Below are 115,343 nucleotides of genomic sequence, written 5' to 3' on the forward strand. Positions count from 1 at the left end.
GTGCCCTGGGCGAAGGCGGTCACGTCCAGCGCGAAATCCGGATGCGCCCAATGCACCGACGGGATCGGCAGGTAGCCGTCCTGCAGCGATTGCTTGAGCTGCACGTCGGCCCAGGTGACCAGCTTGCCGTCGCTGACCACGAAGGGCTCGATGCTGAAGCCGCCCTTGCCCATTTCAATCGCACCGTCTTCGCCGATCAGGCCCTGATCCTGGCCGCCGTCCACGCCGACCACGGTCCAGTACGGCTGCTCGCCGGTGAAACCGCGCGGGTAGCGGCCGCGCGGCGCGTCCTTGGCGATGGCCGCGACGAAGTCGTTGTCGGTGGCGGCGAAGGAAAGCGGCTGCACCTCAACCTCGGCCAGGCCGAAGCCCAGCCCCAGGCCGTTCATCGGCAGCAATCGCAGGTAACGCGCCTCCGATTCGGGCAGCGCCAGGTAGTCGCTGCCACCGTCGCCGCCGAGCACGGTGCGCGCCTCGCGCCACTCGCGGCCGTCGTCGGACAGCTGCAAGCGATAGTCGGACGCGTACTCCTGCGCCGACCAGCGCAGCACCACGCCGCCGAACTCGCGCACCCGGCCCAGGTCCAGGGTCAACGCCGGATCGGGATCGGTGGCGAAACCAGCATGCCAGGCGGTAGCCGGATTGCCGTCCACCGCGTATTCGGCGCGGCTGCCTTGCGCGCTAGTGGTGGCGGTGACGCGGCCGGTCAGCGGCGCGCGGTCGTCCACTGGCAGCGCACGGAACGCGAGCTGGTCGAAGCAGACCGAGCCCTTGCCGCCGCTGCTGTTGTAGATGGTGAATTCGAGTTTGGCGCTGCGGCGCAGCGTCGGATCCGGCGCTGGGCCCCAAGCGCGGCTGATGTGGCGCTTCTTGTAGACCACCGGCGTCCACTGCGACGGGAACGCGTATTTGGGCCGGTTCACCCACCACACGTTGTCGCCGCTGTCGTCGACCAATTTGAACTGCAGGTCGTTGACCGGCGAGTCGCCGCGCAGTTGGAAGGAATAGGCGTAGTTGTCCGGGTATTCCATCGGCAGCGCGCGCTGCAGGCCGGCGTAGCCGGAGACGCCGTTGAAGTCGTAGTCCAGGCAGACGGCCTTGCCTTGCGCGCCGTCGGCCAGGCGCAGGCTGGCGCTGACTTGGTTGGAGGCGACTACGGTCCAGGGGGTGGTGGATTCGAAGTCGTCGAGGGTGCGAGGTTGGGCAGTGGCTTGTGCGCTGAGTAGGAGCGTCAAGCAAAAGCAAATCCCCCCTAGCCCCCCTTTTTCAAAGGGGGGGATGGGGTGCGCGGTGGCTTTGAGCCTCCCCCTTTGGAAAAGGGGGATTGAGGGGGATTCGCTGATCAACCATGCCGATAACCGCACCCTCACCTCCTCATCCCTTGACGCTGCCCATCAGCAGGCCCTGCAGGTAGTAGCGCTGCAGGACCAGAAATAGCAGCAGCACCGGCAGCACGGTGACCACCGAGCCGGCCATCATCAGTTCGTTGTCCTGCACGTGCTCGCGCGATAGCGAGGCCAGCGCCACCGGCAGGGTCTGCAGGCCGCTGTCGCTGAGCACGATCAGCGGCCACATGAAATCGTTCCATGCGCCCAGGAAGCTGAAGATGGCCAGAGTCACCAGGATGGGCTTGAGCGCCGGCAGCACGATCTGGAAGAAGATGCGGAACTCGCCGGCGCCGTCGATGCGCGCCGCCTCCAACAGTTCGTCCGGGATCGAGCGCGCGTACTGCCGCACCAGGAAGATGCCGAAGATGCCGGCCATGCCCGGCACGATCGCGCCGGCATAGGTGTTGATCAGCCCCAGCTGCTTGAGCATCAGGAACAGCGGCATCATCGTCACCTGCGCCGGAATCACCAGCGCCGCCAGCAGGCCGCGGAACACCCGCTCGCGGCCGGCGAAGCGCAGCTTGGCGAAGGCGTAACCGGCCATGGTGTTGAGCAGCAATGCGATCAGCGTGGTCAGCGCGGCGATCATGAAGCTGTTGAACAGGTAGCGGCCCATGCCCACGCGTGCGAACAGCTCGTGGTAGTTGTGCAGGGTCGGCGCCGAGGGCAGCAGCGGCGGCGGGAAGCTGGCGGCCTCGCCGGGTTGCATCAGCGACACCGACAGCATCCACAGCAGCGGCGCCAGGCTCAAGCCGGCCAGACCCAGCAGCAGGCCGTTGACGATGGCGCGGGCCAGACGCGGCTCCATCACTCCACCCCTTTGCGGCGCGCGTACCAAAGCAAACCGCTGGTGGCCGCGGTCATCAGCGCGAACAGCAGGAAGGCCACCGCCGAGGCGTTGCCCAGGTTCCACCACTTGAAGCCTTCTTCGTACATCAGGTACAGCACGCTGACCGTGCTCTGCAGCGGGCCGCCCTGGGTGATCACGTAGGGTTCGGCGAACAACTGGAAATAGCCGGCCAGGGTCAGGATGCCCACCATCAGCAACACCGGGCCCAGCATCGGCAGGGTCACGTGGCGGAACTGGCGCCAGGGCGAAGCGCCGTCGATGCGCGCGGCTTCATACAGGTCCTCCGGTATCGCCTGCAGACCGGCGAGGAAGATGATCATGTTGTAGCCGAAGTTCTTCCACACCGCGAACAGGATGATGGTCGGCATGGCCCAGGTCGGATCGCCCAGCCAATCGATCGGATCGATGCCCAGGCCCGACAGCGCCCAATTCACCAGGCCGTAGCGGGTGTGGAACAGATAGCGCCAGATCACCGCCACCGCCACCACCGTGGTCACCACCGGCGCGAAATAGGCGGTACGGAAAAACGGCTTGAAAGTGCCCAATTTGGAATGCAGCAGCAAGGCCGCGCCCAGCGACACCGTCACCGACAAGGGCACGCCCACCGCCACGAAGTACAGGGTGTTGCCCAGCGCGCGCCAGAACAGCGGGTTCTGCAGCAGGTTGAGGTAGTTGTCGAAGCCGACGAAGCGCAGGTTGTCGGGGTTGGCCAGCGCGTAGATATCGAAGTCGGTCAGGCTCAGCGCGAACGCCGCCAGCACCGGCAAGCCGAAGAACACGCCGATCACCGTCAGCGCGGGCGCGGCGAACACCCAACCGGCGGTGGAGGCCTTCATCGCCCGCTCCCGGCCGCGGCTTCGGCGCGGTGATCCAGCATCCAGCGGCGCTTTTCCAGGATGCGGTCGGCACGGCGGTCCAGTTCGGCGGCGGCCTCGTCCACGCTCAGGCGGCGGTTGGCCAGCAGTTCGCCCACCAGCTTGATCTCCATGGCGATGCGCTCCCACTCCGGCACCTTGGGCGTGGGCTTGGCGCGTTCGAGCTGGTCGCGGAACGCGGCCGCGTACGGGTCGCGGGTCAGCGCTGGCGCGTTCCAGGCGCTGCGCCGTGGCGGCAGGTTGCCGGTGAGGCCGTGGAAGCGGATCTGTACGTCGGTGCGCGAGAGATATTCGACCAGCTTCCAGGCCGCGTCCTGCTTCTGCGAACTGCGGAACACCACGAAGCTGGCGCCGCCGGCCACCGAGGCGCCGGGGCCGTGCTCGCCGGGCAGCGGCATGGTCGTCCAATCGTCCTGCACGTCCGCCGGCAGGCGCTTGCGGAATTCGGCGATGTTCCAGGGGCCGTTGACGTAGTAGCTGAAATAGCCGCGGCCGAACTCGTTCCAGACGTTGGCGACCTGGGTGTTGGTCAGCGTCGGCGCCCAGCGCTGGTCGAAGGCTTCACGGTAAAACGTGAGCGCGCGCTTGAAGCCCGGGCTGCGGAAATTGCCGTAACGGCCGCCGTCGCGCAGCAGCGGTTCGGGCGCCTGGATGCCCAGGTTCAGCAGCGGCTCGGGCTCGTTCAAGGGCAGCAGGATCGCATAACGCTCCGGCCCCACTTCGCGCTTGATCGCGGCCATGGCGCGCTGCCATTCGGCCCAGGTCTTGGGCGGCTGCTTGATGCCGGCACGTTGGGCGATGTCGCGGCGGTAGAAAGGCAGCCGCGTTTCCACGTACCAGGGCACCGCGTACAGATGGCCCTCGACCATGCCGGTGTCCCAGGCGCCGTCGAAGTAGTCCGCGCGCGCCATGCTAGGCGTGGCCCCTACCCTCGCCTCCAGCGGCGCCAGCGCGTCCAGCAGCGCGAACTCGGGCACCCAGGTGTTGCCGATCGCGCACACGTCGGGCAGCGAGTCGCCGGCGAAGGCGGTGAGCAACTTTTCGTGCGCCGAGATGATCGGCATCTGCTGTACCTGCACGCGCAGGCCGGGGTTCTGGCGTTCGAATTCGGGAATCAGCTGGGCGACGATTTCGCCTTCGTAGCCCATCGCCCAGAAACGGATCACCTGGCGCTCGTCCTGCTTGGCGCAGGCGGCCAGCAACAGGCACAGCAGCCCCAGCACCATCGCACCGGCCCAACGCAGACGCGCGGGCCGTGCGGGCGATGCCGTGGCGGATGCGCGGCTCATCCGCGCCTCACTTGGCCTGCGGCGGCGGCGTCTGCGAACTGTCGCCGCGGCCCACGCGCGACTCCGCCTCGCCCAGCGCACGCGCGGTGGCGGCGTCCTTTTCGGCCTGGGTCTGCGGCTTGGGCGTGGCCGGCGCGGCCGCCTCCTTGCCCGCCTCCGGCTTGGCCGGTTCCAGCCAGCCGCCCTTGAACCCCGCCCGCTCCAGGCCGCTGCGGATGTAGGGATTGCGCTTCATCACGTTCCAGACGAAGTCGTTGCGGTAGTTGGAGATCATCGCCAGGATCGGGCCCTGGTCGATGCCGATGTAGTCGCTGGCCACCCAGCCCTGGTTCGGCACCAGGCGGCCGGTCTTGAGCGGAATGTCGTACTGGAAGCTGGGATTGAACGAATCCAGGAAGCCGTAGCTGGAATACAGGAACTCGCCGTAGCGCTCGTGCAGTTCCACCGTGGTGGGGATCACGATCTCCGGCGCGAACGGCAGCGAGGCGATCGCCGCGGTGGGCGCGATGGTGCCGTCGTCGAAGTTCTCGCGCAGGCCGGCGCCGCGCGCCGAGTAGTGGCGGAACTGGCGCTGTTCGCCGCGGTAGTCCTGCAGGGTCTGCTGCGGGCCGTCGCTGGCGGTCAGGCCCCACACCTCCGGGCCGTAGTCCTCCCACTTCATCGGGTTGGCGATGGCGTAGGCGCGCTGGGCGTAAGCGGCGCGGCGGCTGTTCTCGAAATAATCGATGCCGCGCTCGCGCATGTACTCGTCCTGGATGCCGCGGAAGTCGATCCAGACGTGGCTGTACTGGTGACCGAACAGCGGACCGAAGGCCAGGAACTCCTCGCCCTGGTACACGCCCCAGGTATCGTTGTAGGTGCGCGTCCACACCGTCCACGCGTCCGGGCTCACCGGATGCGTGGGCGAGCCCAGCGCCAGCACGTACAGCAGCATGGCCTCGTTGTAGCCGGTCCAGTCGTGTTTGATGAAGCCGCTTTCCGGGAACCAGCCCATCGACACCAGCGGCGCGTTCTTCTGCAGCCAGTTCCAGTCCACGCGCTTGTACAGCGTATCGGCGATCTCGCGGATCTCCTTTTCGCGCGCGTCGTCGCGGTCGTAATAGGACTGCGCGAACAGCACGCCCATCATCAGCAGCGCGGTGTCCACGCTCGACAGCTCCACCCAGCTGTTGTAGCGGGCGCCCGTCTGCATATCCAGAAAGTGGTAGTAGAAACCGTTGTAGGCACCCTTGCCGGTGCGCTGCGGGCCGCTGGGCAGGTCGCGGAAGAACTTCAGCGTCAGCAGGGTGCGGTCCACCGCCTGATTGCGGCTGACCCAGCCGTTCTCGATGCCGATGGGGTACGCGGTCAGGGCGAAGCCCACCGAGGCGATGCTGGCGAACGGCCGCGACGGATAGCGGTCCGGCGTGAGCCCGTTCTGCTCGTTGGTGGTGTCCCAGAAAAACTGGAAGGTGCGCCGCTCGATATCGCGGAACAGCGGCGGCAACTCCATCTTGGTCGCCTTCAGCGGCTCCACCTCCACCGTCCCCGACGCCGGCACCGGAAAGGTCTGGGTCTCCTGCTTGCAGCCCACGAACAGCGTCAGCGACGCCGTCAACAGAGCGGTGGCCAGGACACGCGGAGCGGAAGCGGTAGACGACATGAAACGGGGGGCCTGTGTAGGTGGGGCGGACGAAGCACGGCCGCGAATGGGGGTGGGTGTTGCGGGTGGTGCTAGGCCAGGCCTGCCGCCCCGGTGGGTGGGGCGGCAGGCGGTGGCGGGTTACCAGCTGAAGCCCAGCGACAGCTTGAAGGTACGGGTATAACCGGTGATGTCGTCGTTGTGGTTGCCGAAGTTGGGGTTTTCCACGCCGTTCACACCACGGAACGTCTCGAAGCCGCTCCAGTTGCGGTGATTGGTCACGTTGAGGATATCGCCGCGCACGCGCACCTTCAGGTCGGTGCCCGTGTCCCATTCCTTCTGCACCGCGATGTCCCACTGGAAGAACTTGGCGTCGTCGAAGTACTCGGCCTTGAAGGTGCCGTTGGCGCAGCCGTCCTGGCCCGGCAGCGTCGCCGCCATACAGTTCAGCGAGTCCTTCGCCACCGGGCTGGTCACCACCACCTTGGTCGAGAAGGTCATGCCCCAATTCGAGTAGATGCCGGTGCCGACGAAGCGGTGCTTGGCGATGCCGATCGACGGCACCCAGGGGTGATCGTCCAGGTTCGGATAATCGAACACGTAGTGCTCGTCGGAATTTGCCGCGTTGATGCGGTTCTCTTCGGCGTCGGTGTACGTGTAGGCCAGGGTGACGCCCCAGGGCGACTCTGCCGTGAACGGCTTTTCCGCCGACAGCAGCAACTGGTTCATGCGCGTCTCGACGCCGTTATCGGCCTTGATCAGCGAACCGAAGCCGGGAATCGGCTGGCCGAACGGCGCGCCGCCGAAGGTGCGGCCCGGACCGTAGAACGTGCCGTCCGGATAGCGGTTACCCAGGGAGAAGATGATGCCGTCATGGCTGCGGATATGGACCACCGACACCGAGGTGTTCCAGTCGTTGCCGAACATGGGGAACGTGTTGCGCATGCCCAGGCTGAACTGATCCGAGTACGGCACCTTGATGTCGTTGTTGATCAGGTTGACCTCCGAACCCAGGTTCGGGTTGGCGGCCACCAGCGCGTACAACTCCTGCGGATTTAGGTACTTCGGGTCCCAAGCAAAACAGGTGGTGTTGTTCACCGCGCATGGGTTGCCCGGCGTGTTGAACAACAGCGTGTACGACGGGTAGGTGCTCTTGGAGCGCTCAAGCGCGATGTAATCGAATAGGTTGCGGTCGTAGGCGCGGCCCGCGCCGCCGAAGATCACATGACGCTGATCGGCGAACAGATCATAGGAGAAGCCCAGACGCGGCTGCCAGGCGTTCTTGAACGCCTTGCGGTTGCTGCCGTTGCTGATGTAGTCCTCGATGTCGTAGTCCACGTTGGCGTTGTGGATGTTCGACCAGGAACGCAGCGCCGAGGCCAGGTTGGCCGGGGTCACGTAGTTCTCGTAGCTGGGTGTGGTCTCGTAGTCGTAACGCAGGCCCAGGTTCAGCGTGAGCTTTTCGTTGACCTCCCAGTCGTCCTGGAAGTAGATGCCGTACTGCTTGTTGTCCGAACTGATGTTGCGGTCGCCCACGCCCGGCAGCGGCGCGCCGAAGCGCACCTGATAAGGCTGGAAGGCCGCCAGCGAGGTGCGGCCGGCGTCGACGTTGGCGGGCAGATTGATCGAGTACTGCGGGTTATACGGCTGCTGCTCGAAGGAATTGATCTCGATGGACTTGTACTTGAAGCCCATCTTCATTGTGTGGCCTTCAATACCAGTGAAGGTCAGGTCGTCCTGAAAGCCCCAGCCCTTCTGGCCCTTCTCCTGGTAATCCTGGCCACCGCCGACGTTCAGCACGGCGCCGCGGTTGCGGTTCTGGACCAGGAAGCCGGGGCCGATGGAGATGGCGCGCGGGCTGAACCTGTCGTCCTCATAGGTGATGTGGGCATCGTTCAACCAGTTGATGCCGCTCCACTGGTAGCGCAGGTCGTAGCGCGTGCTCTCGTTGTCGTTGGTCTTGCCGTAGCCCTCGGTATCGCGACCGCCGATGTTCTTGATCTCGCTTTCGTCGCGCTTCTTGGCCGAAAGCTCGAACAGATGAGCGTCGCCCGGCTGCCAGGTCAACTTGCCGAACCACAGGTCCTCATCGAACGGGGCGGATGTGGGGCCGGTCAGCGCCGCCAGATCCGGTGTCAGCGTGTAACCCGTTTCGAGCGAGCCTGCGCTGATGGTCTGCGGAATCTGGAACTCCTTCTTCTCATAGGTCGTGAAGAAGAACAGACGGTCCTGAATGATGGGACCACCGAAGGCCGCGCCGTATTGCGTCTCGCCCGAAGGCGCCTTGCGACCCGAACGCTCTTCGGCCGGCGTCGGCGCACGCCAGCTGGGCGTGTTGTAGCGGTCCCAGAAGAAGTCGCCGTGGAACTCGTTGGTACCCGACTTGGTCACGGCGGTGATGGCCGCGCTGCTGATCTGGTCGTACTCGGCCTTGTAGTTGGACGTGATGACCTTGTACTCGCCGATCGCCAGCTGCGGGAACGGATTGCCGCGACTGGCATCCTGGCCGGAGATGCCGCCTTTGAGCACGTAGTTCTTCTGTCCGACGCCATCGATGAACACGTTGATGCCGTTGGCGGCTTGTGCGCCGCTGCGAAGCTGGGTCGTGCCGTCGTTCTTGGTATCGAAAATAATGCCCGGCACGATGTCCGCGAACGCCAGGAAGTTGCGCGAGGTCTGCGGCAGCGCCTCGATCTGCTGCTGGCTGATGTAGGTCGCCACTTCCGAGGTCTTGGTCTCGAACACCGGCGCCGCGGTAACGGTCACCGTATCGATCTCCGTCGCATCCGGCGCCGGTGCCGCGGTCTCGGCCACGCCGCCCGCGGACAGGTTCAAGGTCGCCGTCTGACCGACCATCAAGGTCACGGTCTTGGAACTGGTCTGCCCGCCCGCGCTGACGTCGATGCGGTAGGTACCCGGTGGCAGGCCGGCCACGGAATAGCTGCCGCTGGCGGTGGACTGCACCGACCGTGTCAGGCCGGTCGCTGTATTGGTCGCGGTGATCTTGGCATCCGTAGCCGGCGCCGAATCAACAGTGACCTGACCACGCACAGTGGCCGCGGTGGATTGCGCAAAGGCCGCGGGGGCGGCCATCGCCAGGCAGCTGGCCAGGGCGCAGGCCAACAGTCTGCGCGTGGGCCGGCGGGTGGAACGAATGTACGGCTTCATATGCTTTCCCTCTCTCCAAAGAAGCATTCGAGCTGAGTTGTAAACGGTTACATCGACGCACAAAAAAAGGTCATGCCCGGCGCTCAGCGGCGTTCGGGCTCCGGCGCGCTGGAGGCGCGCTCGATCAATTCCGGACGCAGGGCCTCGCGTCCCTGGGCCTCGACCTCGGCCGTGTCGCCGGCGATCTGCGCCAGCAGCAGCCGTGCCGCGCGCGCGCCCAGTTCGGCGATATTGACCCGCATGGTGGTCAAGGTCGGGTGGACGTAGCGCGCGAGCGGGATATCGTCGAAGCCGGCCAGGGCGATATCGGCGGGCACGTTCACCCCGCCCTGCGCGAACACGAACAAGCAACCCAAGGCCATCATGTCGTTGGCCGCGAACACGGCATCGGGCCGGTGCTTGGACGACAAGATTTCCAGACCGGCCTGATGACCGGAGGCTTCGTCGAAGTCGCCCGGCAGCACCCACTCTTCGGCATCCGGCAACAGGCGCTGCAGCGCATCGCGATAGCCGCGCAGGCGCTCGTGCGCGTCGAAGTTGTCGCTGGGGCCGGCGATGAAGGCGATGCGGCGGTGGCCCGAGGCCACCAGGTGCTCGACCATCGCCACCGCGCCGCCGTAGTTGTCCACATGCAGCGAGGCGACGCCGGCGGTGGCGTGCTGGGTGTTGATCAGTACGGTGGGCAGCGTGGGCGCCAGCTCTTCAGCCAGCGGGCCGGGCGTGGCCACGAACGGCGACATCACCAGCAGGCCGTCCACGCGCCCGCGCATCGCGCGCAGTGCGGCGCCCTGCTCTTCCGGATGGCCGTGGTAGCTCGACACCAGCAGGTGCAGTCGGTGCTCGCGCGCCACCTGATCGATGCCGCGCACCAATTCGGAGAAGAACTCGCCGTGCAGGTCCGGCAGCACCACGCCCAGGGTCTGGGTGCGGCGGCTGCTGAGGCTGCGCGCCGCGGCGTGCGGCGTGTAGCGCAGCTCGTTGGCGGCGGCCAGCACCCGGCGACGGACCTCCTCGGCCACGTTGCCGTGTCCGTTCAAGGCCCGGGAGACGGTGGCCACCGATACCTGGGCCACGCGCGCCACGTCTTTGATGGTTACGCTGCTCACGTCCTCGACCGCCCCTCCGCGGTTGGGATGCCTGAACGACTGTAAACGTTTTCAATCGGCGATGTAAAGTTGCCGTTATGAGCGCGACACAACCGGGTCATGTTGCATGGCAACAGATTCGAGCGCCTGGGTATCCCCGAATTGTGGCCGATTTGGAAGCGACTGTTGCGGGCGCTGGCGGGATTCTCGTCGGGCGCTGCGATAACCGCATCGCAATCCGATCAGAAATCCCGCACCGGCGTAGCCGCCCTACTCCCCAGGCGCCCTGGCCTTGATCGCCAACGCATGAATATCCGTAGTCATCAACTCCCCCACCGCCGCATACACCGCGCGGTGCCGCGCGATCGGGTTCAAGCCGGCGAAGGCCGCGCTGACGATGTCGACGTTGAAGTGCCCGCGGCCGTCGCGGGCGCCTTCGTGACCGGCGTGGCGGTGGCTGTCGTCCACCACCTCCAGCGATAGCGGCGCCAGCGCGGCTTCCAGGGCGGCGCGAATGGCGGCCACGCGCTGCTCGCGCGGCAGCGGGCCGGCGCTCACGGCAGCACCCGCTTGAACGGGCGCACGTCCACGCGCGTGTAGACGCCGGCGGCCACGTAGGGGTCGGCGTCGGCCCAGGCGCGGGCGGCGTCCAGCGATTCGAATTCGGCCACGATCAGGCTGCCGCTGAAGCCGGCCGGGCCCGGGTCTTCGGCGTCGATCGCAGGGCACGGGCCGGCCAGCATCAGGCGGCCTTCGTCGCGCAGCGCGTGCAGGCGCGCCAGGTGGGCCGGACGCGCCGCCAGGCGCTGGGGCAGCACGTCGCTGCCGTCATAACCTTCGATGAGATACCACATGTGATTCCGATCAACCTCCAAGCGTGATGCGGCGTTCTGGGTTCAGCAAAACGGGGGGAATCCCGATTGCACCGCCGCGGCGAAGCGCGCCCTATGCGCAAGTCCCGCACAGGGGAATGTGCAAGGACGGGACATCTGCATCCGACATCGTTGGCGGCTGCGGCCGCCGTCTACTCAGGAGGAGTGACATGAAGTCGAACAACGTGAAGGCCCTCGCAGCGATCGTGGGCATGATACTCGCAGGTTCCGCGGCCGCCGCCGGCAAGCCGCTGGTCTCCGCCACCGACACCCTGGCCAAGGCCGCCAACGAACCGGCGCTGGAGTCGCTGCTGTCCAGCGCGTCGACCGCGCAGGTGCGTCTGGTCCAGGTCGACGCCAGCGCGGTGGACGAGGCGCAGATCGAGATCGAGCTGGACGGCCGCGTGCTGACCGCCAACCGCAACAAGGTCGAGCGCGCCGAGACCGGCGAGACCGTGTGGTACGGCAACTTCGGCCCCAAGGTCAGCGCCAAGACGCGTTCGGGCATCGACCCGCTGAACTCGGCGATCCTGGTGCGCAGCGGCGACACCGTGACCGGCACCCTGCGCAGCGGCGGCAAGCTCTACCGCGTGCGCCCGCTGCCCGGCGGCGAGCATGCCATCGTCGAGGTCGACGAGAGCCGGCTGCCGCAGGATCACCCGCACGACTACAACCGCCTGCCCACCCTGCGCATGGCCGCGCCGGCCGAAGACGGCAAGGTCGGCGCGCTGGGCATTCCGCCCGGCCCCACCGCGACCATCCGGGTGATGGTGGTGGCGACCAACCAGGCGGTGAGCGGCTACGGCGGCAACATGCAGTCGCTGATCCAGCTGGCGGTGGCCGAGTCCAACCAGGGCTACATCAACTCCAACGTGGGCATCAACCTGGTCCTGGCCAGTTACAGCACCACCACCTACACCGAGTCGGGCAACTTCAGCACCGACCTGGCGCGCTTCCGCGGCACCAGCGACGGCTACATGGACAACATCCACACCATCCGCAACAACACCGCGGCGGACGTGGGCGTGATCGTGCTGAACAACAGCTCGTATTGCGGGCTGGCCTCGGGCATCGGCTCCACCGCGGCCACGGCCTTCGCCTCGGTGTACTGGGACTGCGCCACGGGCTACTACAGCTTCGCCCACGAGATCGGCCACCTGCAGAGCGCGCGCCACGATCCGGCCACCGATCCGTCGACCTCGCCCTACGCCTACGGCCACGGCTACCGCTGGCAGCCGGCCACCGGCGCGCGCTGGCGCACGATCATGGCCTACAACTGCAGCCCCAGCTGCACCCGACTGAACTACTGGTCCAACCCCAGCATCAGCTACGGCGGCGTGCCGATGGGCACGGCGACCCAGAGCGACAACCAGCGGGTGCTGGTGAATACCAAGGCGACGGTGGCGGGCTTCCGCTGAGGTCGATCGGGCGGCGGCCGGGCGGAATCGCCAGGCTGTCGTCTGGGCCGCTCGCGGCCGGTTGCAGAGCGAATCCCCCTCAATCCCCTTTCCCAAAAGGGGGAAGCAGATCCGCAGGGGGAGGCAAGACCGCTGGGGCCGGGTCCCTCTCCTCGGGCCGGCTCCGGTCTCGCTGAACGCCGTAAGGATGCGGCGTTCAGCCCCGCCGCCTGGGGATCGGCCGGTGCTGGACACTGCGGGCGCCAGCGCTTACCCTAGGCTTCAACGCCCCAAGGCCGGACGCATCGGCTCGTCGCGACAGGCTCCCCACACCGTCGCCACGGTTCCGCCCGCTGCACACCGCCGGCCCGCGCCCGCAACCCTCTCGAACTTCGTCGCCCCGCTAGCGCGCGGCACGGGCCGAGCCGTTCGGGCCCTGCACCGACTTTAGTTTCGCCTCGCCCCGATCCAGGCCCGCCGGCGCCCGCCGCAGGTTGGCCGCAGTACCGCCCATGCGGTGCGGACCGTAGCGCGTGGAGTGGTAGCGCAGTTCCGTCGTCACCTGGCATCGCCGGCCGAGCGCTTCGCGCCCGCCCTGCGCCGCCTGCAGTGCCCACGGCCCGGAGGGGCCGGCTCAGCATGACCAACGAAGCATGATCAACGAAAGCGTGTCCGACGAAGCGCAGCCCGACGAGTCCGCGCCCGACGAAGCCGCCGCGGCCCCGGCCGCCGGTGTCGAGCCCGCGCCGGCCGCTGCAGCGGACACCGCCGCGCAGACCGCGGACGAGGCGGCCGCCGGCAACGGCAACGGCCGCCCGCAGCAGCAGGAAATGCCGCTGGCGGTGATCCACGGCCAGCCGGTGCTGCAGATCCCGCAAGACCTGTACATCCCGCCGGACGCGCTGGAAGTGATCCTGGAGGCCTTCGAAGGCCCGCTGGACCTGCTGCTGTACCTGATCCGCCGGCAGAACCTGGACATCCTCGACATCCCGGTGGCGGACATCACCCGCCAGTACGTCGAATACATCCAGGCCATGCACGAAATGCGCTTCGAGCTGGCCGCCGACTACCTGGTCATGGCCGCCATGCTGGCCGAGATCAAGTCGCGCATGCTGCTGCCGCGCGCGCCCAACGACGAAGGCGTGGAGGAAGACCCGCGCGCCGACCTGGTCCGGCGTTTGCAGGAGTACGAGCGCTTCAAGAAGGCGGCCGAGGACATCGACGCCCTGCCCCGCCAGGACCGCGACACCGCGCCGGTGCAGGCCTTCGTGCCCGACCGCGCCTCGATCCGCCTGCCGCCGCCGGTGGACCTGAAGGAAATGCTGCTGGCGCTGCACGACGTGTTCAAGCGCGCCGAGCTGTACACCCAGCACGCGATCAAGCGCGACGCGCTGAGCGTGCGCCAGCGCATGGGCGAGCTGCTCACGCGCATGGCCGATGGCGCGTTCCACCGCTTCGAGTCGCTGTTCACGGTGGAGGAAGGCCGGCTGGGCGTGGTGGTCACGTTCCTGGGCTTGCTGACCCTGGCCAAGGAGCAGCTGGTGGAAATCGTCCAGGAAGGCCCGCTGCAACCGATCTACGTGAAGTCGCTGGCGCTGATGAAGGACCCGGACGAGATCGAACTCAGCAGCGAGTTCGACGAAGCCGCCAACGACGATCCATCGGCCTGAACCGGCCGGCTTGGACGCTCCCCGAACCCGCAACCCGAACCCGGCTGCAATGGACCAAACTTTCGTCACCCGCATCGTCGAAGCCGCGCTGCTCGCGGCCAACCAGCCGCTGACCCTGGCGCAGCTGCACTCGCTGTTCCCCGAGGACCAGCCGGCGCCGCCGGACAGCGTCGAGCAGGCGCTGGAAACCCTGCGCGAAGGCAGCCAGGGCCGCGGCGTGGAACTGGTGGAGCTGGCCTCCGGCTTCCGCTTCCAGGTCCAGGCCGACGTGCACCCCTGGGTGGCGCGCCTGTGGACCGAGCGCCAGACGCGCTACACCCGCGCCACCCTGGAAACCCTGGCGCTGATCGCCTACCGCCAGCCGATCACCCGCGGCGAGATCGAGCAGGTGCGCGGCGTGGCGGTGAACAGCAACATCATCAAGGCCCTGGAAGAGCGCGAGTGGATCCGCGTGGTCGGCCACCGCGACGTGCCCGGCAAGCCGGCGCTGTTCGGCACCACCAAGGCCTTCCTGGACTACTTCGGCCTCAAGCGCCTGGACGAGCTGCCGCCGCTGTCGGAACTCAAGGACATCGGCGAGCTGGAGCCGCAGCTGCAGTTCGACGGCCCGCCCGCGCCCAGCCAGATCGAGGCCGGCGGTGTGGCCGTGGCCGGCGAGGCGGCCGGGCAGGACGAACAGGCGCAGGCCGACGACGCGGGCGAGACCGCGCAGGCCGAAGGCGACGAAGCCGCGGACGCGGCCGATGCCGGCGCGGACGAGGTGAGCGACCTCGACGCCGACGAACAGGAATACGACGCAGGCGCCGCCGACGAGGCCACCGACACCGCCGCCGCCGAAGGCGACGGCGACACCCCCGAATCCGTCCCGATGGACGACCCCGAAGCCGCGCCGGGCGAGCGCGCGGCGGACGCGAACGATCACGAGCAAGACCAACACGCCGTCGAGACGACGACCGGCGCTGTTGACAAGCACGTCTCGGAATCAGAGGCCGAGTCCGAACACGACCGGCCGGAGCAACAGAAATGAGTGAAATCAAACCCCGCAAGCTGTCCCTGAAGCGCAGCGGCGGCGACGCCGCGGCCGAAGCGCCGCGCCTGGAAGAGCGCCTGCACAAGGTGCTGGCGCAGGCCGGCCTGGGCTCGCGCCGCGCGCTGGAACAGCGCATCGCCGACGGCCTGGTCAAGGTCAACGGCGAAGTCGCCCAGATCGGCATGAGCATCAAAGGCGGCGACAAGATCGAGCTGGACGGCCGCAGTTTCGTCGCCAGCGCGCTGACCGAACCGGCGCGCGTGCTGATGTACAACAAGCCCGAAGGCGAAGTCACCACCCGCGAAGATCCCGAAGGCCGCCCGACCATCTTCGAGGCCCTGCCCGCGCTCAAGGGCGCGCGCTGGATCGCGATCGGCCGCCTGGACATCAACACCACCGGCCTGCTGCTGCTGACCACCGACGGCGAGCTGGCCAATGCGCTGATGCATCCGTCGTTCGAGGTCGAGCGCGAATACGTCTGCCGCGTGCGCGCGCCGGAAGGCCAGGACAAGGTTCCCGACAACCTCGTCGACCGCCTCGCCCGCGGCGTGGCCCTGGAAGACGGCCCGGCCAAGTTCGACGAGATCGAGCGCATCGGCGGCAGCGATTCGCACGACTGGTTTCGGGTGGTGGTGAAGGAAGGCCGCAACCGCGAAGTGCGCCGCCTGTGGGAATCGCAGGGCTGCCAGGTCAGCCGCCTCAAGCGCATCCGCTACGGCACCGTGGCGCTGCCGCGCGAGCTGCTGCGCGGTCAGTCGCAGGAGCTGGCCTCGGACAAGGTCGAATCGCTGCGCACCGAGTTGGGCCTGGAAGACGGCACGCCTTCGGCGCTGACGCTGCAGCCGGTGATCGGCCAGCGCAAGGCCGCCAAGTCCACCGTGCACCTGTCCGGCGGCGAGCGCGCGCATGGCTACGTGGGCGGCCACAACACCGCCGACGAAGGCCGCGAGCTGCGCCGCTTCGATCACGTGCGCGAGGACCGCGGCGGCCGCGGCCGTGGCGGTCCGCGCAAGCACGGTGGCCTGACGGTCAGCGGCGAAGCCGCGGCCAAGCAGTCGCACAAGCCGTTCAAGCAGCGCAAGGACAAGGGTCCCAAGCCGCTGCCGGACGGCAACCCCGCCGCGTTCCGTACCTGGTACGTGCCCGACGGCGTGGACACCGGCCCCAGCGGCCACCGCAATCCCGACAGCCGCGGCGGCAAGAAGCCCTACGGCGGCGGCAAGCCCGGCGGCCGTGCCGGCGCCGGCGGCGCGCGCGGTGCGGGCGGCGGCCAGGGCCAGGGTCGCGGCTTCGGCGGCGGTGGTGGCGGCGAGCGCAGCAGCGGCCCCTACGGCGAGCGCCGTGGCGGCGGTGGCGGCGCGGGTGCGGGCGGCGGCCAGTCGCAGGGCCAGCGCGCCTCGCGTCCCTACGGTCACCCCGGCAATGCGCCCTCGTTCCCGTCCGACCACGCCAACCCGGGCGGCTTCAATCCGTACGGCGAGCGTCCGCGCAGCCAGCCGCGCCCCGCAGGCGGCAAGCCCGGCGGCGGTAAGCCCGGCGGCAACCGCCCCGGCAACAACGCGCGTCCGCAGGGCCCGCGCCCGGGCGGCCCGCGCGGCGGCGGCCGCCCCGGCGGCGGTCGCGGTCCGCGCGGCTGAGTTGCGGCCACAGGCAAGGAAGAAAAGGCGCTACGGCGCCTTTTCTTTTGCGCGTGCCGCGCGGCGGCCCGCATACTTCGCGCGATCGATCGGCGCAGGGGGCCGGGTGTATACGCAAGCGGATTTCGTCGAACGCTTCCGCGCGCTCGAAGACTACGAACTGCTGGACAAGCTGGCCACGTCCGAACTCACCGAGGAAGCGCGCGCCGCGCTGCGCGCGGTGCTGCACGAACGCGGCGTGCCGGAAACCCAGCTGCCGGCGCTGCTCGTACAGGCCAAGAAGGACCGCTACCGCCGCAGCGGCGTGACCAACGACTGCGACCGCTGCGGCAAATCCTGCGGCGCGTCGGCCGTGGGCAACGGCGCTCAGACCTTCTGCAGCACGGCCTGCCGGCGGCTGACGGAGCTGATGGAAGCCGCCGCGGAATTCGACGACGATGACGTGCATCGGCACGCGCTGGTGCTGCAGCGCGGCGCCTGCCCGGGCTGCCTGCGTCAGGGCACGCCGATCGAGGTGCGCCGCTCCTACCACGTGTGGTCGGCGATCTTCCTGACCCGCTGGGGCACCAGCCAGAAGGTCCGCTGCCGCCGCTGCGGCATCCGCAACAACCTGACCGACGCCGCGTTCTCGGCGACCCTGGGCTGGTGGGGCTTTCCGTTCGGGCTGCTGATGACGCCGGTGCAGATCCTGCGCAACCTGGGCGAGATGCTGATCAGCGATCGTCCGCGGCCGCCGTCGCGGGAGTTGCTGGAGCTCGCGCGCCTGGATCTGGGTCAGCAGGTGCTGCAGGGACAGGGCGTGGGCGGCGCGTTCAGGCCGGGCGCCGCCTTGGACGATGCGGCGCTGGCGTTGCCGGATTCGAGTCGGTGATGTCGCGGCGATGACGGCTGGGTCCTAAGGCCTAATCTGCCGATGAAGTCGCAAGCGCCCGCGATACGCGCGCCCGCAGGTATCCGCGAGTAATCACACGTCACTCCCGCGAAAGCGGGAGTCCAGCACTCGCGGCATCGCGCTGAAGTCTCCGGATGTTCGGCTCCGTCGAAGTGCTGCAGAGCCCGCTTTCGCAGGAATGACGAGCGAGTGCCCTCTCCCCTCCGTCATTCCGGCGGAAGCCGGAACCCATCTTGACCTTTGCACGCATTCGGCCGCAGGAGTCGGAGCAACAACAAACGCAAAATGGGTTCCGGCTTCCGCCGGAATGACGGGTGTGCGTAGCGAGGTAACGCCGAGTGTTGTCGCAAACGGCGCTACGAGGGCTAAGGCCGCGCTCCGTCCGCACGTCACTTCACACAGCCCCCATCTGCGCTTCGCCCGGCGTGCGCAGACTGCGTTGGCCTCCCCCCACGAGCCCTGCGCCATGACCCTGCCCTCCTCCGATTACGATTGCGACGTACTGGTGGTCGGCGCCAGCTTCGCCGGCGCGGCCTGCGCGCTGGCCGCCGCGCGCGCGGGCCTGCGGGTGACGGTGCTGGAGCGCAAGTCCGATCCCGGCGCCAAACTGCGCACCACCGGCATCGTGGTCAAGGAAGCGGCCGAACAGACCTGGCTGAGCCGCGCGCCCAGCGACTGCCTGCACCGGGTCGAACGCGTGCGCCTGTATTCGCCGCGGCTGGACAGCCTGGCGCTGCATGCGCCGGGCTACTACTTCCTGACCACCGACACGCCCAGGCTGATGCGCTGGCTGGCCGACGAGCTACGCCGCAACGGCGTGGACCTGCGCCTGGGCGCGGCGTTCACCCAGGCCCAGCGCGAAGGCGAAGGCTGGCGGATCGAAGGCCAGTCGCAGGGCCTGCTGCCGCTGAGCCTGCGCGCGCGTTGCCTGGTCGGCGCCGACGGCGCCAAGTCGCGCGTGGCCGAGCGCGCGGGCCTGGGCCAGGTGCGCGAGTTCCTGTACGGCATCGAATACGAGTTCGCCGGCGCGCGCCTGCCGGAGCCCGACGCCCTGCACTGCTTCGTCAGCAAGCGCTATGCGCCGGGCTACATCGGCTGGGTCGCGCAGAACCCCGCCGGCGTGCAGGCCGGCCTGGCGTTGCGCCACGATCCCGAACGCGCGCGCGTGCCGGACATCGACGGTTTCCTCGCCCGCGTGCGCGCCAGCGTGGGCCTGCCCGACCTGGTGCCGGACGCGACCCGCGCCGGCCTGATCCCCTGCGGCGGCCCGGTGTTCCCCTTGGCGCGCGATGGCGCCCTGCTCACCGGCGACGCCGCGGGCATCGTCTCGCCGGTCACCGCCGGCGGCATCCATTCGGCCTGGTCGCACGGCTGGACCCTGGGCCAGGCGCTGGCCGCGCATGTGCGCTCGGGCGGGCCGGCGCCGGAAACGGTGGCGCACAGCAGCGCGCCGCGTTTCCGCACCAAGCGCGCATTGCGCTGGATGTTCGACCGCTTCCAGTTCGACTGGCCTTTCGACCTGCTGCTGCACTCCGCGCCGCTGCGCTGGGCGGCGGAGGAGGTGTATTTCCATCGTCGCGGTGAGAGGCGCGTGGAGCAGGTTACGCGGGCGCCGCGCTGAGGTTGGCTAGACAGCCGCGTTGACGAAGAGCGAACCCCCCTCGCCCCCCCTTTTTCAAAGGGGGAAGACAAGCGGGCGGAGCGCGGACTGGGGTGGTGTCTTCAGTGACGCGTGAGCGGCGCCACGTGCGGATGCACCATGCGCTGGAAGTCGTCCCAGGTCATGCGCATGAGCTCGCGATGGGTACCGGCGTTGAAGGCGATGCGCGGCTCGTCGGCCAGGCTGTCGGCGGCGTAGACCTCCAGCCCGTACAGGTTGCCGAACGGCGGCATCGCGCCCACTTCGCACTCGGGAAAGCGCTCCTTGAACTCGGCCTCGTCGGCCAGGGTCACCTGCTGCGCGCCGCTGACGTCGCGCAGCCGGCTCAGCCGCAGCCATTCGTCCGCGGGCACCACCGCCATCGCCAGGCGGCCGTCGAGCTTGACCATCACGGTCTTGGCCATCTCGTGCTCGTCGATGTCGGCGCTGCTGGCCGCGGCGTGCGCGGTGGCGGCATAGGGATGCGCGAGGGTGTCGTAGGCCACCTGATGGCGGTCCAGGTAGTCGTGCAGGCGTTGCGAGACCATGGCCGGTTCCTCATTGCGGGGAAGCCGCGCCAGGTCCGGTCCGGCCGGACGCCGCGTCGGCATCCGTGTCGGGGAAGTCAGTGTAGGCCCGCCGCGATGGGCCGGCGTCGCGGCGGTGTGATGCGGGGATGAATGGGGCGTGGAAAGCAAATCCCCCTCAATCCCCCTTTTCCAAAGGGGGAAGACAAGCACGGCGAGGGTAAAGCAAGCACGGGCTCGCTATGCGGACGCGGCAGTGTCGCTGCCTTTGCTTTTGGCCTCCCCTTTGAAAAAGGGGGATTGAGGGGGATTTGCTCTTGCGGCTGCGCCGCCCCTCAACGCTCCTTAAGCTCGAACGCATCCCCATCCAGCATCGCCGGGAACCGCGCCCGATGCGCGGCCAGTTCCTCGGCCAGCAGCGTGGTGGTCACCACCATTTCCTCGTCGGTGCATTCGCTGACCGGGTGCCCGAGGAAATCGATCACCGCGCTGTCGCCGGAGTAATGCAGGCCGTTGCCGTCGGTGCCCACGCGGTTCAGGCCGGCGACGTAGCACAGGTTCTCGATCGCGCGCGCTCGCAGCAGGGTCTTCCACGGGTAGGCGCGCGCCGAGGGCCAGTTGGCTACGTACAGCAGCAGGTCGTAGTCCAGCGCGCCGGGGCGTTCGACATCGTAGCGGTTGCGCGAGAACACCGGGAAGCGCAGGTCGTAGCAGACCTGCGGGCAGATCCGCCACCCCTTCCATTCCACGGTCAGGCGCTCGCGGCCGGCGGCGTAGCGCTCGTGCTCGTTGGCGTAGCGGAACAAGTGGCGCTTGTCGTAAGTGTGCAGCTCGCCGTCGGGCGTGGCGAACAGCAGGCGGTTGAACACGCCCTGCTCGGTGCGCAGTTGCACGCTGCCGGCGACCGCGGCGTCCAGGCGCTGCGCCTGTTCGCGGATCCAGGCCACGGTGGGCCCGTCCATGGTCTCGGCGTTGCCGATGGCCTCGTTGCTGAAGCCGCTGGTGAAGGTTTCCGGCAGCAGCACCAGATCGGTGGTGCCGCGCAGGCCGCCGATCAGGTGGCCGTAGTAGTCGCGGTTGCCCGCGGGGTCGTGCCACAAGGTGGCGCCTTGGACCAGGGAGATGCGCAGGTTGTGCATGGGGGAAGGTCGATGGGGCCGCGGCGCGGCCGTCGGCGCCCATCGTATCGCCGCGGCCGCATTCGTGCAGCCGCGGCGGCGGCGGCGGCGCTCAGCCGGTGCGGATGGTCAGCATCGGCACGTCCACCTTGGGCAGCAGGCGCTGGGTGAAGTACTTGTCCTGGTAGTACTTGATCTTGTCGCACATCACCGGGTGCGGCAGGCCTTCGTACAGGAACACTTCCTTGTCGAAGCCCATGGCCTTGAGCTCCTGCGGCAGCATCAGCGCGCGGCGCTCCTCGGACTCGCTGCGCGAGAAGTCGCGGCCGCGGGTCACGTTCTGCTTGCGCACCGTGGTGTAGCCCAGCATGTCGGAGTAGTCGTTGGCGTCCTGTTGCTCGCGCGGGGCGTAGATGATCTGCAGCGCGTGGTTGGTGATGATGGTGCGCGAGATGTCCTTGCCGTAGGTCGCGTCCAGCTGGGCCATGGACTGGATGATGGGCAGCAGGCGGATGTTGTAGCCGGCCATGTACGACACCGCCGAGGCGATGATGTCGACCTTGCCGATGGAGGTGAACTCGTCCATCAGCAGCAGGCACTGGTGCTTGAGCTCCTTGTTGTTCTGCGGCAGCTCGCGGGTGTTGAGGTTGATGATCTGGCTGAAGAACAGGTTCACGATCAAGCGGCTTTCGGCCAGCTTGTTGGGCTGGATGCCGACGTAGACGGTCATGCGCTTCTTGCGCAGGTCGGTGAGCAGGAAGTCGTCGGCGCTGGTGGCCGCGTCCAGCACCGGGTTGATCCAGGGGTTCAGCGGTTCCTTGAACGTGCCCAGGATCGAGGCGAAGGTCTCGTCGGCCTGCGAGAGCATGTTGGCGAAGGCCGACTTGGCGTTCGGGCTCAGGAACGGACGCTGCGCCAGGCCCTGCAGATAAGGCTTGAGCTCGCTCTTGCCGTCGCCGGAGGACAGGCGGTAGACCGCGCCCAGGGTCGGCGGCGTGGCGAACGGGAAGCCGATCTTGTTCTCTTCCTCATAGGCCTCGAACAGGTACAGGGTGAAGGCCATGAACGCGTTGCGCGCCTGGCTGACCCAGAACTTCTGGTCGTCCGAGCCGTCCGGGTAGAGCATCGCGGCGATGCTCATCAGGTCCGACACGCGGAACGCCGGATCGTTGGACACGTAGGTCAACGGGTTCCAGCGGTGGGTGCGGCGGTCTTCGGCGAAGGGGTTGAACAGGTAGATCTCGTGCCCTTCCTGCTTGCGCCAGCCGCTGGTCAGGTCGAAGTTTTCCTGCTTGATGTCCAGCACCACCATCGACTCGCGGTACTCGAGCAGGTTCGGGATCACGATGCCCACGCCCTTGCCCGAACGGGTGGGCGCGGCCAGGATCACGAACTGCTGGCCGCCCAGGCGCACCAGCTTGCCGTTGTACTTGCCGACCACGATGCCGTTGTTGGCGGGCTTGAACATGCCCTTGGACTGCAGGTCGCCGCCGTTGGCGAAACGCGCGTCGCCGTGCATGGAGCGCGGCTTGGGCTTGAGGATCAGCACGGCCATGGCCAGATAGGTCAGCACCGGCAGGCCGAAGCCGATGGAGCCGGCGGCCTTGATCTTGCCCGCATAGGGCTTGTACTGCGGCAGATCCAGCACCTTCACGTAGTCGCTGAAGGTGGTCCACTTCGCCTGCCCGGTATCCAGACCGAGGAACATCAGCGACAAATAGCCCGACAGATACAGCCCGGCGGCCAAGGACAGTGCGCCCAGGACCAGGGCGAAGATCAGCTTCCCTTTCACGTAGTGTTCCCTGCTTGGAGTTCCCCAAGGCTCCCGGCTAGGTCATCGCTTCTTCCGGCCGGGCCGGAGCAGGGATGACAGCACGGGAGCCGCTTCCGACGACGGTTCGCGCGCGCGCGGGGAGCGTTCCTGCTGCGGCCGCTCGCGCTCGATCCGGTCTTCCAGCCAGTTCCTGGCGTCGCTCAACGTCAGTTCCTGGCGCAGCTTGACGCCGGACGACGACATTACCGCGTAAGCATAGATGTCGTCGTCCTCATAACGCTCGTCCGGGGTCAGCGCCACGATCTGGTAGCGCCCGCGGGTAAGAACGTGATGGCGGTATTCGTTCACTGGTCTGGCCTCCGTTGCCCGACTTCCCCGCCCTTACAGCAGCGATCGCTGCCCCAGCCCCAGCATCGGGGCGTCGCGCTGCGGACCTTGCTGCTGGCGATCGTCCTGCCGGTGCTGCCGGTCGCGCTGTTCCTGTTCGCGCGCGACTTGCGCCAGCTGCTCGCTGCTTTGCTGGATCGGCTGCGCGGCCGCTTGCGCGGTTTCCACGTAGCTGACCCGGCGGTTGGGCGAGTTGAGATCGCCTTCGACCGCGAACGCGCGTTCCCCGTCGCGGCTGAGCACGACATGGTTGACGCTGCGCATCTCGGAGCGAAGGGCTTCCACCGTCAAAGCGGCGGCGAGGTTGTCGTTCTGTTCCTGCGTGCGCGGGCGCATGGTGTCCTGGCGGTCCAGGCAGACCCGCACTTGCTTGAACAGATCGTGGTTGGGATGGCCGGGGCTGCTCAGCAGTGCGCGCTGTTCGGCCTGCCGCAGGTCGTCGAGGGTCTTCACCGACGCGTCGCTGTCGACCCTGCGTTCATGCCCTTGGGGGAGTCCGTTCATGGCGCCTCCGCTGCTGCCGCCCGGCCCGTATGCTCGCGCAATCGCGAGGGTGCATCAAGCCGGCCCGGCGCGGCGGCGTCGCGCGCCGCCGCGCCGGGCCGTGGGGTCACACGCGCTGGCTGACCTGCTGCTGGCGCTCCACGGCCTGCACCGGCAGCTGGATCTGCGGCACGTCCTGCTGCAGGCGCTGGGCGGTCTGCTCCACGCTCTGGCCGATCGCGGTCTGGCGGTCGGCGAAGGCGCGATGATGGGACGGGTCGTTCAGCCCGCCCTGGACCACGAACAGGCCGGTGCCCTGGGTGTTGGGCACCACGTGGTCGATGCGCTGCAGGCCGCTGACCCGCGCTTCGTAGGTCAGGGTGGCCGCGGCGCGCTCCATTTCCTCGCGGTTGCGGAAGCCGCCGTTCGGGCCCAGACGCTCCAGCCCGTCCACCGCCTGGCGGAAGATCGGGTTGTCGCGGTTGGCCGGATCGGTCAGCGCCGCGCCGCGGGTGTTGTCGCCCTGCACCGGGGTCTGCGGGTTGGGCTGCTGCTGGCGGCCGGCCTCGCGCAGGGCGTTGAGGGTGTCGCGGCCGGCGATGCCGTCGTCGGTCAGGTTGTGGTCGCGCTGGAACGCCTGCAGGGCCTCCTTGGTGCGCTGGCCGAAATGGCCGTCCGGGTTGAGCTCGTTGCCGCGCGCGTCGCGGTAACCCAGGCGCTTGAGGGTTTCCTGCATGTCCTCCACGGCCTGGCCGCGCTCGTTGAGCTTGAGCATGCCGTCGGCCATGGGGTCGCGGTTCTGGCCCTGCGCGGCGGGCAGGCGCACTTCGCCGCGCGCCAGCGCCTGCATGGCTTCCGGGGTGAGCATGCCTTCCCACTGGGTGGTGGCGGCGCGGCGCTCGGCCAGGTGGTTGTGGCCGCCATTGATGGCTTCGGTGGCGCGGCGCACGTCGAACTGCGCGCCCTGGGTGACCACGCGGCTCTGCCAGTAGTGCACGGCGATGTTGGCGGCGTTGGTGCGGTCGGCGGCCAGGTCCGGGTTGCCGGTCAGGTCCATGTTCAACTCGCGCGCGGCGCGCTCGTAGTTGTCGCGACCGGTCAGCTGCACGTAGCCGCGGCCGTGGAAACGCCAGCCGTCGCCCGGCTCGGTGTTGCCCAGGTTGTCGCGGCCCCAGCGGCCGCCGTAGACCTGGTTGGCGATGCCTTCGCGGCCGCCGGCCACGGCGGTGCGCGCCTCGCCCAGGGTGTCCATGCCGTTGCGGCCCGGGAACACTTCCAGCAGGCGCTCGGCGCTGTAGTTCAGGTTCTCGTGCATGCCGCGGAAATTGCCGGACTCGACCTGCATCTGGCCCATGAACGCGGCCAGTTCGCGCGGGTCGCGGATGCCGGAGTTGTAGGCGTGGAGCAGCAGGAAATCGCGATTGCTCGGGGTCGACATGATGTGGTCCTCCTTGATGCTGTCGTGGATGTGATTCGAAAAAATGGATGGGCCGGGGCTCAGGGCCGCGCCGGCAGGCCGCCGCGGTCGATCGCCTCGTCGCGGCCCCAACTGCGGGTGAACTTGAACAGGGCGTCGTCGATATCGTCGACCACGCTGGACGGCTCGCAGGTCAGCACGTTGACCGACGCGTCGGCGCCGCTGCCCACGGACATCACGCCGCGCTGATCCTGGCCGCCTTCGCCGGAAATCGAATAGACGATGCGCTTGCGTCCGCCGTCCTCGAACGAATAGGCGTAGCCGCCGGTGTTGCCGGCGAAGCCCAGCTGGGTGCGCTTGAAGCTCACGCCGCCGGCGGCGCCCTTGTCGGCCGGGAACACGTAGTCCGGGCCCTGCGCGTAGTACACGCGGCCGGACTGCGCGCTGGCGCCCTTGGACGCGCACAGCGAAGCCAGCTGGCCGTCGCCGAGCTTGCACGAGAACACGATGTCCTCGTCTGCCGCGCACAGCGAACGGCCGTCGGCGGCCGGCACCAGGGCGGCGGGGGCGGCCGGCTGCACCGCGGGGACGGCGGCTTCGGTGGCGGGCGCGGCGGGGGCCGCGGCCACGGTGGCTTGCGCGCTGTCGTTGGCGGGCGCGGCCTGGTCGCCGGTGTCCGCATTGCAACCGGCCAGCGCGACCAGCAGGGCAAGGGTCGAGAAATTCGCAGACTTCATAACGGTTCCTGGATCGGGGATGCGTCAGGGGATCGCAACGGCGTGCGCTGATCGCGCCACGCCGCTAAACAGACAAAAAAACAAGACCGTGCCCCGCCGTCCTTGGCAGAGCACGGAACCTCAGCCCAGGCCGCGCGTGGTCGGCGCCTGGGTCGTAGTGGGTTGCGCCAGAGCCTGCCGCTGCTGCGCGTCCTGCTGCAGTTGGAAGGTCGACTGCTCCAGCGGCTGCGCCGCGGCCTGGGCCTTGTCGACGTGGGCGCGCTGGTGGCCGGGATCGGTCAGGCTGCCCTGCACCGCGAACAGGCCGGTGCCGTTGGTGCTCAGGGCCACGTGGTCGATCTGCTTGAGGCCGCCGACCTTGGCTTCGAAGGTCAGCGTGGCGGCGGCGCGCTCGAGTTCGGCGTGGTTCTTGAAACCGGCGTTGGCGCCCAGCTTCTCCAGGCCCTGCACCGCTTGCTGGTACATGCCGTGGTCGGGGTGCTGCGGATTGGACAGCAGCGGCGACTGGCTCGCCTTCTTCAGCGCGTCCAGGGTCTGCGGGCCGGCGATGCCGTCGTCCTTGAGGCCGTGCGCGCGCTGGAACGACTGCACGGCGTCCTTGGTCGCGGCGCCGAAATCGCCGTCGGCCTTGACGATGCGGCCGTTGGCGCCGGTGTAGCCCAGCGCGTGCAGCGACTTCTGCAAGTCCTCCACCGCTGCGCCCTTCTCGCCGGCCTTGAGCACGCCGTCGGCGGCCGCGTCGGACCGCGCCGGGCGCGTGACCGGCGGTTCCACCGCGCGGCCGATGCGGCCGGCGGCGAGCTGTTCCATCACTTCCGGCGTCAGCGCGGCCAGCCAGCGCTCGTTGCGCGCCTGGCGGTCGGCCAGGCCGTTGGTACCGCCGTTGACCGCGCGGGTGGCGCGGGTCACGTCTTCGCGCGCGTTCTGCGGCACGTTGTGCTGCCAGTACCAGGTGGCGATGCGCGCGGCGTTTTCCGGCTGCGCGGCCAGGTCCGGCTGGCGCACCAGGTCCAGGCCCAGGGCTTCGCCGGCGGCGCGGTAGTTGTCCTTGCCGGTGAGCTGCATGTAGCCGCGGCCGCGGTACAGGTAGCCGTCGCCCGGCTCGTCGTTGCCCATGCGGCCGCCGTACATCAGTTCGGCCAGGGCTTCGGGACGGCCGCGCAGCGCTTCCAGGCGCGCCGATTCCAGCGCCTGCGGGCCTTCGCGCATGGCCGAACGCACCGGGATCTGCGAGATGCCGCGGGTATAGCGGAAGCCTTCTTCCAGCTTGGTCAGGCCGTTGGATTCATGCCCGACCTGGGCCATGAAATTCGCCAACTCTCGTTGCGAGCTGATGCCGGCCGCGGTGGCGGCTTGCAGCAATTGCGTTTCCCTGTCCGTCGTCATGTGTAGCTCCTGGTTGAACTCTGTTTCGCCTAACGGGACCCGTGTCCTCGTCCCGAACCCGACCACTGCCGCGACCGCCTGGACGTCAGGGCTCGCGCACCGACGGCAGACGGTCGCGGTCGAACGCCTCGAACCGCACCTCGCCGAAATCGTCCACCCGCAGCTCGATGCGCTTGTCCTGGCCGGTCTCGGTGTCCACCACCGAACGCACCGCCTTGGCCAGCAGCCAATCCTGCTGCGGGGCCGAGTAATCGAACACGAACTCGTCCGACCAGCGCTCGCGCGAACCGCCTTCCAGCAACACGGTGAAGCCGCCCGGGTGCACGCGCAGGTAACCGAACGGGTCGCCGGCGATGCCGCCGCAACGCGCGCACGGCACCAGCTTGTCGCTGCGCCGAGCCGCCTGCAGCCGGCCGTCCGCGTCGCGGATCAGCACCAGTACGCTGCGCGGGGCCCCCTCGCCCAGCTTCGCGTCGGCGGCCGACGGCGGATCGACGATCAGCAGCGCGTCCTCGCGGCCGTCGCCGTCCAGGTCGGTGCGCTGCAGCGCCAAACGCTTGCTGCCTGCAGGAATGAAACGGCTCAGGTCGTCTTGCACGGACAAATCGTTCACGGGCACTTCCTGTTGCGAGGGCGTCGGTGCCTGCACGCCCGCGGCGGGACGCGCACCCCTGCGCGCCTCCGCATCGCCGGGCGCCGCCTGGCAGGCCGCCAGCGACGCAGACAACACCAACACGGTCGAAAACCTAAACATGCTCTTGCTCGTTGCTCCGTTCGGCTTTGCCGGACGCGGCCGTCCCACGGTCCGCGTGCGGCGGAACGCCGGCCGGCAGGGCGTGCCGGCCGGCGCCGCGGACGTCACGCGATCGCGCGCGACACCTGCGGCTGCAGCTGCTGGACCGGCTGCGCCTGCTCCAGCTTCTGCCGCTGCTGCGCGTCCTGCTGCAGCTGGAACGTGGACTGCTCCATCGGCTGGGCCGCAGCCTGGGCCTTGTCGACGTGGGCGCGGTGATGGCCCGGATCGGTCAGGCCGCCCTGCACGGCGAACAGGCCGGTGCCATTGGTGCTCAGCGCCACGTGGTCGATCTGCTTGAGGCCGCCGACCTTGGCTTCGAAGGTCAGCGTGGCCGCGGCGCGCTCGAGCTCGGCATGGCTCTTGAAGCCGGCGTTCGGGCCCAGCTTCTCCAGGCCCTGCACCGCCTGCTTGTACATGGCGTGATCGGGATGCTGCGGGTTGGCCAGCAGCGGCGACTGCTCGGACTTCTTCAGCGCGTCCAGGGTGCGCGGGCCGGCGATGCCGTCGTCCTTGAGGCCGTGCGCGCGCTGGAACGCCTGCAGCGCTTCCTTGGTGTGCGCGCCGAAGTCGGAGTCCGGCGTCAGCGCGCGGCCGCGCGCGTCGGTGTAGCCGAACTTGTTCAGGCTCTCCTGCAGCGCGCGGATCTCCGCGCCCTGCTCGCCCTGGCGCAGCACGCCGTCGGCGCCGGCGCGCGCCGGCTGCGCGGCCGGCTTGTCCTGCGCCGGCTTGCTGTCGGCGGGCTGGGTCACCGGGGTGTCCTGCGCGGCCGGGCCCTTGCCCGGATAGCGGTCGGTGCTGATCACGCCGCTGTCGATGTCGCGGATGTACTGCTTGAACTTGTCCAGGTGGTTGGCGTTGAAGTCGATATGGGTGTGGGTGGGGTACTTGTTCAGATCGCCACCGCCCATGCCGGCCTGCAAGCCCATCGGCTGGCCGTACTTGATCGGGTCGCCGTCCTTGAGCGGGAAGCCGCGCAGATCCATGTGCCGCACCTGGGCGATCATTTCGCCGTCGGGCAGCTTGTCGTAGATCTTCACCAGGCCGCTGTTCTTGTCGATCTTGACGAAACCGTCGGCCGGCGCCGGCACGTGCACCGGGCTGGAACGGCCGGTCTTGTCGTCCAGCAGCACGAAGTCCTTGGACACGAACACGTGGCCGTCGCGCGAATGCTGGACCTTGCCGCCCGAGGACAGGATTTCCTCGTTGTGGCCGTCCACCACCTGGTAGTGACGGCCGGGCTCCTTGCCCTTCTTGCTCGGGTGATGGATTTCGATGTCTTCGTAGCTATGCACGCGCTCGGTCTTGCCGCCGACGCTCTCGACGATACGGATCTTGCTCATTGGGATGCTCCTTGTGTCCCTGTGCCGCGGCGATCGCCGCGACGGATCAGTGCAGGTCCTGGCTCAGGACCCAGCAATCGTTGCCGCGCTCGAAGACGTAGGCGGCGCGCTTACCGATGGTGCGCACTACGTTGTCGTCGGCGTCGAACTCGGCCTGGACGTATTCGACCCGGAAGGACTTGTCGCCTTCGGGCTTGAATTCCAGGTCCAGCAACGGATACGCGCCCGGGTCGGTCACCGCGGGGTCCAGATAGGCCCAGCGGCTGTCGACGATGCCGATACGGAAATCCCGGTAATCGGCTTTGGCCACGGCGCGGGCCTGCGCGGGCTGCTCCAGCGACCCCACGCGCACGGTGTGGGCCGTGTAGGCCGCGCGCACGCCCGGCGAACCGGCGTAGTCGTTGAAGAAGTCGGCGTAGGCCTCGGGCTTGCAGGCCTCGGGCGGCAAGGTTTGCGGCTGTACCGCCGGCGCGGACGCGGCAGCGGTGGGTGCGGGCTCGGAAGCCGGCGCAGCCTGGGGAGCGGTTTGAGCGGGGGCCGCGTCGGGAGCGGCAGCCGGGGCGCTGGGGGTGCGGTCGCATGCGGTTGCGATCGCCAGCAGCAGCGCCAACGGAATCAGTTGTAGCTTCATACAAACCCCTACGCGTCGTCGCACGGATGCGATGGCGCGCATACGGGTGCCGTAGACCGCGGGCGGCCTTCGGGCACGTTGTCCGCAAGCGGATGCTTGCGGTGTAACTCCTCGGAGCGGCGGTCGCAATATCGCCGTTACATCCTGTAGCGGCTGTACGACCGTGCCCCTGATCCTAGAGTCCGGCGCGTGGACCCTGAGGTCCCGGCGCCGGCCTGGGTACTACCTTATCCTAGACTCCGCGGTTTGCAAAACCGCCGCACCCTGCCCCGGCTGCCGGCTCCTCCGGCTCGGCCCGGGCGCGGGCTCAGTAATTGTTGACCAGCACCGGGTAGCTGCACTTGGTGTACAGCACCTCGCAGCCGGTCGTGTCCACGCCGCACTCCTTCAGCGCGCGAGCGGAGGCCTCTTCGATGTTGATGCCGCCACGCGCCACGATGACCTCTTTGCCCATCGCCACCGCGCCGCAGCCGTTGCCGTAGACCAGCAGGGTCCTGCGGCAATCCGCCTCGGTGCCGCCCTTGCCCTTGCACTGCTTCATCGCCAGACGTTCGGCGTCTCTCGCGGTCTTGCGATCCGCCGCCGTGCCCATCTTGGCGGCGTTCACGTCTATGGCGATGGCGCCCCAGCGCTCGAGCCAGCGCGGCTGCGGCGGCGCCGGACGGCCCTGATTCGCATTGGCCCCGCCCAGACCGTAACCGGGCATGGGCAGGCAGGTCGGTCCGGGCGGCCGCCCGGTCGGCACCAAGCCTGGAGGACATCCGTCCTCGGCCAAAGCTACGTTGGCCGACAACAGGCCGATCAACAGCAAACCGCAGCGCGTCAACGTACGCATATCGCATCGATCCTTCGAACTGGTTGGGGGGAACCCTATACCAACGGTGTCGGCCTGCAGTGAATGCAGACCAAATCCACCGCTGGCGTTCAGCCCGGATTCCCCCAAACCGGTCTCACCGCAGGCTACTTATTCTTGAGGATCTCGTCCTTGACGTTTTGGTTCTGCGTCGGACTCGTGACGCGTGTGGCCGGATTCTCCGCCGGATTGGTCTGCATCGGCTGCGGCTGGTAGCCGCCGCCTTGGTTGCCGCCGCCCGGATTCGCGCGCTGGTAGCCCTGGCTGCCGACGTAGCCCGGTGGCAGGCCGGAGCCCGGTGGCGAACCGCCGCCGCCGGCGCTGGCGAAGGCGCTGTACGAGCTGAACTGACCCAGCACGCCCTGGAAGAACATCGCCGCCATCGGCGGGGCGCTGATGATCAGCACCGTCAATATCAAGCCCATGCCGCCCTGCTGCATGGCCTGGCTGGTCATACCGTCGCTGAAATTGCTTTGCATCAACTTGCCGAGCAAGGCCGTGCCCCAGAACGAGGCGGCCACGCGGGTGACCATCTCCAGCGCGATCGAGACCATGGCGCTGAGCACGGCCATGGAGAACAAGGTGCCGATGCCGTAGTACAGCCAGCGGCTGAACAGCTGCTTGGTCTGGTCGAACAGCAGGCACAGGATGAAGATCGGGCCCAGGCCCACGAACAGCGCCATCGCGATCTCGTACAGCAGCAGCGAGATACCGGCGACGATGGCCGGCCCGCCCGTGCCCATGCCGACGAACCACATGGCCCGGGTCTTGTCGTCGTCCAGCGTTGGATCGCGGACCACGTCGATCATGTCGATACTGGTCAGCGCCACCTGCATCCAGGCCAGGCTGTCGTCGATCTTCTTGGCCATGTCCGAGTCGTCCCCGGTCACGATCCAGTGGATCTCCTTCGACACGTCCTCGGTGAAGAAGGTATGCAGGTTGGTGCCGAACGCCGCCATCGACGTGGCCACGCCGACGATGAAGGCCGCGCGCAGCGAATTGGTCACCAGCGCCATCATCGGTTCGCGCGACTGGCCGGTGGCGATGCGGTAGCCCTGGATCAGGATCCACAGCGTCATCAGCGTGAGGGCGATGCCGCCCACCCACTGCATGGCGTTGCCCATCAGCTCGATGCCGAAGTCGCGGATCTCCTTGCGCAGGTAGGTCAGGATCAGGCGGAAGAAGATGAAATCTCCTATCGACTGCACCTTCAGGCTCAGCCAGTCCTGCCAGCCGCCGCCCAGCCCGCCTTTCAGCCAATCCAACACGATTTCGATTCCCCTGCTCATCTGCGCCTACCTGCTGGGGGCCGCGCCTTGCGCGCGCCCCTTGTCCTCGATGCCGCGCCGATTCCTTCGGCGCGGGCTCCCTTATCGCCGTGGCGGGCGCCTCGCTCGGCGCCCCGCCCGGCCTCCCCTATCAGTTACCGACCGACAGCGCGGTCTTCAGCGCGGCGGTCTTGACCAGGCCGCCCAGGATGGTCTGCTCGCCGGACATGGCCTTGTACGCCAGCGTGCGCTGGGTCTCTTCCATGGTGGCGATGTAGACGTCGTAGGTCTGCATCTGGCCCTGCCAGATCTGGAACTTCAGCGCCAGATCGTTGGAGATCTGGTTGGACGACGCGTCCACGTTGGCCACGTTGCCCTGGGTGTTGCTGGAGTTGCGCGTGGTATTGACGCTATTGAGCATGCTCTGCATCTGCGGAGCCACGGTCTGCACGAAGTCGACCGTGTAGTTGTACTTCTTGTTGCGCGCGCGGCGGATGTTGGCGCAGATTTCCTTCTGCTTGGCCAGCACGTCGCCGCCCGGGGTCAGACCGACCATGTTCAGCAGGCCGCTCATGCTGATGCCGCCGCCGCCGCGATCGCAGGACTCGGCCACCATGTAGCTGTTCTCGTCGACCTTGACCCAGACGTTGCTGGCCGGCATGCCCACGTTGTTGAGCAGGCTCTGCATGTTGATCAGCTGCTGCTGGAAGTGCTGCACCTGCTGCAGCCAGCGCTGCACGTTGGCCGCGTATTCGGCGGTGTCGGCGAAGCGCTGCGAGTAGGTGTTGATCTGATTCAGGATGCTCTGGATCAGGTTCGGGCCGACTTCGACCACGGGGCCCATGGCGCTGCCGTTGCCGACGGTCAGCGAGCAGGCCAGGAATACGCCGGCCAGGGCCAGCTTCTTGGACTTGCGGCCTTTGGCCTGCTGCGAGTTGCGCTTGATGTTCATGGCGAAGTTCCTCTTCTTTGGCAGTTGACGCTGTGGTCGTCGCTTGCGGGTGTATCCGTGATGGTGGGGGTCAGGCCGTGGCCTGGCTGCGTTCGCTGCTCGTGGGCTTGCCCTTACCGGAGCCCTTGCGATTGGCGTAGAACGAAGGCAGCCACTGGTCCGGCACCAGATCGTCGACGCCGACACCGTTGCGCTGCGCTTCGTTCTGCAGCACGCGGTGCATGATTTCGATGTTGTCGGTGGAGGCGGAGATCACCGCCAGCGAGTCGTCCAGGCCGCGCAGGTTGAGCTGGCAGACGGTCGCGGCGTGGCCCTGCTTGACCAGGAAGCAGCGCGAACGCTCGTCCAGGCCCTTGACCACCTGGTACTCGGCATCGGTGAGCTTGAGGCCCTCGATGTAGTCCTCGCGGCTGGCGTTGGGGTTGGGCAGCAGGATCAGGGTCGCGGTCTGCTCGATCAGCGAGGCCGAGATATCGCTGGCCAGCGCGTCTTCCGGGCTCTGGGTGGCGAAGATGCCCAGGCCGTTCTGCTTACGGATGGTCTTCTGCTTGTTCTTGGCGAATTCCTTGAGGCCGCCGGAGCCGTCGAGGATCTTCCAGAACTCGTCCATCACGTAGATCAGCGGACGGCCGTCGATCAGCTCCTCCAGGCGGTGCAGCAGGTAGTTGATCACCGGCACGCGCACTTCGGGGTTGTCGATCACATCGGTGTAGTCGAAGCCGATGATGTTGGCCTTTTCCAGATTGATGGTGTCGACCGGGTTGTCGAACACCCAGCCCAGCGAGTTGCCGGCCGTCCACTTGCGCAGGCGCGCGAACAGGCCGTCGTCGCCCATGTTCGGCAGGCTCTTCTGCAGGTTGGTCATGCTGCGCAGGTGCTTGGGCGTGTCGAGCATGTTCTCGACCGCGCGGAAGATGTCCTCGTCCTCGCGCGCCGAATACTGGGTCTTGCCGGCCAGCACCTTGATCAGGTCGGCCAGGAACTGCACGTTGGCTTCGTTGCGGTCGCACTGGAACGGATTGAAGCCGGTGGGCTGGCCGTTCTCCAGCGCCAGGTAGTTGCCGCCGCAGGCGCGGACGAAGATCTCGGCGCCGCGGTCCTTGTCGAAGAAGAAGATCGTCGGCGTGGGCTTGAGCTTCTGCACCTGGCTGAGCAGGAAGTTGATCAGCGCGGTCTTACCGGTACCGGACTTACCGATCACCATGGTATTGGCGATCGCCTTCTCGCCCAGCGAATTCTCGGCCGGATGGGTGGCGTGGAAGTTGAAGTAGTACGGCTGGCCGTTGGTGGTCTGCAGCGTGGTGACGCAGTCGCCCCAAGGATTGTTTTCCTTCTTGCCGGTGGCGAAGTTGTGCAGCGGCGACAGGCCCAGGAAGTTCAGCGAGCTGACGTTGGCCAGGCGCGTGCGGTACTGCCAGTTGCCCGGGAACTGCGAATAGAACGAGGCGGTGACGGCCAGGTCTTCCTTGGCCGAAACGAAGCCGGCGTTGGACAGTTCGGCGCGGGCCTGGGCGATGTTCTGGGCCAGGCGCTCCTGGCTTTCGGCGTACAGGCAGATGGTGAAGTGGTACTCGCCCAGGACGAAGTTGCCCGAGGCCAGCTGGTCCATCGCCATGTCGAGCTCGACGATCTGGCTGACCGCCTTATCGCCCGACGAAATCATCATGCCCTTGGTGCGGTCGAGCACCTTGAGCGCGTCCTGGCGCCCCATCGGGCTGAACGAGTGCGTGATCACGTACTCGAAATCCAGGTACTTCAGGCCGTTGAGGATGCCGGGGTACGTGGCATCGGTGTATTCCTTGACGTTCAGCATGGCGCCGAAGTGATTCACGCCGGTGGGCGTGTTGATCACGAAGTCGCCGGTCTTGTTGGAGAACATCAGCCGGCTGACCGGCAGGTAGCTCGGGATCGGCGCGGGCAGCACCGGCACGGGCTCGTCGATGCGGTTGAGCAGGTAGCCGAAGAACTCCAGCGCCTCGGAGAAGACGATGCCGTTCTTGGCCTCGTACATGCACAGCCGGCGCGGCGCGTAGTCCTTGAGCACGGCCTCGACGTTGCCGGCCAGCTCCAGCACCTTGGCCACGGCCTGGTCCTGCTCTTCCTGCAGCTGCTGGGCGTTGGCCGACTTCTCGACGAAACGCTTACCGCCGACGATCGGGCGGTACATCATGGTCAGGTAAAGCTCGTTCTGCATGAGCTTCTGGCTCGACAGCGCCGTGAAGTAGCCGTCGGACATTTCCTGATTGAACGTCTGGTCGAACTGGCTGCCGCCGGCGATGCGGCGCTTGCGGCGCACGTCGTGGACCCAGAACGCGACGTTGGTGAAGTCCGGCGCGCGCAGGGTCTGCAGCATGCGGTTGAAGGTGTTGTGGCGGTGCTCGATTTCCCACTCTTCGCGGCCGACGAACGGCAGCCCGCCCAGGTTCCACACCAGCATGAAGTCGCCGCCGGTGGTCTTGATCACCGTCGGGGAGACATGCGAGGACAGCGGGATGAAATCGCTGATGGGTGCGTCGGGAGTCAGCATGGGCGTGCGTGTCTGCTCTAGGTCGGTTAACGATGGAAACAACGGTAAAAACGGACTGCGGTGGCCGAGCCGGCAGCGCCGCCGCGAGGGCGAAGCCGCCTTGGAACTGCAAACCCGGACGCCATCGCGGGGTGACCGCGATGGCGCCGGGGGATTACGCCTTCTTCTTGTCGCCCGGGCCGCGGTAGATGTTCGGTGTGAACACCCACATGCCCGAGTGGTGCTGGAGATTGCGCATGCGGAATTTCAGCTTCCACCGCAAGCCCAGCAACCGGAAGATCATTTCGTCGCGTCGGGCCATCTGGCGCATCACGAAGATGACCAGCGGCAACAGCGCGATGCAGAACATGTTGATGTAGAACGTCAGCAGGATGCACCCGCCCGCACCGATGGCGAAGGGGATGTAAGGCACCCCCAGGAACATGGGCGGCCGGGTGCAACCCCGGAACAGCACGTTCTTATGCATAGGTCTGCGACAGGACCGTCAGCATCACGCCCGAACCGACGTCTTCCGGGATGATCATCTTGGCCAGCTGAGCGGCGGCGCCGATCAGGAAGCCGCCGATCAGGATCGGAGCGACGTCGGAAATGCGCTTGTGAGCGAACGCGATCTGGTAGCCGGCGAAGATCACCGCCATCGTGACCACGGCGACCGAGGCGATGTTCAGCAGGCCGTTGAGGTTGTTGATGAAGCCCTTGACGCGGCCGGCTGCGTCGGCGCCGCCGCCGCTCTGGGCGAACGCGATGTCCGGCACGGCCAGCATGCCGACGAACAGGGCCGCCATGAGGAAGGACGTGAAGATGGTCTTGAGCTGCGCGTTGGAGTTCATGGATAGATCCCTCTTTCGATTGACAACGGTTTGAATGGTGAAACCCTCTGGTTTCAAACTACAAGCGGCACGCTAAAAAACGAATGCCTGATCCCCCTGGGATTGCTCGCTGGCGGGCGCGGGGGCATCCGCCATCGGTTGAAGCTTGACCGGCGCCGATGCTTGCTGGGCGGTCACCGCGCCCATCATCGGCGCGACGGTGCCTGGCTGCGGCGGAAAGGTCGAAACCTGAACGGGCAGGCTCGGGGCCGGAGAATTCTGAACAGGCGCGGCCGAGGCCATCGCGACGACCGGCGCGGCCATGGGCGCGGCGACCGGCGCGGGCGCCGGGGCGGCCATGCTGATGCGCGCGGCCATGGGCGAAGCGGCGGCCGTGACCGAGGCCAGGCGCTGCGGGCCGGACTGGCGGCCGGCGGTGTACAGCGGCATGCGGCTCACCGGCATGGTCTTGCGCGAGGCCTTGCCGACCACGGCGATGGCCTGGTCGTCGGCCGCGGCGGCCGGCTTGGCGCCCATCGAGGCATAGACCTTCTGCACGTAGCCGTGGCGGAAGCCGGTGACGAAGTTGCCGGAGTAGTAGCAGCTGAAGGACTTGCCCCAGTCGCCGCTGGAACGGCCGTAGCACTCGGCCAGGATGCGCGAGCCGGCCTGCAGGTTCGGGCAGGCCTCGAAGGCTTTTTCGTAGGAATCCAGGCCGTACTTGGCCAGGTTGTAGCGATTGACCTGGGCCAGGCCGAGGGAGAAGTTGTAGCCCTTGCCCTCGAGCATGCGCACGGTGGCCAGGGCTTCGGACAGGTTGCGGGGCTGGCGCACCAGGCGGCCGCCGACGACGCCGATGGCGTACGGATTGTACGAGGACTCCACGCTCACGACGTGATGCATGACCTCGTGCGGAACCGCCAGGCTGGGGCAGCTCATCAATTCGATACCGGGCAACATCCGTATTTCCCCCCTGTGCCGACCTTGGCGCTGCTGTCACAAAACTGTTCGAGAACAGCCAGTTATGTGCGCATCGGCACAGCAATCATTCATCTAGCGGTTGGCGATGTCAACAACTGCGGCTTTGCCCTACCCCGGCGAAACCGCCCCCATCGACGCGATACTGAGACCGACCTCGCGTTTCACTACTCGGCGAACGCACGTTCCGGGTTGAAATCGATACCCGTGATGTAGCGCGCGCCGGCGTGGGCCTTGATATGGACCACGATATCGATGGTCATCATCAACAAGCGCTTGATGACCGCGAATTCGAGCCCCGAACCCTCCGCCGACGCCTTCACCATCAGCGCCAGCTGGTCCCAGGTCTGAGCCGTGCTGCCGGCGTGGCAGCTGGTGATCGAACCCGGGTGGCCGGAGGCGCAGTTACGAATGAAGTAGAACGACTCGTCGCCTCGAAGCTCGGCCAGGATGATCCGGTCGGGCTTCATGCGCAGACAAGCTTCCATGCAACTCTTTGCAGTGACGTTGCTGGTGCTTTGTCCGCCTTTCGAGTAGAGCAAGTGCACTACGTTCGGCTGGTTGATGAAAAGCTCGCGCGCGTCCTCGATCGTGACCAGGCGCTCGTTGTCCGGAATATGGCCCACCAGCGACTTCATGAAGGTGGTCTTGCCGCTGCCGGTGGCGCTGGCCACGACCACGTTCTTCTTGTACTGCACGGACTTCTTGAAGAACTCGGCGTAGTTGCGCGAGGCGCGCAGCTCCAGCAGCTCGCGGTCGTGATCGCTGATGGTGTGCGCGCTTTCCAGGATCTGGTTGAAGAACCCGTCTTCCTGATACTGCGCCAGGGTCTTGCTGTGCTTGGCCGGCAGTCGGATGGTGATCGAGACCTTGCCCGGATCGCAGGCCGGCGGGATCACGAACTGGGCGCGCTGGCCGGTCGGGAAGGTCAACGAGACCACCGGGTCGGCATCGGTGATGCGCTGACCCGTGTTGCTCTCGTTGACCACCGCGGTGCAGAACTGGCGGGCGCGCTCGAAGGTGAGCGAGGGCACGTCCACCTTCTGCCAGCCCTCGCGGGTTTCCAGGTACAGCTCGCCCGGCTTGTTGATGCAGATTTCGGTGACGTCCGTGGATTTCATGAACTCATGGATGCCCAGCACTTCGTACTGGTAATCCAGGAAGCCGTTCGATACCGCGGCGATAGGCGAATTGTCCATGCTACCCACTCAGTACACCCTCCCGTCCATCATCAGCGGATGATGGACGAGAAATCGACGTCCTTAGCGACGTAGACGTTGACGATCGTGCCCTGGTTGATCGTCACCGTCGCGGGACGGTTGACGCTCTTGTCCAGGGCCTGGTTAGCCAGGCGCTCGATCGAACGCGCGGTCACGCTCTCGTACGGGCTCTGCACCACCACGCCGCCCGGGGCGACGGTGTTGGTCTCCGGGCCGTTCTCGGCCGCGGCGTACTTAAACGCGTCCGCGATCAGGCTGATCATCAGCGCCGAGGCGATACGGCTGCCCCAATGCGCGTTGTAATCGCCCGGATGGCCGGCGCCGCCGAGGTTGTCCACGCCCGGGCTGGCCATGTTCACGTCGATGCCGGTCGGGGTGGTGATGCGGTCCCAGATCACCGAGACGCGCGGACCGTTGATGCCCTCGGCCTGGTAGCGGCCGGAGATCTTCGAGCCCTTGGGCAGCAGCAGGCGGCGGCCGTTGATCGAGTAGGTCGGCTCGGTCACCACGCAGGAGGTGAAGCCCGGCACGTCGGTGACGATGCGGGTCTCCATCACGCAGCGGATGTAGGTGCCGCGCACCAGCAGGGTGTCCGGATTGAAGATCGGACGCGCGCTGGCCACCTGGGCCAGCTCACGGGCCTTCTGCTGCGCTTGCGGCGACTGCATCTGACCGTCGGGGCCCGGCACCATCGACATCATCTGGCGCGCGTATTCGTCCGGCGGAGTCATGCCGGCGGTGGCGGCCGAACCCGGCTGCATCTGGGTCGGCGGCAGGCCTTCGGCGTTGTTCTGCATTCGGCGCTCCATCAGCGTCGGGCCGCGCGGACCGGTGTCCTCGACCACCATGGCCGGCTGGTCGCCGCCCATCTGCGGCGGCTGCTCCGGGGCCAGCGGCACCGGCGGCAGGTCCTGCACGGGTTCGGGCGGCAGCGGCGGCGCGACCTCCGAGGCCGCCTTGGGCAGCTCGGGGATGCTGACCACTTCTTCCTCGACCTTGGGCTTGTCGTCGTCGCCCGAGGTGGCGCTGGTGAACATCCAGACCGCAGCGAAGATCAGCAGCAGCACGATGCCGACAAGGAAGAACAGCGCCTTGCGGTTGAGCTTCTGCACGTCGCTGGACTTCAGCAGCGGCGCGCCGGCGTCCAGGTTGGGCGCTTGGGCGGCCTGTTGCTGCTGGCCGTAATAGGGATTCGCGCCGTAAGCGCCGTAGCTCTGCTGATCCTGCGCAGCGCCGGCGTTCTCGTCGGAATGATCGGGCGGGTTGGGCGGCATGGTATGGGTCATTTCTGCTTGTTCCTGCGCAGACCGACGACGTTGTTGCCGTGGCGGATGATCAAGTAGGGATACGTGCCGTGCACGACGATGGTGTTTTCTTCGACCGTGGTGTTGACCACGAAGTCCTCGCCGCTTTCGCGTTCGCGAGCGAACACCGCCGGGAAGTTGCCCGTGGGCAGATCCTTCAGGTTGCTCATCTTCACGTAGGTGAACTGGCCGTCGTCGTACACGTTCACCGGAATCAGCCACACCTTCTTCTTCGCGCTACGCGTGGAGTACTGGTAGTCGAAGTGGTAGACGCGGGCCTTGTCCAGCGCGGTGCTGATTTCGGGCACCGGCGCCGGCGGCTCTTCCTTGGTGCTCTTGGCGGTGAACTCGGTGTCCTTGGGGTAGACGAACTTCACCTTGTACTGCACGCCGGCCTGCTTGGCCTGCTCCAGCACGCGCCAATCCGTGGCCACGACCTTCAGCTCCAGGATGTAGGAGTGCATGGACGTGCGGATCATCATGTTGGTGTCGACGTCGACGTTCTTCGGCTTCAGGTAGAAGACGTTGTCGCGACGGCTCAGGTCCCAGCCGCTGCTGAAACCCGTGCTGTAGTCGAGAATGTTCTCGTTCGGGTCCAGCTCGATCTGCGTGGTGATGCCCAGACCGGTGCGCACCTGGTAGATGCGGCTGGGTTCGTATTCGTATTCCTGGACCACTTGGGCCGCAGCGGGTAGCGCCGAGCCGGCGAGCGCCAGGAACAGCAGGGCGGCGGCGAGGCGATGTTTACGCAGGCAATTCATCGGGTGCTGACTCCATTCGCATTACCGGTCGGTGCGGGTGCGGCCGGCGGCGTGGCCGGATTGGCGGTGGTGGGTGCGGCGCCGGGCTGGACCGGGGCGCCGGGGATTTGCGGCGCGCCCGGGGTGGGCGGAACCTGGTTCGGGTCCACCGACGGCGCGTTCGGGTCCACCGGGGCGGCGGGCGCGGCGGCCGGAGCGGCCTGCTGCGGCACCGGGAATTCGCTGCCCGAGTTGACCGGCGGCGCGGCAGCGTAGTCGTTGTCGACGCGGTAGCTGGTGACCTGGAAGCCGAGCGGGTTCAGGACGCGGTTGTTCTCGTCCATCTTCAGGTTCGACTTGTACAGGAACTCGATCGTGGCGATCTTGCTGTCCAGCGGTGCGGACGAGCCCGCCTGCTTGTTGAACAGGGTGCGCTGGAAACGCACGGTCGCGGTCTTGGGCGCCTCATTGGTGTTGCTGCCGCCGTGCAGCTGGATGCTGAGGATCTTGACCCGGACGGTCTTGTCCTTGCCGAACAGCGTGATCGGGTTGGTCTTGTTGGTGCTGTCGTACAGCTGCTTGTAGCCGCCGGTCACGTTCGGGGTGCCCATGGCGAACACCGTCGACCAGTCGCGCTCGCCGATCTGCGAGAAGTCGTAGGACTCGCGCGCCATGATGAAGTGCGAGATGTTGCTCTTATTGAGCGCCTCGCTGGCGGCGATGCTGGGGTTCTCGAAGTCGTTGCGCAGGCGCGCGATGGTGGCGGTGCCGGTGTAGGCGTCGGCCATCACCAGGTACGGCACCTTCTCCTTCAACGGCAGGAAGAAGAAATAGCCGCCGGCCAGGATCAGGGCCATGAGGATGGCCGCCCACGCCACTATCCACGCGCGCTTTTCGCTGCGACGCGCGATGTCGGCGATGGTGACCTCGTAATTCACGGCCTTGGCGACCGCGTTGTCCACTGCGGGAGTGGCTGTTTTCTTTCCGAACATCTTAGGCTGCATCCAGATCGAGGATGGAAGGTTCGCCGCGCGGCGCGCGCTGCGGCCCGGGGGCCGCAACGCCGCCCTGCGGCGACAGGCGCTCGCTTACGGCGCGACTCCGGCCACGTGCGTCGCCTCGGCCTGCGCGGGCGCCGAAGCCGGCACCGCCGACGGCGCCGGGGCGCCTGCGCGCACCACGATCTGGCCGTTTTCGACGGACACCGACACGCCCTGCGCGGCGTAGGCCGAGCTGAGCTGCGACACCGCGTCCTGGACGCTGGTGGTGTGGATCTCGGCCACGCCCTGGTGCAGGGTGAAGTCGGACGGATGCAGGTACGACAGCGGCATCTGCGAGTCCCGCGCCCAACGCTCGAGCATGGTCTTGAGCGTCCCGTCCATCGGCGACGGGTAATAGACGTAGGTCTTCTGCAGCGGGATTTCGCTGGGCAGTTCCGCGAAGCGGTTGACCGGCTTCCAACGGCCGCCGAAGTCCGGCGCCGGACGGGTGGCGCACCCGGCCAGGGCGACCGTGACGGCCGCCGCGATCAACAAACGATGACTGGTTGCAGTAAAGGTACTCACGCTTTCCCCAATGGTCTGAATTAACGCGCGCGCCGATCCGCGACGGTGGCGATACGCAGCCGGCGGCGCCGGTGCGGTGGCGCCACCTTGGTCGAGATCAGTGAAATTGAGATGACCGGACAGTGCTCGGTCGTTGTGCGCTCGCCGCAACCGTCTCCCCGACGGCGCGAACCGCGCGTGCTCCCGTCGCATCGGGCGACGACGTCGCAGCCGATGAACGACAAGAGTGAATCGTTCTGTCCATGAACTCCCCCCTACAGCGCGGTCAGATTTCCTGACGAGCCTCTTGCGACGCTCGTCACTGAAGGTTAGCCCGAACTCTGAGGTATGGGCAAGAGGGCCACAGACGATGTGCCCCCAATGATGCTAAAGCCGGCGCAGGCGCTCGATCGCCGCGTCCAGCGTGGTTTCGTTCTTGGCGAAACACAGCCTGGCCAGGCGCTGTTCGGCCGGGGCGGTCTCGTAGAACGGCGACAATGGGATCGCGGTCACACCTTTTTCTATAGTGAGCCAGCGGCAGAAGGCGACGTCGTCCAGGTCGCTGATCGCCGAGTAGTCCACCAGCTGGAAGTAACCGCCGGCCACCGGCAGCGGCTGCAGGCGCGTGCCCAGCAACTGCTCGCGGAAGCGGTCGCGCTTGGCCTGGTAGAACGCGCCCAGTTGTTCGTAATGCTCGGGTTCGGCCTCGATCATTTCCGCGAACGCCCATTGCGCCGGGGCGAAGCTGCAGAAACTGTTGTACTGGTGCACTTTGCGCAATTCGGCCGTCAGCGCCGGCGGGGCGATGCAGTAGCCGATCTTCCAGCCGGTGCAGTGGTAGGTCTTGCCGAAGCTGGACACCACGAAGGCGCGTTCGCGAAGCTCCGGGTAACGCAGCACCGACTCGTGACGCAGCTTATCGAAGACGATGTGCTCGTAGACCTCGTCCGACAGCAGGTAGATACCGGTCCGCCGCAGCAGGTCGCTCAGCTGGGCGATGTCGTCCTCGCCGAACATGGCGCCGGACGGGTTGTGCGGGGTGTTGACGATCAGCATGCGGGTCTTGGGCGTGACCGCGGCGCGGACCCGGTCCCAGTCCACGGCGAAGCTGCGCGGGTCCAGCGGCACGTGCACGGCGCGGCCGCCGGCCAGGTCGATCGCCGGCTCGTAGCTGTCGTAGCACGGGTCCAGCACGATCACTTCCTCGCCCGGCCGGACCACGGCGTGGACGGCGTCGAAGATCGCCTCGCTGGCGCCGGAGACCACGGTGACCTCGCTGTCGGCGTCGGGCAGATAGCCGTAGCAGCGCTGGGTCTTGGCGGCGATGGCCTGGCGCAGGGCCGGCACGCCGGTCATGGGCGCGTACTGATTGCGGCCCTCGCGCATGGCCCGGTTCAGCGATTCGATCAGGCGCTCGGGCACGTCGAAGTCGGGGAAACCCTGCCCCAGGTTGACCGCGCCGTGCTCGGCGGCGAGCTGCGACATCACGGTGAAGATGGTCGTGCCGACCTTGGGCAGCTTGGTGTCAGGCGTCATGGATCCGGGGACATGGCGTGGGGAGGCCGAGTGTAAAGAATCGCCGCGACAACACCTACGCCGGGGCCATGACGATCCGGAACCTGGGCATGCGCGGCGCCGTCCGTCGGCACGCGTTGCGCGGCGGCGGCGCCCCGCCCAGACTGCGGCCATGCGCGAAATCCAGGTCGTCGACGCCGCCGAACTGGCCGCCCTCTACGCCGCGGCGCAGTACGCCGTGAGCATCGACGGCGACGCCATCGCGCTGCGCGTGGGCGCCCTGGCGCCGGACCTGGAGGCCTACCTGCCGGCGCCGCGCTACGTGCTGATCAGCGCCTGGAACCCGGCCTCGGAGCCGCGCTCGGACAGCGCCAACGAAACCGCCGACCGCGCCCTGACCGCACGCCTGGACGCGGCCGGCATCGCCCGCCAGGCGGCCTGGGCCAGCGCACCGGACGGGCAATGGCGCGAGCCGGGCTGGCTGCTTACCGGCGTCGGCCCGGCCGAGGCCGACCGCCTGGCCCGCGACTTCGGCCAGGCCGCGGTGCTGGCCTGGGACCACGGCGAGGCGGTGCGTCTGCGCATGCTGCTGCCGGCCCCGGCCGAGGCACCGGGCTGGGCGCATATCGACTGGGCCGCGGGTTGAGCTGGGCCAGCGCCCGCTCCCCCGTTTCGCCCCACCCTAGTTCCGCCCATGCCGGAACCCGCGCCCTCCCGATACCGCGCGGCCCCGTGTTCTTTATCTCGTCACTCTCTATCCCGTCATTCCGGCGAAAGCCGGAACCCATTTTGATCTTCGCTTTCCGACGGCTGCAGCCACAGCAACAGCAACCGCAAAATGGGTTCCGGCTTACGCCGGAACGACGGTGATGAATGACGGCGATGAATCAGGGCCATGAAACCGGCCGGGACCGGCACCACGCGCAAAACGGACTCCCCCGCCCGTGCCCGGCTAAACTAGCCGGCTACGCGGCCCACCGCCGCCCTGCCCGCCGATGACCCCAATCGACCACTCCGCCCCGCCGCTGCTGCAAGCCCGCGGCCTGCGTTTCGCGCGCAACGACGAGCCCGTGTTCGGGCCGCTGGACTTCGCCGTCGACGCCGGCGAGGCGCTGCTGGTGCAAGGCGACAACGGCGCCGGCAAGACCACCCTGCTGCGGGTGCTGGCCGGGCTGCTGCGCGCCGACGAGGGCCAGATCGATATCGACGGCCGGCCTGCGCACCCGGCGCGGCGCGCCCGCGCGATCGCCTACCTGGGCCACCTGCCCGGGCTCAAGGCCGACCTGAGCGCGCTGGAGAACCTCAACTTCCTGTGCGGCCTGCAAGGCCGCCGTCGCGCCCAACTGCCCGAGAACGCCTTGGGCATCGTCGGCCTGGCCGGATACGAGGATGCGCTGGCGCGGCAGTTGTCGGCCGGACAGAAGAAGCGCCTGAGCCTGGCCCGGCTATGGCTGGCGCCGGCGCCGGTATGGCTGCTGGACGAGCCCTACGCCAACCTGGACCTGGACGGCATCGAACTGGTCAACCGCATGGTCCAGGCGCACCTGCGCGAAGGCGGCGCCGCCCTGGTCACCACCCACGGCGCCTACGCCGCGCCGCCGGTGCGCACGCGCATGCTGGTGCTGGGCGCGCCCTCGCGCCTGGCCGACGCGGAGGCAGGCCACGCATGAATCCGAATCCCGTAGCCGGCGCCCGCCGCCCCACCCAGGCCGCCCTGCCCGGCCTGGCCGGCGCCGCGCGCGCGCTGCTGGCGCGCGACCTGCGCCTGCTCTGGCGCCGCCGTGGCGACGCCTTGCAGCCGGCGCTGTTCGCACTCCTAGTAGTGGTGCTGTTCGCCCTGGCCCTGGGCGGCGAAGCCCAGGCCCTGGCCAAGGTCGCCGCCGCGGTGCTGTGGCTGGCGGTGCTGCTGGCCGGCCTGCTGGCGCTGGACACCCTGTTCCGCGGCGACGCCGAGGACGGCTCGCTGGAGCAATGGATGCTGGCGCCGGTGCCGCTGGGCTGGCTGGTGGCGGTGCGCACCTTCAGTCACTGGGCCACCACCGCGCTGCCGCTGCTGATCGCCACCCCGCTGCTGGGCGAACTGCTGCACCTGCCGCGCGAGCAGTTGCCGGTGCTGCTGACCTCGCTGGCGCTGGGCACGCCGCTGCTGAGCCTGCTGGGCGCGGTGGTCGCGGCGCTGACGGTCGGCATGCGGCGCTCTGGTATCCTGGTGGCCTTGCTGGCGTTGCCGCTGTACGTGCCGGTGCTGGTGTTCGGCGCCGGCAGCGTGACCGCCGCGGCGCAGGGAATGGATGCCGCCGGCGGGTTGCTGTTGCTCGGCGCCGGATTGGCGGTGGCGCTGGTGCTGGCGCCGCTGGCCGCCGCCGCCGCGATCCGCATCGCCTTGAGTTGAGCGCCACCGGCGCGGCCGGCACGGGCGACCGCTGCGGACGCGACGAACCGATCACGGCCAACGCGGTCCAAGCCGCCACGCCCTCTACCCGCCGGTCTTCGCGACCCGCCCGATACGCTGCATGAATCCACTCGTCCGCTGGTTCCACCAACTCGGCTCGCCGCCCACCTTCGACCGCTTCGCCGCGCGCTGGGCGCCGTGGGGCTACGTCAGCGGCCTGCTGGTCATGGCCTGGGGCCTGTACGGCGCGCTGTTCCAGGTACCGGCCGACTACCAGCAGGGCGACAGCTTCCGCATCCTCTACATCCACGTGCCCAGCGCCTGGATGAGCATGGCGGTGTTCGCGCTGATGGCCGCCTACGCCGCTGTCGCGCTGATCTGGCGGATCAAGCTGTGCGAGATCCTGGCCATGGCCTGCGCGCCGATCGGCGCCGGCTTCACCGTCATCACCCTGGCCACCGGCTCGATCTGGGGCAAGCCCATGTGGGGCACCTGGTGGGACTGGGACCCGCGCCTGACCAGCGAACTGATCCTGCTGTTCCTCTACCTGGGCGTGATCGGCCTGTACAACGCCATCGACGACCGCCGCGCCGCCGCGCGCGCGGCCGGCCTGCTGGCCATCGTCGGCGTGGTGCTGCTGCCGGTGATCCGCTATTCGGTGGAATGGTGGAACTCGCTGCACCAGGGCCAGACCATCCGCCTGATGGGCGAGTCGAGCATGGACGCGAGCATGATCGCGCCGCTGATCTGGATGGTGGTGGGGACCAAGCTGTGGTTCGTCGGCGCCCTGCTCAGCCGCGCGCGCGGCGACAACCTGCGGCGCGAATCGGGCAAGGCCTGGGTCGCGCAGCTGGCCGGCGCCGCCGGCAAGGACGGCGCGCCGTGAGCTACCAGAACTATGTGATCGCCGCCTACGCGGTGTTCGCGATCGTGCTGGCCTGGGACTTCGTCTCCAGCCGGCTGCAGATCCGGCGCGAGCTGCGCGCCGCTCGCCAGCGCGCCGCACGCCAGGCCGGCCAGGCCGGCGCACGCAAGCCCACGGGTGAATTGAGCCGATGAATCCGATCCGCCGCCGTCGTTTGTTGTGGGTGCTGGCGCTGGTCGCCGCCGCCGGTATCGCCGTGACCCTGGTGGCCATGGCGCTGCAGCGCAACGTGGCCTATCTGTACACCCCGGCCGAGGTGCTGCGCGGCGATGCCGGCGCACAGGTGTCCTCGGGCGAAACCCGTTTCCGCCTGGGCGGCATGGTCGCCGCCGGTTCGTTCCAGCGCGCCAGCGGTTCGATGGAAGCGCACTTCCGCGTGACCGACGGCGACGCCGAACTGCCCGTGGTCTACACCGGCATCCTGCCGGACCTGTTCCGCGAGAAACAGGCGGTGGTCGCCACCGGCCGCATGCAGGGCGACCGCTTCGTGGCCGAGCAGATCCTGGCCAAGCACGACGAGACCTACATGCCCAAGGAAGTGGCCGACAAGATGGGCAAGGCGCATCAGAAGCACGACGTGCCCGCGCCGGGCGGTGCGGAGGCTATGCGTTGATTTCGGGCGCGGGAAGCAAAAGCGAATCCCCCCTACCCCCCTTTTTCAAAGGGGGGAACAGCCCGGTGAGTTCGCTGCCCCCTGCGTGTCTCCCCCCTTTGAAAGAGCGGGGCCGGGGGGGATTTGCCGCGCAACCCCATCACCTAAAGCGAAACCACCCCCATGCTCCCTGAGCTCGGCCAGATCTTCCTGATCCTGGCGCTGTTGATCGCCGTGCTGCAGGCGGTGCTGCCCATGCTCGGCGCGCACCGCGGCATCGCCTCCTGGATGGACCTCGCCCGCCCGGCCGCCTATGCGCAGCTGGCGCTGGTGCTGGCCGCGTTCGCGGTGCTGACCCACGGCTTCGTGGTCCAGGACTTCTCGATCAAGTACGTGGCGCAGAACAGCAATAGCCTGCTGCCGATGATCTACCGCTATTCGGCGGTGTGGGGCGCGCACGAAGGCTCGCTGCTGTTGTGGGTGCTGGTGCTGGCGCTGTGGACCGCGGCGGTGGCGCGCTACTCGCGCGCGCTGCCGATGCCGGTGATCGCGCGCGTGCTGGGCGTGATGGGCGTGGTCAGTTCCGGCTTCCTGGCGTTCCTGATCCTGACCAGCAACCCCTTCGAACGCCTGCTGCCGGCCGTGGCCGAAGGCCGCGATCTCAATCCGCTGCTGCAGGACCCGGGCCTGATCATCCACCCGCCGATGCTGTACATCGGCTACGTCGGCTTCGCCGTGCCCTTCGCCTTCGCCATCGCCGCCCTGCTCGACGGCAAGGTCGACGCGCGCTGGCTGCGCTGGACCCGGCCCTGGACCAACATCGCCTGGGCGTTCCTGACCCTGGGCATCGCCCTGGGTTCGTGGTGGGCGTATTACGAGCTGGGCTGGGGCGGCTGGTGGTTCTGGGACCCGGTCGAGAACGCCAGCTTCATGCCCTGGCTGGCCGGCGCGGCGCTGCTGCATTCGCAGGCGGTCACCGAAAAGCGCGGCAGCTTCCGCGGCTGGACCCTGCTGCTGGCCATCGCCACCTTCTCGCTGTCGCTGCTGGGCGCGTTCCTGGTGCGTTCGGGCGTGCTGACCAGCGTGCACGCCTTCGCCGCCGATCCCTCGCGCGGCGTGTTCGTGCTGATCTTCCTGGGCGTCGTGATCGGCAGCTCGCTGCTGCTGTACGCGCTGCGCGCACCGTCTTCGGATGACCCGCCCGGCAAGCCGTTCGAGCTGTACTCGCGCGAGACCCTGCTGCTGGCCAACAACCTGCTGCTGGCCACCGCCTGCGCGATGGTGCTGCTGGGCACCTTGTACCCGCTGCTGGCCGACGCCTTGAACCTGGGCAAGCTGTCGGTGGGCCCGCCCTACTTCGCCCTGATGTTCGTGCTGCTGATGGCGCCGATGGTGCTGCTGCTGCCGTTCGGCCCGCTGTTCCGCTGGCAGCGCGAGCAGCCCTCGCGGCCGGCTGCGATGCTGGTGCCCTGGGCCGGGCTGGCCCTGGGCGCGGCCATCGCCGCTTACTTCGTCGCGCCGCAGGGTGCGTGGAAGGTCGCCGCCGGTCTGGGCGGCGCGCTGTGGGTGGGCCTGGGCACCTTGCGCTTCGTCTGGACCCGCCTGCGCGGCGACGGCACCCGCTACACCGCCGAAATGCTGGGCATGACCCTGGCCCACACCGGCATCGCCGTGTTCCTGATCGGCGCCCTGCTCACCGAAGGCCTGAGCCAGCAGCGCGAACTGGCGCTGACGCCGGGCCAGAGCGTGGAGCTGGGCCGCTATGCGTTCCGCTTCGACGGCGTGGCCCATCGCGCCGGCCCCAACTTCGAAGCCGACCGCGGCACCGTCACCGTGTTCCAGAACGAACAGCTGCTGACCGTGCTGCATCCGGAAAAACGCGCCTACGCCAGCGGCGGCCAGGTCATGACCGAAGCGGCGATCGATCCCGGTTTCAGCCGCGACCTCTACGTCGCCCTGGGTGAACCGCTGGGCGGCGGCGCCTGGGCGCTGCGCGTGCACATCAAGCCCTTCGTGCGCTGGATCTGGGCCGGCGCGCTGCTGATGATGCTGGGCGGCTTCGTCGCCGCCGCCGACCGCCGTTTCCGTCCCCAGTCCGCCGCCGCGCCGCGCCCGGTGCGCAACGACGACGCCCTTGAAGGAAGCGCCGCATGAACAAGAGCCGTTGGCTGCCCCTGGCCGTATTCGCCGCTCTGGCGGTGTTGCTGGCCGCGGGCGTGTGGCTGAGCCGCAATCCCGACCGCGAGGCCCTGCCCTCGCCGCTGATCGGCAAGCCCGCGCCGGCGTTCTCGCTGCCGGTGCTGCACGAGGCCGGCCGCTTGGTCAGCTCCGAACAACTGCGCGGCTCACCCTACCTGCTCAACGTCTGGGGCAGCTGGTGCCCGGCCTGCCGCGACGAGCACCCGGTACTGACCCGCTTCGCCGAAACCAAGCGCGTGCGCGTGATCGGCTTCAACTGGAAAGACGAACACCCCGACGCGCTGCGCTGGCTGGAGCAGTACGGCAATCCCTACTGGCTGGTGCTAACCGATTACGAAGGCAAGGTCGCCATCGACTGGGGCATCTACGGCGCGCCGGAAACCTTCCTGGTCGACGCGCGCGGCGTGGTGCGCTGGAAGCACGTGGGGCCGATGAGCGAGGCGACGATCCGCGACGAATTGCTGCCGGTGCTGGCGGAAGTCGAGAAGACGCGATGAGTGGGGCTGAGAGCAAATCCCCCCTACCCCCCTTTTTCAAAGGGGGGAACAGCCGCGCGAGTTCGCTGCTGGCCTTTCATCTCCCCCCTTTGAAAAAGGGGGGCCGGGGGGGATTTGCTCTTGCCGTCGCTGCCCTGATCCTAGCCTTCGCCCTAACCCTCCAAGCCCAACCCGCCAACGACCCCACCCCGCTGCGCTTCAACGACCGCAGCGAGGAAGTGCGCTTCCACGACCTGGTCGCCGAACTGCGCTGCGTGATGTGCCAGAACCAATCGCTGGCCGACTCCAACGCCCAGATCGCCCACGACCTGCGCCGCGAAGTGCTGCAGCTGATGCGCCAGGGCAAGAGCGACCGCGAGATCAAGGACTTCCTGGTCGCGCGCTACGGCGAATTCGTGCTGTACCGCCCGCAGGTGGAGTCCAAGACCTGGCTGCTGTGGTTCGGCCCGCTGCTGGTGCTGCTGGCCGGCGGCGCCGTGGTCGCCGGCGTGGTGCGCTCGCGCGCCCGCGCCGCGCGCGCGCAAGGCAACGCCCACACCGATAGCGGCAACGCCGACGACAACGAGGAATGGTGATGACCGCGTTCGTGCTCGCCGGCGCCGCAGTGGTGCTGATCGTGCTGGCCTATGTGCTGCGCCCGCTGTGGCGCGCCAAGCCGGCCGCAGCGGCCGGCATGTTCGCCGCGCTGGCGCTGGCCACCGGCGCCGGCTACTGGCTGATCGGCACGCCCGACGCGCTGGATCCCGCGCGCCGCACCGCGCCCGACAACCTGCAAGCCGCGGTGAGCCAGTTGGAAGCGCAGCTGCAGCGCGAACCCAACCAGATCGAAGGCTGGCGCCTGCTCGCACGCGCCTACGCCTCGGAAGGCCGTTTGATCGAAGCGCGCGACGCCCTGGCCAAGGCCAACCAGATCGCGCCGGACCAGCCCGAACTCATGGTCGAAGCCGCCGAGTTCCGCTCGCTCGCCGCCAAGGACCGCATCTTCGACGCGCAGGCCGTGGCCCTGCTCAAGCGCGCGCTGGAACTGCAGCCCATGCATCAACGCGGCCGCTGGTTCCTGGGCGTGGCCCAGCGCCAGGCGCGCGAACCGGCCGCCGCCGCGCAGACCTGGGAGCCGCTGCTCGCCGTCGTCGACGCCAACACCGCCGCCAGCCTGCGGGAACAGATCAATGCCGCGCGCCAGGAAGCCGGCCAGCCGCCGCTGCCCGCGCCGGCCGCCGCCGCGCCGGTCGCCGGTTTGAAGGTGCGCGTGTCGCTGTCGCCGGCACTGGCCGCCAAACTGCCCGCCAACGCCAGCCTGTTCGTGCTCGCGCGCCAGCCCAGCGGCCCGCCCATGCCGGTGGCGGTGAAGAAGCTCGCGGCCAAGGATTTCCCGCTGGACGTGGTGCTCAGCGACGGCGACAGCCCGATGCCGACGATGAAGCTCTCGCAGCTGCCCCAGGTCGCGGTGCTCGCGCGCGTCTCCGCCTCCGGCCAGGCGATCCCGCAAGCCGGCGACCTGGCCTCGGCGCCGCAGGTGGTGCGCAGGGATCGCAAGCAGCCGGTGGAAGTCACGATTGACCAGATCGTCGACTGATGGATATAGCCCCTCTCCCGCGAAGCGGGAGAGGGGTTGGGGTGAGGGCACACGGGGTCACGCACTCGCGCCGGACTTCGCCCATCGCACGCCCTCATCCGCCCTCCGGGCACCTTCTCCCGCAAGCGGGAGAAGAAAACTGCATGAGCTCATGCCTTACTCCTAACCGCCACACCCGGGCAAAATAGCGCCACCCGCGCCGGCCCCCGCCCTGCGCCCGCAACCAGGAAGGCAGCTCCCGGCATGACCGAATTCATCCCGCCCGGCACCCGCTACCACGCCCTGCCCGACGGCTTCGCGATGAAGCGCGGCGGCCGCCTGGACGGCGCCCGCATCGCCTTCGAAACCTGGGGCGAGCTCAACGCCGCGCGCGACAACGCTGTCCTGATCGTCACCGGCCTGTCGCCCGACGCGCACGCCGCGGCCAACGCCGGCAATTCCGAGCCGGGCTGGTGGGAAGCCATGCTCGGCCCCGGCAAGCCTATCGACAGCCAGCGCTGGTTCGTGATCTGCGTGAACTCGCTGGGCAGTTGCAAGGGCTCCACCGGCCCGGCCTCGATCCACCCGGTCACGCGCGAGCCCTACCGCCTGGACTTCCCCGAGCTGTCGATCGAAGACGGCGCCGACGCCGCCGCCCACGTGGTGCGCGGCCTGGGCATCGAGCGGCTGGCCTGCGTGATCGGCAACTCCATGGGCGGCATGACCGCACTGGCGCTGCTGATCCGCCATCCCGGCCTGGCCCGCGCCCACATCAACATCTCCGGCGCCGCGCGCGCGCTGCCGTTCTCCATCGCCATCCGCTCGCTGCAGCGCGAAGCCATCCGACTGGACCCGCACTGGTACCAGGGCCGCTACGACGAACGCAGCTACCCCGAGGCCGGCATGCGCATGGCACGCAAACTGGGCGTGATCACCTACCGCTCGGCGCTGGAATGGGACGGCCGTTTCGGCCGCGTGCGCCTGGACTCCGACCGCGCCGACGAGGAACCCTTCGGCCTGGAGTTCGAAGTCGAAAGCTACCTGGAAGGCCACGCCCGCCGCTTCGTGCGCCGCTTCGACCCCAACTGCTACCTCTACCTCAGCCGCTCCATGGACTGGTTCGACCTGGGCGACTACGCCCGCGGCGACGACGGCGCCGGCCCCGCCGACACCCGCGCCGGCCTGGCCCGCATCCGCCTGGAAAAGGCCCTGGCCATCGGCGTGCACACCGACATCCTGTTCCCGCTGCAGCAGCAGCAGGAGATCGCCGAAGGCCTGGCCGCAGGCGGCGCCGACGCCGAGTTCCTGCCGCTGCCCTCGCCGCAGGGCCACGACGCCTTCCTGGTCGACATCGCCCGCTTCGGCCCGGCGGTGGCGGGGTTTCTCGCCAAACTGTGATACGCCGGGGCGTGCCTGCGAGGACGCATCCCGCTAGAATGGTTATATGGACATAACCCGATGTCATTTGGCTGAGGCCCTGCCCGACCTCGACTTCCCCGGTCACGACAAGCTCGTGGCCGCCGTCGACCAGGCCGTGAACGCCGGCGACGAACACGCCGTCACCTCGGCCCTGCGCAACGCGCTGTGCCGCATGATCCGCGACCGCGACGTGCAACTGCCGCAGTGCGTGTACGACGCCATCGACGACCACTACGCCCGCCGCGAGATCTACCGCAGCCCCAGCCTGGGCTACAGCGTGGTGGCGATGACCTGGGGCCCGGGCCAAGGCACCCCGGTGCACGACCACTGCGGCCTGTGGTGCGTGGAAGGCGTGTGGGACGGCGAGCTTGAAATCACCCAGTATGAACTGCTGGAACGCAACGGCGACCACTTCCGCTTCCGCGCCGCCGGAGGCATGCACGCCGGCCCCGGCAGCGCCGGCAGCCTGATTCCGCCGCACGAGTACCACACCATCCGCAACAGCAGCGACAGCCACGTCGCCGTCTCGCTGCACATCTACAAGGCGCCGATGGAAGCCTGCTCCATGTTCGTCCCACGCGAAGGCGAATGGTTCACCCGCGTGGACAAAGCACTGCAAACAGACGAAGCGGCCTGAGGGCCGCTTCTTCGTTAGGGCTCCCGCACTCCTGCGACCCCAACTGTGAGAGCGGCGCAAGCCGCGATTCCCCCACACCAGGTCACCCTCCCACTCCCTCCCTGTAGGAGCGGCGCAAGACGCGACCACGCCACCTCACAAACGACGCGAGCCGATTGTGTTCAGGCCCCTCACCGCCTTGGGGTAGGAGCGGCGTAAGCCGCGACCGGAATCGCGATAACGACGCAAGCACCGTGATCGGAGCGGCGCGTTCGCGGCTCACGCCGCTCCTACCCCAAATCCAACCTGCGCCTACAATCGCCCCCACCTCCGCCGCCACCGCCCCCATGCTCCCCGACCTCCTACTAGCCGCCCTGCACCACCTGCTGGTGTTCGCCCTGGTCGCCATGCTCGTAGCCGAATCCACCCTCCTGCGCGGCCCGCTCACCGCCGACAGCCTGCAACGCTTGGCCCGCCTCGACGCCGGCTACGGCATGGCCGCCGGCCTGCTGCTGGGCACCGGCCTGCTGCGCGTGTTCTTCGGCGCCAAGGGCAGCGACTTCTACCTGCACAACCCCTGGTTCCACGCCAAGCTCGGCGCCTACGTTCTCGTCGGCCTGCTCTCCCTGCTGCCCACGCTGCGCTTCATGCGCTGGCGCAAGGCCGTACGCGACAACCCCGCCTTCCTGCCCGAACCGGCCGACCTCGCCCGCCAGCGCAGCGTGGTCCGCTTCGAACTGATCCTGGTCGGCGCCATCTTCCTCCTGGCCGCCGCCATGGCCCGCTACGGCGGCTTCTGAGCGTCTGAACGAGGTTAAGGGGTACGACTCGCCCCGCGCTCGGCTATACTCTGCGGCCGCGCCGGAATGGCGGAATCGGTAGACGCAGCGGACTCAAAATCCGCCGCCCTTAAAAGCGTGTGGGTTCGAGTCCCACTTCCGGCACCAGCACGAAAAAAAGGCTAGGCATTGATGCCTAGCCTTTTTTGTGCGCGCACCATTGCAGTGGTAGTGGACTCCCTACCGCTCAGCCCATCGCAGCTTCTAGAACAGCAGCCGCCACGAAAGAAGCGGGAAAACCGCTTTGGTGACCTGTTGATCCTTCGCTGGTGAAAAAACAGTCACCTCACCAGAGGTAACTCGTTTAAGCGGATCGTAAATCAGGTACACGTCGCTCTCGGGCGACGTGGTCAGCAATGCCATCAAATACGACAAGGCGCCTAGCTTCGCGCGCAATTCTTTCTGTTGTCTTTCCACATGCCCTATCAAATGGGGAGACCGAGCCAGCTCATCCATTGAGGCTGCAGATTGCATCGCAACAGATACCGGATAGCCCAAAACTTCAGTATCGCGCGAGGTAACCGCAAGCCCGAATTCCTTTGAGTAGGCAGCAGCAAGCGATACGGTTGCCTTGACGCCATCCTTGAAGGTAACTGGGATTTCGCTCTGGATACGCGTTTCCCCAAGCAACATAGGCTCGCCGATCTCGACCCCCACTCCAGGATTCAAGCTAGGCATGGCATAGGTGACAAAGAACATGTCCCCACTCTGAGATGTGCTCTTACGCAGATCGTTCGCGCCAAATGCACCCGAAGGACTGGAGAGGGTCACCTCCTCCAACAACGCCCTATTGAATAACTTGTGATACTGAAATGAGATGGAAATAGAGTCGAGCGACTTCCTGCCGCTGGAATGGAATGTGAAGGGAATAGCGCCCACTGCGGGCGCATCTGATGAGGGCAACGGCGCCCCCAAGACCACATAGTTTCGCTTGCCGGCGGCCAGCGGATAGTCGCCTATACCCACAACGATGCCCGGCTTGTCCAGACTTCCGCTAACCTCCGCAATCTTCCAAGACACCCGGATTGCGTAATAGGCCAGCGCAAGGCTGAGAACCGCAACCCCAAACCCCAGCCACGTGAGGACATAGGTTTTTCTTTCCAACCCAGACATATACGCTCCAGCAGCCATTTACTTTGCTGGCGAGCTTAGAGAGACGAGGTCAGGGCCACAAGGATTTAAGGTCAGCCACCATCACTTGTTCGGAACTGAGACTGGATTGGGCGCTGCGGGTTGCGCCTTGTCCGTGGCCCAGCTCATGCGCGCTCTGCGCCACGACACCACGCACAAGAACTGCAGACAGGGTTATCCTGGACCAGGACGCTGGGGAATGTGATCGTCATGTCTAGAGAGACGCTTTTAGGCATCATGTATTTGTTGGCCCTACTCTCCGCAGGGCTCGGGCTGTACTTCGTCAAAGAAAAGAAGAAGCGCTCCATAATCCTGGCGCCCCTGGTTGCGGCATTCGCTCTAAACCTCGTGCACGGGTACTTGTCCTAGCCGATCTGCCTGCACCAAATAGAAAGCCCGCCGAAGCGGGCTTTCTGCGTCTCTAACGTTTGCGGGCTTGACGCTGCCCACCCTTACAACTGCTCGGCAATCTCCCGAGCCATCTCCTCGAACAACCCCAGATTGCCCCAGCGGTTGGCAACGACCGCGACGTGCACGCCGCCCAGGTTCTTACCCTTCGGGCTGACGTAGCCGGCCGGGAACATCACCACGTAGGCCATGCCGCCGTCGGCGCCGCCATTGTGTTCCAGGCTGCCGTCGCCCGGGGCGCCCCAGCCCATGCGGTCCATGTCGGCGTCGCTGTACTTGCCGTCGAGTTTGGCGGTGAGGATGGTCAGGGCGCGGGCGGTGCCGCGGTAGCCGCCGGCGGCCAGGCCGGTGGTCGAGGGCTCGTACGGGCCCGGCACGGGCACGCCGCCGACCAGGATGTGGTTGGCCGAGTCGCGCGAATCGGGGCTGGCGGCCTGCGGTTCGATGTCGTCGGCCACGCCGGCCGGCAGCAGGTAGTGGTCGTGGACGTAGTCGCGGTAGGTCTGGCCCGACATCTTTTCGATCAGCAGCGTCCACAGGCCGAAGCCGTGGTTGGAGTACTGCGAGTTGCCGCCCGGCGTGCGCAGCAGCGGGCGCGTGCGCAGGAAGTGGCGGTGGATCTGCTTGTAGGTCACGTTGGCTTCGGCGGTGCCGAACAGTTCGGCGGTGCCCGGAACGTCGCCGCTGCGGGTGAAGCCGGCGCGGTGGTCGAGCAGGTTCTGCACGGTGATCGTGGAGTACAGGTTGACCCAGTTGGGGCCGTTGAGCGTGGCCGGCAGGGTGTAGCCGTACGGGGCGATGTACTTGTCCAGGTCGTGGCTCATGCCCGAGCTGGCCTGGCCGTTGCCGAACCAGGTGTAGACGTGGTCGTTGGAGGCGATCGCCATGCCGCGGATGTCGTAGCTGGAACCGCTGGCCTGCGCCGGCCAGCTGTACGGCTTGACGCCCTTGGAGTAGTAGTCGAAGTCCATCGAATAGCCTTCGCTGTAGGTACCGTCCTGGTACCAGACGTAGACGTGGTTGTTGGACTTGGCGATGGCGATGCCGACGATGTCGTAAGCGGTCTTGCCGGCGGGCAGCTTGACGGTTTCGGTGGTCTGCGGGTCGTAGGCGTCCAGGTCGGCCGCGGTGCCGATCGAACGGGTGATCGCCGGGGTGTCGGTCTGGGTGGTGCGAGCGGCGTGGTACCAGGTATAGACCTGGCCGTTGGCGGCGATGCCCATGCCGAGGATGTCGATCGGCTGGCGGCCCGGCGGCAGCGTGTAAGGCAGCGGCGGGTTGTACTTATCCAGGTCGTTGGTCGCGCCTTCGCTGTAGGTCAGGTCGTTGTACCAGGTGAAGGTGTGGTCGTTCTGGCCGATGTCCATCTCGATGATGGGCGTGTAGCGGTTGGCGCCGCGCAGGATGTCGTTGGCGAACTCGTTGCCGAAGATGCCGTTGGCGCCGTACAGGGTCTTGGTGGCCGGGTTGATGCCTTCGGCCTGCATCAGCTGAAAGCCGGCCGGGCCGGTGATCGCGGCCTTGGTGACGCTGCCGATGCGCGAGCGGGTGTTGGCCGTCATCAGCTGCTGAGTCTGGGTGTTGGCGTAGCCGTAGCCCTTGTTGAACAGCAGCGCGCCGTTGCGGGTGACCGCCACGGTCACGCCCGGCAGCTTGTCTTCCTGCATCTGCGCCCAGACCAGCGGGTCGATCTTCATTTCCAGCGGGCTCAACTGTTTGGGCGGGTTGACCTTCGGGTCGCTGGGATCGGGCATTTCGCAGGTCTGGCACGGCAGGGCGAACGCCGGCGCACTGGCGGCGGCGGCCAAAACGAGGGCGGACACGGCGAGAACCAAGGAACGGGACACGGCTTTGCTGCGCATTGGGTAATGCTCCTGGACGAAAGGGATTTGTGGGTGCATGCAGGCCCTCACGCGCGGCAGAACGCCGCAGCGACAGGAGGGATTCCACTAGGGGAAGGCGCAGAAAAAACGCGCTACATGCGGTGAGGACGAAGGCCCGTTGTTGCTCTCAGCACCGATGGGTGCTCACCGAAACGGGCCTGTAATTCCGTCTCGACCAGTACAAACGCAGGGACGGCCCGGAACCGGACAGGCGCCGGGGTACTATTTTCGGTTTCCGCCAGGAGCCCGCCGATGACCCAAGACGAAATCCGCGCCTATCTCGCCGACCACGCCGCCGTGCGCATCCAGATCGCCGGGCCCGACGACGGCAGCCCGGAGCTGGCCTGGGGCGACACCTTCGTCTACGCGCTCGACGCCGACGGCCAGGCGCGCAAGATGCCGTTCGCGACCATCGTCATCAAGGACTACGACGGCTTCGATACCCAGTCGCAGCTCAACCGCGGCGGCTTGTACCGAGTGAACCTGGACATCGGCAAGGAGTTGTTCGAGGAGAGCTTCGGCTTCGCCCCGCGCGAGTTCGATTCGCATCGCGACCAGTTCGACTTCGCCGAACTCGACCAGTTCTTCCCGCACCCGGTGTATGGCGCCAATGGCTGGATCTCCATCATCCAGCCCGGTACGACCACACGCGCCACGCTGGAAATGCTGCTGGACGCGGCGATCGCACGGTCGAACCGCCACCCTTGAAGGCGACCGCCGGCGGCGCGAGCGCGTTGTGTCCGCGACGGGCCAAGACAAGCGGCGCGGTTAGCACGCTCCCAGGCTCATTCAGAAGGCCGAGCGCTGCGATGCGCCCGCGATGCTTGCGTTGCGCCCGAATAGCGCGCACTGTGGGTTCGCCAGATCGTCTTGAAGACTGATCGCATCTTCAGTTGGCGCTATGTGCGCTAGCGAACACAGACCCCGTTGGGGTCGACGTATGTGCGTTGTCGTACATACGCTTTTGCACCTGCGACCGAAAATTGCCCGTTTATGGGAGGTCACAGCTGCGCATGAACAAAGCTCCGACATGGATTGCCCATAACGGCCTGCTGGACAAACTGCCTGCCGAAGCATGCGCCGCCCTGCGACCGCACCTGCAGTTGGTCGACCTGCCCGCCGGCAAGGTCGTGTTCGAGCCGCAGACGCCGCAGCACCACATGTATTTCCCGCGCAGCGGCATCGTGTCGTTGCTCTACGTCATGGAAAACGGCGACAGCAGCGAGATCGCCATGGTCGGCCGGGAAGGCGCCGTCGGCATGGCCATTCTGGTCGACAGCCAGACCACGCCAGCGCGCGCCGTGGTCCAGGTCGGGGGACAAGCGCTGGCGCTGAAGGCCGACAAGGTCGAACGCGAATTCGGCCGCGGCACCCATTTCCAATTCCTGTTGCTGCGCTACACCCAGGCGCTGCTGGCGCAGATGGCGCAGATGGTGGTGTGCAACCAGCACCACATGGTCGAACAGAAGCTGTGCCGATGGCTGCTGCAATGCCTGGACCGGGTGGAGACGGACGAGTTGCAGGTGACGCAGGAACTGATCGCCACGCGGCTGGGCGTCCGCCGCGAAGGCGTGACCGAAGCCGCCGGTCGGCTGCAGGAAGCCGGGCTGATCGCCTACAGCCGCGGCAAGATCCGCCTGCTGGACCGTTTGGGCCTGGAGCAGCGCAGTTGCGAGTGCCATGCGGCGGTCAAGAGGGAGTACGAGCGACTACTGGTTCCGATGGACGCCGGCAGGCGCAAAGCCTAGCTCGGGGGCGAACCGCTATAAGTGCGGTACCGAACGGATCGCGGGCAGCCGCGGCACTATTTTCCCAGGACGGAGGATGTGGGAGAGAGCTAAGGAATGAAGGTAGTCGACCACCGTAGCCGGGCAGAACCGCTAGTGCCCGTATCCGATTTTCCTGCGTTCGAACCGGGCCGCCCTCCCTGCCTGCCGAACCGGCTCCGCTCCAGCCGGGCTTGCCTGCGCCAGCTGACGCGATGAAGCTGACCGACCTGCCCGCGGACTATCAGGCGCACGTGCTGGCGCTGCTGGAGATCGTCGGCGCGGAATGCGCTCACCGCAGCTGGGACGAAATCGAACCCGTGCTCGCGTCCTACTGGCACTCCACCCACCGCGCCGACGTAGCGGACTGGAACGCCATCCGACCCTACGTGCGCGCTGCCTGCGATCCGGACCCGGCGGACGGCCCGCCCTGAGCGCAGGCTCGGTCGAACCCATGCAGGCCGGCCTGAACGGCCGTAGCGCCGCGCCGAACGGCACCATTTTTGTGACTCGACTCCCGGTCGCCCGTCAACCCTAGCCCGGATACTGGCCGGCAAAGGGGACGTCCGAGGAATCCGTCATGAACCGCAAAGCCAGGCGCGAACGGGCGTTGGCGCAGTCGCACCTGTTTCGCCGCTACGGCAAGGGGCGCTGGATCCGGCCGCAGAAATTCGCCAGTTCGGCGCGCGCGCAGGAACAGCTGGAGGCCGCGCAAGCGACGCAGCAGCAGACCGCCGCGGCCTGGGACCTGGACGCGCCGCAGATGGCCGGCGGGCCGTCGATGTCGCGCGACTCGCAGGCGCAGCTGCTCACCCTCGCCCGGCCCTCGCTGCCGATCCGCGCGCTCAACAGCCTCAGCTACGGCATCACTCCGACCTCGCTGTCGGAGTTCAACGGCCTGGGCAGCAACGATGCGCAGCGGCTGCAGAACTACATCGACTGGCAGCTGGACTGGAGCGCGATCGACGACAGCGCGGTCGAGGCGCGGCTGAGCGCGGCCGGCTACACCACGCTGGGCAAGCCGCTGACCCAGCTGTGGGCCGAGCACGTGGTGCCGGACCCGGCCTACGAGGTGCGCATGCGTCCGGCTTGGGAGATCCAGCGCGGCGCGTTCGTGCGCGCGACCTATTCCAAGCGCCAGTTGCGCGAGGTGATGGTCAATTTCTGGCACGACCACTTCAACGTTACCGCCAGCGATTTCGCTGCTGGCCCGGTGTACGTGCACTACGACCGCGACGTGCTGCGCAAGTCGGCCTTCGGCAACTTCCGCACCCTGCTCGAAGACGTGGCCTGCAGCCCGTCCATGCTGTTCTACCTGGACAACGTGTCCAACACGCGCTCGGGCCCGAACGAGAACTGGGCGCGCGAACTGTTGGAACTGCACACCCTGGGCGCGGGCAACTACCTGGGCTTCACCGACCCGTTCCTGGTGCCGCCGGACCCGCAGGACCCGGCTTACCCGTCGGGCTACACCGACATCGACGTATACGAAACCGCGTCGGCGTTCACCGGCTGGAGCATGAAGAACGCGCACTGGCAGTACCCGAACGACAACGACGGCACCTTCGTCTACCGCCAGGCCTGGCACGACGCCGGCCCCAAGTTCGTGCTCGGGCGCTTGCTCAATCCCGAGCAGCCGGCGATGAAGGACGGCCGCGACGTGCTCGACCGCCTGGCCAGCCACCCGGCCGTGGCGCGCTTCGTCTGCGCCAAGCTGGTGCGACGCTTCGTCAGCGACACCCCGCCGCCAGAGCTGGTGGCCTCGGCCGCGGCGGTGTTCCGCCAGCATTGGCAGAGCCCGAACCAGATCGAGCACGTGCTGCGCCACATCCTCAATTCCAGCGCCTTCGCCAACGCCTGGGGCCAGAAGAACCGGCGCCCGTTCGAAGCGGTGGTCGCCGCGATGCGCGCGGCCGGTAGCGACTGGACCTTGCGCGTGGCGCAGTCGCGCTCGGACGATTTCATGTACCGCTTCGGCTTCACCGGCCACGCGCCCTACGAGTGGCCCGCGCCGAACGGCTACCCCGACACCGGCCTGGCCTGGTCCGGCGCGAGCACCTACGCCACCACCTGGAAGATGCTCAACTGGCTGACCGAAACCAACGACGGCGGCGTGCCGCTGTTGCCGGTGCTGCAACTGAGCCGCGCCGAGGTGTCCAGTTGGACCGCGCCCAATCTGGTCGACTACTGGTGCCGGCGTTTGTTGGGCTACCTGCCCGATGCGTCGCGGCGGCAGACGCTGATCGCGTTCATGGCCCAGAACGGCGATCCGGCGACCTACGTGATCACCGACACCGATGCCTGGTCCGGCAACGACCTCAAGCGCCATTACAACCAGCAACGCCTGCGCAGCATGGTGTCGCTGGTGCTGATGACGCCCGAATTCCTGAGCCGCTGAGGACACCGCCATGACTACGCTCACCCTCAGCCGCCGCCGTTTCCTCAAGGCCTGCGCGGCCAGCGCCGCGGTCGGCGCGGTCGGCCCCACCCTGCTGTTCTCCGGCGCCGCCGAAGCGGCGGCCAATGCGCACGACACCGTGGTGTTCCTGTTCCTGCGCGGCGGCATGGACGGCCTGAACCTGGTCGTGCCCATCGACGGCAGCGACCGCACCTTCTACGAGCAGGCACGCCCGGCGCTGCAGATCGCCGCCAGCGGCACCTACGGCGCCCTGCCGCTGACCCTGGCCGGCGGCGCCGCCACCGGCTTCGGCCTGCACCCGTCGGCCACGGGCTTGCGCGATATCTGGAACAACGGCCAGCTCGGCATCGTCCATGCCTGCGGCCTGCTGACCTCGGTCACCCGCAGCCACTTCGATGCGCAGCTGTCGATCGACCTGGGCACGCCCGGCCAGCAAGGCGGCGGCGTAGGTTGGCTGGCGCGCGCGATGAACGTGCAGCCGGGCCTCAGCGGCGCCGAGTCGATGCCGGCACTGGCGGTGAACAGCCGCCAGCCGGCCAGCCTCAACGGCACCACGCGCGCGCTGACCATGGGCCGGGCTTCGGACTTCGCCCTGGATTCGGGCGCCTGGTCCTGGCAGAAGACCCGCAGCGATTCGCCCGCGGGCCTGCGCGGCGTCAACGAAACCCTGGCCTCGCTGTGGAACGGCAGCACCGGTCTGGAAGTCGGCGGCCAACGCGCGGATGCCTCGTTGCGGGTGATCGCGCAGCAGACCTACGGCGCCCTGCCCGCCGGCTGGCCGACCGGCGGTTTCGCCGAGCAGCTGTGGACCATCGCCCAGTCGATCCGCTTCAACCTGGGGCTGCGCTACGCCACCCTGGACCTGGGCGGTTGGGACACCCACGACGGTCAGGGCAGCGCGGGCACCGGTTATCACTACTACCAGAACAAGATCGCCGAGCTGTCGGCGGCGCTGGCCGCGTTCCACAACGAACTGGCCGCCACCGGCCACCTCTCGCGCGTGACCCTGGTGGTGCAGTCCGAATTCGGCCGCCGCGTGCGCGAGAACGCCAACCGCGGCACCGACCACGGTTACGGCAACCCGGTGCTGGTCATGGGCGGCGCGGTCAACGGCCGCCGCTTCTACGGCCAGTGGCCGGGCCTGAATCCGGAAACGCTGTCGGCTTATTACGGCGATGTGCCCGTCACCACCGACCACCGCCGGGTGCTGTCGGAGATTCTGGTGCGGCGCATGGGCAACAACCAGCTCAGCACGGTGTTCCCCGGCTACAGCGGCTACGCGCCGCTGGGCATCGTCCAGGGCAGCGATCTGGCGCTGCAAGGCGCGGGCATGGCGATGGCCTCGCAACCGGCGCTGCCGGCCGCAGATCCGCCATCGCAACCGTGGAATCCGGCCCAAGTCGGCGGGCGCCGCGGCTACCTGGAGCGCCTGCTCAGCGATCCGCGGATCATCCGCCACCGTTGAACGCGCGGGCGCGGCGCGAGCCGCGTCCGCGGTAGCATGGCGCATGTGCCTGATCGCCTTGTCCTGGCGTAGCCATCCGCGCTACCCGCTCGCCTTGATCGCCAACCGCGATGAATCCCACGCGCGTGCGGCGGCCGCGGCCGGGCCCGATCCCGAATCGCCGCAGGTCTACGGCGGCCGCGACCTGGTCCAGGGCGGCGGCTGGCTGATGGTGTCCACGCGCGGGCGCCTGGCCGCGGTGACCAACGTGCGCGCCGGCCTGGCCGCCGACGCCGCCCCCCGGTCGCGCGGCGCGCTGGTGCGCGGCTTCGTGCGCGGCGACGCCACGGCGGCGGCGACGCTGGATGCGCTGGGCGAGACCGCGCCCGAGTACGGCCGCTTCAACCTGGTGTTGTGGGACGGCCAGGAGCTGAGCTTCGCCAGCAACTATCCGCAGTACGCGCGCCAGCCGATTGCGCCGGGCATGCATGCCATGTCCAACGGCGCCTTCGATGCGCAGTGGCCCAAGAGCGGCCACGCCACGCGCGCGCTGTCGGCATGGCTGGCCTCGCCGGCATCCTTGCATGAGGCGCCCGATGCGCAAGCGCTGCAACCCTTGTTCGCGGCGCTGGCCGACACCACGCCCGCGCCGGACGCCGAACTGCCCGATACCGGCGTGGGCCTGGAGCTGGAACGGGTGCTCTCGCCGCCGTTCGTGCGTGGCGAACGCTACGGCACGCGCTGCAGCACCATCGTGCTGGTGGGCGAGAAAGAAATCGTATTCGTCGAGCGCCGCTACGGCCCCAATGGCGCGGGGGGCGGGGAAACCGCCACGGTGCTGCCCCTGCGGCGATGACGCCTCGCTTTGGGGTAGGAGCGGCGTGAGCCGCGACCGCGAAACCCCACACGCCACGCCCTCAGCGCATTGATTCGCGGGTCTACCCGGTGAATTGCCGGATGGCGGTCGCGGCTCACGCCGCTCCTACCCCAGAGCGACTGCGTTGTGCGCATATGAGAAGGCCCAGTCTGCTCGAGGTTTCCCTCGTGCGGGCCGGGCCTTCCGTGTCGAAGCGGGATTACCAGCGGACTCGCGTCCTAGGTGTTGCTCCGACGGTCATAGCCTACCGAAGCCGCCGTTAGCGCCCGATCAAATTTCCGTGAGGCTCAGCGCGACGGCCACGGCCACCAGCCGCGGCCGGTCTGGGCATAGCGGTCGGCGGCGCGTTCGAACGGATTGCGCACGCTGACGCCACCGCACAGCAGGTACAGCGGCAGGAACAGCGCGCCCAGCACCATGTACTGGTACACGTGCGCACGTTCGTGGTCGGCCAGCACGATCGCCGCTTCGTCGCCGTGGCCGGCGCGATGGGCGTAGGTCACGCAGGGCGAGTCCAGATCGTCGCCGGTGTGCAGGATCACGTTGCCCAGGGTGATGGCGCCGCCCGGGCCCCAGGGCCAGCGATGGAACACCACCGCCAGGTCACGCCGGCGCAGGTGGGCGTGCGCACCGAAGGCCAGGCCGACGGCGCCGGCGAGCAAACCGAGCACGCTGACCGGCGACGCCCACAGCACGCCCAGCGCGTGCAGCGCCAGCCGTGCAGGGGCGCTCAGGCGCCCTCTTCCGGCATCAGCAGCCACAGGATCAGATAGACCAGGATGCCGGGAAACGCGACCGAGGCGATCGACACGATCACGTAGATCGCGCGCAGCAAGGTGGCGTTCCAGCCGAAACGGCGGGCGATGCCGCCGACCACGCCGGCGATCATGCGATCGTGGCGCGAACGGGCGAAGGGGCGCGGGGCCGGTTGCTGGCTCATGCGTCTGGCTCCTGACGGCGTCGGCCGCAGTCTAGCGCGTCAGCGCGCCGCCGGCGCGGCCGCCGGGCGCGCGCGGATCTCGTTCAGGCGCGCGCGCAGCCAGGTCGCCGAGGGCACCGCCGCGGCGCTGCCGCAGCGCATCTGGTAGGCGCGCCCGCTCATGCTGCTCTGGCTGGCCGCGCGCTCGATGAACTGCTCGGCGCTGGCGACCAGGTCGCGCTTGCGCAGGTAGGCGTACTTCTTGCGCAGGTGCGCCTGGGCCTGGTCGGCCCCGTACCAGCTGCCGTTGCGCTGGAACTGGCAGCCTGATTTCGCCAGAGCCTGGATCAGCTGCTCGATCTCGCGCTCGGCCTGCGGCGGCGGCGCGGCTAACGCGCCCGCGGCGGGCAGGAGCAGCGACAGCGCGACGGCGGCGGACAGGCGGTTCATACCCGCATTACAGCGCACGCAGCCAGGGGCCGACTACGCCGGCCCAGATCGCATAGCCCTCGCGGTTCATGTGCAGGCGGTCGGCGACGAACAGCGATTCGCGCGGCTGCCCGTCGGCGCCGAGCATCGGCGTGTAGATGTCCAGATAGGCGACCTGGTGCCGGCCCGCGTAGTCGCGCACCAGCGCGTTGGCCTCGCGGACCTTGGGCAGCAGATAGGCGCGTACGGGGCTGGGCTTGATCGAGATGAAGGCGATCGGCAGCCCCGGCTGCGCCGCGCGCACGCGCTGCACGAACGCGGCGAAATCGGCGGCCACCTGCTGCGGCGTGCGGCCTTCCTGCAGGTCGTTGTCGCCGGCGTAGAACACCACCGCGCGCGGCTGATACGGGGTGACGATGCGGTCGGCGAAACGCAGCGAGTCGTAGACGCGCGAGCCGCCGTAGCCGCGATTGATCAGGACCGTGCCGGGAAAGTCCTCGTGCAGGCCGGCCCACAGGCGGATCGAGGAGCTGCCGACGAACACCACCGCGCCGGGCATGCGGCGCACCCGCGCGTCCTCGGCCTCGAAGGCGGCGATGTCGGGTTCGAATTGGGAGGAATCCGGGAGCGCTGCGTCGGTGACGGGAGCCGCCGCCTCGGGCGTGTGCGCGGCGGTGTGGCATCCGGCCAGGAGCAGCGCGAGCAGGAGCAGGCTTAGGTGGCGCATGGAGAGCATCGGCGTGGGCGGAGAGGCTAGCCTAGCCTGAGCGGACGGGCGCAGGGTGTGAGTAAGCGCGCAACGTCGCTGCCGCGCGCGCCCGCGCCCTCACCCCAACCCGACCGCACAGCGGTCGGGCGTTCGGTGCGGCGCGAGCCTGTGGCTCGCAAGCGCGGCCTCTCGCCCCGCAAGCGGGAGAGGGGCTCAAGAGCGATGCAGTGGTTTGCTGTCCCTTCTCCCGCTTGCGGGAGAAGGTGCCCGGAGGGCGGATGAGGGCCGCTTCGCCGCTCAGCGCGAACGCTGCTCCAGCCACTCGTGGATCGAACTGGGCACCTCGCGCTGCGCACGGCTGGAGACGTAGATGCCGATGTGGCCGCCACGGAACGACAGCTCGCTGTAGTCGTCGGTCCCCACCAGCCCGCCCAGCGCGCGCGACGCGTCCGGCGGCACCAGGTGGTCCTGCTCGGCGTAGATGTTCAGCACCGGCATGTCCAGCTGCTGCAGGTCCACCGCGCGGCCGCCGATGTCGATGCCGCCCTTGACGAAGCCGTTGCCCTGGTAGAACTGCTTGATGAATTGGCGGAAAGCTTCGCCGGCCTGGTCGGGCGAGTCGAAGATCCACTTCTCCATGCGCAGGAAATCCTCCAGCGCCTTCTTGTCGTCCAGGATGTCGACCAGGCCCACGTACTTCTGCACGAACAGCCGCCACGGCTTGAGCGTGAGGTAGCACCAGTTCATCAGGTCCGCGGGCACGTTGCCCAGGGTGTCGACGAAACGGTCCACGTCCAGATTGCGGGTCCAGTTCGACAGCATGTTGTCGCCGGTGTGGAAATCCACCGGCGTGACCATGGTGATCAGGTTGCGCACCTTGCGCGGGTTCAGGGCCGAATAGCACAGCGAGAACGCGCCGCCCTGGCAGATGCCGAGCAGGTTGATCGCGTCCATGCGGTAGGCCTGGCGCAGGTGGTCCACCGCACCGCCGAGGAAGCGCTGGATGTAATCCTCCAGCTCCAGGTAGCGGTCGGAACGGTCGGGGTAACCCCAGTCGAGGATGTAGACGTCCTGGCCGCGTTCGAGCAGGCCGCGGACGATGGACTTGTCCGACTGCAGGTCGACCATGTACGGCCGGTTGACCAGCGCATAGGCGATCAGCAGCGGCACGCGCGCGGTGGGCGCATGGGCGCCGCGGTAGCGGTACAGCACCACTTTGCCGTCGCGCCAGACTTCCTCCTTGGCGGTGGCGCCGTAGTCGACGTCCTCGACCTGGCGCAGCGTGTCCAGGCCCGCGCGCAGCTTGTGCTGCGCCTGCATCGCTTCCTGGGCCAGGCCTTCGGCAGTGAACTGGATCGGTCCGGTCATGTCAGCGGGCTCCCTTGCGTGCGCTCACCTTGCTGGCCTTGCCGGCCTGCTTGGCCGCGGCCTTGGGCGCCTGCGGACGTTCCGGCGGTTGCGGACGCGCGATCGCGGTGCGCGCGGGCGCGGGCTTGGCGGCGGCCTTGGCCGGCTTGGCCGCGGGCTTGCTCGCCGGCTTGACGGGCTTGGCGGGCTTGCTCGCCTTGGGCGCGTCGTTCGCGGCCGGTTCCTGCGCACGCGGCGCGGCGGCACGCGGGCCAGTCTGGTTCTGCATCGCGTCGCGCAGGCGCCGCACTTCGCGCTCCAACTGCACGATCTTGCGGTGCGCGGCGTCGATCTCGGTGCGCGTGGGCATGCCCAGCTGGCCGGTGGAATGCTCGATCTCGGTCTGGATCGCCGCGCGCAGCGCCATCTGCGAATTGACCAGTTCGGCGTAGGTATCGCGGAAGCGCGGCGACAGCGCGATCTCGGCGTAGGCGTCTTCGGCCGCGTCGATCCACAGGTCGAACAGCGCGCGCGCCGACTGCAGCTGCCGGCCCGGCTCGCTGCGCTCGGCCAGCTTGTCCTCGAAGCGTGCGAACGCGTTCTGGCCGGCTTCGGCCATCAGCGCGTTGTAGGCCTGGTTGCGCTGCTGGTAGTCCAGCTGCGCCTGCGCCAGCGCCTGCCAGCGCTCCTGATGCTCGCGAGCGAAGCCGAACGCCGGCAGGCCCAGCCAGGAACGGCCTTCGCCCTGCCACTGCTGCAGCATCGGCCCGATCTGCTCCAGCCACTGGCCCAGATCGCTCTGGCCCGGCCCGCGCATGCGCCCGAACACGTCGGCGAAGGGATTGGCGCCGGCGCCGCCCAGGGCCTGCTTCCAGGCCGAAGCGATATCGCCGGCCGACGCGTCGCGGCCGGCGAACTGCGCCGCCAGCTGCTGGATCTGACCGAACCAGCCGCGCGCCTGGCTGTTGAAACGCTCCAGCGCCTCGTTGGCTTCGCTGCGGCCGCCTTGGGCCAGTTGCGTCCACCATTGCACGGCCTGGTCCCAGCCCGGCGCGGCGGTCGGCGCCGCCGGCGGCGCGCCACGCATCATCTCGCCCCAGGCGCTCCAGTAGCGCAGCGCCAGCGAGTCGAAATCCTCGCCGCCGAAGCCTTCCGCACCGAACCCGAATCCCTGCTTGGCCATCGCATCCTCCACGATTTGGCCCCGATCATAGCAACGCCCCGTTACGCGGCGTCAGCCTGTGCCGGCGGGCACATCGCGGCGGCCGTTCAGGGCTTGGGGATGCGCAAGGTCTTGCTGATCATCAACGAGCCCGACAGCGCGAACATCAGCACCAGCGGGTGGAACTGCCACGGGCCCAGTTGCAGCACGCCCAACCACAGGTTGTGGCCAATGGCGCCCTGCCAGGCGGCGATCGCCAGCACCACCACCAACAGCAGGCTGGTCGGGATCGGCGTGCCTTCGAAATACTTGACCTTGCCCTCGTCGCCCGACAGCGCTTCGGCGGTGACGTTGTAGCGCGCCAGGCGGCTGACGCCGCAGCCGACGAAGTAACTCAGCACCGCCCAGTCCCAACCGCCCTGCAGGCCGCAGGCGTAGGCCAGCGCGGCCGGGGCCACGCCGAAGGAGATCACGTCGGCCAGCGAATCCAGCTCGCGGCCCAGGGTGGAGGAAGACTTGCGCCAGCGCGCGACGCGGCCGTCCAGCGCGTCGAAGATGAAGGCCAGCGGGATCAGCGCCATGCCGATCATCAGATCGCGCACCCCGCCCTCTTGCAGGAAGCGCATCGCGGCGAAGATCGCGCCGGTGCCGCAGAAGGCGTTGGCGAGGGTGAACCAGTCCGCGAGATGGAAATCGCGGAGCATCGAAAAATGGCGCTGCATGCGGCGCTCCGTAGCCTGGATCGGCCACCGCATGCGGCGGCCGAAGATGGGTGCCCACAGCCTGCCAAGCCGCTGCTTGGCAGGCAAGGGCTTGACGCGATGCGCGGGAGCCTGCGTTGGCCCGGGGTTATGGTGAGTAAGCGTGTGTGCTTGCGATGTGAGCCGAGAACCCGCCGCTGAGGATCTGGCGAGTTCGGAGCCTATCGCGACTCACGCCGCTCCTACAGAATGCCGGCCCGGTGTCAGCGCGGCATCGCCAGGCTGGCGGCCGACAGCGGCTGGCCTGCGCCGCGCGGCACGGTCTGCACGGTGGCGTCGGCCGGCAGCGGCGCGCCGCTGTCCAGGTGCGCGCTCACGCGGTCCAGCGCCTCATACACGTAAGGCAGCAGCGGCACGTAGCGCGCGCCGTAGTCCGGCAGGCCCAGGAAGGCGTCGAAATGCTGGGCGTTGCGCACCTGCCAGTAGCGCACCTCGCGCCCGGCGGCCTGGGCCTGGCGCACGTAAGGCGCGCTGCTGAAGGCCGGCGGCACCAGGCCGTCGTCGCGACCGTGTATGACCAGCACCGGCAAGCCCGCGCGTGGCAGGCCGGCGCGCGTTTCGGCCACTCCCTTGCGCACGCGTTCGGCATCGATGCCCTGGCCTTGCCACAGCGCGCGCAGGCACTGCAGACCCACGAACGCAGGATCGGCACCGGGTTGGGCCCGCGCATCGACGATGCCCACGCCCGCACCCGGCGGAATGCCGCTGCCGTCGGCCCACCAGGCCGCGCGCTCGGCGACGCTGGCCGCGCGCGGACTGAAGTCCGGATTCAGGGCCGAAAAACCGTAGCCGCAGGGATGCTCGCCCACGCGGTAGCGGCCGTAGGCCGAGGCGTAAGTCACCGCGACCGCGCGCCACAGATCGAAGCCCACCGACAGCGCGCCGGCGCGCAGCGCTTCGTCGGTCCAGCCCTGCGCCTGCAGGCGCGCATGCGCCGAGCGCGCCTGCGCCGCGGCATCGTCTCCTTCGACCAGGCCCGCGGCCTTGAGCGAGGCGCAGCGCTGGGTCCACAGCGGCGCGGACTGCAGCGTCATCGGCGGTTGCGGCAGCGGCGCCAGCGCCGGGTCCAGCAGCGCGCACGGCATCAGCAGCGCGGCTTCGGTGGAATAGTCGTAGAGCGAACGCCCGCCTTCGGCCAGCACGCTGGGTTCGCCGGCGACCACGGCGTCGAGCCAGTCGCCGTCCAGTTCGGCCGCGCGCAGCACCGCGCCGCCGCCGTTGGAAATGCCCACGGCGATGACGCGGGTGTTGTCGAAGGTGAACGGCGCCGATCGCGGCAGCGCGCTGTCCAGCGCGTGCAACGCGTACTGCGCCGCCTGCTTCACGTGGCGGCCCCAATCGGCCTCGGGGTTGTCGCCGGAATGGGCATGCTTGAAGGCGATGCCGGTGGCGGCGACCGGCGCGTCGGGCGGGAAGGCCAAGCCGCTGTCGCGCGCGCCCACGCTGCCGTCGGCGCGCACGCCCTGGCCTGCGTCGAGGTCGAAGTAGTCGGTGCCCGCGCCCTTGTCGGTGTAGGCGATCGCGCAGCCCTTGGGCAGGCCCCAGGCGGCGGCGACGGAAATCGCGCCGTAGATGCCGCGCGAGCCCGACGAGGCGGTGACGACCACGCAGCGCTTGCGCGTATCGAAACTGTCGGGCAGTTGCACCAGCACGCGATGCGGCTTGCTCGCGCCGGGCACCGTGGCCAATGCGCTGAATTCGCGGCCGGGCACGGCCGCGGTGCTGCCGTACAAGTCGCCGTAGCCGCCGCCGGGCGCCAGATCGGCGATGCCGCGCCAATTGGCCCAGATCGCGCGGCGGCGCAGTTCGGCCACGGTCGGCGCCTGCGCCTGGGAGAAGGCCGGCGGCGCCAGCGCGCGCAGGCCGGCCAGGCCCAGGCCGGCGGTGAGCAGATCGTCGTCGCCGCGGTGCTCGCTGACGCGCTCGGCGCTGAACATGGGCGCGGACTCCTTGGCGTTGCGCGCGCCGCCGCCGGCGCAGGCTGCCAGAACCAAAGGCAGGATCAGGGCGGCGCAGGCCGCGATATGCGGCTGCAGCGCGCTCATGGTAGGCCGACTCGGGTTGGGCATGGTCATGCCGCCAGCGTAGCAAGGCCGCCGCGCGCGCTCATCGTACTTTCGTACAGGCCCCGGCGTGGCGCGGGCCGCGGTGCGCTAGGCTAGTCGCGATGCCCAGCCTGCTGATCGCCGACGACCACCCGCTGTTCCGCGCCGCCTTGCGCCAGGCCGCGGCGGACGCCGTGGCCGACACCCAGGTGCGCGAGACCGACACCCTGGAGGGCGTGCTCGCGGCGCTGGACGCCGAACCCGGCATCGACCTGGTGCTGCTGGACCTGCACATGCCCGGCAACCACGGCCTGGCCGGGTTGGCCGCGGTCCGCGCCCAGCACCCCGGCGTGGCGGTGGTGGTGGTTTCGGCCAACGACGACCCGCGCGTGGTCCGCCGCGCCCTGGACCACGGCGCCGCCGGCTACCTGCCCAAGAGCGCCGGCCTGGACGAGCTGCGCGACGCGATCCGTGCGGTGCTGGCCTGCGAGCAATGGCTGCCGGCCTCGCTGCGCGGCGCGGTCGCGCGCACCGACAGCGCCAGCGGCGACGCCGACCTGGCCGCGCGCCTGGCCAGCCTGTCGCCGCAGCAGTTCCGGGTACTGGCCCTGGTCGCCGACGGTTTGCTCAACAAGCAGATCGCCGATCGTCTGGACGTGCAGGAACGCACGGTCAAGGCGCACCTGTCGGCGATCTTCGACCGCCTGGGCGTGCGCAACCGCACCCAGGCCGGCGTGGTGCTGCGCGAGCTGGAGCTCAGCGATCCGGCGCGGCAGATCGCGGATTGAGCCTGCGAGATCGCCTTGCCTTTGCCTTGGGGTAGGAGCGGCGTAAGCCGCGAACGGACGCTCAACCCGCCAACGATCCTTCGCCGCATTCGGATTCGCGAATCGCGGCTCACGCCGCTCCTACCCCAAAGCGCAGGGTTCGTCCGCTCGGGCGGATGCGCGCTGCTCGAGGTAGGAGCGGCGCCAGCCGCGACCCGCAAATCCGCATAGCTGCGCCAGTCGCGTTGGCCTACGTGGTTCGCGGTCGCGGCTCGCGCCGCTCCTACCCCGAGCGAGCCTGAGGCGTCGCCGGTCAGCTGGCGGTCAAGCGCAACTGCGCCGGTGCGCGGTACGCGCACTGCGCGCGCTTGGCTTCGGCCGTGCAGGCCTTGCGCTCGCGCGCCTGCAGGCTCAGGGGCTTGCTGGCCACGCAATCGGCGAAGCAGGCTTCGCGCTCGGCCTCGCAGGCCGCCGGCGATTCGCCGCTGGCCAGGCACAGGTTGTACAGGCGCACGCAGATGCTCTGGCAGGAGGCCTGCGCAGGCAGCGCCGCGAACAGGCCGATACCCACGGCCAGGGCATACGACAACACCATCGACTGGGTCTTCATCGTTCTTCTCCTTGAACGCATCGCTTTGAAGCGCAACCCCCTGCGCGGCGGACCTTACTCCAGTTCGTCCGGACCCGGCAAAACAGCGTGCGAATTTGCGAACGCGCGCAGAAAACCGCCGTATTCATCGTCGCGCCATGGCGCAGCGCATCATCGCGGCGCACGTTGCGGTTGCGCTAGCCCAGTTCGCGCTCGCGCGCGGCGAGCATGCGGTCCAGCACCGACTTCAGCGCCAGCGGCTTAAGCGGCTTGGTCAGCAGCGACAGGCCCGCCTCGTGCACCGCGCGGCGTACGTCTTCGCCGCCGTCGGCGCTGAGCACCAGCGTGGGCCGCGCGCCGAACTCCTCGCTCAACCGTTCGGCCAGGGCCACGCCGGTATCGCCGTGGTCGAGGTGGTAGTCGAACAACCACACCTCCGCCAGCGCGGCCTGCAGGGCAAGACGCGCACCTTCGCCATCGGCCGCGGTCGCCACCGTAAAGCCCCAGCGCTGCAGCACCTCGGCCAGCGCCGCCAGCGCCTGCGGATCGTTATCGACGGCGAGCACACGCAGGCCGGCCCGGCCACCCGGCGCGCGCCCCGCCCCGCCCTGCCCGCCCCGCGCCGGCACGGCCGTCACGGTGACGGCGAAGGCGGTGCCGCGGCCGATATGACTGCGCAGCCGCAGCGGCGCCTGCAGCAGCTGGGCGATGCGGTCGGCGATCGACAAGCCCAGGCCCAGCCCCTGCCCCGGCGCATCCTCGCCACGGCGGAACTCCTCGAAGATCGCGCTCTGCTGCTCCGGCGCGATGCCGGGGCCGGTGTCGTGCACTTCGATGCGCAGGCGCTGACCGTCGCGGCGCACGCCCAGCAGCACGCTGCCGCTGGCCGCGTAGCGCACCGCATTGGCCAGGAAGTTCTGCAGCACCCGGCGCAGCAGCTGCGGATCGCTGCGGGTCCAGGCGCGGCTGGGCACGTAGCGGAAGCGCAGGCCGCGCGCGGCGGCGATGGCGCCGAACTCCGAGGCCAGCGGTTCCAGCACCTCGGCCAGCGGAAACGCGCGCGGCTGCGGCACCAGGCCGCCGGCCTGCAGCCGCGACATGTCGAGCAGGCCGTTGAGCAGGTCGCCGGTGGAATCCAGCGCGCCACTGATCTGGGCCACGGTCTCGCGCTGGCGCGCGCCTTCGACCTGCTGCCCGAGCGCATCGGCGAACAGCTGCGCGGCGTGCAGCGGCTGCATCAGGTCGTGGCCGATCGCGGCCAGGAAGCGGCTCTTGGCCTCGTTGGCGCGCTCGGCTTCGCCCTTGGCGATCTCCAGGTCGGCGGTGCGCTCGATCACGCGCTGTTCCAGGGTTTCGTTGGCCTGGATCAGCCCGGCTTCGGCGCGACGGAACGCGGTCACGTCGGTGAAGGTGGCAACGAAGCCGCCGCCGGGCATGGGGTTGCCGCGAATCTCGATGATGCTGCCGTCGCTCAGCACGCGTTCGGACAAATGCGGCGTGCCCGCACGCATGAACGCCAGACGCCGCTCCAGCGCGCGCTCCAGCTGCCCTTGCGGCGGCTGCCCCGGCAACGGCAGGCGTTGCAGCGCCCAGCGCGACAGCTCGGCGATGGGCCGGCCCACCTGCAGCAATTCGTGCGGGAAAGCGAACAGCTCGGCATAACGCCGGTTCCAGGCCACCAAACGCAGTTGCGCATCGACCACGCTGATGCCCTGGCTCATGTTCTGCAAGGCCGCTTCCAGCACGCGCTGGTTGAAGCGCAGGTCGGCCGAAGCCTCGCCGACGATGGCCGCCACCGTGTCCAGGTCGCGCCCGGCGTCGCGCCGCGCCGCGTCCAGCAGCACGCGCGCCGAGGCCGAACCCAGCACCGCGGCCAGTTCGCGCTCCACCCGCGCTTCGATCTGCGCGGCTACCGCCTCGCCGGTGGGCACGCCCTGCAGCAACTGCGTCACGCGCTCGCGCGGCAGGAAGCGCAGACCGGTGTCGCGCAGGGTCTGAACGTCCAGGCCGCGCTGCGCGCGCCGCGGCGCCTCGCGCCGCCAGACCGCACCGATCACCGTGGCCAGGGTGCCCACGAACAGGCTGGCGCCGACCGCGCGGCCCAGGCGGCTCCAACCCGTCAACCCGAACAGGCCTTCCGGCGACAGCCAGCGCCATCCGAACGGACCGGCCTGCAGCCATTCGGGCGAGGCGCCACGCGCCGACAACATCATCGGCAGCAACAACACCCAGGCCCAGGCGGCGAAGCCGGCCAGCACGCCGATCACCGCCGCGCGCGGCGGCGTCTGCGGCCGCCACACCGCGAACGCCAGCGCCGGCGCCAGCGTGGCCAGCGCCGAGAACGACACCGCGCCCACGTCGGCCAGCGCCTCGCTGCCGGCGATCAGGCGGCTGTAAGCCCAGGCCAGCAGCATGATCACCACGATGCCGCTGCGGCGCAGCGCCAGCACGTGGCCGCGCAGGTCGCTGCCGTCGTTGCGCGACCACAGCCCGCGCAGCAGGCCCGGCGCGAACCAATGGTTGCCGATCATCAGGCTCAGGGTGAGCGTGCTCACCACCACCATGCCGGTAGCCGCGCTGAGACCGCCCAGGAACGCGAACAGCGCCAGCCCTTCATGACCCTGCGACAGCGGCAATGCCAGCACGTACAGGTCGGACGGCACGCCGCTGCCGCCGAGCAGGGCCTGACCGGCCTTGGCCAGCGGCAGCACCGGCAGCGCGATCAGCACCAGATACAGCGGGAACTGCCAGCGCGCGGTGCGCACGTCGCGCTCGTCGCGGCACTCGACCACGCCGACATGGAACTGGTGCGGCAGGATGAACATGGCCAGAGCGCCCAGCAGCACCAGCGGCGCGAAGCCGCCGGCCGGATCGGCGGGCGGCGGCGCCGGCGGCGCAGCGCTGGGCGCGTCCAGGCCGAACCAGACGAACAGGCCCAGCGACAGCATCGCCGCCAGCTTGAACACCGACTCGAACGCCATCGCCAGCACCAGGCCGCGGTTGTGCTCGGCCGCGCTGGCGCGGCGGGTGCCGAACAGCATCGCGAACAGCGCCATCGCCAGGGCCACGTACAGCGCGCTGTCGCGCCAGGCCGGCGAGGCGGCGGCGTCGGGCGAGCGCGTGGTCAGCATGGCGAAGCTCATCGCCACCGCCTTGAGCTGCAGCGCGATGTAGGGAATCAGGCCCAACGCCGCCACCAGGGTGACGGTGGCCGCCAGCCACGCGTCCTTGCCCAGGCGCGTGGCGATCAGGTCGGCCAGCGAAGTGGCATTGGTTTCGCGCGCCAGCCGCACCAGCCGGACCATGAAGCCCACGGCCAGCGCGTACAGCAGGATCGAGCCCAGGAAGGTCGGCGGCAGCGGCCAGCCGTAGCGCGCGGCCTGGGTGACGGTGCCGTAGAAGGTCCAGGAGGTGCAGTGCACCGCCAGCGACAGCGAGTAGATGTGGCGCCAGTGCCGCGCCAGCACTGCCGGCCGGCGCTCGGCGTAGAGCGCGGTGCCGAACATCAGCGCCAGCCAGGCGACGCTGGCCAGGGCTACGGCGGTGAGGCTCAGCATGGGCGGTGCGGGTTGAGCATCGAGGGAGGATAGCTTGTGGGGTGGAAGAGCAAATCCCCCCTACCCCCTTTTTCAAAGGGGGGAGAAGCGAGAGCGGGGGAACGCTTGCCCTCCCCATCGCCGAGATCCCCCCCTTTGAAAAAGGGGCCTAGGGGGGATCTGCTTCTTTCTGCCCCCCAAAAAAAACGAGCCCCCGCCCTAACGAGCGAAGGCCCGCCGCAGCCCCTCAGCTGCGCTCCCCGTGCTTAGAAGTCGTACTTGACCGACAGCGTGTACTGGCGCGGCGCGCCGTAGAAACCGGTGAACACGCCCAGCGCCGAGTTCAGACTGTAGCCGGTGGTGCGGTATTCCTTGTCGGCCAGGTTGGTGCCCTGCAGCGACACCGTCCACGGGCCGCCGCTCTTCCAGGTCACGCCGGCGTTGATCAGGCCGTAGCCGTCCTGGGTGATCGGCACCGCGCCGGTGCGGATGATCTCGGTGGTGGCCACCACTTCGCTCTGGTAGCTGTAGCCCACGCGCGCGGCCAGGTTGCCGCCGCTGGCCAGGTCGGTGCGCCATTCCACGTTCAGCGCGCCCGAGAATTCCGGCGCGTTGGTGAACTCCTGCTCCTTGGCGATGTTGACGCCGGCGTACATGAACTCGTCGTACTTGGCGTCCAGCCAGGCCAGGTTGCCCGAGATCAGCCAGTTCGCGCTGGGCAGCCACTGATACTCGACCTCGAAGCCGTTCACCGTGCCCGAACCGGCATTGGTGAAGTCGCCGAAGAAGGCGTCGTTGGTACCGTCGCCGTTGCTGTCGTAGGCGGTGAACACCGACAGCTGGATGTCCTTGTACTTGTTGTGGAAGTAGGCCAGGTTCAGGAACAGGGTCTGGTCCAGGAAGGCCATCTTGCTGCCGATCTCGTAGCTGTCCACGACCTCGTCGTCGAACGGCTCGGCCGAGCGCGGCACCGCGGTGGCCTGGGCGCGGATGTTGTAGCCGCCGGACTTGAAGCCGCGCGTGGCCAGGCCGTACAGCAGGATGTCGGGCGTGATCTGGTAATCCAGCGAGACCTTGGGCGAGGTGTTCTGGAAGCTGATGCGCTTGTCGAAGTTGGCCGCGACCACGCCGTTGGGGGTGGTGAAGCTGCCGTCGCGGTAGCCGCGGTTGAGCACCTTGGCGCGCTTGTCCTCGTCGGTGTAGCGCGCGCCCACGTCCAGGGTCAGGCGCTCGGTCAGGTCGAAGGTCCAGTCGGCGTAGGCGGCGATGCTCTTGCTGTAGACCGTGCCCTGGGTGTCGCCGAAGGACAGGTTGAAGAAGTTGTTCAGCACCTGGCCGCCGGCCTCGCCGTCGAAGGCATAGATGCCCATCACGCCGCGCGCGCGGCCGCCGCCGTCGTAGTTGGCCTGCAGCTCGTGGCTGACCTGCTGGTCGCTGTAGAACGCCTTCACGTCGGCGATCTTGTTCTGCAGGGTGTCGAAGTCGATGTTGGTCTCGGTGTCGGACTCGCGCTTGGCCAGCACATACTTGAACGCCCAGTTCTCGTTGGCGTTCCAGTTCACCGTCGCCGACGCGCCCTTGATCGTGGTGTCGTTGACGTTGGGCATGCCGTTGCGCACGTCGTAACGGTCGTCCATCGGCAAGGTGCCGGGGGCGAAGCGGTTGGGCGCCAGCATCTTGGCGCCGCGCACGCCGGACTGGTCGTCCATCCAGTCGAAGGCGAACTGGATGTTGAGGTCGTCGCTGACGTAGGCGCCGAGCTGGCCGCGCAGGGCCAGGATTTCCTTGTCGCTCACGTCCTGGCCGGTGACCACGTTCTTGCCGAAGCCGTCGCGGTTGAGGCTGGCCACGGCGATGCGGCCGCGCAGGCTGTCCTGGCCGCCGATCGGGCCGCCCACCGCGGCCTTCACGTCGAGCTGGTTGTAGTTGCCCACGGTGACCGAGGCGAAGCCGTCGAACGAGGTGGGCAGGCCGCGCGAGATGTACTTGATCGCGCCGCCGATGGTGTTCTTGCCGTACAGCGTGCCTTGCGGGCCGCGCAGCACTTCGATGCGGTCCACGTCGAACACGTCCAGCAGCGCGCCCTGCGGGCGGGCGATGTAGACGTCGTCCATGTAGATGCCCACGCCCGGGTCCACGCCCCACAGCGGATCGGACTGGCCGACGCCGCGGATGTAGGCGGTGATGGTGCTGCTGGAGCCGCGGGCGGCATAGATGGTCAGGTTGGGCACCTGCGCATCCAGGTCGCTGAGGTCCTCCACGGCCAGGCGGTCCAGCGCCTCGGGGGTGAACGCGGTGACCGCCACCGGCACTTCCTGCAGGGTTTCCTCGCGCTTGCGCGCGGTGACCGTGACCGAGCCCAGGGTGGTGGCCTGCTCGCCCTCGGCCGGCGCGGCCTCCTGCGCCCAGGCGGCCGGCGCCAGCAGCGCGCAGGCGATGGCCAGACTGAGGCTGTGGCGGCTCATGGTGGTGCGTGCGATCACGGTGTTCTCCTCCCCAAGGTGACGCCGGCGGCGCGAACGCAAGCGCGGCGGACGGGCGGTCCCGTCATGGCGCACAGACTAGGAGGCGGCCGCGCGGGCGGGCAGCTGTACCTTCGGACAATGCCCGCCGGCCGCCGGGACGCGGACACTGCGCGCTGCTTGATTCGTCGTCCCCGCGCAAGCGGGGATCCAAAGACTTTCAGAGTCATGCCTGGGTAAAGCCCTGGATTCCCGCCTCCGCGGGAATGACGGGGGTGAGAGTTCACCGCAATGGCGAGTTATTCAGGGGATCGTTAGATGGCGTTTTTGATCGTGCTGGCCGCGCTGTGCTTCCTGATGTTCGTGGCCTACCGCGGCTACAGCGTGATCCTGTTCGCGCCGGTGGCGGCGCTGGGCGCGGTGCTGCTGACCGACCCCAGCCTGGTCGCGCCGATGTTCACCGGCCTGTTCATGGACAAGATGGTCGGCTTCCTCAAGCTGTACTTCCCGGTGTTCCTGCTCGGCGCGATCTTCGGCAAATTGATCGAACTGTCGGGCTATTCCAAGTCCATCGTCGCCGCCACCATCCGCCTGCTCGGGCGCGAGCGCGCCATGCTGTCGATCGTGGCGGTATGCGCGCTGCTCACCTACGGCGGCGTGTCGCTGTTCGTGGTGGTGTTCGCGGTTTACCCCTTCGCGGCCGAGCTGTTCCGCCAGAGCGACATCCCCAAGCGCCTGATCCCCGGCACCATCGCCCTGGGCGCGTTCACCTTCACCATGGACGCGCTGCCGGGCACGCCGCAGATCCAGAACATCATTCCGGCCTCGTTCTTCGGCACCAACACCTGGGCCGCGCCGTGGCTGGGCACCCTGGGCGGCGTGTTCATCCTGTTCGTCGGCCTGCTCTATCTGAACTGGCGCCGGCGCAGCGCGCTCAAGGCCGGCGAAGGCTACGGCACCGGCCTGCTCAACGAACCGGCGCCCTACGCCGGCGGCAAGCTGGCCTCGCCGTTGCTGGCGATCCTGCCGCTGGTGCTGGTGGGCGTGAGCAACAAGCTGTTCACCGCCTGGATTCCCGCGTTCTACGGCAGCAGCCACAGCTTCGACCCGGCGGTGATCGGCGATGCCGCGCCGGTGGTGCAGGACGTGAGCAAGGTGGCGGCGATCTGGGCGGTGGAAGGCGCGCTGCTGGTCGGCATCGTGTGCGTGCTGGCCTTCGCCTGGAAGTCGGTGATGACCAGCTTCGCCGAGGGCACCAAGGCCGCGATCGGCGGCGCCCTGCTGGCGGCGATGAACACCGCCTCCGAGTACGGCTTCGGCGCGGTGATCGCGGCGCTGCCCGGCTTCCTGATCGTGGCCGACGCGCTGGGCGCGATCCCCAATCCGCTGATCAACGAAGCGGTGACGGTGACCGCGCTGGCCGGCATCACCGGCTCGGCCTCCGGCGGCATGAGCATCGCCCTGGCGGCCATGGCCGACACCTTCATCGCCAACGCCAACGCCGCCGGCATTCCCATGGAAGTGCTGCACCGCGTGGCGGCGATGGCCTCCGGCGGCATGGACACCCTGCCCCACAACGGCGCGGTCATCACCCTGCTGGCGGTGACCGGCCTGAGCCACCGCCAGGCCTATAAGGACATCTTCGCCATCACCCTGGTCAAGACCCTGGCGGTGTTCGTGGTGATCGGCCTGTATTACGCGACTGGGCTGGTTTGAGGCACGGGCACGACGGCGGCGACCTGCGCTACCCTGCGACGCATCCGTCCCGCGCGCAGGCCCGCATGCCGAGTTCCCGATCCGCGATCCGCCCGCGCCCGGCGAGCAACGGCGACGATCTGCGCGGCGTCAACCGCCTGACCATCGACGCGATCACCGGCGTCACCGATCTGGTCGAAGCCATGCACGCCAACATCAGCCGCTTGCCCGGCGTGCTCGGCACGGTGGCCGCGGGCCCCGCGCCGGGCATCGCCGGCTTCGTCTACCGCAGCGTGCGCGGCGCCACCCGGCTGGTTGGCGACGGCCTGGATCTGGCCTTCGCCCGCGCTGCGCCGCTGTTGGACGTGGTGCGCCCGCCGCCGCAGCGCGAAGCCATGGTCGCCGCCGCCAACGGCGTGCTCGGCGATCACCTGGACGCGAGCCGCAATCCGCTCGCCATCCCGATGCGGCTGCGCCACGGCGGCCAGGCGCTGACCCTGCGCCGCCGCGAGCTCGCCGCCGCCCTGCCCGACGCCGGCGGCAAGATCCTGGTGCTGGTGCACGGCTTGTGCATGAACGACCTGCAATGGCGCTACGGCGACCACGATCACGGCGCCGCGCTCGCGCGCGACCTGGGTTACACGCCGCTGTACCTGCACTACAACAGCGGGCGCCATATCTCGGTCAACGGGCGCGAGTTTTCGCGCTTGCTGGAGCAACTGCTGCAGCGCTGGCCGGTGCCGGTGGAGCGCCTGGCGATCCTGGGCCATAGCATGGGCGGCCTGGTCGCGCGCAGCGCCTGCGTGGCCGCGCAGCAGGAACGGCTGGACTGGCTCGCGCACCTGGACCGCATGATCTTCCTCGGTACCCCGCACCAGGGCGCGCCGCTGGAACGCGCCGGCAGCTGGATCGACGCGATGATCGGCTTGAGCCCCTACACCGCGCCGTTCGCGCGCCTGGGCAAGATCCGCAGCGCCGGCATCCAGGACCTGCGCCACGGCAACGTGCGCGACGAGGATTGGGAAGATGCCGACGCCGACGGCCGCGCGGACGGCCGCCAGCCCTCGCCGCTGCCGCCGGGCGTGCGCAGCTACGCGGTCGCCGCCAGCACCGCCAGCGCAGCGCGCGACGATGCCGCCGTGCTGCCCAAGGGCGATGGCCTGGTCCCGGTGGCCAGCGCGCTGGGCCGGCACCCGGACCGCGCCTACGACCTGCGCATGCCCAAGACCCGCCAGCACATCGCCTACGGCGTGAACCATCTGGAATTGCTCGGCGACGCGGGCGTGTACCGCCAGCTGCTGCGCTGGCTGGGCTGAGCGCGCCTCAGTCCGCGCGCGGCACCGCGTCCCAGGCCAGGCCCAGGGTGAAGCCGCGCCCCGCGCCCGGCTCGAAATAGCGCGCATTGCCCTCGTTGACGATCACCGAGCCGACGTAGTCGCGGTCGAACAGGTTGTCGACGCGCGCGAAGCCGCGCCAGCCGCGGCCGTTGCGCGGCCGCCAATCCAGACGCAGCGCGAAGCGCGCGTTGCCAGCGGCAAAATCGGTGTTGCGGTCGTCGACCGCGATGCGATCGCTGAAACGCCCCTCCAGCGCCGCGCCCAGCGCGCCGTCGCGCGAACGCCAGGCGAGTTCGGCATAGCCGTCGGCACGCGGCACGCCGGGCACGCGGCTGCCGGCGGCGACGGTGCGCGTGGCGCCCTGTACACGGTAAGCGAAGCTCTGCTCGAAGCGCGCATCGATCCAGTTCGCCGCCACCGCGTAGCGCCACTGCGCGCCCCAGTCGCCGTCCAGGCCCAATTCGACGCCGTCGCGACGGGTGCGGCCGGCATTGGCGAAACTGGCGCGGCCGCCGCGGCTGTCGGCCGGCACGATCTCGTGCTCGCCCTCCACCCGGTACACGGCCGCGCTGAAGCGCGCGCCGCCACGGCGCCAGCGCAGGCCGAGTTCGGCGGTGTCGAAGCGCGCCGGCTGCAGCTCGCGATTGAAGCCGGCGCTGCCGTCGGCGCGGTAGGCCAACTCGGTCGCGGTGGGCGTCTCGAAACCGCGGCCCAGGCTGGCGAACACCTCGCCGCGCGCGAACGCACGGCTCAGGCCCAGCGCCGCGGAGGTTTCGCGGTAATCGGCGCGGCCGCCGTCGTCGCCGTTGCCGGGCGCGAAATAGCGGTCGTCGGAGCGGAACTCCAGGCGCGCATGCCGCACCGCGCCGAGCAAGGTCCAGCCCGCTGCCGGCGCGTAATCGCCGACCGCGTACAGCTCGCGATCGGCGATGCGGTTGCGCTCGTCGCGGCGCAGCCGGCCGCGCACGCCCAGGCGGTCGCCGACGTAGTTCTCATAGCCGCGCCGGTCCTCATCCAGTCGCGCCAGTTCCACGCCGAGCGCCAAACCGCCGCGCGCGCCGTACCAGCGGTGGCCGGCGTCGAGGCCCGTCGAGCGCCGGCCCAGGTCGATCACGCCGCCCGCGCTACCCGGTGCGGTTTGCGCCGCCATCGGAATCGCCAGGTACTGGACCACGTCGCGGCGGATGCCATAGGCGCCGACCCAGGCTTCGCGCCCGGGCGCGTAGTCGCGTTGCCAGCGCAGGCCCGCCTGGTGGTTGCCGATGCGCTTGCGCGTGTCGAAGCGCAGCGCCACCGGATCGGTGCCGTGCGGGTCCGCGCGCAGGCCGGCGCGATCCAGGCCCAGCGGATCGTCGGTGTCGGGCTGCGACAGCGAATTCAGCACCAGGCGCAGGCGCTCGCCTTCCCGCGGCGACCACTCGGCCACCGCATCGAACTGCGAACGCTGTGCAGCCGAGTGCGGCCGCTCGCCGTCGGTGCCGAAGCGGCTAACGCCCACGCGCCCGCGCCAACGCCCATCCTCGCTGGCGCCGTCGGCCAGCGCGCCTACGCGGTAGCTGCCATGGTCGCCGCCCCAGGCCTGCGCGCTCGCGCCGCGCAGGCGCTGCAGGTCGGTGGCGGCAACGATGGCACCGCCGGCGGCGTTACCGTATTGCAACGCCAGCGGACCGCGCAGCACTTCGATGCGGTCCAGCGCGTCCAAGGGAAAGTTCGCTGCCTGCCCCTGTCCGTCCGCGGCCGTGGATGGAATGCCGTCCACCACCAGGCGGATGCCGCGGATGCCAAAGGTGGAGCGCGCGCCGAAGCCGCGGCTCTGCACCTGCAGGTCCTGGGCGTAGTTCTGCCGGTCCAGCACGCTGATGCCGGGCACGCGCGCCAGCGCCTCGGACAGGTTCACCTGACGCTGGCCCTCGCGCAGGGTCCGGCCCTCGATCACGGTGACGGCGCCGGGGAACTCGGCCAGCGCGCGACGCGGCGCGACCACTTCCACCGAATCCAGGGTACGCGCCTGGGTTTGGTTCTGTTGCGCGGATGCGGATGCGCTCAGGACGAGCAAGGCCAGAGCGCAGGCGGCGCTCAGCGGGCGATGCAGCGGGATCGGATGGGACGGAGCGACAGGCGGCATGCGAGGGTGCGGCGGGGATCAGCCTGCATCATGCCACCGCCGTCGCAACGCGCCCGGCATGCGGGTCGCAAGTTTCGCGCGAAGAGCCCCCCTTAATCCCCCTTTTCCAAAGGGGGAAGCTGAGAAGCAAAGGCGGACGCGATCCGCACTCAAGGCTTCACCTCACGCTCGAAACACTGCTCGCCCACATCGTGCAGCCAATCGTCGTTCAAACCGTAGCGCGTATCCTCCGCCTGCGCCGTATCGGTAGTGAAGCTCGCGCACACCCGGTACTGCTTGCCCTCGCCCGCCTGGTAACCGTAAGGCGCGCGCGTCACCGGATCGACGATGGACAGCTTCATCCCCGGCTGCGCCGCCAGCGTCCGCAGGTCCGAGGGCAGGCGTTGATGCTGGTTGTAGTAGTGGGTCACCGCGTAGCCGATCCGGGTCAGGTCCTCGACCCGGCGCTGGTCCAGGCGCATCGCCCGCTGCGCGGCCGGGCCGCCGGTGGTGGCGATGGCCGCGACGACCGTCGCCACGATGATGGCCGCAGTCGCGATCAGCAGCCCGCGCCCCACCGGCTTGCCGCCGGCGCCCTCGACCTCCTCGCGGCGCAGGTCGCGCAGGTAGTACAGGAACACCGTGCCCGCGATCGCCGCCACCACCAGCACCTTGAACACGAAGCGCAGGGTCAGTTCGCCGCCGAGCAGGTTGTAGACCAGCGCGGTCATGTCGCCGATCAGCACCGTGGCGGCTACGAACAGGGTCAGGTAGGTCAGCCAGCGGCGCACCGGCGACAAGCGCTTGATCGGATGCAGCGCGACTTCACGTGCCAGATACGCGGACACGAACGCGAACACCGGGAAGGCGATGATCATGGTCGACACCGACCAGCGCACGCCGGAACCGAGATAGTCGCCGAACACCTGATAGGCCTGGGCCGGGTCCGGCCACATCCGGTTGATCAGATCGAACAGCAGGCTGCCCAGGCTCCACGCCACCGAGTACAGGGTAGCGAACAACACCAGATAGAGGAACGCCTCGCGTGCCGACAGCGAGGCGCGCGGGCGCGGTACCGGCACCGGGAACTCGACGTCGGCGTAGGCGTCCAGCGCGCCGCGGGTTTGCTCCGCACTCCAGCCGGCCGCGGTCAGCGCCTGCGAAATCGCGCCCTTGCTCTGCCCGCGCAACATCGCTTCGCGTACGAACGACTCCAGTTCCTGGCTGCCTGCCGCCATGCCGGCTTCTCCTGATAGGGACGGCGCGAATCTAGCAGCATCCTGCCGGCGGCCAGGCGAAGATCGGCGGGGTCGACGATTACGCTACCGGTGGGCGTGGGCCGCGCTACGTGCCGGGCCCCGTCCGGGCGTGCGCGGTTGGAACAGCCGTCGATCGCGAGGCCATAATCGAACCCGGCCCCTACGTTTCCTGGCGGGCGCTTGCATGGAATTCCCGCAATGGAGGCATCCCCGCATGAGCTTTTCGCCCACGACGTTCATCGCCGCCCTGTTCCTGGCGCTGGCCGCGCATGCGGGCGATGCGCGTGCCGCCAGCGCGGCCTGCGAACTCGACGTGTACGCCAAGGACACCGATCCGAAAGGCTTGAACGTCCGCTCCGGCCCGTCGATCAACGCTCCCGTCGTCGCGACCCTGCCCGGATGGAATCCGCCGGGGCCCGACGACGAACTCGAAGGACATCTGCCGGTCGGCTTCACCATCGTCGAGGCGCGCGACGGCTGGGTCCGCATCGCCGACGTCTCGATCCCCGACCCGGCCACCGGCGCCCATCGCGCGTCGCCCATCCGCGGCTGGGTCAGCGGCAAGAGGGTCGGCTACAACTTGCAGACCGAGGTCGGTTTCCAGAATCCCGATCCGAGCAGCCCGGCGCTGATCCAGCAGGACGGCGGGATCGTGCTGACCGACGCGATCGGCATCAGCGGCTGCACCGGGGAATGGGCCCGGATCGACTACGGCGATCCACGCTCGCCCAAGCGCGCCTGGTTCCGCGGCTTGTGCGGTCTGATCGAGACCACTTGCGATGGCCGCAACGGCGACGAGAGCCGGGGTGAGGACGCCGACGCACGTTAACCACGACTCTCACAAGCTTAGGAGTTACCTAAGAGCAGGGCACCGGAAACGTCGCGCGCCGACGGGTCACCAGACGCTTCGCCGAGGCAGTTGACGGGCATGTTGGTGTTGGCAATCGTGGCGGCGAACGACTGGCGCTTGTCGGTGCGCGCGGGAGCGGGCGTAGCCGGATACTCCAGCGCTGACTAGCGACAAAGTGACACGGCACTCGCTTCACCGGACATCTAGCTAGCTCGCAGCCGCCGGCTGCTATGTTCCGATGCATTCCAACTCAAAAGCGAAGAGCGGACCGAAGCCCGCTCCTCGCTTCCAGACGTTGAGCGTATAACGATGAGCGCCGTCTACTGCACGGCGCAATTGAAGCTGAACGTCGCCGTCGCTCCGGCTGCCAACGCGCCTAAGACCACTCCGGCGGCCAGATCGCCCACGGTGATGGCCCCTCCCGGGCACGCCACGCCGGAGCACGTCACCACGTTGCCAGCCGGACAATTTAGTCCAGCCTGCGGTGCGTCGCGCACCACCGCACCTATCACCGCTTGGGCACCATGATTGCTCACAACTACGGTATACGCCGTGCTCGCCCCTGCGGTCACCGTGTCGTCCGTCTGATCGCTAGGGCCAGCGCCTGGCGTGTTGGTCTTGGTGATCGACAAATCCGTGGTACGTAGCGTGTTCGTGTACGTGCATACCGCCGGGTTCGTGCTGTTGATGGTCAGCGTATTCGTCTGCTGACCGTCCGTGCCTGACAGCGCATGGCCGCCCGTGCAGCCGACGGTCGTGGTGTAGTTCACGGCATTGGCACCGCCCTCCGCTGGCAGCGTGATCGTGTTCCCGATCGTTACCACCACTGCTGCTCCGCTGTCCGCCACCGTGGGCGCAGTGGCGGTAAATGCCTCGGTGTTGTTGGTGCCGCCGGAGCTGGCGCCGATGGTGACTTGATTGCCGGCCAGGCTACCCGCCGCCCAGGCCTTGGCCAGCTGCAACGTGCTGGTACGCAGGGCGTTGGTGTACGTGCACGTAACCAAAGCGTCCGCGGCCAGCGTGCTGGGTAGAACGACGGTATTGCCCGAGGCCTGACCGTTCGTTCCCGATAGCGTTGCTCCGTTGTCGCAGGCCAAGGTGGTGGTGTAGTTGGCCAGAGTCCCCACCGTCATGGTTTCTGCGGGCAAAGTGGCGGTTTCCGCCGCGCCCACTATGACCTCTGCGCCGTTCGTCGCCGCCGGCGCGGCGGCGGTGAACGGCACCGTATTCGTACTGAGTCCAACGGTGGCTTCAAGACGGGCGACATCGCCCGCGATAGCGCTAGTCCAAGCCTTGGCCAAGCGGAAACGCACTCGCCGGGTGTTGGTATAGGTGCACACCGCCAAGCTGTCGGAGGGCACCGTTACTGTAAAGTTGACCGAGGTGGACGTGACCGTCCCCGCTGTTACCGTCAACGGACTGTTGTCGGTGTTCTTTACGCAAGACAGGGCACTAACATAGTTAGCGGTTGTGCCGTTGGTGAAGGTCTCGGTCAGGGTCGCGGTACCGCCGGTGGTAGCGAAAGAATCCCGCGCCACCGTAGTGGCTCCGCCTGCAGTAGATGAGCCAGCGGTGATGTCGGTACCTCCGCCAATCGTCAACGTCACTGCATTGGGGCTGATCCCACTCTGCCATATCTTGGTCAAACTGACTGTAGGCAGCAAATTGACTTGATAGTCCTCTACCTCACCGTTTGCCGCGTTGCCTGCCGCGCTCGCGATTTCGGAGGAGGAACGCGCCAGACGAAAGCGGGCAAAACCAACTCCCGGCACGGCAGTATTTGGCACGGTGAAACTGAGGTTGACCGTCTGTATCGCGCCCGTATTAGCCGCCACGACAGTCGCGGCAAGCGACTCCCCTGTATCGAGAAAGTCTCCGTCGCGGTTGAAGTCCAGAAATCCGGTTAAGAATGCATTCTCGCCAGTTGTGTTGGTGACCGTTACCGGGATGGCAATGATTTGCCCCGGCGTCAGCACGATATTGGGAATCGCAGTGGCTCGGGTATCGTCGGCATCGCCGGTGGCGGTGCCATTTTGCAGGGCGTCGGCCTCATTGGTGGCGGCACCGCCGAGATAAAGGCCGCCCACCAAGGTGTGGCGCGGACCGCCGTCAGCCGAGAGGGTCTGGTAGTTGTTCTGGGAAGTGCCTGAGGCGGTGTCGGGCGCGTCGCCGAAATCACGTGGGCAGCCCGCTTCCAGCAAAGGAGCAACCGTGATGTCGTCAATCGCGAAATCGTTGTTGTTGAACGACGTGGTGAGATTCCTGACTTCGACGGTGTAGGAACCTGCGGCGGTGGCCGTGAAATCGACCGTTGCCTGCGTCCAATCGGCCGGACCCGTCCAGGCAGCGCCTGAGAACCTGAAGGGAATGGCACCGGTCTGCCCCGTTGCAATGACCGTTCCGCCCGGTGTCAGGACGCGTATTTCGAGGTTCGGCCTCTCACCGGGGGCGTTGGAATTGTATCCAGCAAGATTAACCGCGTTTACTGCGAACATGCTTAAACGATACTGCTGCCCAGCGACGAGAATGACGGATTGACGATAGAACATCCCAACCGTGAGTGCTCCGTTAACCGCCAGATAGGCATCGTTGTCGCTGCCATCAGTGTGCCCGAACAAGTTTTGCCAGTGATATCCGGACGGCAACCAATTGGCGGAGTATGCCTTGCCGAAAACCGCGTACTGAGCGGCGGCTGTATTCGAACCCCCTGCGTAAGAGTAGCCTCCCGCCGTGGCTGGAATCTGGAGGTCGCGGAAAGAAGCTGTTGCACCGAAGCTGCCACCGAACTCGGCGGTATTGAGATTACCGCAGGTCGTATTGGGCACGGGTGTGACCTGGGCTGCGACCGGCAAGACGCAGGTCAAAGACGAGAGCATGGCGGCAACGATACGCGCACGCACTATTCGACTGTCGACATGCCAAGACGCCGTGCGCGCTCCCCGGCCCGAAATCTCTAGCGCTTGCCGACCGTAGGACCGAAGTTCTCCATATCCTGCGGCTTTGAATTTCACCCGATTCAAATGCACTGCAGCGCGAGGCGCCACTCGATGTCGTAGCCGTTCGATCAGTGTGCGCGCCCTTATGAAAAAGCCCAGCCGAATAGAGCGTTCTTCGGTATCGCGCAAGCGCCGGAGTTGCGTCGGCACTTGACTCAAGCCCAGCGCATACCCGTCCGCTTTGGCCATTCCGACCCCGGTGTTCGACGTCGCCATCCGCGACGAGGATGCCAAACGGGAAGAATCGATCGCCGTCCGCGCTTGCGCCGATCGCGACAAGGCCATGAGACTCGCGGATATGGCTGCCACCGCAGCCCCACGATTCGGGCCTTGGGCAACCATCGAGTCGCGAGTTGCGCGACTGCCGGGGCGCACCGACAGCTCCGCCGAGCCGGGCGCCAGGAGCCATGAAGCCGCGCCGGCAACCCAGCCTTCGGCGGCAGCGAGCCTATCGCGTAGAGCAGCCGTATCGGCCGCGACCGGCGTCACCGCGCCGCACTGCAGCACCGGCTGCGGCCGGCGGCGAACCAAAGAAGAACCCATCGAACCACCCCTGAGCCGGCCGAAATGGCCGGACTTGGGTAAGACAATCTCCCTTTGGCGGTCAAACCGGACATCCCGGCAGGTCTCGGACAAAAAAAAAAGCGGGCCGAAGCCCGCTTTTTCGTGTAGCTGCGATGTCGTCCGGCGCTTACTCGGCCGAGACGCCCTCGCCTTCTTCCACGGCCTTCATCGACAGGCGGATGCGGCCCTGCTTGTCGACTTCCAGCACCTTGACCTTGACCACGTCGCCTTCCTTGAGCTTGTCGCTGACCTTCTCGACGCGCTCGTTGGAGATCTGCGAGACGTGGACCAGACCGTCCTTGCCCGGCAGGATCGTCACGAAGGCGCGGAAGTCCTCTTGGTGACCTTCTTCATAGATGCGACGATTCGACGTCGGATATGAGCTGACAAGCGCGCCTTGGCCTGCTCGGACGCGAGGGGTGCACCGCCTTCCAGTCTTTCACCCATTGGCGAATACGGCACCTGCTCTGCGTCGCCCCACATTTTTGGGTATCGTTCGAAACGTCAGTTCACCGTACATTGGAAGCTCAACGTGGCGCTCTGCCCACTGTTGAGCGTGCCCAGGGTGATGCCCGCTCCGGTCAGATTGGACACCGTAAATGTGCTCGCTGGCACGCCGCTACCGGTGATGGTCACAGCATTTCCCGCAGGACAGGTGATGCCCGCGCCGGGCGCGTCGCGCACCACCGCGCCAGCGACCGTCGCCGGTCCGTTGTTGGTGACACGCAACTGGTAGACCGTGGCTGCGCCGCGGACCACGGTGTCGTTGGCGCCATCGCTGGGACCGTCAACCGGGGTATTGGTTTTGGTGATCAGCAGGTCGCTGCCGTTTGCATTGGTGAAAGTGCAGGTGAAATCCGTGCCGCCGACCACGTCGGCAGCTGCGATGGTGTAGATGGTTCCGCGCAGCGAGCCGACCGTGGCGCTGCCATTCGAGCAGGTCGCATTGGCGACCGAATAGCCGTTGGGCATGGCGTTCTCGTCGATGGTCACCGCCACGCCCGCGGCGACGATGCCGAACGCTTGCACTCCGGCCACGGCATTGCCGTCGACCTGGACCGTACCCCCGGCAGGTGTGGTCGCCGTACCACTGGTCTGGCCGGTGTTGGTCAGGCCGAAGGTGAACGGTCCCCGGGCTGCGGCCGGAGTGACCGTCTTGTTCAGGGTCAAGCAGCCTGGGTCGGCGAATGCGGTGGCGCTGTTGTTGGCGGTGCCGCCCGGCGTCGGGGTGACGAAACCCGACTGCGCGGACGTGCCTTCCTGCAGCGTGGTGCCGTTTAGGGTGATGGTGGAGGTGTTGGGCGCTGCCGTGCACTGCGCGATCGCGAGCGTGGCGGTGACGGTATAGGTGAGGCTGGCGCCCGCCGCGCCAGCCGTGCCGGCAGGCAGGCTGACGTTGGTGGCGTTGATGGCCCCCGCGCCGCTGGCGGCGGGACAGACCGCGCCGCCGGCCGCCGCGCAGGTCCACGCGAACGCGGTGTACCCCGCCTGTAAGGGATCGGTCAGGGTCGCGATGAGATCGTGCGCCGTGAGATCGGCGGCCGTGCCGACGGTGGGACGAGCGGCGTTGTTCTGGTACACCACCGTAAAGGTGGCCGTTCCGCCCGGTGGCGGATTGGCGTTGACGGCGACCTTGGTGGTTGCCACATCAACATCGTTGTCGACGATGGTGACCACGCCCGCGCCGCCCACGACCGCGCCGCAAGTCTGGGTGGAGCCCACCACGTAGGCGCCTGCGCGCGAGACCATGCGCAGATCGATGGTTTCGTTGTTCTCGATCACCGTGTCGTTGTTGACCGTGACCAAGTTGGTCAGGGTGATCGTGGTGGGTGTTTCGTAGCGACCTGCCGGGATGGTCACGGTGTTAATGGTGTAATCGATGCCCTGGGTGGCGGTGGCCGCGGCATCGTTGATGAAGTCCAGCACCAGGCCGCCGGCGGGTACGGTGCCGACGACGATGATCTGCGGGCTCAAGGTGTTCGCCGCCGCGCCCTCGCCGCGGGTGCCGGCGATGCTACCGGTGAATTGGATCACCGGCGACAGGAGGATGTCCACATCGTCGAGGAAGTTGCCTGAACTGCCGCCATTGGCGGTCTGAAAGCCAAGGTTGTGCGCTCCGGACGTCCCGCCGTACACGAAAGTGCCGGTGTAGCGGCGCCAACCGTTCGTGGAGGTCGCTGTACTGCAGGTCGCCGACTGCACCAGACCTTCGCTGGCCCCGCTCACAGTCCCAGACTGCGGCGATGCGAAGGCGGTGCCGCCGCAACTCGTGGTGCCGCCCGCGCCCGTGGTGGTCGTGCTCATGGCGACGACCGTGTTGCTGGTGCTGTCGACATTGAACTCGGCCGTATCGCCGGTCGCTGCGCTGTTGCGCCCACGATGCAAAAAGCTGTAACCGACCTGCTCGCCTTGAAACAGGCAGACATCCTGCGACAAGCGCCCATCGCTCCAGGCGTTGAGTTCGGAGAACTGGGTGCCTGCCCCTGCGCTGACGCCGGCGAAGGCGGTGTTCCAGATTTCGATCACTCCCAGTCCGGTTCCCGGGTTGCCGTTGAAACAGTTGTTAGGCGGGCCACTGCCAGGGAAGGCATTGCTCTGGTTGGGCTCGCTGGTTTTCCAGCCCTGCACGTCCTGCGCGCGCGTGATGATGAAGCAATTGGGGTTCACGTCGACCGTCTGCGGCGGCTCAAAACCCAGGTTGCGAAAACTACGCTGGATCTGCGCCACCGCCGGCATGGCCGCCAGTAGCAGTATCAGCGCCAGCAACCAACGCCCGGCCGGCAGGCCCAAGGGACTGCCTTGAACGGCGACCGATGCGCGGGCGCGTCGACGACGGCTCGCGGTCAATTTAGATGGAAAGTTCATCAAAGCCGCGCCCCCGCAGCGGTGAGATGATTGGCCTTAGAAAAATTAATCTCCATTCGGCAGGTAAACCGGACATCGGCGAGGCGAAAAGAGAGGCACAAAAAAAGCGGGCCGAAGCCCGCTTTTTCGTGTAGCTGCGATGTCGCCCGGCGATTACTCGGCCGAGACGCCCTCGCCTTCTTCCACGGCCTTCATCGACAGGCGGATGCGGCCCTGCTTGTCGACTTCCAGCACCTTGACCTTGACCACGTCGCCTTCCTTGAGCTTGTCGCTGACCTTCTCGACGCGCTCGTTGGAGATCTGCGAGACGTGGACCAGACCGTCCTTGCCCGGCAGGATCGTCACGAAGGCGCCGAAGTCCATGATCTTGGCGACCTTGCCTTCGTAGATGCGGCCCGGCTCGACGTCGGACACGATCTGGTCGATGCGCGCCTTGGCGGCCTGCGCGGCGGCGGCGTTGACCGAGGCGATGACGATGGTGCCGTCGTCCTGGATGTCGATCTGGGTGCCGGTTTCCTTGGTGATGGCCTGGATGGTCGAACCGCCCTTGCCGATCACTTCGCGGATCTTGTCCGGGTGGATCTTCATGGTCAGCAGGCGCGGCGCGTACTCGCTCAGCTCACCGCGCGGCGCGGTGATGGCGTTGGCCATCTCGCCCAGGATGTGCAGGCGGCCGGCCTTGGCCTGGCCCAGCGCGACCTTCATGATCTCTTCGGTGATGCCCTGGATCTTGATGTCCATCTGCAGCGCCGAGATGCCTTCCGAGGTGCCGGCGACCTTGAAGTCCATGTCGCCCAGGTGATCCTCGTCGCCCAGGATGTCGGACAGGACGACGAAGTTGTCGCCTTCCTTGACCAGGCCCATTGCGATACCGGCGACCGGCGCCTTGATCGGCACGCCGGCATCCATCAGCGCCAGCGAGCTGCCGCAGACCGAGGCCATCGAGGACGAGCCGTTGGACTCGGTGATTTCCGAGACCACGCGGATGGTGTAGGGGAACTCTTCCATGGTCGGCATCACGGCCAGCACGCCGCGCTTGGCCAGACGGCCGTGGCCGATTTCGCGGCGCTTCGGACCCATCATGCGGCCGGCTTCGCCGACCGAGAAGGGCGGGAAGTTGTAATGGAACAGGAAGTGTTCCTTGTACTCGCCGGAGACGGCGTCGATGATCTGACCGTCGCGGGCGGTGCCCAGGGTGGCTACCACTATCGCCTGGGTCTCGCCGCGGGTGAACAGCGAGGAGCCGTGGGTGCGCGGCAGCACGCCGACCTTGGAGGCGATCGGGCGCACGGTGTCCAGGGCGCGGCCGTCGATGCGGACCTTGGTGGTCAGCACCGAGTTGCGCATGGTCTGGTACTCGAGCTCGCCGAATTCCTTGGACAGCTCGGCGGTGGCCCAGCCCTCGGCTTCGGCGCGGCCGGCCAGACGCTGCAGCACGTCCTTCTTGATCGCGCCGATGGCGTCGCGGCGCTGCAGCTTGTCGCGCACCTGGAAGGCGGCGGCGAGCTGGTCGCCCACGGCTTCCTTGAGCGCGCCGATCAGGGCGTCGTTCTTGGCCGGAGCTTCCCAGGTCGAGGCCTTGGTGCCGGCTTCGACGACCAGCTCGTTGATGATGTTGATGACCTTCTGCATTTCGCGATGGCCGAACATCACCGCGCCGAGCATGACGTCCTCGGACAGCATCTTGGCTTCGGATTCGACCATCAGCACGGCATTGGAGGTGCCGGCGACGACCAGTTCCAGTTCGGAATCGGCCAGCTCGCTCACGGTCGGGTTCAGCAGGTACTGGCCGTTCTTGTAGCCGACCTTGGCCGCGCCGATCGGGCCCTGGAACGGGGTGCCGGCCAGCGCCATGGCGGCCGAGGCGCCGATCAGCGCCGGGATGTCGCCGTCGACTTCCGGATTCATCGACATCACGGTGGCGATGATCTGGACTTCGTTCTTGTAGTCCTCGGGGAACAGCGGACGGATCGGGCGATCGATCAGACGCGAGATCAGCGTCTCCTTCTCGGTCGCGCGGCCCTCACGCTTGAAGAAGCCGCCCGGGATGCGGCCGCCGGCGTAGAACTTCTCCTGGTAATCGACGGTGAGCGGGAAGAAATCCTGCCCCTCGCGCGCGCTCTTGGCGGCGACGGCGGTCACCAGCAGTACGGTGTCGTCCATCTTGACGATCACGGCGCCGCTGGCCTGGCGCGCGATCTCGCCGGTCTCCAGCGTTACCTGGTGGTTGCCGTACTGGAAGGTCTTGGTAATTTTTGCCACGTTGGGTTCCTTCGGTTCGATACGTTCCGGTCGGGGCCCTTGCCCCACCCGGTCGGCCGCCGTCACGGCCTGCGGTTTGGTGTGCACCGGTTCGGGCATCCGCCCTGGCCGGTCGCGCGGCCCGAGTTCCGGGCCAGGGCCTACGCGGCCCTGGGGCCGGTCGGCTGGCGCTGCATCCTGCATCGCCGCGGTGCGCGGTGCCGGAACATTCCGGACCCGCAAAAGAAACCGCGGCGCATCGCTGCGCCGCGGTCGGTATCGTTTAGCGGCGCAGACCGAGCTTTTCGATCAGGGCCTTGTAGCGCTCGTTGTCTTTCCGCTTCAGGTAGTCCAGCAGGCTGCGGCGGCGGTTGACCATCTGCAGCAGGCCGCGCCGGCTGTGGTGGTCCTGCTTGTGCACCTTGAAGTGGCCGGTGAGCTGCTCGATGCGGGCGGTCAGCAGGGCGACCTGGACTTCCGGCGAACCGGTGTCGTTGGCGCCGCGCTTGTTGTCTTCGATGACTTTGCTGGTGTCGATGGACATGATTTCTCTTCTCGATGCGTGGCCTGCAGTCGCGTATCGGTCGCGGCTTTGCCGCTCCGACGCACCGCCTGGCTCGCCGTTAGCTGTGGTTGGTGAGTGCGATTCAAATCCCAGGGACTGGGAAGTGCTTGAAAAGCGGCGAGATTGTAGCAGCCCGCGGCGGCGAATGCGACCGGGAATGTGGAGCGGCGGTGCCGGGGCGGGCGTGTTCAGGTTGCGGGGGCGGAAGAGCAAATCCACCTCAATCCCCCTCAACAAAGGGGGAGCGGTACGCGGTCGCCTTGGGGCTTAGCCCCTTTGCCAAAGGGGGCGGGCGGCCGCGCAGCGGGCGACGGGGTTGCTCTGCTTTTCCCGCCTCAGTCCTTCTCCACCGCCGCCGGATCCGGCTTGGGCTCGCCGCCCTCCCCGCCCAGCTGCCGGTTCATGGCCTCGGCCATGCCGCGGATGTCGCCGCTGAGTTCTATCCGCCAACCCTCGGCGCGGTGGCGCAGGCTGACCACCTGCATCTTGGTGATGCTGATGCCCATGGCCGAGGCGGTGCTGCGCACCACCACGTGGCGGCGGTCCTCGCCCTCGGCCACGCTGCCCAGGATTTCGGTCTTGCCCACGTCGGCCTGGGCCATGTTGACCATGCCGCCCATGTAGGCGGCGAAGAAGTCGGCGTCGCTGGCGCCGGTCAGCTGCTTGGCGTCCATGCCGGCGAACAGCAGGGCCAGGCGCGGGTCCGGGCCGGCGCCGGCCTCCGGCGCCTCCTTGGCGGCCAGCTCGACCAGCGGCGCCAGCAGGCCGCGGAAATCCTTGAGCGCGGCCGGGTCGAACAGCGCGGCCACGCCCTTCCAGTCGCGGGTCTGGGCGTGCTGGGACATGGCCTCGACCACGGCCTCGGGCTTGCTCAGATCGACCGCGGCGGCGCTGTCGGCGGCCTGCGCCAGCGGCGCCCACAACAGGGCGGCCAGCGCCCAGGTCCGTATGGTCTTGCCCATGCCCTGCCCCTCGAGTCCGGCGCGGCGGCCGGCCGTTGTCAGCCGGCGCCCGTGGCCGGCTGGTCCTGGGGCGCATTATCCACGGCGCCGCCGGCCGCGGCCCAGCGGAACAGGCGCTGCGGCGCCAGCCGCGCGCCGTCGCGCTGGCCGATGCCCAGGCAGCGGCCGTGCTCGTCGTACACCGCGACCTCGCCGGCCTCGCCCGGCTCGCAGTCCACCGACTGGCCGAAACCCAGGCGGCGGCGGCGTTCGGCGTCCAGGCGCACGGCGGCAAAGCCGCTCAGGCCGGCTTCGATCGGCAGCAGGCAGGCATCGAGTCCGGACTCGCCGCGCTGCGCCAGCGCGCGCAGCTCGTCCAGGGTGACCATGCGCGGCGCAACGAAGGGTTCGACCCACAGGCGACGCAGGGTGGCGACATGCGCGCCGCAGCCCAGGGTCTCGCCCAGGTCGCGGACCAGGCTGCGCACGTAGGTGCCCGAGCCGCACTCCACGTGCAGGCGCAGGCGCGCGCCTTCGTGCTGCAGCACCTCCAGCGCATACACGCTGACCTGACGCTCCGGCGCTTCGATGGCTTCGCCGCGGCGGGCCTTGGCGTACAGCGGCTCGCCGCCCTGCTTGAGCGCGGAATAGATCGGCGCGCGCTGGCGGATGTCGCCGCGCAGCGGCGCCAGCGCGGCTTCGATCGCGGCGGCGTCCAGTTCAGGCACCGGGCGTTCGAGCAAGGTGACGCCGTCGGCATCGTCGGTGTCGGTGACCGCGCCGAGCACCGCTTCGGTTTCGTAGGCCTTGCGCGCGCCCAGCAGCAGGCCGGCGATCTTGGTCGCCTCGCCGAAGCACACCGGCAGCAGGCCGGTGGCCAGCGGGTCCAGGCTGCCGGTGTGGCCGGCCTTCTCGGCGCGGAACAAATGACGCACCTGCTGCAGGGCCTGGTTCGAGCTCAGGCCCGGCGGCTTGTCGAGCAGCAGCAGCCCGTCCAGGGCGCGGAACACGGTACGGGGCTTCTTGCTCATGCGGGCATTGTAGGAGCGATGGCGGCGGGCACCAGTACGCCGCGCCGGCAGCCCGGTGCGGTCGGGACGGCATCGTCGCCGGCGATCTGTGGGAGCGGCGTGAGCCGCCAATGGGGTGCGCCGAAGGGTCGGGGCGTGCGCGGTAGCCGGATGACGGGGTCGCGGCTCACGCCGCTCCTACCCCAAAGCCGAGTGGGCTTATTCCGGGTCGGGCTCGGACGGCGCGGGCGCCTCGCGCAGCAGGTTGTCGATGCGCTCGCCGCGGTCGACCGAGTCGTCGTAGTGGAAATGCAGCTCGGGCACGTGGCGCAGCTTCATCGCCTTGCCCAGCTGATAGCGCAGTTCCTTGGACAGCTCCTTGAGCGCCTTCACGGCTTCCTTGGAGCGCTCAGCCTGCAGCGCGGTCACGAACACCTTGGCGTGGGCCAGGTCGCGGGTCACTTCGACGTCGGACACGCTGACCGACGGCAGGCCGTGCTCGCGCACGGCCTCGCGCACCAGCGTGCCCAGCTCGCGGCGGAGCTGCGCGGCGACGCGGTCGGTGCGGTGGAACGATTTGGTAGGCATGTGATTGGTGATCTGTGATTCGAAAAAGCCCGGGCCGTGACCGGGATTCGCGTTCGCTACAACGAATCACGAACCCCGGATCACGAATCCCGGCCTTACAGCGTGCGCTGAACCTCGATGCGCTCGAAGCACTCGATCTGGTCGCCGGGCTTGACGTCGTTGTACGCCTTCACGCCGATGCCGCACTCGGTGCCGTTGCGCACTTCGTCCACGTTTTCCTTGAAGCGGCGCAGCGATTCCAGCTCGCCTTCGAACACCACCGCGTTGTCGCGCAGCACGCGGATCGGCTTGTTGCGCTTGACCACACCCTCCACGACCATGCAGCCCGCGACCGCGCCGAACTTGGAGCTGCGGAACACGTCGCGGACCTCGGCGATGCCGATGATCTCTTCGCGGATCTCCACGCCCAGGATGCCCGAGGCCACCTGCTTCACCTGGTCGATCACGTCGTAAATGATCGAGAAGTAGCGCAGGTCGACGCCGTTGCCTTCGATGATGCGGCGGGCCGAGGCGTCGGCGCGGACGTTGAAGCCGATCACGGTGGCCTTGGCGGTGGCCGCGGCATTGGCGTCGGACTCGGTGATGCCGCCCACGCCGGAGCTGATCACGTTGATGCGGATCTGATCGTTGGACAGCGCCATCAGCGACTGGCGCAGCGCCTCGACCGAACCCTGCACGTCGGCCTTGATGACCAGGTTGAGGCTCAGCTGGCCCTCGCCCTTGCCCATCTGGGCCATGATGTCTTCCATGCGGTTGCCGGCGGCGGCGACGAGGCGCGACTCGCGGCGCTTGGCGTCGCGCTGCTGCGCCACGTCCTTGGCCAGGCGCTCGTCCTCGACCACGACGAAGTCGTCGCCGGCGTCGGGCACGCCCGACAGGCCCAGCACCTGCACCGGAATCGACGGACCGGCGGTTTCGACCTGCTTGCCGGTTTCGTCGAACAGCGCGCGCACGCGGCCGTAATGCACGCCGCACACCAGGTAGTCGCCCTTCTTCAGCTGGCCCTGCTGCACCAGCACGGTGGCGACCGGGCCGCGGCCCTTGTCCAGCGCCGACTCGATCACCGTGCCGGTGGCGCGGCCGATCGGCACCGCACGCAGTTCCAGCACTTCGGCCTGCAGCGAAATCGCGTCGAGCAGGTTGTCCACGCCCTGGCCGGTCTTGGCCGACAGCTCCACCATCTGGGTGTCGCCGCCGAACTCTTCGGCCACCACGTCCTCGGCGAGCAGGTCGCTCTTGACCCGGCTGGGGTCGGCGTCGGACTTGTCGATCTTGTTGATCGCCACGATCAGCGGCACGCCGGCCGCCTTGGCGTGCTGCACGGCTTCCTTGGTCTGCGGCATGACGCCGTCGTCGGCGGCCACCACCAGCACCACGATGTCGGTCAGCTTGGCGCCGCGCGCGCGCATCGAGGTGAAGGCCGAGTGGCCGGGCGTGTCGAGGAAGCTGATCACGCCGCGAGCGGTTTCGACGTGGTACGCGCCGATGTGCTGGGTAATGCCGCCGGCTTCGCCCGAGGCGACCTTGGTGCGGCGGATGTAGTCCAGCAGCGAGGTCTTGCCGTGGTCGACGTGGCCCATGATGGTGACCACGGGCGGACGCGGCGTGCGGTCGCCCTGCACTTCCTCGGCGTGGGCCAGCAGCGCGTCTTCGGCATCGTTGGCGTTGGCCTTGATGACGGTGTGGCCCAGTTCCTCGGTCACCAGCGACGCGGTGTCGTGGTCGATGCTCTGGTTGATGGTCGCCATGACGCCCATCTTGAACAGCGCCTTGACCACGTCGCCGCCCTTGAGCGCGAGCCTCGAAGCCAGGTCGGCCACGGTGATGGTGTCGCCGATCGCCACTTCGCGCACGATCGGCGCGGTGGGACGCGAGAAGCCGTGCGCGCCGCCGCCGGAGCGGGACTGCTCGGCCTGACGGCGGGGCTTGGGCTTGCCGCGGGCGCTGGTGGTGCGGCGCGCGCGGTCGGAGGCGCTCAGGTGCAGCTGGCCGGCGAAGCGGTTGGCCGCATCGTCGTCCTCGACACCGGCGACCATCGCGTGCGAGCCGCGGGTCTTGTGGCGGGCGGCGTTGTGGGTGTCCACGCGGGCCGCTTCCGGCCGCGCCGGGGCCGGCTTGGGATGGCCGTGACCGTGGGTGGTCGGCGGCTTGCGCACCGGCTCCTCGTCGCCCTCGGCCGGCACGATCGCGCTGGCGTCGGCCAGGCGCGCCTTCTGCTCTTCCTCGGCCTTGGCGCGTGCGGCGTCCTCGGCCTCGCGGCGCGCGGACTCGACGGCTTCGGCGCGGCGGCGGTCGACCTCGGCCAGCTTCTGCTGCTCAGCCAAGTTGCGCTGCTTGGATTCCTCGAGCTTGCGCAGGATCTCGGCGCGCTCGTCGGTGGGCGCCGGCTCGGCCTCGTTCGGCTTGACCAGGGTCACCTTCTTGCGCACCACCACGTCGACCGTGGTGCGGTTCTTGCCGCCGCCGACGGTGAGCTCCTGCTTGCGGCTGCGGTTGAGGGTGATCTTCTTCGGCGCTTCTTCCTCTTCCGGCCCCTTGTCGCTCTTGCCGTGCGAGCGCTTGAGGAAGCCGAGCAGCTTGACTTTCTCGATACTGGTCACGACCTGGTCGGGGCCGCTGAAGCTCATGCCGGCCTCGGCCAGCTGCTCCAGCAACTTCTCGACCGGCGTGTTCACCAGTTCGGCCAGCTTGCGGATGGTGGTTTGCTGCGACATTCGGTGTCCGTTTCCTCTTGGCGCGGGACGCATCCCGCGCGTGATGGCGCCATTCTAGCCCTGCGCGATACCCCGAACGAATCGGGTTGCGCGCCGGCCTGGACGGCCTGCCCGCGGACCGGGCCCCAGCCCGGTCCAGCGAACCGGGAGCCGGCGGTGGCCGGTCCCCGGGTTGCCGGAAGACGCCCGCTGGGGGCCTCTCCCGGCGCTAGCTAATTCCTCACTCGAACCAGTGCTTGCGCGCTTCCATGATCAGGGCCGCGGCGCGGGTCTCGTCGACGCCTTCGATGTCGGTCAGCTCGTCGGTGGCCAGGTCGGCCAGGTCGTCGCGGGTGACCACGCCACGGCCGGCCAGCACGTAGGCCAGCTCGTCGTCCATGCCTTCCAGCGACAGCAGGTCCTGCGCCGGCTGGTGCTCGTCGAGCTCCTCCTCGGCGGCCAGAGCCTCGTTGAGCAGGGCGTCGCGGGCGCGGGCGCGCAGTTCCTCGACGATGTCCTCGTCGAAGCCCTCCACCGCCAGCAGCTCGCCGACCGGCACGTAGGCGATTTCCTCGACCGTGCTGAAGCCCTCGGATACCAGGATGCCGGCGATTTCCTCGTCGACCTCCAGCTTGTCCTGGAACAGCTGGCGGGCGGCGGTCTGCTCGGCCTCGGACTTGGCGGTGACCTGGTCCTGGGTCATGACGTTGAGCTGCCAGCCCGACAGGCGGCTGGCCAGACGCACGTTCTGGCCGCCCTTGCCGATCGCCTGGGCCAGACGCTCCTCGGCCACGGCCAGGTCCATCGAGTGCTTCTCTTCGTCGACGATGATCGACTGCACCTCGGCCGGCGCCATCGCGTTGATCACGAACTGGGCCGGGTTGTCCGACCACAGCACGATATCCACGCGCTCGCCGTTGAGTTCGTTCGACACCGCCTGCACGCGCGAACCGCGCATGCCGATGCAGGCTCCGATGGGATCGGTGCGGTTGTCGTGCGCGAGCACGGCGATCTTGGCGCGGTCGCCCGGATCGCGCGCGCAGGCCTTGATCGAAACCAGGCCCTGGCCCACTTCCGGCACTTCGAGCTTGAACAGCTCCATCATGAATTCCGGCGCGGCGCGGCTGATGAACAGCTGCGGGCCGCGCGGCTCGGTGCGCACGTCGAACAGGAAGCCGCGCACGCGGTCGCCGGCGCGCAGCACGTCGCGCGGGATGCCCTTGTCCTTGGGGATGATGGCCTCGGCATTGCCGCCCAGGTCCACGTAGATGTTGCCGCGCTCCACGCGCTTGACGATGCCGGTGACCAGCTCGCCCACGCGGTCCTTCCACGCGTCCACGACCTGGGCGCGCTCGGCTTCGCGCACGCGCTGCACGATCACCTGCTTGGCGGCCTGCGCGGCGATGCGGCCGAAGTCAGGGTTTTCGATCTGCTCTTCGATGTAGTCGCCGACTTCCACGCCCTCGACCTCGTCGACGGCGTCCATCAGGCGGATCTGGCGGTCCGGCGACTCCATGACCACGTCGTCGGCCACGACTTCCATGCGGCGGAAGGTCTCGTAGCTGCCGTCCTTCTGGTCGATGGACACGCGCACCAGCACGTCCTGGTCGTGGTAGCGCTTCTTGGCGGCGGACGCCAGCGCGGCCTCGATGGCCTCGAAGATGACTTCGCGCGGCACGCCCTTTTCGTTGGCCACCGCGTCAACTACCAGCAACAGTTCCTTGCTCATTTCGTCACTCCGCACGGGTCGGCTCGTTGGCCGCCGGCTCTAGGTTGGTTGATGCTCGTTGGATTGCTGAATATGTACCGTCTTGCTTACGAAGCGCGCGGCTTCGCGGGTTTGTCCTTGGCGCCCTTGCCGGGCTTGCCCTTGGAGGGGCTGGGCTTGGCCGGGGCGAAACCGAGCGCCGCCCAGTCCGGCACCAGCCGCGCCTTGTCGATGTTGGAGAACGGCACGCTGTAGCGCGCCCCGTCGATGGCGAACACCACCTGCGCGCCTTCCACGCCGACGATCTCGCCCTGCAGGCGGCGACGGCCTTCGTGCGGCAGCTTCAGGCCGACCTTGGCGGTCTGGCCGGCGAAGCGCGCGTAATGCTCCAGCGCGAACAGCGGGCGGTCGATGCCCGGCGACGATACTTCCAGCGTGTAGTTGCCGCTGATCGGGTCTTCCACGTCCAGCTGCGCCGACACTTCGCGGCTGACCGCCTCGCAGTCCTCGATGGTCACCGAGCGCGGCTCGCCCTCGGCGCCCACGGCCGCGTCGGCCGGCACGTCGATGTACAGGCGCAGCACCGCGCTGCCCGGCGACGGCAGGTATTCCGCGCCGAGCAACTCCACGCCCAGCGAACGGATCGTGGGCGCGAGCATCGCGGCGATTTCGACTGCTTTGTCCGTCATCTGCGCAGACTCCTGCTTGCGGCGGCCGGCGACGCGTGCGTCACCGGCCCTGCATTGAAACTTTGAAAAAAACCCAGCTTTAAAAAAGCTCGAAAAAAAACCCGAACGCGAAAAACAACAAGGGGCCCGGTGGGCCCCTTGTCCGTACAGCTGGATTTCGGTGTGAGGCGCGAGCAGAGCGCCTACACAAAGCCCGACCTGGTTCGAAAAAAACCTCACCAGGTGAAGTTCTTAGCGAGCCGCCTTACATCGGCGGCATCGAACCGAAGCTGGTAGCGGGGGCAGGATTTGAACCTGCGACCTTCGGGTTATGAGCCCGACGAGCTGCCAGACTGCTCCACCCCGCATCAGGCCGACCATGATAACGGCCGACTAAACTCCCTGCAAGCCCGCATTCACTTTTTTTTTTCTACATCCAGTGAATCGCTGCGCTCGCGGCACTACAGATATGGGCGCGCCCGCGGCTTTCAAGCTGCCGCGCGCCCTGCCCGGCTCAGCCCGCGAACGCGCGCTGGCACCAGGCCATGATCGGGTTCCAGGCCAGGCCCAGCGCCAGCAGCGCCAGCGCGTTGACGCCGAACACCACGTTCAGGGGGCGGTCTTCGCGCAGCGGCGGCGCCTGGCCGTCGGGCTCGTCGAAGTACATGGCCTTGATCACGCGCAGGTAGTAGAACGCGCCGATCACCGCGAACACGATGCCGACGATGGCCAGCCACAGCATGCCGCCCTGCAGCGCGGCCTTGAGCACGGCCAGCTTGGCCCAGAAGCCCAGGAACGGCGGCAGGCCGGCCAGCGAGGCCATCACGCACAGCACCAGGCCGGCCATCCACGGGCTGCGGGCATTGAGGCCCTTGTAGTCGTCGATGCGGTCGGCTTCGAAGCCGCGATTGGACAGCACCACGATCGCGCCGAAGGCCGCGGCGGACATCAGCGAGTAGCTGATGGCGTAGAACATCGCCGCCGCGAAGCCCTGCGCGCCGCCGCCGGCGATGCCCAGGAACAGGAAGCCCACGTGCGAGACCGTGGAGTACGCCAGCAGGCGCTTGAGGTTGGTCTGCACCAGCGCGCTGAGGTTACCGATCGCCAGCGACATCACCGCCAGCCAGCCCAGGGCCAGGCGCCAGTGGTCGTCCAGCGGGCCGGCCGCCACTTCGAGCAGGCGGTAGGTCATGCCGAACGCGGCCAGCTTGGGCGCCGAGCCGATGAACAGCGTGATCGGGGTCGGCGCGCCCTGGTAGACGTCGGGCAGCCACATGTGGAACGGCGCGGCGCCGAACTTGAAGGCGATGCCGGCGACCACGAACACCACACCGGTGATCAGCAGGGTCGAGGAGGGGTTGCCGTAGGCGGTGGCGGCGATCTGGCCCAGGTCCAGCGAACCGGCGGCGCCGTAGATCAGCGACAGGCCGTACAGCAGCAGGCCCGAGGCCAGCGCGCCGAGCACGAAGTACTTGATCGCCGCTTCCGAGGCCAGCGGGCTGTCGCGGTCGATCGCGACCAGCGCGTAGGAGCACAGGGCCAGCATTTCCAGGCCCAGGTAGACCATGACCAGGCTGCCGGCCGACACCAGCAGCATCATGCCGGCGGTGGCGAACAGCATCAGCACCGCGACCTCGCCCTTGTACAGGCCGCGCTCGCGCAGGTAGGGCCAGGTGTAGATCATGGCCAGCACGGTGACCACGCCGATGCCGACCTTGAGCACGTCGGCGGCGACGTCGCGCACGAACATGCCGCCCAGCACGGTGCCGTGATCGCCCACGCCCAGCACGATCAGAGCGGTGGCGGCGATCACCACCGCGATGGCGAAGCCGTGGCTGAGGATGCGCCGGCGCTCGGCGACGAACAGGTCGATCATCAGCAGGGCGAACGCGCCCAGCACCACCACCAGCTCGGGCAGCAGCGGCATCAGGTCGGCGAACCCACGTACAGGCATGTTCATGCGTTACAGCCCCATCGGAAGCTTGGAGGTGGCGATCTGCGTCGCCAGGTTGGCGATCGCCGGTTCCATCAGGTCGGTCAGCGGCTTGGGCCAGATGCCCAGGATCAGCACGCCGGCGGCGAACACGCCCAGCACCAGCGCCTCGCGCGGGTTGATGTCCTCGAGCTCGGCGACGTGGGCGTTGCCGACCTCGCCCCAGATCGTGCGCTTGACCAGCCACAGGGTGTAGGCCGCGCCGATGATCAGGGTGGTGGCCGCGGCGAAGGCGATCATCGGGTGCTTCTGGAAGCTGGCCACGATGACCATGAACTCGCCGACGAAGCCCGAGGTGCCCGGCAGGCCGGAATTGGCCATGGCGAACAGCACCACGAAGGCGGCGAACCACGGCATCACGTTGGCCACGCCGCCGTAGTCCTTGATCATGCGGCTGTGCATGCGGTCGTAAAGCACGCCCACGCAGGTGAACATGGCGCCCGACACGAAGCCGTGGCTGATCATCTGCACCATCGCGCCCTGCAGGCCCAGGCGGGCGGCGTCGACGTTGCCGTAGTCGCGCACCAGGGCGAAGGAGATGAAGGTGCCCAGGGTGACGAAGCCCATGTGCGAGACCGACGAATACGCGATCAGCTTCTTCATGTCGTCCTGGACCAGGGCGACCAGGCCGACGTAGACCACCGCGATCAGGCTCAGCGCGATCACCAGCCAAGCCCAGTCCTGCCCGGCGTCGGGCACGATCGGCAGGGTGAAGCGCAGGAAGCCGTAGCCGCCGATCTTCAGCATGATCGCCGCCAGGATCACCGAGCCGGCGGTGGGCGCCTCGACGTGCGCGTCCGGCAACCAGGTGTGCACCGGGAACATCGGCACCTTGACCGCGAAGGCGATCAGGAAGGCGAAGAACAGCCACATCTGCTCGGTCGCGCTCAGCGACAGCGGGTACCAGTCGGCCAGCTGCCAGCTGCCGCTCTTCAGGTACAGGTAGATCAACCCGACCAGCATGAACACCGAGCCGAGGAAGGTGTACAGGAAGAACTTCACCGACGCGTACACGCGGCGCGGGCCGCCCCACACGCCGATGATGATGAACATCGGGATCAGCATGCCCTCGAAGAACACGTAGAACAGCAGCGCGTCCAGGGCCGAGAACACGCCCACCATCAGGCCTTCCAGGATCAGGAAGGCGGCGTAGTACTGGCTCACCCGCTTGTCCACCGAGCCCCAGGCGCTGATCAGCACCAGCACGGTGGTCAGGGTGGTCAGGCCGATCAGGGCGACCGAGATGCCGTCCGCGCCCAGCTGGTAGCGGATGTCGAAGGCCGGGATCCATTCGCGGCTTTCGACGAACTGCATGCCGGCGTTGGCGTGGTCGAAGCCGGTGAACAGCAGCACGCTCAGCGCCAGCGTGACCAGGCCGACGGCCAGCGCGAACCAGCGCGCGGAGCCGGCACGCTGGTTGCCGAACGCCAGGGTGGCAAGGCCGCCGATGATGGGCAGCCAGATCAGGACGGTGAGCAGGTGGGTGCTCAGCAAGGGCCAGTGGTTCACGTAATCGGTCCTTGTTCCGTTAGCGCCAGTAGCGGATGAGCACGGCCAGCAGTGCGATCAGGCCGAGAATCATCGCGAAGGCATAGTGATAGAGATAACCGGATTGCACGCGGCGCACGATCCCGGCGACGAAGTCGACCAGGCGCGCGCTGCCCTCGACCACGCCGCCGTCGATCAGGCGGCTGTCGACTTCGCGCGAGGCCTTGCCCAGGCGCACGCCGCCGCCGGCGAAGCCTTCGATCCAGAGCTTGTCGAAGTAGAACTTCTCTTCCAGCACGCGCACCGGCAGGGCGAACAACTTGCGCGCCTTGACCGCCAGTTCCGGCTTCCACCAGTACATGACGGTGGCCAGGGCGAAGCCGGTGAAGGCCAGCAGGAACGCCGGCGCGGTCAGGCCGTGCAGGGCGAACTTGATCGGGCCGTGCCAGGCCTCGGCACCGACCAGGGCGACGGTATCGCGGGTCGCTTCCAGGTCGATCGCGCCCAGGAAGAACGGCAGCTGCTTGACGTGACCGGCCCAGTCGGTGCCGAACAGCATCGGGCCGGCGGTGAAGAAACCGATCAGCACCGACGGGATCGCCAGCAGGATCAGCGGCAGGGTCACCACCCACGGCGACTCGTGCGGCTCGTGCGCGCCGTGATGGCCATGATCGTCGTGCGCGTGGCCGTCATGCGCATGCGCATCGTGGTGGGCGTCGTGGCCATGACCGTGCTCGGCGTGGGCGTCGCGGAAGCGCTCCTTGCCATGGAAGGTCATGTACAGCAGGCGGAAGCTGTAGAACGCGGTCACGAAGGCGCCCAGCAGCACCGCGTAATAGGCGTACTGCGAGACCCAGGTCGCGTGCGCGCCGTTGGCGGCGTGGTGCGCGGCCTCGATGATGGTGTCCTTGGAATAGAAACCCGAGAAGAACGGCGTGCCGACCAGGGCCAGCGTGCCCAGCAGGCTGGTCCAGTAGGTGATCGGCATGTACTTGCGCAGGCCGCCCATCTTGCGCATGTCCTGCTCGTGGTGCATGCCGATGATGACCGAGCCGGCGGCCAGGAACAGCAGCGCCTTGAAGAAGGCGTGGGTCATCAGGTGGTAGACGGCCGAGGAATAGGCCGACACGCCCAGCGCCACGGTCATGTAGCCCAGCTGCGACAGGGTCGAATACGCGACCACGCGCTTGATGTCGTTCTGCACGATGCCCATCAGGCCGGTCCAGAACGCAGTGGTGGCGCCGATGAACAGCACGAAGTTCAGCGCGGTGTGCGACAGCTCGAACAGCGGCGACATGCGCGCCACCATGAAGATGCCCGCGGTGACCATGGTCGCGGCGTGGATCAGCGCCGAGATCGGGGTCGGGCCTTCCATCGAGTCCGGCAGCCACACGTGCAGCGGCACCTGCGCCGACTTGCCCATGGCGCCGATGAACAGGCAGATGCAGATCGCGGTCGCGGCCGACCACACCACCGGCTCGGCGGTGACCGTCCAGGTGTGGCCGAACAGGCTCAGCGAACCGCCCCAGATGCCGATGGTGCGGCTGGCGATGTCGGTGGCCTTGGCGAAGACCACGCCGTAGTCCAACGAACCGGTGGCCCAGAGCACCCCGGCGATGCCGAGCAGGAAGCCGAAGTCGCCGACACGGTTGACCAGGAAGGCCTTGAGGTTGGCGAACACCGCGGTCGGGCGCTTGAACCAGAAGCCGATCAGCAGGTACGACACCAGGCCCACCGCTTCCCAGCCGAAGAACAGCTGCAGGAAGTTGTTGCTCATGACCAGCATGAGCATGGAGAAGGTGAACAGCGAGATGTAGCTGAAGAAGCGCTGGTAGCCGTCGTCCTCGGCCATGTAGCCGATGGTGTAGACGTGGACCAGCAGCGAGACGAAGGTGACCACCACCATCATCATCGCGGTCAGCTTGTCGACCATGAAGCCGACGTTGGCCTGGATGCCGCCGACCTGGAACCAGGTGTAGAGGTTCTCGTTGAACGGCAGCGCGGCCTGCGCCACCAGCTGCCACAGCACGTAGCACGACAGCGCGCAGCTGGCGGCCACGCCCAGGATGGTGGCGCTGTGCGCCCCTGCCCGGCCGACCTTGCGGCCGAACAGGCCGGCGATGATCGCGCCCAGCAAGGGGGCGAGCACGATGGCCAGCAGGACGGACTTGGAGAGTACGACGGGTTGCATGCCGGTCAGCCCTTCATCGTGTCGATTTCAGCGACGTTGATCGTGCGCCGGTTGCGGAACAGCGTGACCAGGATGGCCAGGCCGATGGCGGCCTCGGCCGCGGCCACGGTCAGGATGAAGAACACGAACACCTGACCGGCCGGGTCGGCCAGCTGGCGCGAGAACGCGACGAAGTTGATGTTGACGGCGAGCAGCATCAGCTCGATCGACATCAGCAGCACGATCACGTTCTTGCGGTTGAGGAAGATGCCGGCCACGCTGATGCAGAACAGCGCCGCGCCCAGCGCGAGGTAGTGGCCCAGGGCCAGTCCGGTTCCGAGGAATTCGCTCACGGCTTGGCCTCCTGTGCGGGCGCGTCGGCGGAAGGTTCCGGCTCCGCCGGCAGCGGCTTGACCGCGTCCATCTTGACCACGCGCAGGCGGTCGCCGGCGCGGACCCGCGCCTGTTCGGACGGGTTCTGGTGCTTGGCGCCCGGACGGCGGCGCAGGGTCAACATCACCGCCGCGATCACCGCCACGGTCAGGATCACCGCGGCGACCTCGAACGGCAGCAGGAAGTCGGTGAACAGCGCGGTGGCCAGCCATTTGGTGTTGGAACCGCCCGAGGCGTCGGCGGTCAGCGGCGCGGCCACGGAGGCCTTGACCCCGATCAGGGTCAGCATCTCCAGCAGCATGACCACGGCCACCAGCAGGCCCACCGGCAGGTACCTGACGTAGCCCTCGCGCAACGGGGTGACGTCGATGTCCAGCATCATCACCACGAACAGGAACAGCACCATCACCGCGCCGACGTAGACCAGGATCAGGGCCACACCGAGGAACTCGGCGCCGGCGATGATCCACACGCAGGCGACCGAGAAGAAGGTCAGCACCAGGCTGAGCGCGGCGTGCACCGGGTTCTTGACGCTGATCACCGCCACGGCCGAAGCCACGGCCGCGAGGGCGAAGACGAAGAAGGCGATCTGGGCGAGATCCATGGCGGGCACTCAGCGGAAGGCGGCGTCGGCGGCGCGGCGCTCGGCGATCTCGGCCTCGAGCCGGTCGCCGATCGCCAGCAGCTGCGGCTTGGTGACGATGTTCTGTCCGCGCTGGTCGAAGTGGTATTCGTGGATGTGGGTCTCGACGATCGAGTCCACCGGGCACGACTCCTCGCAGAACCCGCAGAAAATGCACTTGAACAGGTCGATGTCGTAACGCGTGGTGCGGCGGGTGCCGTCCTCGCGTTTGGTCGAGTCGATGGTGATCGCCAGCGCCGGGCACACGGCCTCGCACAGCTTGCAGGCGATGCAGCGCTCTTCCCCGTTGGGGTAGCGACGCAGCGCGTGCACGCCGCGGAAGCGCGGCGACTGCGGCGTCTTCTCCATCGGGTACATCAGCGTGTACTTGGGCTTGAACAGGTACTTGAGCGTCAGGCCCAGGCCCTGCGCCAGCTCGATGAGCAGCAGGCTCTTGAAGTAGGAAACGATGCGATTCATGTCGTAAGCCTGTCCTTACACGCCCGGCTGGAACACGTTGTAGTAGGCCATCACGGCCACCACGCAGATCCAGGCGATGGTGAGCGGGATGAACACCTTCCAGCCCAGGCGCATGATCTGGTCGTAGCGGTAGCGCGGGAACGAGGCGCGGAACCAGATGAAGCAGCTGGCGAAGAAGAACACCTTGGCCAGTAGCCACCACCAGCCGTCCACCGACAGGAACGGAATGCCCAGGCCCTGGAACGGGCTCAGCCAGCCGCCGACGAAGAAGATCGAGGTCAGGAAGCTGATCAGGATCATGTTCGCGTATTCGGCCAGGAAGAACAGCGCGAACGCCGAGCCCGAGTACTCGACCATGTGGCCGGCGACGATTTCCGACTCGCCTTCGACCACGTCGAACGGCGCGCGGTTGGTTTCGGCCACGCCGGAGATGAAATACACCACGAACAGCGGCAGCATCGGCACCATGAACCATTCCAGCGCGCCGGCGTTGCCGGACTGCGCCATCACGATGTCGGTGAGGTTGAGGCTGCCCGCGCCGACCATCACGCCGACCATGGCGAAGCCCATCGCGATCTCGTAGGAGACCACCTGGGCCGCGGCGCGCATGGCGCCGAGGAAGGCGTACTTGGAGTTCGACGCCCAGCCGGCCAGGATGATGCCGTACACGCCCAGCGAGGTCATCGCCAGCAGGTACAGCAGGCCGGCGTTGGCGTTGGACAGCACCACCTGCGCGTCGAACGGCACCACCGCCCAGGCCGCGAAGGCCGGCGCCAGCGCCAGCAGCGGCGCCAGCTTGTACAGGAAGGACTCGGCCCGGGTGGGCTGGATCACTTCCTTGAACAGCAGCTTGAACACGTCGGCGAAGGCCTGAAGGATGCCCATGCCCACGTACATCGGACCGCGGCGCACATGCATCCAGCCGATGAGCTTGCGTTCCCAGACCACGTAGAACGCGACCGAGACGATCACCGGCATGGCGATCAGCAGGATCTTGAGCACGATCCAGGCCACCGCGCCGGCATTGCCGAACGACAGGAACCAGTCGCGCACCGGGTCGACCACCTGGGTGGTGAACATTCCGTCCGTCATGGCTTAAGCCCTCCCCGCCTGCACGCGGCCCGCGCCCAGCGGCGCGGTGGCGCCGTGGCCGGTTTCGATCCAGACCGTGCCGGCGGCGACCTTGTCGCTGACCGCGACCGGCAGCGTGGCGGTGCCGGCGGCGGCGGCGAACTTGCCGACCGCGCCGTCTTCCAGGCCCAGCGACTGCGCATCGGCCGGATTGAGCACGGCGCGCGGTTCGCGGTTGAGCGGGTGCGCCTGCAGCGCGGCTGCGCGGCGGACCACGGCATCGCTGCGGTAGATGGCGATGCTGGCGGCGACCTCGAGACCGCCCTCGCCCGCCGCGGGCGCGCGGCCGGCGGACGGCTGCACGGTCTGCGGCTGCACGCTGGCGCGCAGGCCGGCCAGATCGGTGAAATCGAAGCCCGGCGCGCCGAGCTCGCCGCCCAGCGCACGCAGCACGCGCCAGCCGGCGCGGGCCTGGCCCGGCAGCTTGCCGCCGGCGCTGGCGCGCTGGTCGTTGCCGTCCAGGTTGGTCAGGGTGGCGTCGATTTCCGGCAGCAGGCCGATCGGCAGGATCACGTCGGCGACGGCGCGGGTGGAGCGGCAGGCGTAATGGCTGAAGGCCACCACCTGCGCCTGGCCCAGCGCCTTGAGCGCGGCGGCGGTGTCGGCGAAATCCAGGCCCGGCTCGATGCCGTAGATCATGTAGGCGCCGCGCGCATCGCTGAGCATGCCCTGCGCGTCGCGCGCGGTCGGCAGCACGCCGTGACGGCTCAGGCCGACGGCGTTGGCACCCTGCGGAATGCGGCACAGCGCGGCGCCGGTGGCGGCGGCGAAGTCGGCGGCGGCGGCGCGGATGGCGGCGGCGTGCGGGCCGTTCTCGGCCAGCGCGCCCAGCACGATCACCGCGCGGTTGCCGGCCTGGGCGGCCTCGCGCAGCGCGCTGTCGCCCAGCGCGGCGGCGAGCTGCGACGGGGCGGCGATGCGCTTGCCGGCGAGCTCGAAGGTGAAGTCGAAATCGACCGGATTGACCGCGTGCACCTTGGCGCCGCGGGTCCAGGCCTTGCGCACGCGCTGGTGCGCCAGCGGCAGCTCGTGGCGCAGGTTGCTGCCCACGATCACCACCACGTCGGCCTGCGACAACTCGGCCACCGGCGCGGCGAACGGCTGCGCGACGGCGGCGTCGGACAGGTCGTGCTGGCCGATGCGATGGTCGAGGTTGCCGGTGCCCAAAGCCTGGGCCAGGCGCGCGAGCAGCGCGCCCTCTTCGTTCGACGTCGTCGGATGGGCGAGCACGCCCAGGGCGTCGGCGCCGTTGTCGCGCAGGATCTTGGCGGCGCGCGCCAGCGCGTCCTCCCAAGTGGTCTCGCGCCATTCGCCGTTGTCCTTGACCATCGGCGCCACGGCGCGATCTTCGGCGTACAGGCCCTGGTGCGAATAGCGGTCGCGGTCCGACAGCCAGCACTCGTTGACGGCTTCGTTGTCGCGCGGCACCGCGCGCAGCACGTCGCCGCGGCGCACGTGCAGGAACAGGTTGCTGCCCAGCGCGTCGTGGTAACCCAGCGACTCGCGCGCGGTCAGTTCCCAGGGACGGGCCTGGAACTGGAACACCTTGTTGGTCAGCGCGCCCACCGGGCACACGTCGATGACGTTGCCCGACAGCTCGGTGGTCAGCGGCTTGCCGTCGAAGGTGCCGATCTGCAGGTTCTCGCCGCGGTACATGCCGCCCAGCTCGTAGGTGCCGGCGACTTCCGCGGTGAAGCGCACGCAGCGCGTGCACTGGATGCAGCGGGTCATCTCGGTGGCGACCAGCGGGCCCATGTCCTCGTCCGGCACCACGCGCTTGCGCTCGGCGAAACGGCTGACCGAGCGGCCGTAGCCCATCGACAGGTCCTGCAGCTCGCACTCGCCGCCCTGATCGCAGATCGGGCAGTCCAGCGGGTGGTTGACCAGCAGGAACTCCATCACGTTGCGCTGCGACTTCAGGGCCTTGTCGCTGCGGGTGACGATCTTCATGCCGTCCATCACCGGCGTGGCGCAGGCCGGCGCGGGCTTGGGCATCTTCTCCACTTCGACCAGGCACATGCGGCAATTGGCCGCGATGCTGAGCTTGTCGTGGTAGCAGAAGCGCGGAATCGGAATGCCGGCCTTGTCGGCGGCCTGGATGATCATCGAGCCCTTGGGCGCGGCCATCTCGACGCCGTCGATGAAGACGGTGACGTGGTCGGGCGGCAGGTTCGGGTTTACCGGCTGCGCGCTCATGCGGCCACCTTTTCAACCACCGTGCCGGCGGCTTGATCGTCGACGAGGAAACGCTTGTTCACGATCGCGTACTCGAACTCGCTCCAGAAGTGGCGCAGGAAGCCCTGCACCGGCCAAGCGGCGGCTTCGCCGAAGGCGCAGATGGTGTGGCCTTCGATCTGGCCGGCCGCGGCGCGCAGCATCTGCAGGTCTTCCAGCGTGGCCTGCTTGTCGACGATGCGCGTAAGCATGCGGTACATCCAGCCCGTGCCTTCGCGGCAGGGCGTGCACTGGCCGCAGCTTTCCTTGAAGTAGAAGCGCGCGATGCGCTGGCAGGCGCGGACCATGCAGGTGGTCTCGTCCATGACGATGACCGCGCCCGAACCCAGGCCGGAGCCGGCCTTCTGGATCGCGTCGTAGTCCATGGTCAGGCCCATCATGGTCTCGGCCGGCAGCACCGGCATCGAGGAACCACCCGGGATCACCGCCTTGAGCTTGCGGCCGCCGCGCATGCCGCCGGCCATCTGCAGCAGGTCGGCGAACGGGGTTCCCAGGCGGATCTCGAAGTTGCCCGGGTTGGCCACGTGGCCGGACACCGAGAAGATCTTCGGGCCGCCGTTGTTGGGCTTGCCCAGGTTGAGGAACCACTCGGCGCCGTTGCGCACGATCGCCGGCACCGAGGCGTAGGTCTCGGTGTTGTTGATCGTGGTCGGCTTGCCGTACAGGCCGAAGTTGGCCGGGAACGGCGGCTTGTAGCGCGGCTGGCCCTTCTTGCCTTCCAGCGACTCCATCAGCGCGGTTTCTTCGCCGCAGATGTAGGCGCCGGCGCCGAGCGCGCCGTAGATGTCGATGTCGATGCCGCTGCCGAGCACGTTCTTGCCCAGCCAGCCGTGCTCGTAGGCTTCCTTCAGCGCCTGCTCGAAGTGCTCGAACGGCTCGTGATGGAACTCGCCGCGCAGGTAGTTGTAGGCCACGGTCGAACCGGTGGCGTAGCAGGCGATCGCCATGCCCTCGACCACCGAATGCGGGTTGTAGCGCAGGATGTCGCGATCCTTGGCCGTGCCCGGCTCGGACTCGTCCGAGTTGCACAGGATGTACTTCTGGGTGCCGCTGCCCTTGGGCATGAAGCTCCACTTCAGACCGGTCGGGAAGCCCGCGCCGCCGCGGCCGCGCAGGCCCGAGCCCTTGACCATCTCGATCACCGCGGCCGGCTCGATCTTCTCGCTGAGGATCTTGCGCAGCGCCGCGTAGCCGCCGGTCTTGAGATAGTTCTCGTACGACCAGGGCGTGTCGAAATGCAGCGTGGTGTAGACGACCTGGTGCTCCTGCGGAGCCGGGCCGACCGGGCCGTAGCCCTGGGAATAATCGTGGTGACCGTGCGCCATCTCGCCCGACCTCAC

The 115,343-nt window shown here is 68.1% G+C and carries 95 protein-coding genes, 2 tRNA genes and 4 pseudogenes (2 of these 101 running past the window's edge); 30 read left to right on the forward strand and 71 right to left on the reverse strand.

Features of this window, described 5'->3' with window-relative positions; genetic code table 11:
* The 9 genes from DX914_RS06210 to DX914_RS06250 form a co-directional block, all read right to left on the reverse strand.
* A protein-coding gene (locus DX914_RS06210; RefSeq protein WP_115858153.1) for a discoidin domain-containing protein crosses the window boundary here: on the reverse strand, positions 1–1,235 show its 5' portion. 1,957 nt of this gene lie to the left of the window's left edge; only the first 1,235 of its 3,192 coding nucleotides appear in the window; the start codon lies at positions 1,233–1,235; the stop codon falls past the left edge of the window.
* A 139-nt stretch (positions 1,236–1,374) separates the two neighbouring features.
* Positions 1,375–2,196, reverse strand: a complete 822-nt coding sequence (locus DX914_RS06215) for a carbohydrate ABC transporter permease (protein ID WP_115858154.1) — start codon at positions 2,194–2,196, stop codon at positions 1,375–1,377.
* Complete coding sequence (locus tag DX914_RS06220) at positions 2,196–3,074, reverse strand: carbohydrate ABC transporter permease (RefSeq protein WP_115858155.1); 879 nt, start codon at positions 3,072–3,074, stop codon at positions 2,196–2,198. Before DX914_RS06220 ends, DX914_RS06215 begins: the two co-directional genes overlap by 1 nt.
* Positions 3,071–4,402, reverse strand: a complete 1,332-nt coding sequence (locus DX914_RS06225; protein WP_196778834.1) for a sugar ABC transporter substrate-binding protein — start codon at positions 4,400–4,402, stop codon at positions 3,071–3,073. The genes DX914_RS06220 and DX914_RS06225 overlap by 4 nt, the downstream gene beginning before the upstream one ends.
* Positions 4,403–4,409: 7 nt before the next feature.
* On the reverse strand, positions 4,410–6,044 hold the full coding sequence (locus tag DX914_RS06230; protein ID WP_115858157.1) for a glucoamylase family protein: 1,635 nt from the start codon (positions 6,042–6,044) through the stop codon (positions 4,410–4,412).
* A 120-nt stretch (positions 6,045–6,164) separates the two neighbouring features.
* Positions 6,165–9,191 (reverse strand): TonB-dependent receptor, encoded by a 3,027-nt coding sequence (locus DX914_RS06235; RefSeq protein WP_115858158.1) that lies wholly within the window; start codon positions 9,189–9,191, stop codon positions 6,165–6,167.
* Positions 9,192–9,274: 83 nt separating this feature from the next.
* Positions 9,275–10,297 (reverse strand): LacI family DNA-binding transcriptional regulator, encoded by a 1,023-nt coding sequence (locus DX914_RS06240; protein WP_115858159.1) that lies wholly within the window; start codon positions 10,295–10,297, stop codon positions 9,275–9,277.
* 249 nt (positions 10,298–10,546) lie between these two features.
* Positions 10,547–10,819, reverse strand: a complete 273-nt coding sequence (locus DX914_RS06245; RefSeq protein ID WP_115859151.1) for a BolA family protein — start codon at positions 10,817–10,819, stop codon at positions 10,547–10,549.
* A gap of 11 nt (positions 10,820–10,830) precedes the next feature.
* Positions 10,831–11,130: a YciI family protein gene (locus DX914_RS06250; RefSeq protein WP_115858160.1), complete on the reverse strand. Its 300-nt coding sequence runs from the start codon at positions 11,128–11,130 to the stop codon at positions 10,831–10,833.
* A 188-nt stretch (positions 11,131–11,318) separates the two neighbouring features.
* Between DX914_RS06250 and DX914_RS06255 the strand changes: the two genes are divergently transcribed.
* The 6 genes and pseudogenes from DX914_RS06255 (at position 11,319) to DX914_RS06280 (ending at position 19,395) form a co-directional block, all read left to right on the forward strand.
* A complete protein-coding gene (locus DX914_RS06255; RefSeq protein ID WP_115858161.1) occupies positions 11,319–12,566 on the forward strand; it encodes a zinc-dependent metalloprotease in 1,248 nt (415 codons plus the stop codon).
* Positions 12,567–13,198: 632 nt separating this feature from the next.
* Positions 13,199–14,215: a segregation and condensation protein A gene (locus tag DX914_RS06260; RefSeq protein ID WP_231118162.1), complete on the forward strand. Its 1,017-nt coding sequence runs from the start codon at positions 13,199–13,201 to the stop codon at positions 14,213–14,215.
* 49 nt (positions 14,216–14,264) lie between these two features.
* A pseudogene (gene scpB / locus DX914_RS06265) lies at positions 14,265–15,246 on the forward strand (SMC-Scp complex subunit ScpB).
* A complete protein-coding gene (locus DX914_RS06270) occupies positions 15,239–16,882 on the forward strand; it encodes a pseudouridine synthase (protein ID WP_115858163.1) in 1,644 nt (547 codons plus the stop codon). The pseudogene scpB and the gene DX914_RS06270 overlap by 8 nt, the downstream one beginning before the upstream one ends.
* Before the next feature lie 106 nt (positions 16,883–16,988).
* Positions 16,989–17,753 (forward strand): hypothetical protein, encoded by a 765-nt coding sequence (locus tag DX914_RS06275; RefSeq protein WP_115858164.1) that lies wholly within the window; start codon positions 16,989–16,991, stop codon positions 17,751–17,753.
* 487 nt (positions 17,754–18,240) lie between these two features.
* The gene (locus DX914_RS06280) at positions 18,241–19,395 is read left to right on the forward strand and encodes an NAD(P)/FAD-dependent oxidoreductase (RefSeq protein ID WP_115858165.1); all 1,155 of its coding nucleotides are present in this window, start codon (positions 18,241–18,243) and stop codon (positions 19,393–19,395) included.
* A 101-nt stretch (positions 19,396–19,496) separates the two neighbouring features.
* On the opposite strand, the gene DX914_RS06285 is transcribed toward DX914_RS06280, so the two are convergent.
* The 24 genes from DX914_RS06285 to DX914_RS06400 all read right to left on the reverse strand — a co-directional run bounded on the left by DX914_RS06285 (position 19,497) and on the right by DX914_RS06400 (position 43,740).
* On the reverse strand, positions 19,497–19,961 hold the full coding sequence (locus tag DX914_RS06285; protein ID WP_115858166.1) for an aminoacyl-tRNA deacylase: 465 nt from the start codon (positions 19,959–19,961) through the stop codon (positions 19,497–19,499).
* A 314-nt stretch (positions 19,962–20,275) separates the two neighbouring features.
* On the reverse strand, positions 20,276–21,079 hold the full coding sequence (locus tag DX914_RS06290; protein WP_115858167.1) for an amidohydrolase: 804 nt from the start codon (positions 21,077–21,079) through the stop codon (positions 20,276–20,278).
* Positions 21,080–21,170: 91 nt separating this feature from the next.
* Positions 21,171–22,838, reverse strand: a complete 1,668-nt coding sequence (locus tag DX914_RS06295; protein WP_231118226.1) for a type IV secretory system conjugative DNA transfer family protein — start codon at positions 22,836–22,838, stop codon at positions 21,171–21,173.
* 54 nt (positions 22,839–22,892) lie between these two features.
* Positions 22,893–23,180, reverse strand: coding sequence for a hypothetical protein (locus DX914_RS06300; protein ID WP_115858168.1), 288 nt, complete (start codon positions 23,178–23,180; stop codon positions 22,893–22,895).
* A gap of 33 nt (positions 23,181–23,213) precedes the next feature.
* The gene (locus tag DX914_RS06305; RefSeq protein ID WP_147300614.1) at positions 23,214–23,723 is read right to left on the reverse strand and encodes an XVIPCD domain-containing protein; all 510 of its coding nucleotides are present in this window, start codon (positions 23,721–23,723) and stop codon (positions 23,214–23,216) included.
* 106 nt (positions 23,724–23,829) lie between these two features.
* Positions 23,830–25,140: an XVIPCD domain-containing protein gene (locus DX914_RS06310; protein ID WP_115858170.1), complete on the reverse strand. Its 1,311-nt coding sequence runs from the start codon at positions 25,138–25,140 to the stop codon at positions 23,830–23,832.
* 59 nt (positions 25,141–25,199) lie between these two features.
* Complete coding sequence (locus tag DX914_RS20185; RefSeq protein WP_158549197.1) at positions 25,200–25,856, reverse strand: hypothetical protein; 657 nt, start codon at positions 25,854–25,856, stop codon at positions 25,200–25,202.
* A 120-nt stretch (positions 25,857–25,976) separates the two neighbouring features.
* Positions 25,977–27,242: an XVIPCD domain-containing protein gene (locus DX914_RS06320; protein ID WP_115858171.1), complete on the reverse strand. Its 1,266-nt coding sequence runs from the start codon at positions 27,240–27,242 to the stop codon at positions 25,977–25,979.
* Positions 27,243–27,327: 85 nt separating this feature from the next.
* Positions 27,328–27,855, reverse strand: a complete 528-nt coding sequence (locus DX914_RS06325; protein WP_231118164.1) for a hypothetical protein — start codon at positions 27,853–27,855, stop codon at positions 27,328–27,330.
* A gap of 245 nt (positions 27,856–28,100) precedes the next feature.
* Positions 28,101–29,378, reverse strand: a complete 1,278-nt coding sequence (locus tag DX914_RS06330) for a peptidoglycan-binding domain-containing protein (protein ID WP_115858172.1) — start codon at positions 29,376–29,378, stop codon at positions 28,101–28,103.
* A 46-nt stretch (positions 29,379–29,424) separates the two neighbouring features.
* The gene (locus tag DX914_RS06335) at positions 29,425–30,009 is read right to left on the reverse strand and encodes a hypothetical protein (RefSeq protein ID WP_115858173.1); all 585 of its coding nucleotides are present in this window, start codon (positions 30,007–30,009) and stop codon (positions 29,425–29,427) included.
* 307 nt (positions 30,010–30,316) lie between these two features.
* Positions 30,317–30,844 (reverse strand): DUF4189 domain-containing protein, encoded by a 528-nt coding sequence (locus DX914_RS06340; protein WP_115858174.1) that lies wholly within the window; start codon positions 30,842–30,844, stop codon positions 30,317–30,319.
* Positions 30,845–30,969: 125 nt separating this feature from the next.
* The gene (locus DX914_RS06345; protein WP_115858175.1) at positions 30,970–32,151 is read right to left on the reverse strand and encodes a TrbL/VirB6 family protein; all 1,182 of its coding nucleotides are present in this window, start codon (positions 32,149–32,151) and stop codon (positions 30,970–30,972) included.
* A 130-nt stretch (positions 32,152–32,281) separates the two neighbouring features.
* Positions 32,282–33,082 carry a hypothetical protein gene (locus DX914_RS06350; RefSeq protein WP_115858176.1) on the reverse strand — a complete coding sequence of 267 codons (801 nt, stop codon included), beginning with the start codon at positions 33,080–33,082 and terminating at the stop codon, positions 32,282–32,284.
* Between the two features lie 70 nt (positions 33,083–33,152).
* Positions 33,153–35,609: a VirB4 family type IV secretion/conjugal transfer ATPase gene (locus tag DX914_RS06355; protein ID WP_115858177.1), complete on the reverse strand. Its 2,457-nt coding sequence runs from the start codon at positions 35,607–35,609 to the stop codon at positions 33,153–33,155.
* Between the two features lie 154 nt (positions 35,610–35,763).
* On the reverse strand, positions 35,764–36,075 hold the full coding sequence (locus DX914_RS06360) for a VirB3 family type IV secretion system protein (RefSeq protein ID WP_115858178.1): 312 nt from the start codon (positions 36,073–36,075) through the stop codon (positions 35,764–35,766).
* Entirely contained in the window at positions 36,068–36,439 is a 372-nt protein-coding gene (locus tag DX914_RS06365; RefSeq protein WP_115858179.1) for a TrbC/VirB2 family protein, read from the reverse strand. Before DX914_RS06365 ends, DX914_RS06360 begins: the two co-directional genes overlap by 8 nt.
* A gap of 72 nt (positions 36,440–36,511) precedes the next feature.
* Positions 36,512–37,378, reverse strand: a complete 867-nt coding sequence (locus tag DX914_RS06370) for a lytic transglycosylase domain-containing protein (protein WP_115858180.1) — start codon at positions 37,376–37,378, stop codon at positions 36,512–36,514.
* A 185-nt stretch (positions 37,379–37,563) separates the two neighbouring features.
* A complete protein-coding gene (virB11, locus tag DX914_RS06375; RefSeq protein WP_115858181.1) occupies positions 37,564–38,595 on the reverse strand; it encodes a P-type DNA transfer ATPase VirB11 in 1,032 nt (343 codons plus the stop codon).
* Between the two features lie 32 nt (positions 38,596–38,627).
* Complete coding sequence (locus tag DX914_RS06380) at positions 38,628–39,902, reverse strand: TrbI/VirB10 family protein (protein ID WP_115858182.1); 1,275 nt, start codon at positions 39,900–39,902, stop codon at positions 38,628–38,630.
* Entirely contained in the window at positions 39,899–40,681 is a 783-nt protein-coding gene (locus tag DX914_RS06385; RefSeq protein WP_115858183.1) for a TrbG/VirB9 family P-type conjugative transfer protein, read from the reverse strand. The genes DX914_RS06380 and DX914_RS06385 overlap by 4 nt, the downstream gene beginning before the upstream one ends.
* Entirely contained in the window at positions 40,678–41,652 is a 975-nt protein-coding gene (locus tag DX914_RS06390; RefSeq protein ID WP_115858184.1) for a VirB8 family type IV secretion system protein, read from the reverse strand. Before DX914_RS06390 ends, DX914_RS06385 begins: the two co-directional genes overlap by 4 nt.
* Before the next feature lie 96 nt (positions 41,653–41,748).
* A complete protein-coding gene (locus tag DX914_RS06395) occupies positions 41,749–42,195 on the reverse strand; it encodes a hypothetical protein (RefSeq protein WP_115858185.1) in 447 nt (148 codons plus the stop codon).
* A 396-nt stretch (positions 42,196–42,591) separates the two neighbouring features.
* Positions 42,592–43,740, reverse strand: a complete 1,149-nt coding sequence (locus DX914_RS06400; protein WP_115858186.1) for a pyridoxal phosphate-dependent aminotransferase — start codon at positions 43,738–43,740, stop codon at positions 42,592–42,594.
* A gap of 151 nt (positions 43,741–43,891) precedes the next feature.
* Between DX914_RS06400 and DX914_RS06405 the strand changes: the two genes are divergently transcribed.
* From DX914_RS06405 to DX914_RS06470, 14 genes are all read left to right on the forward strand, one after another.
* A complete protein-coding gene (locus DX914_RS06405; protein WP_158549198.1) occupies positions 43,892–44,365 on the forward strand; it encodes a DUF3293 domain-containing protein in 474 nt (157 codons plus the stop codon).
* Between the two features lie 349 nt (positions 44,366–44,714).
* Entirely contained in the window at positions 44,715–45,389 is a 675-nt protein-coding gene (gene ccmA / locus DX914_RS06410) for a heme ABC exporter ATP-binding protein CcmA (protein WP_115858188.1), read from the forward strand.
* Positions 45,386–46,111: a heme exporter protein CcmB gene (gene ccmB, locus DX914_RS06415; RefSeq protein WP_115858189.1), complete on the forward strand. Its 726-nt coding sequence runs from the start codon at positions 45,386–45,388 to the stop codon at positions 46,109–46,111. The genes ccmA and ccmB overlap by 4 nt, the downstream gene beginning before the upstream one ends.
* A gap of 121 nt (positions 46,112–46,232) precedes the next feature.
* The gene (gene ccmC, locus DX914_RS06420) at positions 46,233–46,997 is read left to right on the forward strand and encodes a heme ABC transporter permease CcmC (RefSeq protein ID WP_115858190.1); all 765 of its coding nucleotides are present in this window, start codon (positions 46,233–46,235) and stop codon (positions 46,995–46,997) included.
* The gene (ccmD, locus tag DX914_RS06425; protein ID WP_115858191.1) at positions 46,994–47,170 is read left to right on the forward strand and encodes a heme exporter protein CcmD; all 177 of its coding nucleotides are present in this window, start codon (positions 46,994–46,996) and stop codon (positions 47,168–47,170) included. The genes ccmC and ccmD overlap by 4 nt, the downstream gene beginning before the upstream one ends.
* On the forward strand, positions 47,167–47,649 hold the full coding sequence (gene ccmE / locus DX914_RS06430; RefSeq protein WP_115858192.1) for a cytochrome c maturation protein CcmE: 483 nt from the start codon (positions 47,167–47,169) through the stop codon (positions 47,647–47,649). Before ccmD ends, ccmE begins: the two co-directional genes overlap by 4 nt.
* A 162-nt stretch (positions 47,650–47,811) precedes the next feature.
* Positions 47,812–49,782 (forward strand): heme lyase CcmF/NrfE family subunit, encoded by a 1,971-nt coding sequence (locus tag DX914_RS06435; RefSeq protein ID WP_115858193.1) that lies wholly within the window; start codon positions 47,812–47,814, stop codon positions 49,780–49,782.
* On the forward strand, positions 49,779–50,324 hold the full coding sequence (locus tag DX914_RS06440) for a DsbE family thiol:disulfide interchange protein (protein WP_115858194.1): 546 nt from the start codon (positions 49,779–49,781) through the stop codon (positions 50,322–50,324). The genes DX914_RS06435 and DX914_RS06440 overlap by 4 nt, the downstream gene beginning before the upstream one ends.
* A gap of 137 nt (positions 50,325–50,461) precedes the next feature.
* A complete protein-coding gene (locus DX914_RS06445) occupies positions 50,462–50,899 on the forward strand; it encodes a cytochrome c-type biogenesis protein (RefSeq protein ID WP_425480673.1) in 438 nt (145 codons plus the stop codon).
* Positions 50,899–51,900 carry a tetratricopeptide repeat protein gene (locus DX914_RS06450; RefSeq protein ID WP_115859155.1) on the forward strand — a complete coding sequence of 334 codons (1,002 nt, stop codon included), beginning with the start codon at positions 50,899–50,901 and terminating at the stop codon, positions 51,898–51,900. Before DX914_RS06445 ends, DX914_RS06450 begins: the two co-directional genes overlap by 1 nt.
* 243 nt (positions 51,901–52,143) lie before the next feature.
* Entirely contained in the window at positions 52,144–53,277 is a 1,134-nt protein-coding gene (gene metX, locus DX914_RS06455; protein WP_115858196.1) for a homoserine O-acetyltransferase MetX, read from the forward strand.
* A 46-nt stretch (positions 53,278–53,323) separates the two neighbouring features.
* A complete protein-coding gene (locus tag DX914_RS06460) occupies positions 53,324–53,935 on the forward strand; it encodes a cysteine dioxygenase family protein (protein ID WP_231118166.1) in 612 nt (203 codons plus the stop codon).
* 326 nt (positions 53,936–54,261) lie between these two features.
* On the forward strand, positions 54,262–54,714 hold the full coding sequence (locus DX914_RS06465; protein WP_115858197.1) for a DUF2214 family protein: 453 nt from the start codon (positions 54,262–54,264) through the stop codon (positions 54,712–54,714).
* Between the two features lie 60 nt (positions 54,715–54,774).
* Positions 54,775–54,861: transfer RNA gene (locus DX914_RS06470), tRNA-Leu, on the forward strand.
* A 96-nt stretch (positions 54,862–54,957) separates the two neighbouring features.
* Here the strand turns inward: DX914_RS06470 and DX914_RS19985 are convergent.
* Both DX914_RS19985 and DX914_RS06475 read right to left on the reverse strand, forming a co-directional pair.
* Positions 54,958–55,866: a hypothetical protein gene (locus tag DX914_RS19985; protein WP_147300616.1), complete on the reverse strand. Its 909-nt coding sequence runs from the start codon at positions 55,864–55,866 to the stop codon at positions 54,958–54,960.
* 470 nt (positions 55,867–56,336) lie between these two features.
* Positions 56,337–58,115 carry a serine hydrolase gene (locus DX914_RS06475; RefSeq protein WP_158549199.1) on the reverse strand — a complete coding sequence of 593 codons (1,779 nt, stop codon included), beginning with the start codon at positions 58,113–58,115 and terminating at the stop codon, positions 56,337–56,339.
* 312 nt (positions 58,116–58,427) lie between these two features.
* Between DX914_RS06475 and DX914_RS06480 the strand changes: the two genes are divergently transcribed.
* The 6 genes from DX914_RS06480 (at position 58,428) to DX914_RS06505 (ending at position 64,660) form a co-directional block, all read left to right on the forward strand.
* Positions 58,428–58,883 carry a DUF6194 family protein gene (locus DX914_RS06480; RefSeq protein WP_115858199.1) on the forward strand — a complete coding sequence of 152 codons (456 nt, stop codon included), beginning with the start codon at positions 58,428–58,430 and terminating at the stop codon, positions 58,881–58,883.
* Positions 58,884–59,188: 305 nt separating this feature from the next.
* Positions 59,189–59,923: a Crp/Fnr family transcriptional regulator gene (locus DX914_RS06485; protein WP_115858200.1), complete on the forward strand. Its 735-nt coding sequence runs from the start codon at positions 59,189–59,191 to the stop codon at positions 59,921–59,923.
* A gap of 233 nt (positions 59,924–60,156) precedes the next feature.
* A complete protein-coding gene (locus DX914_RS06490) occupies positions 60,157–60,375 on the forward strand; it encodes a hypothetical protein (protein ID WP_115858201.1) in 219 nt (72 codons plus the stop codon).
* A 146-nt stretch (positions 60,376–60,521) separates the two neighbouring features.
* Positions 60,522–62,339: a DUF1800 domain-containing protein gene (locus DX914_RS06495; protein ID WP_115858202.1), complete on the forward strand. Its 1,818-nt coding sequence runs from the start codon at positions 60,522–60,524 to the stop codon at positions 62,337–62,339.
* Positions 62,340–62,349: 10 nt separating this feature from the next.
* Positions 62,350–63,825, forward strand: coding sequence for a DUF1501 domain-containing protein (locus DX914_RS06500; RefSeq protein ID WP_115859157.1), 1,476 nt, complete (start codon positions 62,350–62,352; stop codon positions 63,823–63,825).
* Between the two features lie 43 nt (positions 63,826–63,868).
* Positions 63,869–64,660 (forward strand): NRDE family protein, encoded by a 792-nt coding sequence (locus DX914_RS06505; RefSeq protein ID WP_115858203.1) that lies wholly within the window; start codon positions 63,869–63,871, stop codon positions 64,658–64,660.
* A gap of 308 nt (positions 64,661–64,968) precedes the next feature.
* Here DX914_RS06505 and DX914_RS06510 read toward each other — a convergent pair whose 3' ends face one another.
* From DX914_RS06510 to DX914_RS06545, 8 genes are all read right to left on the reverse strand, one after another.
* Complete coding sequence (locus DX914_RS06510; RefSeq protein WP_196778835.1) at positions 64,969–65,442, reverse strand: hypothetical protein; 474 nt, start codon at positions 65,440–65,442, stop codon at positions 64,969–64,971.
* Entirely contained in the window at positions 65,412–65,621 is a 210-nt protein-coding gene (locus DX914_RS06515) for a PspC domain-containing protein (RefSeq protein WP_115858204.1), read from the reverse strand. Before DX914_RS06515 ends, DX914_RS06510 begins: the two co-directional genes overlap by 31 nt.
* 39 nt (positions 65,622–65,660) lie before the next feature.
* Positions 65,661–66,050, reverse strand: a complete 390-nt coding sequence (locus DX914_RS06520; RefSeq protein ID WP_115858205.1) for a YfeK family protein — start codon at positions 66,048–66,050, stop codon at positions 65,661–65,663.
* A gap of 7 nt (positions 66,051–66,057) precedes the next feature.
* Positions 66,058–66,756: an SGNH/GDSL hydrolase family protein gene (locus DX914_RS06525; protein WP_115858206.1), complete on the reverse strand. Its 699-nt coding sequence runs from the start codon at positions 66,754–66,756 to the stop codon at positions 66,058–66,060.
* 279 nt (positions 66,757–67,035) lie between these two features.
* Positions 67,036–68,106, reverse strand: coding sequence for a class III poly(R)-hydroxyalkanoic acid synthase subunit PhaC (locus DX914_RS06530; protein ID WP_115858207.1), 1,071 nt, complete (start codon positions 68,104–68,106; stop codon positions 67,036–67,038).
* Between the two features lies 1 nt (position 68,107).
* Complete coding sequence (gene phaE / locus DX914_RS06535) at positions 68,108–69,268, reverse strand: class III poly(R)-hydroxyalkanoic acid synthase subunit PhaE (RefSeq protein WP_115858208.1); 1,161 nt, start codon at positions 69,266–69,268, stop codon at positions 68,108–68,110.
* An 86-nt stretch (positions 69,269–69,354) separates the two neighbouring features.
* Positions 69,355–69,969, reverse strand: a complete 615-nt coding sequence (locus DX914_RS06540) for a CDP-alcohol phosphatidyltransferase family protein (protein WP_115858209.1) — start codon at positions 69,967–69,969, stop codon at positions 69,355–69,357.
* A 242-nt stretch (positions 69,970–70,211) separates the two neighbouring features.
* Positions 70,212–72,053: a 3-hydroxybutyrate oligomer hydrolase family protein gene (locus DX914_RS06545; RefSeq protein ID WP_115858210.1), complete on the reverse strand. Its 1,842-nt coding sequence runs from the start codon at positions 72,051–72,053 to the stop codon at positions 70,212–70,214.
* A gap of 122 nt (positions 72,054–72,175) precedes the next feature.
* Between DX914_RS06545 and DX914_RS06550 the strand changes: the two genes are divergently transcribed.
* Entirely contained in the window at positions 72,176–72,841 is a 666-nt protein-coding gene (locus DX914_RS06550) for a response regulator transcription factor (RefSeq protein WP_115858211.1), read from the forward strand.
* Between the two features lie 292 nt (positions 72,842–73,133).
* On the opposite strand, the gene DX914_RS06555 is transcribed toward DX914_RS06550, so the two are convergent.
* The 3 genes from DX914_RS06555 to DX914_RS06565 form a co-directional block, all read right to left on the reverse strand.
* On the reverse strand, positions 73,134–73,430 hold the full coding sequence (locus DX914_RS06555) for a hypothetical protein (RefSeq protein WP_115858212.1): 297 nt from the start codon (positions 73,428–73,430) through the stop codon (positions 73,134–73,136).
* Positions 73,431–73,606: 176 nt separating this feature from the next.
* On the reverse strand, positions 73,607–76,966 hold the full coding sequence (locus DX914_RS06560; protein WP_115858213.1) for a hybrid sensor histidine kinase/response regulator: 3,360 nt from the start codon (positions 76,964–76,966) through the stop codon (positions 73,607–73,609).
* Positions 76,967–77,211: 245 nt separating this feature from the next.
* The gene (locus DX914_RS06565) at positions 77,212–79,410 is read right to left on the reverse strand and encodes a TonB-dependent receptor (RefSeq protein ID WP_115859159.1); all 2,199 of its coding nucleotides are present in this window, start codon (positions 79,408–79,410) and stop codon (positions 77,212–77,214) included.
* Positions 79,411–79,725: 315 nt separating this feature from the next.
* On the opposite strand from DX914_RS06565, the gene DX914_RS06570 reads away from it, so the two are divergent.
* Both DX914_RS06570 and DX914_RS06575 read left to right on the forward strand, forming a co-directional pair.
* On the forward strand, positions 79,726–81,123 hold the full coding sequence (locus DX914_RS06570; RefSeq protein WP_115858214.1) for a GntP family permease: 1,398 nt from the start codon (positions 79,726–79,728) through the stop codon (positions 81,121–81,123).
* 65 nt (positions 81,124–81,188) lie between these two features.
* Positions 81,189–82,418, forward strand: coding sequence for an esterase/lipase family protein (locus DX914_RS06575; protein ID WP_115858215.1), 1,230 nt, complete (start codon positions 81,189–81,191; stop codon positions 82,416–82,418).
* A gap of 7 nt (positions 82,419–82,425) precedes the next feature.
* Here DX914_RS06575 and DX914_RS06580 read toward each other — a convergent pair whose 3' ends face one another.
* Positions 82,426–84,564 (reverse strand): TonB-dependent receptor family protein, encoded by a 2,139-nt coding sequence (locus DX914_RS06580; protein ID WP_115858216.1) that lies wholly within the window; start codon positions 84,562–84,564, stop codon positions 82,426–82,428.
* A 149-nt stretch (positions 84,565–84,713) separates the two neighbouring features.
* The gene (locus DX914_RS20355) at positions 84,714–85,781 is read right to left on the reverse strand and encodes a DUF5671 domain-containing protein (RefSeq protein ID WP_196778836.1); all 1,068 of its coding nucleotides are present in this window, start codon (positions 85,779–85,781) and stop codon (positions 84,714–84,716) included.
* Between the two features lie 235 nt (positions 85,782–86,016).
* On the opposite strand from DX914_RS20355, the gene DX914_RS06590 reads away from it, so the two are divergent.
* On the forward strand, positions 86,017–86,631 hold the full coding sequence (locus DX914_RS06590; protein WP_115858217.1) for an SH3 domain-containing protein: 615 nt from the start codon (positions 86,017–86,019) through the stop codon (positions 86,629–86,631).
* 341 nt (positions 86,632–86,972) lie between these two features.
* On the opposite strand, the gene DX914_RS06595 is transcribed toward DX914_RS06590, so the two are convergent.
* The 23 genes and pseudogenes from DX914_RS06595 to nuoE form a co-directional block, all read right to left on the reverse strand.
* Positions 86,973–90,191: a beta strand repeat-containing protein gene (locus DX914_RS06595; protein ID WP_147300617.1), complete on the reverse strand. Its 3,219-nt coding sequence runs from the start codon at positions 90,189–90,191 to the stop codon at positions 86,973–86,975.
* 148 nt (positions 90,192–90,339) lie between these two features.
* Positions 90,340–90,629, reverse strand: a pseudogene (locus tag DX914_RS06600) (S1 RNA-binding domain-containing protein); the annotation flags it as partial.
* A gap of 87 nt (positions 90,630–90,716) precedes the next feature.
* The gene (locus DX914_RS06605; RefSeq protein ID WP_158549200.1) at positions 90,717–93,002 is read right to left on the reverse strand and encodes a prealbumin-like fold domain-containing protein; all 2,286 of its coding nucleotides are present in this window, start codon (positions 93,000–93,002) and stop codon (positions 90,717–90,719) included.
* A gap of 228 nt (positions 93,003–93,230) precedes the next feature.
* Positions 93,231–95,339, reverse strand: coding sequence for a polyribonucleotide nucleotidyltransferase (gene pnp, locus DX914_RS06610; RefSeq protein ID WP_115858220.1), 2,109 nt, complete (start codon positions 95,337–95,339; stop codon positions 93,231–93,233).
* 262 nt (positions 95,340–95,601) lie between these two features.
* A complete protein-coding gene (gene rpsO, locus DX914_RS06615; RefSeq protein ID WP_115858221.1) occupies positions 95,602–95,862 on the reverse strand; it encodes a 30S ribosomal protein S15 in 261 nt (86 codons plus the stop codon).
* A gap of 356 nt (positions 95,863–96,218) precedes the next feature.
* Positions 96,219–96,845, reverse strand: coding sequence for a hypothetical protein (locus DX914_RS06620; protein WP_115858222.1), 627 nt, complete (start codon positions 96,843–96,845; stop codon positions 96,219–96,221).
* Between the two features lie 38 nt (positions 96,846–96,883).
* A complete protein-coding gene (gene truB / locus DX914_RS06625) occupies positions 96,884–97,855 on the reverse strand; it encodes a tRNA pseudouridine(55) synthase TruB (RefSeq protein WP_115858223.1) in 972 nt (323 codons plus the stop codon).
* Positions 97,856–98,053: 198 nt separating this feature from the next.
* Positions 98,054–98,422 (reverse strand): 30S ribosome-binding factor RbfA, encoded by a 369-nt coding sequence (gene rbfA, locus DX914_RS06630; protein WP_115858224.1) that lies wholly within the window; start codon positions 98,420–98,422, stop codon positions 98,054–98,056.
* Positions 98,423–98,517: 95 nt separating this feature from the next.
* A pseudogene (gene infB / locus DX914_RS06635) lies at positions 98,518–100,530 on the reverse strand (translation initiation factor IF-2); the annotation flags it as partial.
* A 68-nt stretch (positions 100,531–100,598) separates the two neighbouring features.
* Positions 100,599–101,136 (reverse strand): annotated as a pseudogene (locus tag DX914_RS20765) (translation initiation factor IF-2); the annotation flags it as partial.
* A gap of 220 nt (positions 101,137–101,356) precedes the next feature.
* Positions 101,357–102,844: a transcription termination factor NusA gene (gene nusA / locus DX914_RS06640; RefSeq protein ID WP_115858226.1), complete on the reverse strand. Its 1,488-nt coding sequence runs from the start codon at positions 102,842–102,844 to the stop codon at positions 101,357–101,359.
* An 86-nt stretch (positions 102,845–102,930) separates the two neighbouring features.
* Entirely contained in the window at positions 102,931–103,512 is a 582-nt protein-coding gene (gene rimP / locus DX914_RS06645; protein WP_115858227.1) for a ribosome maturation factor RimP, read from the reverse strand.
* A gap of 270 nt (positions 103,513–103,782) precedes the next feature.
* Positions 103,783–103,859: transfer RNA gene (locus DX914_RS06650), tRNA-Met, on the reverse strand.
* 146 nt (positions 103,860–104,005) lie between these two features.
* The gene (gene nuoN / locus DX914_RS06655; protein WP_115858228.1) at positions 104,006–105,451 is read right to left on the reverse strand and encodes an NADH-quinone oxidoreductase subunit NuoN; all 1,446 of its coding nucleotides are present in this window, start codon (positions 105,449–105,451) and stop codon (positions 104,006–104,008) included.
* Positions 105,452–105,454: 3 nt separating this feature from the next.
* Positions 105,455–106,993 carry an NADH-quinone oxidoreductase subunit M gene (locus tag DX914_RS06660; protein ID WP_115858229.1) on the reverse strand — a complete coding sequence of 513 codons (1,539 nt, stop codon included), beginning with the start codon at positions 106,991–106,993 and terminating at the stop codon, positions 105,455–105,457.
* A gap of 19 nt (positions 106,994–107,012) precedes the next feature.
* Complete coding sequence (gene nuoL, locus DX914_RS06665) at positions 107,013–109,163, reverse strand: NADH-quinone oxidoreductase subunit L (RefSeq protein WP_115858230.1); 2,151 nt, start codon at positions 109,161–109,163, stop codon at positions 107,013–107,015.
* A 5-nt stretch (positions 109,164–109,168) separates the two neighbouring features.
* A complete protein-coding gene (gene nuoK / locus DX914_RS06670) occupies positions 109,169–109,471 on the reverse strand; it encodes an NADH-quinone oxidoreductase subunit NuoK (RefSeq protein ID WP_115859160.1) in 303 nt (100 codons plus the stop codon).
* 20 nt (positions 109,472–109,491) lie between these two features.
* On the reverse strand, positions 109,492–110,139 hold the full coding sequence (locus tag DX914_RS06675) for an NADH-quinone oxidoreductase subunit J (RefSeq protein WP_115858231.1): 648 nt from the start codon (positions 110,137–110,139) through the stop codon (positions 109,492–109,494).
* A 9-nt stretch (positions 110,140–110,148) separates the two neighbouring features.
* Positions 110,149–110,637, reverse strand: a complete 489-nt coding sequence (nuoI, locus tag DX914_RS06680; protein WP_115858232.1) for an NADH-quinone oxidoreductase subunit NuoI — start codon at positions 110,635–110,637, stop codon at positions 110,149–110,151.
* A gap of 15 nt (positions 110,638–110,652) precedes the next feature.
* A complete protein-coding gene (nuoH, locus tag DX914_RS06685) occupies positions 110,653–111,717 on the reverse strand; it encodes an NADH-quinone oxidoreductase subunit NuoH (RefSeq protein ID WP_115858233.1) in 1,065 nt (354 codons plus the stop codon).
* 15 nt (positions 111,718–111,732) lie between these two features.
* Positions 111,733–113,964 (reverse strand): NADH-quinone oxidoreductase subunit NuoG, encoded by a 2,232-nt coding sequence (gene nuoG / locus DX914_RS06690; RefSeq protein ID WP_115858234.1) that lies wholly within the window; start codon positions 113,962–113,964, stop codon positions 111,733–111,735.
* Complete coding sequence (gene nuoF / locus DX914_RS06695) at positions 113,961–115,328, reverse strand: NADH-quinone oxidoreductase subunit NuoF (protein WP_115858235.1); 1,368 nt, start codon at positions 115,326–115,328, stop codon at positions 113,961–113,963. Before nuoF ends, nuoG begins: the two co-directional genes overlap by 4 nt.
* A gap of 11 nt (positions 115,329–115,339) precedes the next feature.
* On the reverse strand, positions 115,340–115,343 hold the 3' portion of the coding sequence (gene nuoE, locus DX914_RS06700) for an NADH-quinone oxidoreductase subunit NuoE (RefSeq protein ID WP_115858236.1). Its footprint extends 524 nt past the window's final position; 4 of the gene's 528 nt are visible here — the last part of the coding sequence; its start codon lies off the right edge, out of view; it ends in the stop codon at positions 115,340–115,342.

It is taken from the genome of Lysobacter silvisoli (assembly GCF_003382365.1).
Taxonomy (GTDB): Bacteria; Pseudomonadota; Gammaproteobacteria; order Xanthomonadales; family Xanthomonadaceae; genus Lysobacter; species Lysobacter silvisoli.

What these genes read in the sequence shown, in the direction of transcription:
- DX914_RS06460 (WP_231118166.1), top strand. Translation starts at nt 53,324, where the DNA reads ATGGACATAACCCGATGTCATTTGGCTGAGGCCCTGCCCGACCTCGAC.
- virB11 (WP_115858181.1), bottom strand. Translation starts at nt 38,595, where the DNA reads ATGGACAATTCGCCTATCGCCGCGGTATCGAACGGCTTCCTGGATTAC.
- DX914_RS06260 (WP_231118162.1), top strand. Translation starts at nt 13,199, where the DNA reads ATGATCAACGAAAGCGTGTCCGACGAAGCGCAGCCCGACGAGTCCGCG.
- DX914_RS06530 (WP_115858207.1), bottom strand. Translation starts at nt 68,106, where the DNA reads ATGACCGGACCGATCCAGTTCACTGCCGAAGGCCTGGCCCAGGAAGCG.
- DX914_RS06215 (WP_115858154.1), bottom strand. Translation starts at nt 2,196, where the DNA reads ATGGAGCCGCGTCTGGCCCGCGCCATCGTCAACGGCCTGCTGCTGGGT.
- rbfA (WP_115858224.1), bottom strand. Translation starts at nt 98,422, where the DNA reads ATGCCTACCAAATCGTTCCACCGCACCGACCGCGTCGCCGCGCAGCTC.
- DX914_RS06270 (WP_115858163.1), top strand. Translation starts at nt 15,239, where the DNA reads ATGAGTGAAATCAAACCCCGCAAGCTGTCCCTGAAGCGCAGCGGCGGC.
- DX914_RS06250 (WP_115858160.1), bottom strand. Translation starts at nt 11,130, where the DNA reads ATGTGGTATCTCATCGAAGGTTATGACGGCAGCGACGTGCTGCCCCAG.
- DX914_RS06390 (WP_115858184.1), bottom strand. Translation starts at nt 41,652, where the DNA reads ATGTTCGGAAAGAAAACAGCCACTCCCGCAGTGGACAACGCGGTCGCC.
- DX914_RS06590 (WP_115858217.1), top strand. Translation starts at nt 86,017, where the DNA reads ATGAGCTTTTCGCCCACGACGTTCATCGCCGCCCTGTTCCTGGCGCTG.
- ccmC (WP_115858190.1), top strand. Translation starts at nt 46,233, where the DNA reads ATGAATCCACTCGTCCGCTGGTTCCACCAACTCGGCTCGCCGCCCACC.
- DX914_RS06220 (WP_115858155.1), bottom strand. Translation starts at nt 3,074, where the DNA reads ATGAAGGCCTCCACCGCCGGTTGGGTGTTCGCCGCGCCCGCGCTGACG.
- DX914_RS06435 (WP_115858193.1), top strand. Translation starts at nt 47,812, where the DNA reads ATGCTCCCTGAGCTCGGCCAGATCTTCCTGATCCTGGCGCTGTTGATC.
- nuoG (WP_115858234.1), bottom strand. Translation starts at nt 113,964, where the DNA reads ATGAGCGCGCAGCCGGTAAACCCGAACCTGCCGCCCGACCACGTCACC.
- DX914_RS06255 (WP_115858161.1), top strand. Translation starts at nt 11,319, where the DNA reads ATGAAGTCGAACAACGTGAAGGCCCTCGCAGCGATCGTGGGCATGATA.
- DX914_RS06540 (WP_115858209.1), bottom strand. Translation starts at nt 69,969, where the DNA reads ATGCAGCGCCATTTTTCGATGCTCCGCGATTTCCATCTCGCGGACTGG.
- nuoH (WP_115858233.1), bottom strand. Translation starts at nt 111,717, where the DNA reads ATGTTCACCACCCAGGTGGTCGACCCGGTGCGCGACTGGTTCCTGTCG.
- DX914_RS06405 (WP_158549198.1), top strand. Translation starts at nt 43,892, where the DNA reads ATGCGCGAAATCCAGGTCGTCGACGCCGCCGAACTGGCCGCCCTCTAC.
- DX914_RS06320 (WP_115858171.1), bottom strand. Translation starts at nt 27,242, where the DNA reads ATGACGACGGACAGGGAAACGCAATTGCTGCAAGCCGCCACCGCGGCC.
- DX914_RS06370 (WP_115858180.1), bottom strand. Translation starts at nt 37,378, where the DNA reads ATGTTGCCCGGTATCGAATTGATGAGCTGCCCCAGCCTGGCGGTTCCG.
- DX914_RS06595 (WP_147300617.1), bottom strand. Translation starts at nt 90,191, where the DNA reads ATGGGTTCTTCTTTGGTTCGCCGCCGGCCGCAGCCGGTGCTGCAGTGC.
- DX914_RS06305 (WP_147300614.1), bottom strand. Translation starts at nt 23,723, where the DNA reads ATGAACGGACTCCCCCAAGGGCATGAACGCAGGGTCGACAGCGACGCG.
- ccmE (WP_115858192.1), top strand. Translation starts at nt 47,167, where the DNA reads ATGAATCCGATCCGCCGCCGTCGTTTGTTGTGGGTGCTGGCGCTGGTC.
- DX914_RS06575 (WP_115858215.1), top strand. Translation starts at nt 81,189, where the DNA reads ATGCCGAGTTCCCGATCCGCGATCCGCCCGCGCCCGGCGAGCAACGGC.
- DX914_RS06525 (WP_115858206.1), bottom strand. Translation starts at nt 66,756, where the DNA reads ATGCGCCACCTAAGCCTGCTCCTGCTCGCGCTGCTCCTGGCCGGATGC.
- DX914_RS06335 (WP_115858173.1), bottom strand. Translation starts at nt 30,009, where the DNA reads ATGAAGCTACAACTGATTCCGTTGGCGCTGCTGCTGGCGATCGCAACC.
- DX914_RS06560 (WP_115858213.1), bottom strand. Translation starts at nt 76,966, where the DNA reads ATGCTGAGCCTCACCGCCGTAGCCCTGGCCAGCGTCGCCTGGCTGGCG.
- DX914_RS06235 (WP_115858158.1), bottom strand. Translation starts at nt 9,191, where the DNA reads ATGAAGCCGTACATTCGTTCCACCCGCCGGCCCACGCGCAGACTGTTG.
- DX914_RS06515 (WP_115858204.1), bottom strand. Translation starts at nt 65,621, where the DNA reads ATGAGCCAGCAACCGGCCCCGCGCCCCTTCGCCCGTTCGCGCCACGAT.
- DX914_RS06500 (WP_115859157.1), top strand. Translation starts at nt 62,350, where the DNA reads ATGACTACGCTCACCCTCAGCCGCCGCCGTTTCCTCAAGGCCTGCGCG.
- metX (WP_115858196.1), top strand. Translation starts at nt 52,144, where the DNA reads ATGACCGAATTCATCCCGCCCGGCACCCGCTACCACGCCCTGCCCGAC.
- nuoL (WP_115858230.1), bottom strand. Translation starts at nt 109,163, where the DNA reads ATGCAACCCGTCGTACTCTCCAAGTCCGTCCTGCTGGCCATCGTGCTC.
- DX914_RS06355 (WP_115858177.1), bottom strand. Translation starts at nt 35,609, where the DNA reads ATGCTGACTCCCGACGCACCCATCAGCGATTTCATCCCGCTGTCCTCG.
- DX914_RS06495 (WP_115858202.1), top strand. Translation starts at nt 60,522, where the DNA reads ATGAACCGCAAAGCCAGGCGCGAACGGGCGTTGGCGCAGTCGCACCTG.
- DX914_RS06620 (WP_115858222.1), bottom strand. Translation starts at nt 96,845, where the DNA reads ATGGGCAAGACCATACGGACCTGGGCGCTGGCCGCCCTGTTGTGGGCG.
- DX914_RS06675 (WP_115858231.1), bottom strand. Translation starts at nt 110,139, where the DNA reads ATGGATCTCGCCCAGATCGCCTTCTTCGTCTTCGCCCTCGCGGCCGTG.
- DX914_RS06365 (WP_115858179.1), bottom strand. Translation starts at nt 36,439, where the DNA reads ATGAACTCCAACGCGCAGCTCAAGACCATCTTCACGTCCTTCCTCATG.
- DX914_RS06545 (WP_115858210.1), bottom strand. Translation starts at nt 72,053, where the DNA reads ATGAGCGCGCTGCAGCCGCATATCGCGGCCTGCGCCGCCCTGATCCTG.
- DX914_RS06565 (WP_115859159.1), bottom strand. Translation starts at nt 79,410, where the DNA reads ATGAGCCGCCACAGCCTCAGTCTGGCCATCGCCTGCGCGCTGCTGGCG.
- nusA (WP_115858226.1), bottom strand. Translation starts at nt 102,844, where the DNA reads ATGAGCAAGGAACTGTTGCTGGTAGTTGACGCGGTGGCCAACGAAAAG.
- truB (WP_115858223.1), bottom strand. Translation starts at nt 97,855, where the DNA reads ATGAGCAAGAAGCCCCGTACCGTGTTCCGCGCCCTGGACGGGCTGCTG.
- DX914_RS06400 (WP_115858186.1), bottom strand. Translation starts at nt 43,740, where the DNA reads ATGACGCCTGACACCAAGCTGCCCAAGGTCGGCACGACCATCTTCACC.
- DX914_RS06225 (WP_196778834.1), bottom strand. Translation starts at nt 4,402, where the DNA reads ATGAGCCGCGCATCCGCCACGGCATCGCCCGCACGGCCCGCGCGTCTG.
- DX914_RS06330 (WP_115858172.1), bottom strand. Translation starts at nt 29,378, where the DNA reads ATGAGCAAGATCCGTATCGTCGAGAGCGTCGGCGGCAAGACCGAGCGC.
- DX914_RS06385 (WP_115858183.1), bottom strand. Translation starts at nt 40,681, where the DNA reads ATGAATTGCCTGCGTAAACATCGCCTCGCCGCCGCCCTGCTGTTCCTG.
- DX914_RS06345 (WP_115858175.1), bottom strand. Translation starts at nt 32,151, where the DNA reads ATGAGCAGGGGAATCGAAATCGTGTTGGATTGGCTGAAAGGCGGGCTG.
- DX914_RS06520 (WP_115858205.1), bottom strand. Translation starts at nt 66,050, where the DNA reads ATGAACCGCCTGTCCGCCGCCGTCGCGCTGTCGCTGCTCCTGCCCGCC.
- DX914_RS06570 (WP_115858214.1), top strand. Translation starts at nt 79,726, where the DNA reads ATGGCGTTTTTGATCGTGCTGGCCGCGCTGTGCTTCCTGATGTTCGTG.
- rimP (WP_115858227.1), bottom strand. Translation starts at nt 103,512, where the DNA reads ATGACGGACAAAGCAGTCGAAATCGCCGCGATGCTCGCGCCCACGATC.
- DX914_RS20185 (WP_158549197.1), bottom strand. Translation starts at nt 25,856, where the DNA reads ATGAAGTCTGCGAATTTCTCGACCCTTGCCCTGCTGGTCGCGCTGGCC.
- DX914_RS06310 (WP_115858170.1), bottom strand. Translation starts at nt 25,140, where the DNA reads ATGTCGACCCCGAGCAATCGCGATTTCCTGCTGCTCCACGCCTACAAC.
- DX914_RS19985 (WP_147300616.1), bottom strand. Translation starts at nt 55,866, where the DNA reads ATGTCTGGGTTGGAAAGAAAAACCTATGTCCTCACGTGGCTGGGGTTT.
- DX914_RS06485 (WP_115858200.1), top strand. Translation starts at nt 59,189, where the DNA reads ATGAACAAAGCTCCGACATGGATTGCCCATAACGGCCTGCTGGACAAA.
- DX914_RS06290 (WP_115858167.1), bottom strand. Translation starts at nt 21,079, where the DNA reads ATGCACAACCTGCGCATCTCCCTGGTCCAAGGCGCCACCTTGTGGCAC.
- DX914_RS06555 (WP_115858212.1), bottom strand. Translation starts at nt 73,430, where the DNA reads ATGAAGACCCAGTCGATGGTGTTGTCGTATGCCCTGGCCGTGGGTATC.
- DX914_RS06490 (WP_115858201.1), top strand. Translation starts at nt 60,157, where the DNA reads ATGAAGCTGACCGACCTGCCCGCGGACTATCAGGCGCACGTGCTGGCG.
- DX914_RS06465 (WP_115858197.1), top strand. Translation starts at nt 54,262, where the DNA reads ATGCTCCCCGACCTCCTACTAGCCGCCCTGCACCACCTGCTGGTGTTC.
- DX914_RS20355 (WP_196778836.1), bottom strand. Translation starts at nt 85,781, where the DNA reads ATGGCGGCAGGCAGCCAGGAACTGGAGTCGTTCGTACGCGAAGCGATG.
- DX914_RS06285 (WP_115858166.1), bottom strand. Translation starts at nt 19,961, where the DNA reads ATGGTCTCGCAACGCCTGCACGACTACCTGGACCGCCATCAGGTGGCC.
- DX914_RS06350 (WP_115858176.1), bottom strand. Translation starts at nt 33,082, where the DNA reads ATGAACATCAAGCGCAACTCGCAGCAGGCCAAAGGCCGCAAGTCCAAG.
- ccmA (WP_115858188.1), top strand. Translation starts at nt 44,715, where the DNA reads ATGACCCCAATCGACCACTCCGCCCCGCCGCTGCTGCAAGCCCGCGGC.
- ccmB (WP_115858189.1), top strand. Translation starts at nt 45,386, where the DNA reads ATGAATCCGAATCCCGTAGCCGGCGCCCGCCGCCCCACCCAGGCCGCC.
- DX914_RS06550 (WP_115858211.1), top strand. Translation starts at nt 72,176, where the DNA reads ATGCCCAGCCTGCTGATCGCCGACGACCACCCGCTGTTCCGCGCCGCC.
- DX914_RS06480 (WP_115858199.1), top strand. Translation starts at nt 58,428, where the DNA reads ATGACCCAAGACGAAATCCGCGCCTATCTCGCCGACCACGCCGCCGTG.
- DX914_RS06340 (WP_115858174.1), bottom strand. Translation starts at nt 30,844, where the DNA reads ATGCGTACGTTGACGCGCTGCGGTTTGCTGTTGATCGGCCTGTTGTCG.
- DX914_RS06230 (WP_115858157.1), bottom strand. Translation starts at nt 6,044, where the DNA reads ATGTCGTCTACCGCTTCCGCTCCGCGTGTCCTGGCCACCGCTCTGTTG.
- DX914_RS06380 (WP_115858182.1), bottom strand. Translation starts at nt 39,902, where the DNA reads ATGACCCATACCATGCCGCCCAACCCGCCCGATCATTCCGACGAGAAC.
- rpsO (WP_115858221.1), bottom strand. Translation starts at nt 95,862, where the DNA reads ATGTCCATCGACACCAGCAAAGTCATCGAAGACAACAAGCGCGGCGCC.
- nuoI (WP_115858232.1), bottom strand. Translation starts at nt 110,637, where the DNA reads ATGAATCGCATCGTTTCCTACTTCAAGAGCCTGCTGCTCATCGAGCTG.
- DX914_RS06450 (WP_115859155.1), top strand. Translation starts at nt 50,899, where the DNA reads ATGACCGCGTTCGTGCTCGCCGGCGCCGCAGTGGTGCTGATCGTGCTG.
- nuoN (WP_115858228.1), bottom strand. Translation starts at nt 105,451, where the DNA reads ATGAACATGCCTGTACGTGGGTTCGCCGACCTGATGCCGCTGCTGCCC.
- DX914_RS06580 (WP_115858216.1), bottom strand. Translation starts at nt 84,564, where the DNA reads ATGCCGCCTGTCGCTCCGTCCCATCCGATCCCGCTGCATCGCCCGCTG.
- phaE (WP_115858208.1), bottom strand. Translation starts at nt 69,268, where the DNA reads ATGGCCAAGCAGGGATTCGGGTTCGGTGCGGAAGGCTTCGGCGGCGAG.
- nuoF (WP_115858235.1), bottom strand. Translation starts at nt 115,328, where the DNA reads ATGGCGCACGGTCACCACGATTATTCCCAGGGCTACGGCCCGGTCGGC.
- DX914_RS06440 (WP_115858194.1), top strand. Translation starts at nt 49,779, where the DNA reads ATGAACAAGAGCCGTTGGCTGCCCCTGGCCGTATTCGCCGCTCTGGCG.
- DX914_RS06360 (WP_115858178.1), bottom strand. Translation starts at nt 36,075, where the DNA reads ATGCATAAGAACGTGCTGTTCCGGGGTTGCACCCGGCCGCCCATGTTC.
- DX914_RS06280 (WP_115858165.1), top strand. Translation starts at nt 18,241, where the DNA reads ATGACCCTGCCCTCCTCCGATTACGATTGCGACGTACTGGTGGTCGGC.
- DX914_RS06505 (WP_115858203.1), top strand. Translation starts at nt 63,869, where the DNA reads ATGTGCCTGATCGCCTTGTCCTGGCGTAGCCATCCGCGCTACCCGCTC.